This window comes from Halobellus rufus (assembly GCF_000739575.1).
GTDB classification, from domain to species: Archaea; Halobacteriota; Halobacteria; order Halobacteriales; family Haloferacaceae; genus Haloquadratum; species Haloquadratum rufum.
The window spans coordinates 1-111,436 of the sequence record NZ_BBJO01000009.1 but is presented as its reverse complement, the minus strand read 5'-3'; the positions used below and the strand labels follow the sequence as shown (position 1 = coordinate 111,436).

General features: G+C 68.0%; 106 protein-coding genes, 1 tRNA gene and 3 pseudogenes (1 of these 110 cut by a window edge). 38 read left to right on the top strand and 72 right to left on the bottom strand.

Annotation, left to right across the window (positions count from 1 at the left end):
- On the bottom strand, window positions 1–514 hold the 5' portion of the coding sequence (gene hisG, locus ACP99_RS05195) for an ATP phosphoribosyltransferase (protein ID WP_049985571.1). Its footprint begins 332 nt before the window's first position; 514 of the gene's 846 nt are visible here — the first part of the coding sequence; it begins with the start codon at window positions 512–514; the stop codon falls past the left edge of the window.
- A gap of 312 nt (window positions 515–826) precedes the next feature.
- On the opposite strand from hisG, the gene hisB reads away from it, so the two are divergent.
- Window positions 827–1,450 (top strand): imidazoleglycerol-phosphate dehydratase HisB, encoded by a 624-nt coding sequence (hisB, locus tag ACP99_RS05190; RefSeq protein WP_049985570.1) that lies wholly within the window; start codon window positions 827–829, stop codon window positions 1,448–1,450.
- Between the two features lie 25 nt (window positions 1,451–1,475).
- On the opposite strand, the gene ACP99_RS05185 is transcribed toward hisB, so the two are convergent.
- Entirely contained in the window at window positions 1,476–2,345 is an 870-nt protein-coding gene (locus ACP99_RS05185; RefSeq protein WP_049985569.1) for a hypothetical protein, read from the bottom strand.
- A gap of 30 nt (window positions 2,346–2,375) precedes the next feature.
- The gene (locus ACP99_RS05180; protein ID WP_049985568.1) at window positions 2,376–3,167 is read right to left on the bottom strand and encodes a sulfurtransferase; all 792 of its coding nucleotides are present in this window, start codon (window positions 3,165–3,167) and stop codon (window positions 2,376–2,378) included.
- 253 nt (window positions 3,168–3,420) lie between these two features.
- Here ACP99_RS05180 and ACP99_RS05175 point away from each other — a divergent pair, with 253 nt between their 5' ends.
- Entirely contained in the window at window positions 3,421–4,287 is an 867-nt protein-coding gene (locus tag ACP99_RS05175) for a sulfurtransferase (RefSeq protein WP_049985567.1), read from the top strand.
- 99 nt (window positions 4,288–4,386) lie between these two features.
- On the opposite strand, the gene ACP99_RS05170 is transcribed toward ACP99_RS05175, so the two are convergent.
- Window positions 4,387–5,961, bottom strand: a complete 1,575-nt coding sequence (locus ACP99_RS05170) for a stage II sporulation protein M (protein WP_231554217.1) — start codon at window positions 5,959–5,961, stop codon at window positions 4,387–4,389.
- 119 nt (window positions 5,962–6,080) lie between these two features.
- On the opposite strand from ACP99_RS05170, the gene ACP99_RS05165 reads away from it, so the two are divergent.
- Window positions 6,081–6,695, top strand: coding sequence for a hypothetical protein (locus tag ACP99_RS05165; protein WP_049985566.1), 615 nt, complete (start codon window positions 6,081–6,083; stop codon window positions 6,693–6,695).
- A 149-nt stretch (window positions 6,696–6,844) separates the two neighbouring features.
- Here the strand turns inward: ACP99_RS05165 and ACP99_RS05160 are convergent, their stop codons facing one another.
- Window positions 6,845–7,114, bottom strand: coding sequence for a DUF7553 family protein (locus ACP99_RS05160; protein WP_049985565.1), 270 nt, complete (start codon window positions 7,112–7,114; stop codon window positions 6,845–6,847).
- Between the two features lie 83 nt (window positions 7,115–7,197).
- On the opposite strand from ACP99_RS05160, the gene uvrB reads away from it, so the two are divergent.
- The 3 genes from uvrB (at window position 7,198) to ACP99_RS05145 (ending at window position 11,189) form a co-directional block, all read left to right on the top strand.
- Complete coding sequence (gene uvrB, locus ACP99_RS05155) at window positions 7,198–9,297, top strand: excinuclease ABC subunit UvrB (RefSeq protein ID WP_049985564.1); 2,100 nt, start codon at window positions 7,198–7,200, stop codon at window positions 9,295–9,297.
- A gap of 335 nt (window positions 9,298–9,632) precedes the next feature.
- Complete coding sequence (locus tag ACP99_RS05150) at window positions 9,633–10,745, top strand: sulfite exporter TauE/SafE family protein (protein WP_049985563.1); 1,113 nt, start codon at window positions 9,633–9,635, stop codon at window positions 10,743–10,745.
- Window positions 10,746–11,189: a universal stress protein gene (locus ACP99_RS05145; RefSeq protein ID WP_049985562.1), complete on the top strand. Its 444-nt coding sequence runs from the start codon at window positions 10,746–10,748 to the stop codon at window positions 11,187–11,189.
- A 15-nt stretch (window positions 11,190–11,204) separates the two neighbouring features.
- Here ACP99_RS05145 and ACP99_RS20395 read toward each other — a convergent pair whose 3' ends face one another.
- From ACP99_RS20395 to ACP99_RS20795, 4 genes are all read right to left on the bottom strand, one after another.
- Complete coding sequence (locus ACP99_RS20395) at window positions 11,205–11,363, bottom strand: hypothetical protein (RefSeq protein ID WP_197052357.1); 159 nt, start codon at window positions 11,361–11,363, stop codon at window positions 11,205–11,207.
- A gap of 26 nt (window positions 11,364–11,389) precedes the next feature.
- The gene (locus ACP99_RS20390) at window positions 11,390–11,545 is read right to left on the bottom strand and encodes a hypothetical protein (protein WP_197052356.1); all 156 of its coding nucleotides are present in this window, start codon (window positions 11,543–11,545) and stop codon (window positions 11,390–11,392) included.
- A gap of 72 nt (window positions 11,546–11,617) precedes the next feature.
- On the bottom strand, window positions 11,618–12,793 hold the full coding sequence (locus tag ACP99_RS05140; protein WP_049985561.1) for an SPFH domain-containing protein: 1,176 nt from the start codon (window positions 12,791–12,793) through the stop codon (window positions 11,618–11,620).
- A 342-nt stretch (window positions 12,794–13,135) separates the two neighbouring features.
- A complete protein-coding gene (locus ACP99_RS20795; RefSeq protein ID WP_231554216.1) occupies window positions 13,136–13,348 on the bottom strand; it encodes a hypothetical protein in 213 nt (70 codons plus the stop codon).
- A gap of 125 nt (window positions 13,349–13,473) precedes the next feature.
- Between ACP99_RS20795 and ACP99_RS05130 the strand changes: the two genes are divergently transcribed.
- On the top strand, window positions 13,474–13,683 hold the full coding sequence (locus ACP99_RS05130) for a DUF7554 family protein (protein ID WP_049985560.1): 210 nt from the start codon (window positions 13,474–13,476) through the stop codon (window positions 13,681–13,683).
- A gap of 40 nt (window positions 13,684–13,723) precedes the next feature.
- Entirely contained in the window at window positions 13,724–14,263 is a 540-nt protein-coding gene (locus tag ACP99_RS05125; RefSeq protein ID WP_049985559.1) for a 2'-5' RNA ligase family protein, read from the top strand.
- 26 nt (window positions 14,264–14,289) lie between these two features.
- Here ACP99_RS05125 and ACP99_RS05120 read toward each other — a convergent pair whose 3' ends face one another.
- Together ACP99_RS05120 and ACP99_RS05115 are read right to left on the bottom strand one after the other, a co-directional pair.
- Complete coding sequence (locus tag ACP99_RS05120; RefSeq protein ID WP_049985558.1) at window positions 14,290–15,684, bottom strand: cytochrome P450; 1,395 nt, start codon at window positions 15,682–15,684, stop codon at window positions 14,290–14,292.
- A gap of 99 nt (window positions 15,685–15,783) precedes the next feature.
- A pseudogene (locus ACP99_RS05115) lies at window positions 15,784–17,891 on the bottom strand (ATP-dependent DNA helicase).
- A 232-nt stretch (window positions 17,892–18,123) separates the two neighbouring features.
- On the opposite strand from ACP99_RS05115, the gene ACP99_RS05110 reads away from it, so the two are divergent.
- The 3 genes from ACP99_RS05110 (at window position 18,124) to ACP99_RS05100 (ending at window position 21,758) form a co-directional block, all read left to right on the top strand.
- On the top strand, window positions 18,124–18,585 hold the full coding sequence (locus tag ACP99_RS05110) for a DUF6789 family protein (RefSeq protein WP_049985557.1): 462 nt from the start codon (window positions 18,124–18,126) through the stop codon (window positions 18,583–18,585).
- 65 nt (window positions 18,586–18,650) lie between these two features.
- Window positions 18,651–20,747, top strand: a complete 2,097-nt coding sequence (locus ACP99_RS05105; RefSeq protein ID WP_049985556.1) for a hypothetical protein — start codon at window positions 18,651–18,653, stop codon at window positions 20,745–20,747.
- A gap of 27 nt (window positions 20,748–20,774) precedes the next feature.
- Window positions 20,775–21,758: a calcium/sodium antiporter gene (locus tag ACP99_RS05100; protein ID WP_049985555.1), complete on the top strand. Its 984-nt coding sequence runs from the start codon at window positions 20,775–20,777 to the stop codon at window positions 21,756–21,758.
- A gap of 51 nt (window positions 21,759–21,809) precedes the next feature.
- On the opposite strand, the gene argF is transcribed toward ACP99_RS05100, so the two are convergent.
- From argF to ACP99_RS05055, 9 genes are all read right to left on the bottom strand, one after another.
- Complete coding sequence (gene argF, locus ACP99_RS05095; RefSeq protein ID WP_049985554.1) at window positions 21,810–22,709, bottom strand: ornithine carbamoyltransferase; 900 nt, start codon at window positions 22,707–22,709, stop codon at window positions 21,810–21,812.
- Between the two features lie 6 nt (window positions 22,710–22,715).
- Window positions 22,716–23,864 (bottom strand): [LysW]-lysine hydrolase, encoded by a 1,149-nt coding sequence (locus ACP99_RS05090; protein WP_049985553.1) that lies wholly within the window; start codon window positions 23,862–23,864, stop codon window positions 22,716–22,718.
- The gene (locus ACP99_RS05085) at window positions 23,861–25,000 is read right to left on the bottom strand and encodes an aspartate aminotransferase family protein (RefSeq protein ID WP_049985552.1); all 1,140 of its coding nucleotides are present in this window, start codon (window positions 24,998–25,000) and stop codon (window positions 23,861–23,863) included. Before ACP99_RS05085 ends, ACP99_RS05090 begins: the two co-directional genes overlap by 4 nt.
- On the bottom strand, window positions 24,997–25,983 hold the full coding sequence (locus tag ACP99_RS05080) for an acetylglutamate/acetylaminoadipate kinase (protein ID WP_049985551.1): 987 nt from the start codon (window positions 25,981–25,983) through the stop codon (window positions 24,997–24,999). Before ACP99_RS05080 ends, ACP99_RS05085 begins: the two co-directional genes overlap by 4 nt.
- A gap of 34 nt (window positions 25,984–26,017) precedes the next feature.
- Complete coding sequence (gene argC / locus ACP99_RS05075; protein ID WP_049985550.1) at window positions 26,018–27,094, bottom strand: N-acetyl-gamma-glutamyl-phosphate reductase; 1,077 nt, start codon at window positions 27,092–27,094, stop codon at window positions 26,018–26,020.
- The gene (gene lysX / locus ACP99_RS05070; RefSeq protein ID WP_049985549.1) at window positions 27,091–27,963 is read right to left on the bottom strand and encodes a lysine biosynthesis protein LysX; all 873 of its coding nucleotides are present in this window, start codon (window positions 27,961–27,963) and stop codon (window positions 27,091–27,093) included. The genes argC and lysX overlap by 4 nt, the downstream gene beginning before the upstream one ends.
- 1 nt (window position 27,964) lies before the next feature.
- On the bottom strand, window positions 27,965–28,144 hold the full coding sequence (gene lysW / locus ACP99_RS05065) for a lysine biosynthesis protein LysW (RefSeq protein WP_049985548.1): 180 nt from the start codon (window positions 28,142–28,144) through the stop codon (window positions 27,965–27,967).
- 204 nt (window positions 28,145–28,348) lie between these two features.
- A complete protein-coding gene (gene argH, locus ACP99_RS05060; protein ID WP_049985547.1) occupies window positions 28,349–29,830 on the bottom strand; it encodes an argininosuccinate lyase in 1,482 nt (493 codons plus the stop codon).
- Between the two features lie 3 nt (window positions 29,831–29,833).
- On the bottom strand, window positions 29,834–31,048 hold the full coding sequence (locus tag ACP99_RS05055) for an argininosuccinate synthase (protein WP_049985546.1): 1,215 nt from the start codon (window positions 31,046–31,048) through the stop codon (window positions 29,834–29,836).
- A gap of 131 nt (window positions 31,049–31,179) precedes the next feature.
- Between ACP99_RS05055 and ACP99_RS05050 the strand changes: the two genes are divergently transcribed.
- Window positions 31,180–31,476, top strand: coding sequence for a hypothetical protein (locus ACP99_RS05050; RefSeq protein ID WP_049985545.1), 297 nt, complete (start codon window positions 31,180–31,182; stop codon window positions 31,474–31,476).
- A gap of 33 nt (window positions 31,477–31,509) precedes the next feature.
- Here ACP99_RS05050 and ACP99_RS05045 read toward each other — a convergent pair whose 3' ends face one another.
- The 8 genes and pseudogenes from ACP99_RS05045 to ACP99_RS05010 form a co-directional block, all read right to left on the bottom strand.
- The gene (locus ACP99_RS05045) at window positions 31,510–33,105 is read right to left on the bottom strand and encodes a Mur ligase (protein ID WP_081927149.1); all 1,596 of its coding nucleotides are present in this window, start codon (window positions 33,103–33,105) and stop codon (window positions 31,510–31,512) included.
- Window positions 33,102–34,271, bottom strand: coding sequence for a poly-gamma-glutamate biosynthesis protein PgsC/CapC (locus ACP99_RS05040; RefSeq protein ID WP_049985544.1), 1,170 nt, complete (start codon window positions 34,269–34,271; stop codon window positions 33,102–33,104). The genes ACP99_RS05045 and ACP99_RS05040 overlap by 4 nt, the downstream gene beginning before the upstream one ends.
- Window positions 34,272–34,337: 66 nt before the next feature.
- Window positions 34,338–35,537, bottom strand: a complete 1,200-nt coding sequence (locus ACP99_RS05035; protein WP_049985543.1) for a cation:proton antiporter — start codon at window positions 35,535–35,537, stop codon at window positions 34,338–34,340.
- A pseudogene (locus tag ACP99_RS05030) lies at window positions 35,537–36,021 on the bottom strand (cation:proton antiporter regulatory subunit). Before ACP99_RS05030 ends, ACP99_RS05035 begins: the two are co-directional and overlap by 1 nt.
- Window positions 36,022–36,086: 65 nt before the next feature.
- On the bottom strand, window positions 36,087–36,740 hold the full coding sequence (locus tag ACP99_RS05025; protein ID WP_394324859.1) for a dolichol kinase: 654 nt from the start codon (window positions 36,738–36,740) through the stop codon (window positions 36,087–36,089).
- Between the two features lie 4 nt (window positions 36,741–36,744).
- On the bottom strand, window positions 36,745–38,544 hold the full coding sequence (gene glyS / locus ACP99_RS05020; protein WP_049985542.1) for a glycine--tRNA ligase: 1,800 nt from the start codon (window positions 38,542–38,544) through the stop codon (window positions 36,745–36,747).
- Window positions 38,545–39,390 (bottom strand): CBS domain-containing protein, encoded by an 846-nt coding sequence (locus ACP99_RS05015; protein WP_049985541.1) that lies wholly within the window; start codon window positions 39,388–39,390, stop codon window positions 38,545–38,547.
- 83 nt (window positions 39,391–39,473) lie between these two features.
- Complete coding sequence (locus ACP99_RS05010; protein WP_049985540.1) at window positions 39,474–40,427, bottom strand: alpha-hydroxy-acid oxidizing protein; 954 nt, start codon at window positions 40,425–40,427, stop codon at window positions 39,474–39,476.
- Between the two features lie 277 nt (window positions 40,428–40,704).
- Here ACP99_RS05010 and ACP99_RS20385 point away from each other — a divergent pair, with 277 nt between their 5' ends.
- The 4 genes from ACP99_RS20385 to ACP99_RS21380 all read left to right on the top strand — a co-directional run bounded on the left by ACP99_RS20385 (window position 40,705) and on the right by ACP99_RS21380 (window position 46,590).
- On the top strand, window positions 40,705–40,872 hold the full coding sequence (locus ACP99_RS20385; RefSeq protein ID WP_197052355.1) for a DUF7556 family protein: 168 nt from the start codon (window positions 40,705–40,707) through the stop codon (window positions 40,870–40,872).
- A 125-nt stretch (window positions 40,873–40,997) separates the two neighbouring features.
- Complete coding sequence (locus ACP99_RS05005) at window positions 40,998–41,417, top strand: PPC domain-containing DNA-binding protein (protein WP_049985539.1); 420 nt, start codon at window positions 40,998–41,000, stop codon at window positions 41,415–41,417.
- A gap of 2 nt (window positions 41,418–41,419) precedes the next feature.
- Entirely contained in the window at window positions 41,420–45,946 is a 4,527-nt protein-coding gene (locus ACP99_RS05000) for an LAGLIDADG family homing endonuclease (RefSeq protein ID WP_231554215.1), read from the top strand.
- Window positions 45,928–46,590: a hypothetical protein gene (locus ACP99_RS21380; RefSeq protein WP_231554214.1), complete on the top strand. Its 663-nt coding sequence runs from the start codon at window positions 45,928–45,930 to the stop codon at window positions 46,588–46,590. Before ACP99_RS05000 ends, ACP99_RS21380 begins: the two co-directional genes overlap by 19 nt.
- 88 nt (window positions 46,591–46,678) lie before the next feature.
- Here ACP99_RS21380 and ACP99_RS04995 read toward each other — a convergent pair whose 3' ends face one another.
- From ACP99_RS04995 to ACP99_RS04975, 5 genes are all read right to left on the bottom strand, one after another.
- Complete coding sequence (locus ACP99_RS04995; protein ID WP_049985538.1) at window positions 46,679–48,226, bottom strand: sulfatase; 1,548 nt, start codon at window positions 48,224–48,226, stop codon at window positions 46,679–46,681.
- An 86-nt stretch (window positions 48,227–48,312) separates the two neighbouring features.
- A complete protein-coding gene (locus tag ACP99_RS04990; RefSeq protein WP_049985537.1) occupies window positions 48,313–48,675 on the bottom strand; it encodes a NifU family protein in 363 nt (120 codons plus the stop codon).
- Between the two features lie 102 nt (window positions 48,676–48,777).
- Window positions 48,778–49,101: a DUF5783 family protein gene (locus ACP99_RS04985; protein WP_049985536.1), complete on the bottom strand. Its 324-nt coding sequence runs from the start codon at window positions 49,099–49,101 to the stop codon at window positions 48,778–48,780.
- Between the two features lie 75 nt (window positions 49,102–49,176).
- Window positions 49,177–50,919 (bottom strand): hypothetical protein, encoded by a 1,743-nt coding sequence (locus ACP99_RS04980; RefSeq protein ID WP_049985535.1) that lies wholly within the window; start codon window positions 50,917–50,919, stop codon window positions 49,177–49,179.
- Between the two features lie 2 nt (window positions 50,920–50,921).
- Complete coding sequence (locus ACP99_RS04975; RefSeq protein ID WP_156105598.1) at window positions 50,922–52,109, bottom strand: hypothetical protein; 1,188 nt, start codon at window positions 52,107–52,109, stop codon at window positions 50,922–50,924.
- A 101-nt stretch (window positions 52,110–52,210) separates the two neighbouring features.
- Between ACP99_RS04975 and ACP99_RS04970 the strand changes: the two genes are divergently transcribed.
- Window positions 52,211–53,017: a DUF7847 domain-containing protein gene (locus ACP99_RS04970; protein WP_049985533.1), complete on the top strand. Its 807-nt coding sequence runs from the start codon at window positions 52,211–52,213 to the stop codon at window positions 53,015–53,017.
- 632 nt (window positions 53,018–53,649) lie between these two features.
- Here ACP99_RS04970 and ACP99_RS04965 read toward each other — a convergent pair.
- From ACP99_RS04965 to hemC, 4 genes are all read right to left on the bottom strand, one after another.
- Window positions 53,650–55,101, bottom strand: a complete 1,452-nt coding sequence (locus ACP99_RS04965; RefSeq protein WP_049985532.1) for a DHHA1 domain-containing protein — start codon at window positions 55,099–55,101, stop codon at window positions 53,650–53,652.
- 165 nt (window positions 55,102–55,266) lie between these two features.
- Complete coding sequence (locus ACP99_RS04960; RefSeq protein ID WP_049985531.1) at window positions 55,267–56,034, bottom strand: uroporphyrinogen-III synthase; 768 nt, start codon at window positions 56,032–56,034, stop codon at window positions 55,267–55,269.
- Window positions 56,031–56,855, bottom strand: coding sequence for a uroporphyrinogen-III C-methyltransferase (gene cobA, locus ACP99_RS04955; RefSeq protein WP_049985654.1), 825 nt, complete (start codon window positions 56,853–56,855; stop codon window positions 56,031–56,033). The genes ACP99_RS04960 and cobA overlap by 4 nt, the downstream gene beginning before the upstream one ends.
- A 2-nt stretch (window positions 56,856–56,857) precedes the next feature.
- Window positions 56,858–57,958 carry a hydroxymethylbilane synthase gene (gene hemC, locus ACP99_RS04950; protein ID WP_049985653.1) on the bottom strand — a complete coding sequence of 367 codons (1,101 nt, stop codon included), beginning with the start codon at window positions 57,956–57,958 and terminating at the stop codon, window positions 56,858–56,860.
- Between the two features lie 126 nt (window positions 57,959–58,084).
- Between hemC and ACP99_RS04945 the strand changes: the two genes are divergently transcribed.
- The gene (locus tag ACP99_RS04945) at window positions 58,085–58,498 is read left to right on the top strand and encodes a hypothetical protein (protein WP_049985530.1); all 414 of its coding nucleotides are present in this window, start codon (window positions 58,085–58,087) and stop codon (window positions 58,496–58,498) included.
- A 1-nt stretch (window position 58,499) separates the two neighbouring features.
- Here the strand turns inward: ACP99_RS04945 and ACP99_RS04940 are convergent, their stop codons facing one another.
- The 8 genes from ACP99_RS04940 to hemB all read right to left on the bottom strand — a co-directional run bounded on the left by ACP99_RS04940 (window position 58,500) and on the right by hemB (window position 66,883).
- Window positions 58,500–59,225, bottom strand: a complete 726-nt coding sequence (locus ACP99_RS04940) for a hypothetical protein (RefSeq protein ID WP_197052354.1) — start codon at window positions 59,223–59,225, stop codon at window positions 58,500–58,502.
- Window positions 59,226–59,290: 65 nt separating this feature from the next.
- Window positions 59,291–60,634 carry a glutamate-1-semialdehyde 2,1-aminomutase gene (gene hemL, locus ACP99_RS04935; protein WP_049985529.1) on the bottom strand — a complete coding sequence of 448 codons (1,344 nt, stop codon included), beginning with the start codon at window positions 60,632–60,634 and terminating at the stop codon, window positions 59,291–59,293.
- Between the two features lie 76 nt (window positions 60,635–60,710).
- Window positions 60,711–61,448, bottom strand: a complete 738-nt coding sequence (locus ACP99_RS04930; protein WP_049985528.1) for a CPBP family glutamic-type intramembrane protease — start codon at window positions 61,446–61,448, stop codon at window positions 60,711–60,713.
- A 63-nt stretch (window positions 61,449–61,511) separates the two neighbouring features.
- Complete coding sequence (locus ACP99_RS18990) at window positions 61,512–61,880, bottom strand: P-II family nitrogen regulator (RefSeq protein ID WP_081927147.1); 369 nt, start codon at window positions 61,878–61,880, stop codon at window positions 61,512–61,514.
- Window positions 61,877–63,295: an ammonium transporter gene (locus ACP99_RS04925; protein ID WP_081927145.1), complete on the bottom strand. Its 1,419-nt coding sequence runs from the start codon at window positions 63,293–63,295 to the stop codon at window positions 61,877–61,879. Before ACP99_RS04925 ends, ACP99_RS18990 begins: the two co-directional genes overlap by 4 nt.
- A gap of 513 nt (window positions 63,296–63,808) precedes the next feature.
- Window positions 63,809–64,168: a P-II family nitrogen regulator gene (locus tag ACP99_RS04920; protein ID WP_049985527.1), complete on the bottom strand. Its 360-nt coding sequence runs from the start codon at window positions 64,166–64,168 to the stop codon at window positions 63,809–63,811.
- Window positions 64,161–65,567: an ammonium transporter gene (locus ACP99_RS04915; RefSeq protein WP_049985526.1), complete on the bottom strand. Its 1,407-nt coding sequence runs from the start codon at window positions 65,565–65,567 to the stop codon at window positions 64,161–64,163. Before ACP99_RS04915 ends, ACP99_RS04920 begins: the two co-directional genes overlap by 8 nt.
- A 335-nt stretch (window positions 65,568–65,902) precedes the next feature.
- Window positions 65,903–66,883: a porphobilinogen synthase gene (gene hemB, locus ACP99_RS04910; protein WP_049985525.1), complete on the bottom strand. Its 981-nt coding sequence runs from the start codon at window positions 66,881–66,883 to the stop codon at window positions 65,903–65,905.
- A 112-nt stretch (window positions 66,884–66,995) separates the two neighbouring features.
- Between hemB and ACP99_RS04905 the strand changes: the two genes are divergently transcribed.
- Together ACP99_RS04905 and ACP99_RS04900 are read left to right on the top strand one after the other, a co-directional pair.
- On the top strand, window positions 66,996–67,520 hold the full coding sequence (locus tag ACP99_RS04905) for a DedA family protein (RefSeq protein WP_049985524.1): 525 nt from the start codon (window positions 66,996–66,998) through the stop codon (window positions 67,518–67,520).
- Window positions 67,521–67,611: 91 nt separating this feature from the next.
- Complete coding sequence (locus tag ACP99_RS04900; protein WP_049985523.1) at window positions 67,612–68,241, top strand: Sjogren's syndrome/scleroderma autoantigen 1 family protein; 630 nt, start codon at window positions 67,612–67,614, stop codon at window positions 68,239–68,241.
- 4 nt (window positions 68,242–68,245) lie between these two features.
- On the opposite strand, the gene ACP99_RS19840 is transcribed toward ACP99_RS04900, so the two are convergent.
- Window positions 68,246–68,872, bottom strand: a complete 627-nt coding sequence (locus ACP99_RS19840; protein WP_231554219.1) for a S26 family signal peptidase — start codon at window positions 68,870–68,872, stop codon at window positions 68,246–68,248.
- 492 nt (window positions 68,873–69,364) lie between these two features.
- On the opposite strand from ACP99_RS19840, the gene ACP99_RS04890 reads away from it, so the two are divergent.
- Complete coding sequence (locus tag ACP99_RS04890) at window positions 69,365–71,113, top strand: DNA-directed DNA polymerase II small subunit (protein ID WP_049985521.1); 1,749 nt, start codon at window positions 69,365–69,367, stop codon at window positions 71,111–71,113.
- Window positions 71,114–71,143: 30 nt separating this feature from the next.
- On the opposite strand, the gene ACP99_RS04885 is transcribed toward ACP99_RS04890, so the two are convergent.
- Window positions 71,144–71,629 carry a hypothetical protein gene (locus ACP99_RS04885; RefSeq protein WP_049985520.1) on the bottom strand — a complete coding sequence of 162 codons (486 nt, stop codon included), beginning with the start codon at window positions 71,627–71,629 and terminating at the stop codon, window positions 71,144–71,146.
- Between the two features lie 251 nt (window positions 71,630–71,880).
- On the opposite strand from ACP99_RS04885, the gene ACP99_RS04880 reads away from it, so the two are divergent.
- Window positions 71,881–73,059 carry an aspartate kinase gene (locus ACP99_RS04880; protein WP_049985519.1) on the top strand — a complete coding sequence of 393 codons (1,179 nt, stop codon included), beginning with the start codon at window positions 71,881–71,883 and terminating at the stop codon, window positions 73,057–73,059.
- Between the two features lie 28 nt (window positions 73,060–73,087).
- Here the strand turns inward: ACP99_RS04880 and ACP99_RS04875 are convergent, their stop codons facing one another.
- Window positions 73,088–73,795: a metallophosphoesterase family protein gene (locus tag ACP99_RS04875; RefSeq protein WP_049985518.1), complete on the bottom strand. Its 708-nt coding sequence runs from the start codon at window positions 73,793–73,795 to the stop codon at window positions 73,088–73,090.
- 53 nt (window positions 73,796–73,848) lie between these two features.
- On the bottom strand, window positions 73,849–74,427 hold the full coding sequence (locus tag ACP99_RS04870; RefSeq protein ID WP_049985517.1) for an IMP cyclohydrolase: 579 nt from the start codon (window positions 74,425–74,427) through the stop codon (window positions 73,849–73,851).
- A 180-nt stretch (window positions 74,428–74,607) separates the two neighbouring features.
- Here ACP99_RS04870 and ACP99_RS04865 point away from each other — a divergent pair, with 180 nt between their 5' ends.
- Together ACP99_RS04865 and ACP99_RS04860 are read left to right on the top strand one after the other, a co-directional pair.
- Window positions 74,608–75,603: a CPBP family intramembrane glutamic endopeptidase gene (locus ACP99_RS04865; protein ID WP_081927143.1), complete on the top strand. Its 996-nt coding sequence runs from the start codon at window positions 74,608–74,610 to the stop codon at window positions 75,601–75,603.
- An 81-nt stretch (window positions 75,604–75,684) separates the two neighbouring features.
- Window positions 75,685–75,757, top strand: a tRNA-Gln gene (locus tag ACP99_RS04860).
- 73 nt (window positions 75,758–75,830) lie between these two features.
- Here the strand turns inward: ACP99_RS04860 and ACP99_RS19835 are convergent.
- The 9 genes and pseudogenes from ACP99_RS19835 to ACP99_RS04825 all read right to left on the bottom strand — a co-directional run bounded on the left by ACP99_RS19835 (window position 75,831) and on the right by ACP99_RS04825 (window position 84,753).
- Window positions 75,831–75,968, bottom strand: a complete 138-nt coding sequence (locus tag ACP99_RS19835) for a hypothetical protein (protein ID WP_156105597.1) — start codon at window positions 75,966–75,968, stop codon at window positions 75,831–75,833.
- Complete coding sequence (locus tag ACP99_RS04855; protein ID WP_156105596.1) at window positions 75,968–76,810, bottom strand: hypothetical protein; 843 nt, start codon at window positions 76,808–76,810, stop codon at window positions 75,968–75,970. The genes ACP99_RS19835 and ACP99_RS04855 overlap by 1 nt, the downstream gene beginning before the upstream one ends.
- On the bottom strand, window positions 76,803–77,720 hold the full coding sequence (locus ACP99_RS04850; protein WP_049985515.1) for a signal peptidase I: 918 nt from the start codon (window positions 77,718–77,720) through the stop codon (window positions 76,803–76,805). Before ACP99_RS04850 ends, ACP99_RS04855 begins: the two co-directional genes overlap by 8 nt.
- Window positions 77,717–78,598, bottom strand: coding sequence for a hypothetical protein (locus ACP99_RS04845; RefSeq protein WP_049985514.1), 882 nt, complete (start codon window positions 78,596–78,598; stop codon window positions 77,717–77,719). The genes ACP99_RS04850 and ACP99_RS04845 overlap by 4 nt, the downstream gene beginning before the upstream one ends.
- 140 nt (window positions 78,599–78,738) lie before the next feature.
- Window positions 78,739–78,861 (bottom strand): annotated as a pseudogene (locus tag ACP99_RS21505) (SipW-dependent-type signal peptide-containing protein); the annotation flags it as partial.
- Window positions 78,858–79,667, bottom strand: a complete 810-nt coding sequence (locus tag ACP99_RS04840) for a hypothetical protein (protein WP_049985513.1) — start codon at window positions 79,665–79,667, stop codon at window positions 78,858–78,860. The pseudogene ACP99_RS21505 and the gene ACP99_RS04840, both read right to left, overlap by 4 nt.
- Window positions 79,668–79,877: 210 nt before the next feature.
- The gene (locus tag ACP99_RS04835) at window positions 79,878–81,353 is read right to left on the bottom strand and encodes a vWA domain-containing protein (protein ID WP_049985512.1); all 1,476 of its coding nucleotides are present in this window, start codon (window positions 81,351–81,353) and stop codon (window positions 79,878–79,880) included.
- 181 nt (window positions 81,354–81,534) lie between these two features.
- Window positions 81,535–83,274 carry a SipW-dependent-type signal peptide-containing protein gene (locus ACP99_RS04830; RefSeq protein ID WP_049985511.1) on the bottom strand — a complete coding sequence of 580 codons (1,740 nt, stop codon included), beginning with the start codon at window positions 83,272–83,274 and terminating at the stop codon, window positions 81,535–81,537.
- A gap of 144 nt (window positions 83,275–83,418) precedes the next feature.
- Complete coding sequence (locus ACP99_RS04825; protein WP_049985510.1) at window positions 83,419–84,753, bottom strand: choice-of-anchor W domain-containing protein; 1,335 nt, start codon at window positions 84,751–84,753, stop codon at window positions 83,419–83,421.
- A gap of 351 nt (window positions 84,754–85,104) precedes the next feature.
- On the opposite strand from ACP99_RS04825, the gene ACP99_RS04820 reads away from it, so the two are divergent.
- Window positions 85,105–85,647, top strand: coding sequence for a DUF7344 domain-containing protein (locus tag ACP99_RS04820; protein ID WP_049985509.1), 543 nt, complete (start codon window positions 85,105–85,107; stop codon window positions 85,645–85,647).
- Between the two features lie 91 nt (window positions 85,648–85,738).
- On the opposite strand, the gene ACP99_RS04815 is transcribed toward ACP99_RS04820, so the two are convergent.
- Window positions 85,739–86,554 carry a hypothetical protein gene (locus tag ACP99_RS04815; protein WP_049985508.1) on the bottom strand — a complete coding sequence of 272 codons (816 nt, stop codon included), beginning with the start codon at window positions 86,552–86,554 and terminating at the stop codon, window positions 85,739–85,741.
- A gap of 192 nt (window positions 86,555–86,746) precedes the next feature.
- On the opposite strand from ACP99_RS04815, the gene ACP99_RS04810 reads away from it, so the two are divergent.
- Complete coding sequence (locus ACP99_RS04810; protein ID WP_049985507.1) at window positions 86,747–87,373, top strand: DUF7344 domain-containing protein; 627 nt, start codon at window positions 86,747–86,749, stop codon at window positions 87,371–87,373.
- A 146-nt stretch (window positions 87,374–87,519) separates the two neighbouring features.
- Here ACP99_RS04810 and ACP99_RS04805 read toward each other — a convergent pair whose 3' ends face one another.
- The 3 genes from ACP99_RS04805 to ACP99_RS04795 all read right to left on the bottom strand — a co-directional run bounded on the left by ACP99_RS04805 (window position 87,520) and on the right by ACP99_RS04795 (window position 91,113).
- Window positions 87,520–87,747: a Sec-independent protein translocase subunit TatA/TatB gene (locus ACP99_RS04805; protein WP_049985506.1), complete on the bottom strand. Its 228-nt coding sequence runs from the start codon at window positions 87,745–87,747 to the stop codon at window positions 87,520–87,522.
- Between the two features lie 133 nt (window positions 87,748–87,880).
- On the bottom strand, window positions 87,881–88,393 hold the full coding sequence (cgi121, locus tag ACP99_RS04800; RefSeq protein ID WP_049985505.1) for a KEOPS complex subunit Cgi121: 513 nt from the start codon (window positions 88,391–88,393) through the stop codon (window positions 87,881–87,883).
- A complete protein-coding gene (locus tag ACP99_RS04795) occupies window positions 88,390–91,113 on the bottom strand; it encodes a helix-hairpin-helix domain-containing protein (RefSeq protein ID WP_394324858.1) in 2,724 nt (907 codons plus the stop codon). Before ACP99_RS04795 ends, cgi121 begins: the two co-directional genes overlap by 4 nt.
- A gap of 35 nt (window positions 91,114–91,148) precedes the next feature.
- Here ACP99_RS04795 and ACP99_RS04790 point away from each other — a divergent pair, with 35 nt between their 5' ends.
- From ACP99_RS04790 to ACP99_RS04780, 3 genes are all read left to right on the top strand, one after another.
- Window positions 91,149–91,391, top strand: a complete 243-nt coding sequence (locus ACP99_RS04790) for a ferredoxin (RefSeq protein ID WP_049985504.1) — start codon at window positions 91,149–91,151, stop codon at window positions 91,389–91,391.
- A gap of 79 nt (window positions 91,392–91,470) precedes the next feature.
- Entirely contained in the window at window positions 91,471–91,668 is a 198-nt protein-coding gene (locus ACP99_RS04785; RefSeq protein ID WP_049985503.1) for a hypothetical protein, read from the top strand.
- A gap of 78 nt (window positions 91,669–91,746) precedes the next feature.
- Window positions 91,747–94,326 carry a DEAD/DEAH box helicase gene (locus ACP99_RS04780; RefSeq protein WP_049985502.1) on the top strand — a complete coding sequence of 860 codons (2,580 nt, stop codon included), beginning with the start codon at window positions 91,747–91,749 and terminating at the stop codon, window positions 94,324–94,326.
- Here ACP99_RS04780 and ACP99_RS04775 read toward each other — a convergent pair whose 3' ends face one another.
- Window positions 94,327–95,406: an AI-2E family transporter gene (locus tag ACP99_RS04775; protein WP_049985650.1), complete on the bottom strand. Its 1,080-nt coding sequence runs from the start codon at window positions 95,404–95,406 to the stop codon at window positions 94,327–94,329.
- Between the two features lie 129 nt (window positions 95,407–95,535).
- Between ACP99_RS04775 and ACP99_RS04770 the strand changes: the two genes are divergently transcribed.
- The 3 genes from ACP99_RS04770 to ACP99_RS04760 all read left to right on the top strand — a co-directional run bounded on the left by ACP99_RS04770 (window position 95,536) and on the right by ACP99_RS04760 (window position 99,881).
- Window positions 95,536–96,675, top strand: a complete 1,140-nt coding sequence (locus tag ACP99_RS04770) for a thiamine ABC transporter substrate-binding protein (protein WP_049985501.1) — start codon at window positions 95,536–95,538, stop codon at window positions 96,673–96,675.
- Window positions 96,676–96,832: 157 nt separating this feature from the next.
- On the top strand, window positions 96,833–98,521 hold the full coding sequence (locus ACP99_RS04765) for an ABC transporter permease (protein ID WP_049985649.1): 1,689 nt from the start codon (window positions 96,833–96,835) through the stop codon (window positions 98,519–98,521).
- Between the two features lies 1 nt (window position 98,522).
- Window positions 98,523–99,881 (top strand): ABC transporter ATP-binding protein, encoded by a 1,359-nt coding sequence (locus ACP99_RS04760; protein ID WP_081927155.1) that lies wholly within the window; start codon window positions 98,523–98,525, stop codon window positions 99,879–99,881.
- Window positions 99,882–99,893: 12 nt separating this feature from the next.
- Here the strand turns inward: ACP99_RS04760 and ACP99_RS21500 are convergent, their stop codons facing one another.
- Window positions 99,894–100,010, bottom strand: a complete 117-nt coding sequence (locus ACP99_RS21500) for a pentapeptide repeat-containing protein (RefSeq protein ID WP_081927157.1) — start codon at window positions 100,008–100,010, stop codon at window positions 99,894–99,896.
- An 18-nt stretch (window positions 100,011–100,028) separates the two neighbouring features.
- Window positions 100,029–100,709 carry a class I SAM-dependent methyltransferase gene (locus ACP99_RS04755; RefSeq protein ID WP_049985499.1) on the bottom strand — a complete coding sequence of 227 codons (681 nt, stop codon included), beginning with the start codon at window positions 100,707–100,709 and terminating at the stop codon, window positions 100,029–100,031.
- A 198-nt stretch (window positions 100,710–100,907) separates the two neighbouring features.
- On the opposite strand from ACP99_RS04755, the gene ACP99_RS04750 reads away from it, so the two are divergent.
- Together ACP99_RS04750 and ACP99_RS04745 are read left to right on the top strand one after the other, a co-directional pair.
- Complete coding sequence (locus tag ACP99_RS04750) at window positions 100,908–101,363, top strand: DUF2391 family protein (RefSeq protein ID WP_049985498.1); 456 nt, start codon at window positions 100,908–100,910, stop codon at window positions 101,361–101,363.
- A 104-nt stretch (window positions 101,364–101,467) separates the two neighbouring features.
- Entirely contained in the window at window positions 101,468–102,046 is a 579-nt protein-coding gene (locus ACP99_RS04745) for a DUF7090 family protein (RefSeq protein WP_049985497.1), read from the top strand.
- A gap of 25 nt (window positions 102,047–102,071) precedes the next feature.
- Here the strand turns inward: ACP99_RS04745 and ACP99_RS04740 are convergent, their stop codons facing one another.
- From ACP99_RS04740 to ACP99_RS04725, 5 genes are all read right to left on the bottom strand, one after another.
- On the bottom strand, window positions 102,072–102,875 hold the full coding sequence (locus ACP99_RS04740; protein ID WP_049985496.1) for a DUF7089 family protein: 804 nt from the start codon (window positions 102,873–102,875) through the stop codon (window positions 102,072–102,074).
- An 88-nt stretch (window positions 102,876–102,963) separates the two neighbouring features.
- Window positions 102,964–103,053 (bottom strand): hypothetical protein, encoded by a 90-nt coding sequence (locus tag ACP99_RS21600; protein WP_449271587.1) that lies wholly within the window; start codon window positions 103,051–103,053, stop codon window positions 102,964–102,966.
- 85 nt (window positions 103,054–103,138) lie between these two features.
- The gene (locus ACP99_RS04735; protein WP_081927139.1) at window positions 103,139–104,014 is read right to left on the bottom strand and encodes an OapC/ArvC family zinc-ribbon domain-containing protein; all 876 of its coding nucleotides are present in this window, start codon (window positions 104,012–104,014) and stop codon (window positions 103,139–103,141) included.
- A 56-nt stretch (window positions 104,015–104,070) separates the two neighbouring features.
- Window positions 104,071–104,460: a DUF2073 domain-containing protein gene (locus ACP99_RS04730; protein ID WP_049985648.1), complete on the bottom strand. Its 390-nt coding sequence runs from the start codon at window positions 104,458–104,460 to the stop codon at window positions 104,071–104,073.
- A gap of 5 nt (window positions 104,461–104,465) precedes the next feature.
- Window positions 104,466–105,107 carry an Era-like GTP-binding protein gene (locus ACP99_RS04725; protein WP_049985494.1) on the bottom strand — a complete coding sequence of 214 codons (642 nt, stop codon included), beginning with the start codon at window positions 105,105–105,107 and terminating at the stop codon, window positions 104,466–104,468.
- 961 nt (window positions 105,108–106,068) lie between these two features.
- Here ACP99_RS04725 and ACP99_RS04720 point away from each other — a divergent pair.
- From ACP99_RS04720 to ACP99_RS04705, 4 genes are all read left to right on the top strand, one after another.
- Window positions 106,069–108,114, top strand: coding sequence for an AAA family ATPase (locus ACP99_RS04720; RefSeq protein ID WP_394324857.1), 2,046 nt, complete (start codon window positions 106,069–106,071; stop codon window positions 108,112–108,114).
- Window positions 108,115–108,220: 106 nt separating this feature from the next.
- Window positions 108,221–108,724: an amino acid-binding protein gene (locus ACP99_RS04715; protein WP_049985493.1), complete on the top strand. Its 504-nt coding sequence runs from the start codon at window positions 108,221–108,223 to the stop codon at window positions 108,722–108,724.
- A gap of 80 nt (window positions 108,725–108,804) precedes the next feature.
- Window positions 108,805–109,530, top strand: coding sequence for an IMPACT family protein (locus tag ACP99_RS04710; protein ID WP_049985492.1), 726 nt, complete (start codon window positions 108,805–108,807; stop codon window positions 109,528–109,530).
- A gap of 296 nt (window positions 109,531–109,826) precedes the next feature.
- Window positions 109,827–110,675, top strand: coding sequence for a hypothetical protein (locus tag ACP99_RS04705; protein WP_049985491.1), 849 nt, complete (start codon window positions 109,827–109,829; stop codon window positions 110,673–110,675).
- Window positions 110,676–110,709: 34 nt separating this feature from the next.
- Here the strand turns inward: ACP99_RS04705 and ACP99_RS04700 are convergent, their stop codons facing one another.
- On the bottom strand, window positions 110,710–110,925 hold the full coding sequence (locus ACP99_RS04700) for a DUF7569 family protein (protein WP_049985490.1): 216 nt from the start codon (window positions 110,923–110,925) through the stop codon (window positions 110,710–110,712).
- Window positions 110,926–111,016: 91 nt separating this feature from the next.
- A partial coding sequence (upp, locus tag ACP99_RS04695) for a uracil phosphoribosyltransferase (RefSeq protein WP_081927137.1) occupies window positions 111,017–111,436 on the bottom strand: 420 nt, incomplete at its 5' end.

The following is a 111,436-nucleotide window of genomic DNA, read 5'->3' as shown; positions in this document are numbered from 1 at the left end:
CGACGACCGCGAGGCGGTTCATCCGCAGCGTCGTCCCCGTCGAAGTGATGTCGACGATGGCGTCGGCCATCTCGACGTGCGGCGTGAGTTCGGTCGCGCCCGTCACCTCGACGACCTCCGCGTCGATCCCTTTCTCCCGGAGATACTGACGGGTGATCCGCGGGAACTCGGTCGCGACGCTGCCGCCCGCGACGTCCGCCGGTTCGTCGATCTCGCCGTCCTCCGGGGCGGCGAGGACGAGTCGGCAGCGACCGAACTCCAGATCGACGAGTTCGACGAGGTCGCGTCCGGACTCGACGACCTGATCGCGACCGGTGATCCCGACCGCGGCGGCCCCGTCCCAGACGTACTCGGGGATGTCGGCCGCGCGGGCGAAGAGGACGCTCACGTCGGGGTCGACGGTGTCGGCGTACAGTTTCCGGTCCGCGGCGCTCTCGATGTGGAGCCCGGCCCGTTCGAGGAGGTCGACGCTCGGCTCGTGCAGGCGGCCCTTGTTGGGGACGGCGATGCGCATACTCCGAAATCACGCGCCCGCGACGTACCACTTTCGCTCGCAGACAGGGATCCCCCGCGAACGACGACGCCCGAGGACGGGTGGACGACGGCGACCACGTAACCGGCACGGGCGGGGTTGAAAGGGGCCGTCGTCGCGGGGAAGGCGGGCGACGCAAGCACGCGACCGGAGGGAGCGCGCGCAGCGAGCCCCCCGACCCGCGACGGCGGGGGCTTTCGAGGTCTTCGTGGTATCGCCTCGGAGCCCACTTTTCACCACCTATTCCGAGAAAAGAGGCACAACGATCATAGGCGCGGGCGTCGATTCGCCGGTATGACCGACCACAGCGACGGAGACGCGCGAGCCGACGGCGGGGAGCGGGCCGCCGCCGTCTCCCGGGAGACCGCCGAGACGACGATCGACGTGACGCTGACGATCGACGGCGACGGCGACAGCGCCGTAGAGACCGGGATCGGCTTCTTCGATCACATGCTCGACGCGTTCGCCAAGCACGGGATGTTCGATCTGTCCGTCACGTGCGACGGGGACCTGGAGATCGACGACCACCACACCGTCGAGGACGTCGCGATCGTGTTGGGCGAGGCGTTCACGGAGGCGCTGGGCGAGAAGCGCGGCATCGTCCGCTACGCCGACCGGAAGGTCCCGCTCGACGAGGCCGTCGCGGGGGTCGTCGTCGACGTCAGCGGACGGCCGCACTTCGAGTTCGACGGCGAGTTCTCCCAAGAGCGGATCGGGGACTTCACGAGCGATATGGCCAGACACTTCGCGTACTCGCTCGCGATGAACGCCGGGTTGACGCTGCACGCGGAGGTCGAGGGCGTCAACGCCCACCACGAGGTCGAGGCGCTGTTCAAAGCCCTCGCGCGGAGCCTCGACGACGCCACGCGCGTCGATCCGCGGCGGAGCGACACGCCGAGCACGAAAGGGAAACTGTAGCGCGCTCTCGGAAAACCCAGCAGGTTCAGGACTTTCGCAGCGTGCCGTCCTCGTCGGTGAGCACGCCGCGCTCGACCGCGTGGTCGAGAATCCGGTGGACGTGCGCGTCTTCGAGTTGATACGCCCCGGCGGCGAGTTCGACGACGGCGCTGCGCTCGACGGGGAACTCGCGGTTCCCGAGCAGGCGCATCACGGTGCGGAAGTCCTCGGGCTCCTCGCCGACTCCCCCGCGGTCTGCGGCGGCCGCGTCGACCGATTCCGGTTCCGGTTCGCTCGGGCTGGGCGGCCCATCGCGCTCGACGTGATCCTCTCGGGGGTCAGGGGCCCGCGTCTGCTCCGCCTCCGCAGGATCTTCGGCCTCGTCGACCTCGTCCTCGAAGCCGTCGTACTCGGCGATGTCCGTGTACCCGTCCGGCGCACCGAACCGGTTCGGCGGTGTGGCCCGGCTCGGCGAGTCGGACGGCGACGGGGGTTCCGAGTCGGTCGACGAGCCGGCGGCACGCGCGGTCTCGCCGTCGGCCTCGACCGGGGATGTACCATCTTCCGTCGAAGCCGTCGACGGCTCCGAATCGCCCGACTCCCGTCTCACGGCCTCCCTCCGTTCTGCGCTTCCGGTCGGTTCAGCGGTCGGCGCGGGGTCGCTCGTGGACGACGAGGATTCGTTCGCGGTCGCCGCGGGGCCGCCCGCCGTCGCCGCGGACTCGCCGTCTCGGTCGACGCCGGGCCTGGAGAGAAGCGGGTCGACGACGGTTTCGAGCGTTTCGAGGCAGTTCTCACAGAGGACGACCCGCCGCTGTTCGGCCTCCGTCGGCGACAGTTCCTGCGGGACGGCCTCGTAGACGCCCGCCGCGTCGCCGCCGCAGAAATCGCAGTTCCGGAGTTGGCGCATCGGCATACACGTGTCTCCGCGACCGATCGGATAAAACTATTCGACCGGCGCGGTCTCGACCGGGCCGCCCCGCTCGGTCCACTCGGTCAGGCTCCCCTCGTAGAAGCCCACGTTCTCGTACCCGAGCGAGCGCAGGACCACGTAGGTGTGGCTGATCCGGCGGGCGGTGTTGCAGTAGAGGATCACGCGCTTGTCGGGCGCGACGCCGACGTCCGCGAGCGCTTCGGTCAGTTCGGGCTCGGACTTCAGCCCGCGCGTCTCGTCGTCGACGAGTTCGCGCCAGTCGAGGTTGACCGCGCCGGGCAGGTGCCCCTCGGCGTACTCCTCGGGGTCCCGCGTGTCGACGATGACGGTCTCGTCGTCGTCGAGCGCGTCGGTGACGGTCCCGTAGTCGACGAGCGGCGAGCGTTCGGGGTCGCGGACCGCGTAGTCGGTGGGCGTCGGCTCCGCCGACTCGCTCGTCGTCTCGTGAGCCCGGTTCCACGCGCTGAAGTCGCCGTCGAGGAGGTGGAGCCGATCGGGCGGGTGGCCGTACAGCTCCGCCGTGACGAGAAAGCGCGCCGCGAAGACGCCGTGGGTGTCGTCGTAGGCGACGACGTCGTCGTCGGGACCGACGCCCGCCGCCGAGAGCAGCGACTCCCACGTCTCCGCCCCGGGCAGCATCCCCTCGTCGCCCGCCTCGCTGCGGAACTCCTCGAACGGGACGTTCGCCGCGCCCGGGACGTGCCCGATGCCGTCGAACTCCCACGCGTCGCGGACGTCGATCACCCGCACCTCGTCGAGCCGGTCGGCCAGCCACTCGGCCGAGACGACGACGTTCTCGTACATACGCGACCCTACTGTCGGCCGGTCCTTCAACGTGCGCGATGGGGTCCGCATTCGCCCGGTGTCAGAGAAAAAAGAAAATGTTGCCGCTAGTTTCGTCCACGCCGTCCGGGATGGCCGCCGTGGTCGCAGTGTGGCGCTCCCGGATACTGTCACGTCCGTTTAATGCGGCATAATTTTCCGCATAGCTGGAGGGCGGGCAGTACACGCCGTAGCTGTGAGGATTATAGGGGTCGAGTGTGTAGAGGGGAGTGCAATGACAAACGACGGTTACGCGAAAGACGTGCTCGTATCGCCCGAGTGGGTGGAGGAGAACCTCGACGAGTTCCAGAGCGACGACCCCGCGCATCGACTGGTCGAAGTCGACGTCGACACCGAAGCGTACGACGAGAGCCACGCGCCCGGCGCGATCGGCTTCAACTGGGAGAGCCAACTGCAGGACCAGACGAACCGCGACATCCTCGACAAGGACGACTTCGAGGACCTGCTCGGCAGCCACGGCATCTCCGAGGACTCGACGGTGGTCCTGTACGGCGACAACTCCAACTGGTTCGCCGCCTACACCTACTGGCAGTTCAAGTACTACGGCCACGAGGACGTCCGCCTGCTGAACGGCGGTCGCGACTACTGGCTCGAGAACGACTACCCGACGACCGACGAGGTGCCGGACTTCTCCGCGGTCGAGTACAGCGCGCGCGGCCCGTTCGAGTCGATCCGCGCCTACCGCGACGACGTCGACCACGCCGTCGACGAGGGGCTTCCGCTCGTCGACGTCCGCTCGCCCGAGGAGTTCCGCGGCGACATCCTCGCCCCGCCGGGACTGCAGGAGACGGCCCAGCGCGGCGGCCACATCCCCGGCGCGCAGAACATCTCGTGGGCGGCGACCGTCAACGACGACGGGACGTTCAAGTCCGCCGAGGAGCTGAAGCAACTCTACGCCGAGAAGGGCATCGACGGCTCGGAGACGACCGTCGCCTACTGCCGCATCGGCGAGCGCTCCTCGATCGCGTGGTTCGCGCTCCACGAGCTGCTCGGCTACGACGAGGTCGTCAACTACGACGGCTCCTGGACGGAGTGGGGCAACCTCGTCGGCGCGCCGATCGAGACGGGCGACGCGGAGTAACCGTCGGATCTCGCCGTCGAATCGATCGAACGGCACGAACGCTGATTTTCTGCGAGCGGTACGCCGCGAGCGCGGCGCTCACCGTACGGACGAACCGCATCACGCCAGCACGGCGCTCGCGATCGCCGGCGTGAGGAACGCCTCGATGAACGCCGCGAGGACGAACAGCGAAGCGAGCCCGAGGAGGACGCGATACGCCCGACGGATCGCGGCCGCGAGGTCGTCGGCGTCGCGGTTCCCGCGGAACACGCCGAGCGCGACGCCCCCGAGCCAGAACCCGAGTCCGCCGCCGACGACGATCGCTGGGATCTCGACGACCCCGTGCGGCGCGATCAGCGCGAGGACGGCGATCGGCTCGAAGACGCCCGCTATCGCCCCGACGAGCAGGCCGTTGAACGCCAGTCCGACCGCCGCCGGAACGCCGACCGCGAGCCCGCTGTAGGCGAGGTCGACGGCGACCAGCCAGTTGTTCACCGCGAGGTTGAGGAACGTCCCCACCGGGAACGCCCCGAAGACGTTCGCGACGTCGCCGCCGATCGGCAGCGAGACGCCGAGCGACGCCGTCGCGCGCCAGCCGACGAGTCCGCCGGCCGTGATGACGGCGAGCGCACCGAGGTTCGCGAGCGGGCTGGTTCGGAGGAATCCGCCGACGGCGCGGAGCCCGCCGACGAACGCGACCCGGAGCCGCTCGTCGACCGGCGCGAGGTCGGGGTCGGGATCCAGTTCGACTTCCGCGTACAGCGACGTCTTGAACCCGTCGAGAAGCGGCGAGAAGAGGACGGTGCCGAAGAGCGCGGTCACCCGCGTCGCGCCGATCGCCGAGGCCGCGCTGCCGATCCCGCCGGAGGCCAGCAGCGCGCCGAACGCGACGGCGACGTAGATCAGGGCCGCGACGGGGCGCTCGAAGGGGAAGCGAACGCTCCGCCGAACGCCTTCGAGCGCACCGACGTCGTCGACGACGACGGCCTGCTCGGCGAACGCGAAGAGGACGAAGACGGCCGCGAGGAGCAGTCCGCCCACGAACAACCCGAAGAGGATGCCCAGGACGCCGAGCCCCAGGGTCGCCCACGCGGGCTCCGTCCCGGCGGCCGACGCGGAGCCGAACGCGGCGGTGAGATAGCCGCCGATCGCAGTCAGCGCGGCGAGGATCGGGACCGCGACCGCCGCGAGCGCGGCCAGAAGGAGGAGGCGGACACCGAGGATCGACCGCCAGTGCCGGCCCGCGCCGTCGACGCCCGCGCGGACGCCGTCGTCGCCGCGGAGGAGACCGTACAGCCCGCTGACGGTGATTGCGCTGCCGACCGCCGAGGCGAGGAGCGCGAGCAGGAGCGACAGGAGGCCGCCGACGGCGACGAGCGCGACCGTCTCCGCCGTCACGAGCCCGGCGAAGGCGTCGCCGAGTTCGGGCGCGAACCGCTCGACGGTGGCCGGGTCGACCTCCCCGCCGCCGGGCTCCAGCGGCGCGCCGGACTCGCTCAGTCGGCGGAGGACGTCGACGAGCGGGTCGAGCCGACCCGCGGCCCCCAGATACCAGAGGGCGAGTAGCCCGGCGACGAGCATCGGGACGCGCGCGATGCCGTACAGGCCGGTCACGAGCAGATACAGCGGCAGCACCGACGACGATCGCTCGAAGAGCAACCGCCCGCCGGTCCGGAGGGCGATGGAGGGCTTCACACCCGCGAAATCTGGGGCGACGACCATAGAACTTCGGGAGCGCCGCCCGCGCGGGTCGATGTGTCACCGGCCCCGCACGCTGTCGATGCCTACAAGCGCCGGGCGGCCGAAGGCGAGGTATGAACGGCAGCGACCTCGCGGCGGACGTACAGGACGACCACGAGACGGCGTTCTCCCGGCTCGGGTCCTCGAAGGCGATGTACGCCGTCACCGGCGGCGAGATGGACGGGGACAGCGTCCGCGCGGCGGCCGCGACCGACGCGCTGGCGCTCGCAGACGTGCTCGACTCGTGGGGCGACGGCGGTGACGCATCGGCGACCGACCTCTTCGCGGACCTCGCGGCAGACGCCCGCGAGCGGGCCGCAGACGTCGCCGACGACCCCGAGATCGAGGAGGAACCGAAACTCTACGGCGTCCTCGCGGAATTCGAGACCGTGCCCGCACGGCTCGGCGGCCTGCTCGGTCGCTACCTCGTCGCGCTCGAATACGCCGGACAGATGGTCGGCTTCTTCGTCGGCGACGCGGACCCGATGGCCGCCGACGACTTCCGCGGTCTCCGCTCGGATCTCGAAGCCGAGCGCGACCGCGTGATCGACGCCCTCGACGCGAACTGCGCGAGCGACGACGACTGGGAGGCCGCCCGCGAGGCGGCCGACGCGGTCGTCGAGGCCGCCTACGACGACTACGTCGAGACGCTCGAATCGATGGGGATCAAGCCGAAGAACGTCTGTTGAGTGGAGGCCGACCGTCGCGGCCGCGTCGAGCAAGTCTCGCGGCCGGTGCTGCAGTGGAAACCGAGGGGGATGAGAACGATTTCCACCCGAAATAGAGGGGTTCAGGCGCTGAGGCGGCTGACAAGCAGGCGACGTGTGGCTGCCGTGCGTCAGACGCCCTCGACGCCCTCGCGGAACTCCGAGACCTTCGCGCGGGCGTCGACGACCGCCTCGTGGGCCGCGCCGTCGGTCTCGTCGGCCAGTTCGGCGAGGACGTTCATGTGTCGCGCGAGCCGGCCGTGATCCGGCGTTCGGTCGCTCGCCGCCAGCGTCGCGAGCGCGTCGGACTGGTCGTAGATGCGTTTCTGGACGTCGCCGCTGGCGGCCTCCGAGGCGTCGCGGAGTCGCTGACTGGCGGCTTCGAGGAGTTCGTGTGACATACGCGCACGTACAGTCCTCCGAGTGAAAACAGTTCCCACAGCGACCGACCGCCTCAAGTGCGTGTGCTCCCAAGCGGACGTCGATGAGCGACACCTCCGGATCGGGCCCGCTCTCGCCGGACAGGCCGTCCGCCGAGCGGGCGTTCCGCGTCGACGCCCCGTTCGACCCCGCGGGCGACCAACCCGACGCCATCGAACAGCTGGTCGCGGGCTACGAGTCGGGGATGGAGAAGCAGACACTCTTGGGCGTGACGGGGTCGGGCAAGACCAACACCGTTTCGTGGACCGTCGAGGAGCTCCAGCAGCCGACGTTGGTCCTCGCGCACAACAAGACCCTCGCCGCGCAGCTGTACGAGGAGTTCCGGAACCTGTTCCCGGACAACGCGGTGGAGTACTTCGTCTCCTACTACGACTACTACCAGCCGGAGGCGTACGTCGAGCAGACCGACACCTACATCGACAAGGACATGTCGATCAACGAGGAGATCGACCGGCTTCGACACTCGGCGACGCGGTCGCTCCTCACCCGCGAGGACGTCATCGTCGTCGCCAGCGTCTCTGCGATCTACGGGCTCGGCGACCCGAAGAACTACACGGACATGGCGCTCCGGATCGAGCGCGACGACCGGCTCGACCGCGACGAACTGCTCGCGCGGCTGGTCGACCTGAACTACGAGCGCAACGACGTCGACTTCCAGCAGGGGACCTTCCGAGTCCGCGGCGACACCGTCGAGGTGTACCCGATGTACGGCCGCTACGCGGTCCGCGTGGAGTTCTGGGGCGACGAGATCGACCGCCTCACCAAACTGGACCCCCTCACCGGCGAGGTCGTCTCCGAGGAGCCGGCGGTGCTCGTCCACCCCGCCGAGCACTACTCGATCCCCGAAGAGCAGTTAGAGGAGGCGATCGCGGAGATCGAGGAACTGAAAGAAGAGCGGGTGAAGTACTTCGAGCGGCAGGGCGACCTCGTCGCCGCCCAGCGCATCGAAGAGCGCACGACGTTCGACATCGAGATGCTCAGGGAGACCGGCTACTGCTCGGGCATCGAGAACTATTCAGTCCATATGTCCGACCGCGAGTCCGGCGAGGCCCCCTACACGCTGCTCGATTACTTCCCCGACGACTTCCTCACCGTCGTCGACGAGTCCCACCAGACGTTGCCACAGATCCGCGGACAGTTCGCCGGCGACAAATCGAGGAAGGACTCGCTGGTCGAGAACGGCTTCCGGCTCCCGACGGCCTACGACAACCGCCCGCTGACGTTCGAGGAGTTCGAGGAGAAGACCGACCGCACGCTCTACGTGTCGGCGACGCCGGGCGACTACGAGCGCGAGGAGTCCGAGCAGATCGTCGAGCAGATCGTTCGCCCCACTCACCTCGTGGACCCGGCGATCGAGGTCGCCGACGCGACCGGGCAGGTCGACGACCTGATGGACCGCATCGACGAGCGGATCGACCGCGAGGAGCGCGTGCTCGTCACGACCCTGACGAAACGGATGGCCGAGGACCTCACGGAGTACCTCGACGAGGCCGGCGTCGACGTCGCGTACATGCACGACGAGACCGACACGCTGGAGCGACACGAACTGATCCGCGACCTCAGGTTAGGCAACATCGACGTGCTCGTCGGCATCAACCTCCTCCGGGAGGGCCTCGACATCCCCGAGGTCTCGCTCGTCGCCATCCTCGACGCCGATCAGGAGGGCTTCCTCCGCTCGGAGACGACGCTCGTGCAGACGATGGGGCGGGCGGCGCGGAACGTCGAGGGCGAGGTCGTCCTCTACGCCGACGAGACCACCGACTCGATGGCCGCCGCGATCGAGGAGACGCGTCGTCGCCGCCGGATCCAGCAGGAGTACAACGAGGAGCACGGCTTCGAGCCGAGGACGATCGAGAAGGCGGTCGGCGAGACGAACCTCCCCGGCAGCGGCGAGCGCTCGACCCGGTCGGCCAGCGAGGAGCCGAGCGACGAGGCGGAGGCCCGCGAGCAGATCGCGTACCTGGAAGACCGGATGCAGGAGGCCGCCGACAACCTCGAATTCGAACTCGCGGCCGACGTCCGCGATCGGATCCGCTCGCTCAGACAGGAGTTCGGGATCGAGGATGGCGACGTCGACGAAGCGCGCGAGGAGGGCGTCGATCCCGGCGTCGATCCGCTCGACGACGAAGCGACGCGACAGTAGCGACCCGAACGGAGGGACGGATACGGTGTCGCGGGGTCGGTCGCGTGCGACAACCACACCCACGGAACGTTCGAACCTCAAAATTTATTTCTCGGAGGTCGCTATCCGGCGGCTACGATGTTCGATGACGACGTGGTCGACCGGATGACCGATCGAACCTCCCGCCGCGACGCCCGGGGAGGAATCACGTAGATGCCCCGTTCGCCTCGCCCGTCGGTTCGACGACACTCCGACGGCCGCCGGCCCGCGACGGCCGTCGGTACCGCACTGCGATGCCCGAGAAACGCCCGTTTTGCGACCGTAACTCCCGCCGAGAACTAACTCTCAGGAGAACGATGAAATCAGTGTCCTACAGTCGTGTCCAGCGATCGTTCCTGCGGTATCAGCACGTCTTCGTGTTCCTCGCGCCGGTCGCGTTCGTTACGGGTGTGCTGCTCAGTGCACCGACGCCCGCCGAGACGGGCCTCGGGTATGTCTTAGAGAGTTCGTGGACGGAGTACTGGCTGGAGTACTGGTGGCTGTTCCCGGCGTTCCTGCTCGGGGCCACGATCGTCAACACCGTCGGGATCAGCGGCTCGGCGATCTTCGTGCCGTTCCTGATATTCATCTACCCCCTCTTCGCCGCTCCGCTCGATCCCGCGACGATCGTCAAGGTCGGGCTGATCAGCGAGGCGTTCGGGCTGTCGAGTTCCTCGATCGCGTTCATCCAGTACGGACTCGTCGACCGGCGACTGGCGGCCACCATCGTCGGCGGCGCGGTCCCGTTCGTCGTCGCCGGCGCGCTCCTCTCCTTTATCATCCCCGAGCCGGTCTTCCACGCGCTGCTCGGCGTGGCGCTGCTCGCGGCGTCGTTCCTGCTGTTCAAGACCGACCTCTCCCACGAGACCGAGGAGAGCGACGCGGAGCACGACGAGGCGGCGGCCACCGACGGCGGCCACCGGAGCCTGCCGAACGACGACGACAAGCTCGGTCCGGCGGGCGTCGAAACCGACGCGGAAGGCACGGTGACGCGCGTCGACCGCGACGGCGACGACTACGTGTACACCCGCGGCGGCTACCTCCGCCGCTTCGCGAACTACAGCATCGGCGGGACGTTTCAGGGGCTCGCCGGATTCGGGGCCGGCGAACTGGGGATCATCTCGATGCTCGGCACGAAGGTTCCCGTGCGAGTCGCGATCGGAACCAACCACATCGTGGTCGCGTTGACGGCCATTCTGGCATCGCTCGTCCACGTCTTCGGCGGCGGCCTCGTCGGCGGCCACAGCCTCAGTCTGGCGTCGACGCCCTGGAATATGGTCGTCTTCACCGTCCCGGCGACGGTCCTCGGCGGACAGATTGCGCCCTACGTCTCGAACGCGCTCGCCACGTCGACGATCAAGACCTTCGTCGGCGGCCTGTTCGCGGTCATTTCGATCGCGCTGTTCCTGATGGCGTCGGGGGTCGCGTAGATGTACGAGACGATCCTCCTGCCGACGGACGGAAGCGACGCGTCGCTGGCGGCGGCGGGACACGCCGGCGACCTCGCGAGCACGACGGGCGCGACCGTGCGCGTCGTCTCCGTTGCCGACAGTCGCAACAGGTTCGAGAGTCCGAGCAGCGGACTGGCCCCGGAGGCGTGGGACGAAGCCGAGCGCGACCGGGCCGCGGCGGCGGTCGAGGAGACGGCCGCGAGGCTCCCGGACGACGTGCCGGTCGAAACGGCGGTCGTGACCGGGATCCCGCAGGACGAGATCGTCGACGCCATCGACGGGACGGACGCCGACCTCGTCGTGATGGGAACGCACAGCCGGACGGGGCTCGACCGGTACCTGATCGGCAGCGTCACCGAGCGAGTCGTCCGTCACGCGCCGGTGCCGGTCGTGACGGTCCGCGAGGGCGCGGAAAGCGAGTAAGCGACAGTCAGCGCGCTATCGAGACTCGGAGTCGGCGGCGGCCTCCGAGGTCGTTGCCGACCGATGCGTGCGGTAGAGATTGATCGCGAGCCCCGCGAAGAACGCGAGGAGGGACGCGACGGCGATCCACAGCGTGCTCGGATGTTCGAATCCCAGGTGAAGCAGCGCAGACATTGACACAGGCTGCGGCGAGCGGCCACCTAACTGCTTCTATCTTCGACCGCGCGAACGCGCATCTCCACGTACCGGCGGGGCCACTCGCGGAGATGGCGGCGCAGGCGCTGGAAGAGGCCGTGCTCGCGAGGCGGCGAGAGTCGACCGCCACCGGTTAGGTCCGGGTCACGCTCGTGGCTCATACGTCACACGTACGCACGGCGGGGAATAATTGTAACGATCGAACAGTAGAGTCTCGATATACCGGATCGTCGCTACGTCGTTTCGGTCGACGGGTCGAGGTCCAGATCGACGTCGGTGTCGGCCACGCGCTCGTCGGGGTCAGTCTCGGAGCGGGTCGAGGCGGATGCTTCGACCCCGTCGGTCGCCGCGAGGATCTCGTCGACGTCGTCGAGAGCGAGGAGTTCCCGCGTGTCGGCGTCGAAATCGAGGCTCTCCAGCCCGGCGGACTCCTGGACGGCGGCACCGGTCAGCCCGCGGCCGTACCGGCCGAGCAGGCTCGTGAGCTCCTGCGGGAGGACGTACGTCGTCGACGGCGACGTGCCTATCCGGGTGAGCGCGTCGAAGCCGCGGTCGATGATCGCGCGCTCGCCCATCGACTCGGCGGACTTCGCGCGCAGCACCGTCGAGATGGCGTCACCCTGCGCTTCGAGGATCTGACTCTGCTTTTCACCCTGCGCGCGGATGATGTTCGACTGCTTCTCGCCCTCGGCCCGCTCGACGGCCGAGCGGCGCTCGCCCTGCGCTTCGAGGATCATCGCGCGGCGGCGGCGCTCGGCGGAGGACTGCTGCTCCATCGCGTCCTCGACGACCGGGCTGGGCTTGACGCTCCGGACCTCGACGCTCTCGACGCGGATGCCCCACTCGTCGGTCGGCTCGTCGAGTTCCTCGTTGATCCGGCGGTTGATCGTCTCGCGTTTCGAGAGCGTGTCGTCGAGTTCCATATCGCCGAGGACGGCCCGCAGCGTCGTCTGTGCGAGGTTCGACACCGCGCGCCGATAGTTGTCGACCTCCAGAAACGCTCGCTTGGCGTCCATCACGCGGATGTAGACGACGGCGTCGGCGACGACCGGGGAGTTGTCGCGGGTGATCGCCTCCTGCGTGGGGACGTCGAGCGTCTGCGTCCGCATGTCGAACGCGTAGGTCTTCGAGACGAACGGCGGAATGACGTTGAGGCCCGGTTCGAGCAGTTTGCGGTACTCGCCGAAGACCGTCAGCGCCTCCTTGTCGTAAGCGTCGACGATCTCGACGGCGCTGTAGACGGCCGCGATCGCCAGCGCGAGGACGACGAGACCGACGGCGGCCATCGGGTTGCCGCCGAAGAGGACGCCGGCGACGAGGAGGGCGGCGACGACGGCCGCGACCGGGAGGAGCCAGCCCGGCGGCCCGCGGGTGGAGAGCCGGCCGAGTTCGCGGAAGACGTTGGCCATAGCTGCCCTTGTGACGCTGTGGCATTAAGGGTGTCCCGCGGATCGCCTGGATGCGTCGATCGGGTTTTCGGATCCGCGCTGGCCACGAGCCAGTCAGAACTCGGCGCGATCACGGACCGCGTTCGAGAATGCGTTTCAGGTTCTCCCCTTCCTCCCGCATATGCGTCCGAACGGCGTCGAATTCTCTCCGGTTGAGCCACGCACCGATCGGTCCGGTTCGGATCCGAATCCGTTGCGTGAGTTCACATCCCTCCGGACGGGGGGAGATAGTGAAGCTGATATGTGGCATCAGAATCCGGACGAACCGTGACGTCGGCTCGAACTCGATGTACCGATCCGGATCTACTCGGGTGAACCGGACCGTTTCCGCTGTGTCTTCCCGCCGATCTCCTCTTCGAAACGGGCTTTCGACCCAACGTTCAGCCCCGCGCCATCGATCCATCGGAACGCGATGTGATCCGGGTGCCATCGCAGATAGTTCGCCTCCATCGTCTCGAAGAAGCGAAACACGTCTCGGGGTGACGCCTTCACCTCCGTTGTCTCTTCGAGGAGCATCGCTACGTCGTCGAGAGTGTTCGCACCGGAGATACTTGTAACCGATAAATCGACCCATTCCTCGGTTCGGAACGGTCACCGTCGCCACCCGAAGGCACTTGAGGGGCGACTACGACGAGGTAGCTATGCGACTCCCGATACCCGATACTGACCGCGGCACGCTAGAGGTCGAGGACCTCCTGAAGATCGTCCTCGTACTCGTCGTGCTCTGGCTCGTCCTCGAAGTCATCGGCGGTATTCTCGGGATTCTCGGGGAGCTACTCGGGCCGCTCCGGCCGCTGCTCGGACTAGCCGTGATCGCTCTCATCGTCTTGTGGCTGCTCGATCGGATCTGAAGTCCGAGCGTTCTTGGCCGGCGAGCGCGCATTTCAGTCCGTGTTCAGCCTGAACGTCCCCGTGCCGGGACAGCTCAAGCGCGTCGCCTCGGAGTTACATCCGGAGCTGACGCGCTTCGAGCGGATCCGCGAGCGTCACACGCTCGTCGCGAAGCGCTTCGATACGACGCTCGACGACGACGCCGACTCGCTGCCCCGGCTGCGAGAGCGGCTCCGCCCGCTGCTCCGCGAGTACGACACCGGAGGGCAGCGCGACCCCGCCGGCATCGATCTCCGCGTGACCGGTCTCGACTACTTCGAGACGCCCGCGCGGGGGACCGGCCCCGTCGTCTTCCTCGCCGTCGAGAGCGACGGCCTGCGCGCGCTGCACCGTCGGCTCTGTGAGTCGTTCGGGACCGTCTCCGGAATCGAGGGCGGGGACTACGTACCGCACGTCACGCTCGCCCGCGGCGGTCGCGTCGCCGACGCCGAAGACCTCGTCGAGCGGACGTCGGTCGATCCGATCGAGTGGACGGCCACCGAGTTGCACGTCTGGGACTCGCGGTACCGCGAGGCCGCCGCGCGGCTACCGCTGCGGTGAGCGGCCGCGTGACGCGCCGTCTCGGCTCACCGCGCCCGCAGGCGCATCTCCATCGGGTCGGCGGGGTGCATCGTCAGCGATCCGCGGAGTTCGAGCGGGCCGTCGCCGACGTAGTCGAGTTCGTAGCGCTGGGCGACGGTCCCGAGGATCAGCTTCGCCTCCAGCATCGAGAGGTGCTTGCCGATGCAGTGGCGCGGCCCGCCGCCGAACGGGAAGTACGCGAATCGAGGCCGCTCCGCGCGTCGCTCGGGCAGCCAGCGGTCGGGGTCGAACGCCTCGGGGTCGTCGTACCACCGCTCGGAGCGGTGCGTCGCCCACTGCGAGAGCATCACCGCCGACCCCTCCGGGACCCGGTAGCCGCCGAGTTCGACGTCGATCTTCGGCTCGCGGAAGATGACGTACACCGGCGGGTACAGCCGCATCGACTCCTGAATCACGCGTTCGAGGTAGTCGAGATCGCGGACGTCCGCGGCGGTCGGCGGGTCGTCGCCGCAGACCTCCGCGAGTTCCTCGTGGAGTCGGTCCTCGGCCGTTGGGTGTTCAGAGAGGAGATACCACGCGTACGTCAGCGTCAGCGCGGTCGTGTCGTGACCGGCCAAGAGCATCGTCATCAGCTCGTCGCGGAGCTGTTTCTGTGTCTGCTCGCCGCGTTCTCGGGCCCGTAGGAGAATCGAGAGCAGGTCCATCGGCTCGTCGTTCCCCGCTGCCGAGTCGGCTGCCATTCCCACCGGCGCGTCGTGCGCCGGGTCCGCCGCGGGGTCGCGCTCGGTTCCGAGCCGTTCCGCGACGACGTCATCGATGATCCCCTCTAAAATCTCGACGGAGTCGTGGTACGCGCGGTTCTCGCGGGTCGGCACCCAGTCGGGGACGAGAAACCGCGCGGGGTTCGGCTCGAACCGGCGGCCGAGCGGTTCGAGGTTCTCCTGCACGCGCCGCGTCTGCTCGTCGGTCAACCGCGAGCCGAACATCGCCTCGACGATGATGCGGACGGTGACGCGGGCCATATCGAGGTGGACGTCGCGGACGTCGCCGTCCTCCCAGTCGGCGAGCATCCCCTCGGTGTGGCGGGCGATGACGTCGCCCATCGCGGCGATCCGGTCCGGGGCGAACGCGGGCTGGGCGAGTTGGCGCTGCCGACGCCACGTCTCGCCCTCGCTGAGCAGCAGGCCGTCGCCGAGCAGCGTTCCGATGGCGTCGTCCTGGAAGTCGGGCTTGCTGTACTTCGCGGCGTCGGTGACCAGCACGCGCTCGATGTCGCGGGGGTTTCCGAGCAGGTACGTTTCGAGCGGGCCGAGGTCGAACTGTGCGACGTCGCCGTAGGCGGCTTCGACGCTCGCGAGGAACGTGAACGGGTCCCGGGCGTACTGTCGGCTGTTGCCGAACACCGGAACGCCCGCGGGGCCGGGGGGCGTGGCGCGCATCGGGAGGGAGTTGGTTTGCACGAATATGAGGCGTTCGGCCGATTCGGTGGGGCCCGGACCGATCACAGCGACCGCGACGGCGACCGATCGGTGTCCCCCTCAGGGGCGCGGCGGCTCTCCCTCGTAGGCGTCGAGGTCGGCGTAGAAGTTCAGCATCGAGAACTTCAGCTTCTCGGGGGCGACGTCGACGAGTTCCAGCCGCTCCTCCCGCGGGAAACTCTCGCGGACGCCGTACTTCCCCATCTCGACGCTCTTCTGAGTGTATCGCTTGTCGACGAGTAGTCGGACACCGAAGTCGTCGGGCGCGCGGATCACGCGACCGAGCGCCTGCCGCGTCTTCCGGATCGTCGGAATCTCGACCGCGTAGCGCCAGCCCGCTTCCTTCCGGTCGTCGTACGCGCGGTCGTAGGCGTCCTGAATCGCCTCCATCCGCTCGGAGAGGTGCGGATACGGCACGCCGACGACCGCGACCGTCCGGGCGTCGTCGCCGTCGAAGCTCACGCCCTCCGCGAGCGTCCCCCACAGGGAGGTAAAGAGCGTCGCGTCGTCGCTCTCGACGAAGGACTGCCGCAGCGACTCGGTGTCGACGTCCGAGCCGTCGAGCAGCAGGTCGCTCGGGACGTCCGCGCGCCCGCGCAGTCGGTCGTGGTAGCGCTCGGCCTCGGCGTAGGAGGGGAAAAACAGGAGCGCGTTCCCCGGGGTGAAGCGCGTCGCGTCCGCCAGCACGTCCGCGACGGCCGTCTGCGTCTCCGGGTTCGACCGCTCGGAACTGAACAGCGCTGGAGCCTCCACCGCCAGCGTCCGGCGGCGGTCCTCGGGGTATTCGAGGCCGTAGGCCATCGTCGCCGGGTCGTCGAGCCCCAGCACGTCGGCGGCGACGTCGAAGGGCCGCAGCGTCGCCGACATCAGGACGCTCGCGTGGACCTCCTCGAAGAGCGTCTCGGTCACCTCCCGCGGGATGCAGGTGTACAACTCGGCGCGGCCGTACACCTCGTCGGTGCCGCCGTCGCGCCGCACCGAACACATCGGGTGCTGGCCGAGCTTCGCGCCGTCGGCCATCCACGCCGCGATGAACTCCGCGGCCTGCAGGGTCTGACACTCCGAGCGCGTCGTCGAGCGGCCCTCCTTGTACGCCTCCTCGTACTCCCGGTCGAGCGTCCGTCCGAGCTGTAAGGCGAGATCGACCTCCGTGTCGATGCCGCGGCCCTCGTAGCGTTCGAGGAACGCGAGCGTCAGGTCGTCTCTCCGGTCCGAGTTCGCGATCGTGAGATCGTGCCAGTCGTCGCCGACCTGCTCGCGCTCGCCGAAGCCGAGCGCGTCGTCGTACGTCGCGCGCAGCGCGCCGAGGAACGCCGAGAGAACGTTCTCGGCGGCGTCCGCGCGGGAATCGTCGGCGTCGTCGAGTTCGGCGAGCGCCTCTTCGAGCGTGTTCTCGGTGAGCGAGCGGCTCGCGTGGTCGCGCGCGGCCGACTCGATGTTGTGCGCCTCGTCGAAGACGGTGACGACCTCCTCCGGCTCGCGACCGAGCCAGCGGAAGAACTGTTCGCGGATGTTCGGATCCAGCAGGTGGTGGTAGTTGCAGACGACGAGGTCGACCGCCTCCATCCCCTCTTTCAGTAGCTCGTACCCGCAGAGCTGTCGCTGGTCGGCGTACTCGTAGATCTCCTCGGGCGTTCGCACGTCGTCGAAGAGCCACTCGAAGAACTCGTCGTTGCTCGCGGTGAGGTTGTTGTAGTAGTGCTCGCAGACGTTGCCGTCGCGGAGCTCTTCGAGTTCAGACTCGACGGCGTCGAGTTCGTCGGTCACGGAGCTTCGGGCCTCGCCCGCGCCCTCGGCCCCCTCGCGGATCCGATCGAGGAGCGCCTCCGCCTGCTCGTTCAGTTCGGCGCGCTCTCCCTCCTTCTCGACGAGCGTCCGCGTCGTGTCCCGCAGCGTCTGACACTCTTGGTACTCGACGTCGATGTGGCACATCGAGGACTTGCCCTTGAAGACGACCGCCCGCAGCGGCTCCTCGCGGGTGATCGCGCGGCGTCCGCGACGAACTGCCGCATCTGCTGGTGGACGTTGGTCGTGATGACGACCGTCTTGTCCGTCCGGCGGGCGTACTCCAGCGCCGGCACGAGCGCCGAGAGCGTCTTGCCGGTCCCCGGCGCGCCCTCCAGGAGGACGTCGCGCTCGTCGTCGAGCGCCTCGGCGATCTCGGCCATCGCCGAGCGCTGGTTCGGGTACGGCTCCTCGTAGGGGAAGAACCGCTCGTACTCCTCGGTCGTCGACACGGTGGTCTCTGGGCCCTCCTGCGATTAAAAGGCTCGGACGCGTTGGGCGGTCGATTCAGGTCCGTACGAACTATGCTACCAACCAACATATAGACGCCGGTCCCGTGCGTCCGGAACGCGCCGCCGAGATGCCGTTATTCGGGTGGGCGCGGTCGTCCCCGCTATGGGAACCGAAACGAGTACGACGGAGAGAGTGGCACAGAGCGAACAGAACGCGTGGCAGCACGGCGTCGCCGCCGGGGTCGTCGCGGGAATCGTGATGGGCGCGCTGATGGTGATGCAGATGCGTCCCGTCATCGAGGTCGCGATCCCGTCGATGTACTTCCTCTCGGGCGGGACCGCGGGGTTCGCGGTCCACGTCGCTCACGGGGCGGTGCTGGGCGTCGTCTTCGCCGCCATCGCATCGACGCGCGGAGCGTCGACGACCGCGAGGAGCGCCGCCCTCGGCGTCGGTTACGGCGTCGTGCTCTGGGTCGTCCTCGCCGTCCTCGTGATGCCGGTCTGGCTCTCCGCGGTCGGCTCCCCGGCGAACCCGTCGCTGCCGAACGTGAGCGTGATGAGCCTCGTCGGACACGTCGTCTACGGCGCGGTGCTCGGGGTCGTGTACGCGGCGCTGCGCCCCTAAGCGAGTAACGGAGGATCGAACGACTGAGGCGACACGCTCATCACCGTCACGTCCGACGACCCCCTATGGGTCGGGGGTCGCGAACGGCGTGTCTGCTCGTCGGACTGCTGGTTCTGGCGTCGGGCGTCGGTGCCGCGTCGGCGGCGGCGACCGCGTTCGCTCCCGACGGCACAGCAGCGGTCAGTGAGAGCGAGACCGAGACCGCCCCCGTCTCCTCGACCGGCGTCGTTCTGACCTCGACGTCCGCGTCCGACTCGCACGTCGAACTCACCCAGCGGTTGCGACTCCTCCCCGACGACCCCGGCGTCTACGGCGTCACGCACAGCTACCGCCTGCCGGACCGGCTCCGGGGGCTCGAGGTGACGCTCCCGCCCGAGTCGACCGTCGCGTCCGCGTCGGGCTTCGACCGCGTGGACGGGCGGACGTACGAGTGGGACGGGACCACCGAGCGCCCGAGCATCGACTATCGGATGGCGGCGAACCGGACCGTCGAGCAGACCGGGCCGATCGGCGGCCCCGGGCGGTTGACGTTCGCCGACGTCGGCGAGTGGGCGCTCGTCACGCGGCCGGGGACCGCCCACAGTTGGTCGTGGACGGGCAGCGGCGAGGTCGGACTCGACCGGTCGACGGAGGCCGAGTCGGGCGCGGTCGGGACGAGGATCGCATTCCTCGGCCCGCACGAGGAGTACACCCACACCGCCCACGGCCAGACCTTCCGGCTGATCGTCCCCGAGGCCGCCGAACTCGAAGAGCCGCCCGAGGAGCTGTTCGCGGCGTTCGACGACGCCGCCGATCGCCTCCGGGTGGGCGACCGCGACGAGACCGTCTTCGTCGTCGCCGCGCCGACGCCGGAGGGCTTACAGTGGGGCGTCCGGGGGGTCCACACCGGCGGCTCCGACGTGTGGGTCCGCGACTTCGAGCGCCTCGACGAGGCGAACAACGTCTGGCTGCACGAGTACGTCCACACGAGACAGGGATACGTCGCGGCCGACGACGCGCGGTGGTTCACCGAGGCCAGCGCCGTCTACTACGCCGCGCTGCTGTCGCTCGAACGAGAGCGGATCGACTACGAGACGTTCCGCGCGCGACTCGACGACGGCGAGGGCGACTACGACGGCTCGGTGATGGCCGAACCCGACACGTGGCGGCGGAACGCGAACTACTACGTCGGCGCGCTCGTCGCCGGCGAACTCGACCGCCGGATCCGGCTGGCCAGCGACGGCGACGCGTCGCTCGAAGACGTGTTCCGCCGGATGAACGCCGACGGAGACGTGTCGGCGGCGGACGTCCGCTCGCACCTCCGCGCGACCGGCGGCGACGACGTCGCTCGTCTCGGCGAGCGCTACACGACCACGACGGACCGCCCCGCGATGTGGAACGCCACGGCGCACCGCGAGGCGTTCGGCGAGGGATCGGTGCCGACGCGGGTGACGTACGCGCTCGCGACGGACGCCGACGCCGTGCGCGTCGCTGGTCCGTACCGGAACCGGTCCGTCGACGCCGCCGGAAACGCCGTCACGCTCGTCCCCGGCGAGCGGCTGGCCTTCGACGTCGTCGCGACCAACGTGGGCGGGAGCGGCGACTTCGAGGCGACACTCCGCGTCGACGACGAGCCCCTGTCGGCGCGGTCGGGACGGCTCGACCCCGACGGGTCCGCCCGGCTCACCTTCGAGCACACGTTCGAGCAGCGAGGGTCCCACGTCGTCTCCGTCGGCGACGCGACGCTACGCGTCGATGTTCGCGAACCGGCGACGCCGCGAGTCTCGAACCTGACGGCGAACCGCACGGATCTGCCCGCAGGCGAGTCCGTCAGGCTCTCGGTTGTCGTCGAAAACGACGCCGACTACCCCGGCGAGGTCGACCTCGCGTTCACCCGGGGCGGCGACGCGTTCGAGACGCGAACGGTCCGCCTCGACGCCGGCGAGTCGTCGACGGTCGAGACCGACGTCCGGCTCGACGAGCCCGGGACCTACGCCTTCGGCGTCGAGAACGGGTCTGCGGAGCCGCTGCAAGTGACGGTGACCGAGCGCATCGAGGGCGGGACCGACGCCGGTACACCTGGCTTCGGAGCGATGAGCGCGGTTGCGGGCGTCCTCGCGACCGGGATCGCAATCGCGGTCCGCGCCCGCAGATCCGACCGAGGCGACACCACCGAACATTGATTGTGCAGTCGCGGCTCTCTTGGGACGATGATCGTCGGGACCCCGGCCGCACAGGTCGGCGTGATTCTCCTGACAGTGCTTGGGCTGTGGATCGGCGCGCGGCTCCTGACCGACGCCGGCGTCCGATTGGCCCGGCGCTTCGGTCTCTCGGAACTCACGGTCGGGTTGACGATCGTGGCACTGGGGACCTCGATGCCCGAACTTGCCGTGTCGGTCGACGCCGCGCTCAAGGGGACGGGCGACATCGCCGTCGGAAACGTCCTCGGGTCGAACATCTACAACGTGGCGTTCATCCTGGGCGTTCTCTCGCTTATCAGAGTGCTTCCGATCGCCGACTCGCTCGTCCGGCGCGACGGCGCGGCGCTGCTGGGGAGCGCGCTCCTCGGCGCGGTCGTCATATCCGATCTGCGGGTCACGAGAGTCGAGGGAGCCGTACTCGCGCTCGCGTTCGTCGCGTACACGGGCTATCTGCTTCGAGCGGCGCGAGGCGAATCCGCGGCGGAGAACCGACCGCGAGAGCCGGGCGAGGCGGTTCCGCTCGCGACCGGTCGAGCGTCGGTTCGCGGCCGGGACGCGATCGCGTTCGTCGCCGGGCTGGCGATCGTGCTCGTGAGCGGTGACTTCCTGGTTCTGGCCGCCTCTGAGTTGGCCCGCAGCGCTGGCATCTCCGAGTGGGTCATCGGCGGGACGATCGTCGCGGCGGGGACCTCGACGCCGGAGTTCGCGGTCTCGCTGGTGGCCGTCACGAGGGGGAGCGTCGGCGTCTCGGTCGGAAACGTCATCGGGAGCAACGTCCTCAACGTCACCGGGATTCTGGGGGTTGCCGCCCTCGTTCGTCCGCTCGCGACGAGCCCCGCCGCGCTCGAAACGCTGGCGTGGCTGGTCGCGATTACGGTCCTGCTGGTCGCCGCGCTGTGGACGGGCCGAGCGCTCTCCCGCCTCGAAGGCGGGCTGCTCGCGGGCTCTGAGGTCGTCCGTTGGGTTCTGGGTCTGTTCGGCGCGATCGGATGAGAAGAAGCGAGACCCTCCGGCGACGGAGAGTCGGGAGGAAGCCGCGACCGCTCAGGCGTCGAGCAGTTCGACGAGCAGGCCCTTCTGGGCGTGCAGGCGGTTCTCCGCCTGGTCCCAGACGAGCGAGCGCTCGGACTCGAGGACGTCGCCGGTGATCTCCTCGCCGCGGTGGGCGGGCAGACAGTGCATCACCTGCGCGTCGGAGTCGGCGAGCAGCCGCTCGTTCACCTGGTAGCCGTCGAACGCCGCGAGCTTCTCGTGGCGTTGGTCCTCCTGGCCCATCGAGATCCAGACGTCGGTGTAGACGACGTCGGCGTCGTCGACGGCGGCTTTCGGGTCGTCGACGATCGTCGGCTCGTGACCCAACTCCGCGGCCTGTTCGAGGACCGCGTCGTCCATCCCGTAGGTGTCGGGCGTCGAAATGGTCAGGTCGAGGCCGACCATCGCCGCGCCGATGACGAGCGACTGGCCGACGTTGTTGCCGTCGCCGACCCACGCGACCCGCACGTCGTCGAAGCCGCCGAAGGCCTCCTTGATCGTGAGCAGGTCCGCGAGCGTCTGACAGGGATGCGCGTCGTCTGTGAGGCCGTTGACCACCGGGACGTCCGAGTACTCGGCGATCTCGATCAGGTCCCCGTGGTCGAACAGCCGCGCCATCACGGCGTCGACGTACCGCGAGAGGACGCGGGAGGTGTCAGACAGCGGCTCGCCGTGCCCGAGTTGGATGTCCTCGGGACCGAGGAAGATTGCGTGGCCGCCGAGTTGGGTCATCCCGGTCTCGAAGGAGATCCGCGTTCGGGTGCTCGGCTTCTCGAAGAGCATCCCGAGCGTCTGATCGGGCAGTCGGGTGTCGTCCTCGCCGGCTTTGATCGCTGCCGCGCGGTCGAGGACCGTCTCCAGTTCGTCGGTCGTCAGGTCGTCGATGTCGAGGAAGTGGTCGGTTTCGAGCATCCTGTCTCACTCCTGGCTCTGCAGGCGCTCGCAGACGTCGACGAGCACGTCGATCGCGCTGTCGTACTCCGCGAGGTCGAGGTGTTCGTTCGGGGCGTGGTCCAGATCCGAGTCGCCGGGTCCGTAGGTCGCCATCGGGCAGTCCCACGCGCCGGCGAAGATGTTCATGTCGCTGGTCCCGGTCTTCCTGAGCAGCCGCGGCTCGCCGCCCGCCTGCCGAATCGCCACGCGGAACGCGCGGGCGACCTCCGTGCGGGGGCTCGTCATCACCGGCGGGATCGGCTTCTCCCAGTGGACGCCGCCCTGTACCAGTTCGCCCTCCGCGACCTCGCGGACGTCGTCGATGGTGTACTTCGGCGGAACGCGGAACTGCACGTCGACGGTCGCCTCGACCGCGAGACCGTCCTCCGTCGGGCCGCCGTCGAAGCGGACCGGCTTGGTCGTCACGGTGTCGAAGACGCCGTCGGACTCGTCCTCGTCGAAGAACTCCGCGACGCTCGACCACCAGTTGACCGCCGATTGGATCGCGTTGTCCTCGGGTCGCGAGGAGTGACCCAGTTCGCTCGTCGAGACGTACGTGCCCGAGAGGAAGCCGCGGTAGCCGAGCGTGATTCCGTCCCAACCGGAGGGCTCGCCGTTGATCACGGCAGCGGGCTGCTCGCGGTCCTCGACGAGGTGCCACGCGCCGTTCGAGCCGGTCTCCTCGCGGACCACGCCCGCGAAGGAGACGCCGGTCTCGACGGCCGCGACGGCCATGGCTGCCAGCGGGCCGGTGGCGTCGACGCTGCCGCGGCCCCAGAGCACGCCGTTCTCGATCTTCACCGGGACGTCGCCGGGCACGGTGTCGATGTGGGAGGTGAGAAGCACCGAGTCGTCGGCGGGCGCGCGGACGTTGCCGGCGTCGTCGATCCACACCTCGCGGTCGTGCGCCTCGAAGAAGGCCTTCAGCCGCGCTGCGGCCGCCGCCTCCTCGCCGGAGGGCGACGGGATCGAGACGAGGTCCACGAGCAGCGTCTGCGCCTCGGTCAGTCCCTCGGTGAGATCCTCTTCGACGTCGAAGACGCCGTGGTTCATCGCGAAGCCGACGGCGTTGCCCTCGCTCGCCGGGACCGACTCGCCCTCGGCGACCTCCTCGTCGTCGAGTTCGGCGCTCATCCCAGCACCTCCGCGAGGGAGTCGACGAACTGGTCGGCGTGGCTCTCGTCGATAGTCAGCGGCGGGAGCAGGCGGACGACCGTCCGACCGGCCGGGAGCGCGAGCACCTGCTCGGAGAGCGCGAGGTTCTTCAACACGCGGTTCGCGCCGCGCTTGACCTGAATGCCGATCATCAGCCCTTCGCCGCGGACTTCGCGGACGGGAAGGTCGTACTCCTCAGTCGCCGCTTCGAGTTCGCTCCGCAGGTACTCGCCGACCTGTGCGGCGTGGCCGGGCACGTCCTCGTCGACGATCGTATCGAGCGTGGCGTTGGCCGCGGCGCAGACGACGGGGCCGCCGGAGAACGTCGACCCGTGGTCGCCGGGGTTCTCGGCGATCCAGTCTTTCACGAGCGTCGCGCCCAGCGGCAGGCCGTTGGCGATGCCCTTCGCCGACGTGAGGATGTCGGGTTCGACGCCGACGCCCTCGCAGGCCCAGAGGTTGCCGGTGCGACCGACTCCGGTCTGGATCTCGTCGAAGACGAGCGCCGCGCCCGCGTCGTCGGTCACCTCGCGGGCGCGTTCGAGGTACTCCGCCGTCGCGGGGTGGATCCCGCCCTCGCCCTGCACGGGCTCTAAGAACAGCGCGGCGGTCTCGTCGTCGACGGCCTCCGCGAGCGCCTCCTCGTCGCCGTAGGGGACGAACTCGACGCCGCCGGCCAGCGGCTCGAACGGCTTCTTGTACTTGTCTTTCCACGTCATCGCGAGCGCGCCCATCGTCCGGCCGTGGAAGCCGCGCTTGGTCGCGACGATCTTCGAGCGGCCGGTCGCCGCGCGGGCGAACTTCATCGCCGCCTCGTTGGCCTCGGTCCCGGAGTTACACAGCCAGACGTTCTCGATGTCGCCGGGCGCGAGCGCCGCGAGTTTCTCGTACAGTTCGGTGCGGACCTCGACCGGGTACGACGCCTGCACGTAGGTCAGTTTCGCGGCCTGCTCTTGAATCGCCTCGGTGACGGCCGGGTGGGAGTGTCCGAGCGACGCGACGGCGTAGGAGGCCCCGAAGTCGAGGTACTCCGTGCCGTCGGTTCCGTAGAGGTACGCGCCCTCGCCGGACTCGATCTGAATCGGCTTCTCCGAGAAGACGAAGCCGCCGCTCATTGTGTCACCTCCGTCTCGTCGGCGTCGTCAGCGTCGGTCTCGTCTGCGGGCTCAGCGACCGCGCTGGCGTGGATGTGCGTCCCGCCGCCGTCCAGCGCCGCGAGGATCGGATCGTCGGCGTTGGCGTCGGCGACGATGACCGTCACCGCGCCGCCGTCGAGCGCCTCCTTCGCCGCCATCACCTTCTTGGTCATAAACCCTTCAGCGGCGTCTTTCAGTGTATCAAAGTCCGCGGGGGTCACGACCGACTCGATCAGCGTCGACGCGTCGTCGGGGTCGGCGTAGACGCCGGCGACGTCGGTGAGGACGACCAGTTCCGCGCCGAGCGCGCCCGCGACGGCGGCGGCCGCGCGGTCGGCGTCGGCGTTGACCGCGACGCCGTCGTCGGCGAGCATCGGCACGGTGACGACCGGCGTGTAGCCGTCCGAAAGGAGCGTCTCGAGGAGGTCGCCGTTCACGTCGGTGATCTTCCCCGAGTGGTCGCCGCGCTTGATCTTCTTCTTGCCGTCCTCGACGACGCGCACGGCCGACTTGCGCGGGCCGGAAAGCAAGCCGCCGTCGACGCCCGAGAGGCCGAGCGCGTCGACCCCGGCGGCGCGGAGGGTGACGGTGAGGTCGGTGTTGAGCTTCCCGGGCATCACCATCGAGAACACCTCCATCGTGCGCTCGTCGGTGAAGCGCCCGACGACGCCGCTCGGCGTCTCGACGTACGTCGGCTCCTCGCCGAGCTCTTCGAGCGTGTCGTCGACGGCGGTCGAGCCGCCGTGGACGACGACGACCTTCCGACCCGACGCGACGAGTTCGGCGACGTCCTCGACCGCGCCCGCGGGGTCGACCGCGCGCGCGCCGCCGACCTTCACGACGACCGGCGGGAGCGACTCCTCACCGCCGTCGGTTCGGAGCGGTCGCGCCGCCCCGTCGTCGTACTGCTGCGTCTGGCGGGCGTCGCGTGCGTCGTCGTGTGTGGTGGGTTCGGTGGTCATACGTGTCTTCGTGGTGCGTGTGAGTCGGTAGTCGTCAGGGCGCGCCGACCGGGTGAAGCCCGGTGAACTCCAAGCCGGCGGTCTCCTCGATGCCGAGCGCGACGTTCGCCGCGTGGACGGCCTGTCCGGCCGAGCCCTTCATCATATTGTCGATCGCCGAGAAGACGACGAGTCTCCTGTTCCCAGGGTCGACCTCGAAGCCGACCTCGCCGTAGTTGGTCCCGGCGACGGCCTTCGGCTCGGGGTAGCGGTAGACGCCGCCACCGCCGGCGACGGTCCGCATAAACGGCTCGTCGGCGTAGGCATCGCGGTAGGCCTTCCAGAGGTCGCCCTTCGAGACGGGCGAACTCGGGAAGAGGTGACAGGTCGCGCTCGCGCCGCGGGTCATGTCGACCGCGTGAACGGTGAACGACACGGAGAGGCCGAGGAACTGCTCGATCTCGGCCTCGTGCCGGTGACCCGTCGGCGCGTACGGGCGGACGATACCCGAGCGCTCGGGGTGGCTGGAGGCGTCGCCGCCGCCGGCTCCACCCTCCGAGGAGCCGACCTTCACGTCGACGACGGCCTGTTCGTCGCCCTCCAGGATGCCCGCGTCGAAGAGCGGCTTCAGCCCGAGGATCGTCGCGGTGGCGTTGCAGCCGCCGGAGGCGATCAGGTCGGCTCCGGGGAGGTTTGCTCTGTTTATCTCGGGGAGAGCGTACTCCGATTTCTCCAGGTACTCGGGACAGACGTGACCGTCGTACCACTCGTCGTACTGTTCCTCGGTGTCGAGGCGGAAGTCCGCCGAGAGGTCGACGACGGTGTCGGCGGCGTCTTGGAACGCGTCGATGTGCTCCATCGAGACGCCGTGCGGCGTCGCCGCGAAGAGCACGTCGACGGATTCGAGTTCCTCCGGCGAGGTGAAGCGGAGGTCCATCTCGCGGAGGTTCGGGTGGACGTGGCCGACGGTCTTGCGCTCCTTCGAGCGGCTGGTCGCCTGCACGACGTCGAACTCGGGGTGTTGATACAGCAGGCGGAGGAGTTCGCCGCCGGTGAAGCCGGAGCCGCCGACGACGGCGGCGGTGTAGGCCGCGTCGTCTCCGGCGTCCGGGTCCGTGTGGGAAGTACTCATACGGCTGCTTCAGTCCCGGTGGCTTGTTCGGCTTTCGATTCGAGCCAGTCGACGACTGCACCGGGAACGTCCAGGTCGACGGCTTCGTTCAGCGCCTTGAACTCCACGTTGTGGTTGACCTCGTGAACCGTGTAGTCCGATCCGGTCTCCATCAGGTCGATCCCGAGCAGTCCGCCGCCGACGGCGTCGGAGGCGGCCGCGACGAGTTCTTTCGCGCGATCGTCGAGCTCGAACTCGGCCACTTCGCCGCCCTTCGCGGCGTTGGTCAGCCAGTGGTCCGACGAGCGCGTCTCCGCGGCGATCGGTTCGCCGTCGGCGGCCAGCACGCGGATGTCGCGGCCGGGCTTCTCGACGAACTCCTGGACGTAGAACACCTTGTGCTGGTAGTGGCCGAGCGTCGCCTTGTGTTCGAGGATGGCCTCAGCGGCCGACGGTGAATCGACTTTCGCCATCAGGCGGCCCCACGAGCCCACGACGGGCTTGAGGACGCAGGGGTAGCCGAACTTCTCGATCGTCTCCATCGCGGATTCGACGGTGAAGGCGACTTCCGTGTTCGGCGTCGGGACGCCGGCGCGTTCAAGCGCGAGGCTGTTTTTCACCTTGTCCGCGCAGACGTCCGCGGTGTGGGCGCTGTTGACGACGGGAATGCCGTAGGCGTCGAGGAACTGCGTGGTGTACAGGCTGCGGCTCGTCGACAGACAGCGGTCGACCACGATATCGCATCCCTCGAACGACTCCGGCGGTTCAGCGATGTTGAACTGCTCTTTCCGGACGTCGATCTTCTCCACCTCGTGGCCGCGGTCGCGCAGCTCCGTGAGGAGGAGCTTCTCGTCCTTGCGGATCCGGGAGTAGAGCAGCCCAACCTTCATCTTATTCGCCCCAGTCCTCTTCGAGCTCGGGGGCCTCTTCGAGTGTGATCGGATCGACCGATACGACCTCCAGCTCCGCGCCGGTCGCGGGGCTGTCGACGATTTCGCCGACCTCGACGTCGGCGGGGATCTCGATCTCTTCTCCGGTCAGCGGGTCTTCTGCGGTGATGGTCTCTGCCATACCAGTTGGTGGGCGAGGAGCCACCTTAAACCCATCGAAGTTGTCGGATAAATTACCCGAGTAGCGGTACCACTATCGGCGTAAAACAGTCGAACGAACAGCCCGTGTGAAATCGATGTCTGATTTCATATATGAACGTCCCCGGGTGGGGACCGTCGCAGCCGCGCCCGCCGACGCGGCGGCGACGGCGGATCCGCTCGCGGCTCAGACATACCGGTCCACCTCCGTCCGAAGGGTCGCCGCGGCGGCGTCCAGCGCGCCGCTGCGAGCGTCGTAGGCGTCGCGGTCGGCGTCGAGTGCCGCCTCGGCGTCGCCGATCTGGGCGGCGACCGCCGCCGGGGCCGGACCGCCGAGAGAATCCCGGCTGGCGACGCTCTCGACCGGATCGAGCGCGGCCTCGACGCGCTCGCGGCTCACGTACTCGAAGAGGGACTCGCCGAGCACGTCGGCTGCGACCGCGTCAAGTGTTGCGAGGTCGGGCGTCTCGCCGTCGGCGCGCTCGGCGGCCGCCGCGAGCACCTCGTGGGCCGTGCGGAACGGGACCCCGGCCATCGCCAGGGCGTCGGCGACGCCCGTCGCCGTCGAGAAGCCGTCGCCCGCGGCCGCTTCGAGCGTCTCCTCGGGCCACTCGGCGGTGGCGACCGCGCCCGCGACGACCGCGGTTGCCTCCGAGACCGCGTCGACGGTCTCCCAAGCGTGCGGCGTCGCGCGCTGGAGGTCGCGGTTGTACGCGCGCGGGAGCCCTTTCAGCGTCGTGAGGAGGCCGGAGAGGCCGCCGACGGCGTCGCCCGCGACCGCGCGGACGAGTTCGAGGGTGTCGGGGTTGACCTTCTGCGGCATGATCGACGACGTCGAGGAGTACTCGTCCGCGAGGTCGACGAAGCCCTTGTTCGCGAAGATCACGAGATCTTCTGCTAACCCCGACAGCGTCGTCGCGTGCGTCGTCAGCGCCGCCGTCGACTCCGCGAGGAAGTCGCGACCGGCGGAGGCGTCCATCGAGTTCGCCACGACGCCCTCGAAGCCGAGCAGTTCGGCGGTGCGCTCGCGGTCGATGTCGAACGGCGTGCCCGCGAAGGCGGCCCCGCCGAGCGGCGACTGGTTCGTCCGGCCGTAGGCGTCCAACAGGCGCGCGGTGTCGCGGGCGAACGCCGACTCGTACGAGAGAAGGAAGTGCGCGACCGTGGTCGGCTGGGCGGGCTGGAGGTGCGTGTAGCCGGGCATCACCGTGTCGACGTGCTCGGCGGCGACGTCGACGAGCGCCTCCCGCAGTGCGAGCGTCGCCTCGATCGCGTCGAGGAGGTCCGCGCGCAGGCGGTAGCGGATGCACGCGGCGACCTCGTCGTTGCGGCTGCGCGCGGTGTGCATCTTCCCGCCGTCGGGGCCGACGCGCTCGACGACGCCCGTTTCGATGGCTTCGTGGACGTCCTCGCCGTCGGGGAGTGCGCCGTGGCCCGCGGACTCGACGTCGTCGAGCGCGGCGAGGATCTCGCCGGCGACGTCGTCGGCGACGATGCCCTGCTCGGCGAGCATCACCACGTGCGCGCGGTCGACGGCGAGGTCGGCGGCGAAGATGCGCTCGTCGGCCGCGAGGCTCGACATGAAACCGCGGGCGGGGCCGCCGCTGAAGCGGTCGCGGCGGACGACGCCCGAATGGCCTTCGTCGTGGTCAGCATCTTCGCCCGTCATCGTTCACTCCCAGTCGCCTTCGTCGTCGCCCTCGGCGGCGTCGATGGCGGCGTTCGCGAGGCGCGACTGGAACCCGTGGTACTTCGCGACGCCCGTCGCGTCCTGCTGGGTGATGTCGCCGACGCCGGAGGTGTTGAACGAGGCCGCGTCCTCGGAGTAGGCGGCGTACTCCGACTCGCGGGCGACCGGGCGGGCCTGCCCGCCCTGGAACTTGATCGTGACCGTGCCGGTGACGCGCGTCTGGGTCTCGTCGATGAAGCCCTCCAGGGCACCGACGAGCGGGTGGTCGACGAGCCCCTCGTAGCCCTTCTGGGCCCACTCGGCGTCGATCGAGCGCTTGAAGTCGCGCTCGTCTTTCGTGAGTACGAGCTGTTCGAGCGCCTCGTGGGCGGTGAGAAGCGTCGTCGCCGCGGGGTGCTCGTAGTTCTCGCGGACCTTCAGCCCGAGCATACGGTCTTCCATCATATCCGTGCGACCGACGCCGTGCTTGCCGGCCTGTTCGTTGAGCGCGCTGATGAGCTCAGTCGGCGACAGTTCCTCGCCGTCGAGCGCGACGGGGTAGCCGTCCTCGAAGGTGATCTCCACCAACTCGGTCTCGGTGGCGTTCGCGGGGTCATCGGTCCACTCGTAGATGTCCTCCGGGGGCACGTAGCCGGGGTCTTCGAGCTGGCCGCCCTCGACCGAGCGGCTCCAGAGGTTCGTGTCGATCGACCAGACGCCGGAGTTGCCGGACTGAACCGGCAGGTCGTGCTCCTCGGCGTACTGCTGCTCCCACTCGCGCGTGAGTTCCAGTTCGCGGACGGGGGCGATCACGTCGAGGTCGGAGGCGCGCCAGACGACCTCGAAGCGGAGTTGGTCGTTGCCCTTGCCGGTGCAGCCGTGCGCGAGGGCGTCACAGCCCTCCTCCTCGGCGACCTCGAGGATCGCGTTCGCGATGACCGGGCGCGCCAGCGCCGTGCCGAGCGGGTAGCCCTGGTACGTCGCGTTCGCGCGCACGGAGTCGAAACAGAGGTCGGCGAACTCGTCTTTCGCGTCGACGACGTGCAGGTCCAGCCCGTGCGCGTCGGCGGTCTCCTGTGCCTCCTCGAACTCGGATTCGGGTTGCCCCACGTCGACGGTGACGCCGACGACTTCGTCGTAGCCGTACTCCTCCTGCAGGAGCGAGACGCAGACTGTCGTGTCGAGGCCGCCCGAGAACGCGAGTGCCACGCTTGTCATTATATCTCCGAATCAAACGCTCAACCGTATAAATTACACGGTTTAAAGTTTAGAAATTAAATCGCAGCAATGCCTATAGAGACGCTACTCGCTTGTGAGTTGATTCGGTACGACGAGGGGATAAGGTAATAGTGGGCCTACAGGGCCCGTCGTCGCGGTCGCCGCGCGGCGTCGGTCGACTCGGCGAGAATCGGAGTTTCGGGAGCCGAGACGACCGCAGTCGCGGCTCTCGACGGGGCGCGAGCGCGCATCCGAGAGAGCCGCGTCATTGTGAGTGTGAAACCGAAGCGGCGCATAAAACGTTTTCGAGATTCGGCGGCGTCGGCGCGTCGGGGATCGGCCAGTACAACGCCGACGAGGTGCTCCACGAGTTCACCCGCGCGAAGTGGGTGAGCGTCCAGCACGAGAAGCGAGACTACGGCTTCTGACCGGCCGGGCGAACGCGACGCGCGTCTCGCGGACTACGGCTCCGGGCGAGCGGGCGACAATGCCTCCGGCGTGTCTTCGATCGCGGCCTCCTGCGCGCGCACCGCGATCTCGGTCTCGATGTCGCGCATGAAGTCGTCGACGGTGTTGCCCATCAGCATCACCGGCAGATCCGCCGCGAGCATCTCCTCGAGCACGTCGCCGGCGTCCTCCTCGCGGTCGTGCGTCGTCACCGGCACGTCCACGTTGGCGGCGAACACGTCGGTGAACGCGCCGCCGGCCCGCGCCCGCTCGATGAGTCCCCGGTCCGCCAGCGTGTTCAGGTAGGTGGCGAACGACGCCGTGCGAGAGCGGCGATCCGCCCGCAGGTAGACGAACGGGAGGATGCGCTCCTCCCCCGCCAGCGCCCGGCGGATCGCCTCGGTGCTCTCGATGTCGTTGATCTCGGCCCCGTTGAACACCCGCCCGTTCGGGACCTGCGTCCACTCGGGCTGGATCGCGTCGAGGTACTCGTTGAGTTGGGCCTCCGGGACCGGGTCCATGTCCAACGCGCGGAGGACCTCGTTGACGGCGTACACCGTCTCGGCCCCGATCCGATCGCGCTGGGTCGGCGGGATCTGCACCTGCGTCAGCGTCGCGCCCGCCTGCTCGATCTCGGCCGCCATATACTCGTGGAGCAACGGGTGCAGTTCCCCGCTCACGACCGTCGTGTCCGGGGGGATCGTTCGGGCGAACGCGCGGGCGATCTCCCGCCGCGTCTTCCCGAGCGTGTCCTGGTGGTCCTGCCTGACGTTCGCGAGCACGACGACGTGCGGTTCGACGAAGCGCTCGTTGAACAGCCGCGTCGTGTACTCGGTGATGCCCTGGTTCTCGAAGATCGCCACGTCCTCGGGGGTGTAGGAGTCCAGCGCCGGCGCGAACTCCCGGAGCACGTTGATGTTCTCGTACAGCGTCGTGTACGGACCCGGGCGGTCGATGGGGATCACCTCGCCGTTCCGGACGAGCGTCGGGTGATTCCCCGTCATCTTCGTGAGGACGTCGTAGCCGCGTCGGTTGAACACATCGTCGAGCCGCCGGACCGTCGAGGACTTCCCGCGGATTCCCGAGACGACGATCCGGGTGTCGATACTGTCGAGGAACCGGCGGTGCCGACGACCGAGCGTCAAGAGCGATCGCAATCGGTCCCGGAGCCGACCCTTGCCGACGTAGAAGGGGTCGGGTTCGGGGGGCGTCTCGGCGTCCGCGGTGAGATACACCGGGACCGATCCCGTGGCGAGTTCGCGGAACCGCTCGGCGGCCTCGGCGACGCTCTCGCGGGAGGGATACGTGTACCCCGGCATCGCCAGCACGGACCCCTCGCGCTGGAGCCGCCACTCGAATACGTGGAGGTCGGCCTCGCCGCGGATCCGAAGCTGCGGTCGCTCCTCCGCGGAGTGGTCCGCGGCGAACTCGAAGTCGGAGACGCACTCGATCTCGGCGGTGGCGTCTCTGACCGCGTCGATGGCCCGGCGCGCCGCCTTCGCGTCCGCGTACCGCTCGGGGCTGACGGCGAGGTCGACCTCGCCGTCGTGGAGCCACCACCCCCATCCCCCCTCGGTCGGACGGACCTCGAAGTAGCCCTGTTCGATCACGCGTCACCACCGCCGGAGAGGATCGACGCCTCGAAGACCGCGTCTCGATCCGGGAGTGCGACGACCTGCCGCTCGGCGAGAGCGATGCAACCGAGCGCGACCACGGCGCAGCCGAGGAGCGCCGGGAGCCCCAGCGAGCGCGGCACGAGGTCCGGGCGGAACAGGCTCACCGCCTGCCCGAGCGCGATCAGCGAGAGGAAGGCACCGAGCTGCAGCGGGACGAACAGGCGGCGCTGCGTCGGCGCGGTCACGTGCCAGCTGTAGGCGTTGACGCCGGCGAGGATCGCCACGAAGTACGCCGAGAGCCCGCGGGTCACGGGAAGCAACAGCACCAGCGGCACGACGACGAGGAGCGCCGTCGTCGTCGCGGTCGCAACCAGCACCCGCCCGTACAGCAGCGTGCGGCGGTGGACTACTCGGAGTCCGAGGTACGCGAGCGCCAGCACCAGGAGATACAGCCCGACGAGCCACACGTTGGCGAGGGCGTAGATCGACAGCAGCGCCATCGCCAAGAGCCCCGTGCGAACGCCGTAACGGCTCCGGATCCGCTCGGAGAGGAAGATCCCGATGACGAACAGGCCGATCGCGATGGGCCTCGAGACGATCGGCGGATAGAGGTCGCCGTCGAGGACCGCCCCGCGGAGCACCGCGACGTCCGCCGTGGGGCTGTAGAGAACGAGCGGCGTCAGCGTACCGAGGGTGTCGGCGAACCGCGGCGCGACGAGCGTCCACCCCAACGCGACGAGCGCGACGAGGAGGACGACGGTCGTCACGAGGTCCCAGCGGCGGAACTGCGGTTTGATCTGGTGGTAGTTGTACGCCGCCAGCCCCGGAAGGATGCTTCCGATGAAGACGACGCTCCGGAGCGACTCCGAGAGGAAGTTCCCCAAGACGACCAACAGGACGAGAGGCACGGCGCTCCCGACGGCCATCGAGACGAGCAGTTCGTCGCGGCCGTAGATCAGCGTCCGGTGCTTCGCGAGCCAGAGCCCGACGTACGCCAGTACCGTACTGAGAGCGAATATCGGGAGCATCATCGCGTCCTTCAGCGTGTAGACCGCCAGCACCGGGATCGTGATCGTCCCCCCGAGTCGGTAGCCGAAGAGCTGCGTGATGACTCCGACGGCGAAGACGCCCGCGGCGGTGATGGCGACGGCGACGATCATAGAGGCACGGTCCACCCGACCGTTCGGACAGTCGCTATTAACAGATTGGGGCCCCGGCGAACGACGTCACGCGCGTTCCGCTGGCAGGAGACGGCTCCCGAACGCCTCGATCGCGTCCGAGCGCTGCATCAGGAGAGTGCCGAGCACGCTCATCACGAGCACGTAGCCGACGGCGAGCGCCGGGATCGTCTCCCGCATCACCGTCGTCGAGCCGCCAGCCGCGAGCGCGGCGATGACGAGCGAGAACTCCCCCCGCGGCACCAGCCCGATGCCGACCCGGAACGCACGGTGTTCCGAGAGGTCGTAGACGCGCCCGCCGAGGTACCCCGAGAGCAACTTCGCCGGGGTCGTCAACAGGACCGCCGCGGCGAGCGGCACGGCGACGGTGAGGAGCAGTTGGGGGTCGGTGCCGACGCCGATCCAGAAGAAGAACACCGCCGCGAAGACGTCGCGGACGGACGTGAGCTGCCGTTCGATCCGCTCGCGGTGGCCGCTGGTTGAAAATCCCATCCCGACGAAGAAGGCCGCGACCGCCTCGCTGACGCCGATCGAGAGCGCGAAGCCCGCGACGGGGACGACCACGCCCAGCACCCGGAGGACGAACGACTCCGCGTCGGCGACGTCGAGAACGCGCGTGAAGAACGCGGTGCCGTACTGCACGGCCGCCAGCAGCGCGCCGAGGAACCCGAACGCGACCGCCAGCGACACTCCGAGACCGTCGAGTCCCGCGTCGGCCCCGCCGAGGACCAGCGAGGTGACGATGGCGAGGTAGATCGCGATGAAGAGGTCCTCGAAGACGAGCGTCCCGAGGATCGGGTCGGCCTCGTCGTTGGCGATCCACCCCAGGTCGATCAGCGTCTTGGTGATGATCGCCGACGAGGAGATGTAGACGATCCCCCCGAGCAGCAGCGCCTCGACGACCGACCAGCCGAGCGCGAGGCCGATGGCGATCCCCAGCGGGAGGTTGATCGCGGCGTCGACGACGCCCGCGCGGGTGATCCGCGAGCGCGCGGCCAACAGCCGGTCGAGGCTGAACTCCAGCCCCAGAAAGAACAGCAGCAGCACGATCCCGACCTCCGCGAGGATCGTCAGCATCTCGCTTTCGGGCACGTGCGGCAGACCGAACCGACCGGCGACGAAGGGGCCGGCGACCATCCCGCCGACCACGTACAGCGGGATGACCGAGAGCCCGATCCGGAGCGCGACCGCGCCGGCGATCGCAAGGACGGCGAACACCTGTCCGAGTTCGAAGAGCCCCGCCGCCATTATGCACCAGTCACGCGGGACTCGAACGCTTCGCAGTTCTCGCGGGTGCCGACGACGACGAGCGTGTCGCCCGCCTCGATCGTCGTCTCCGCGCCGGGGGAGGGGATCACGTCCTCGCCGCGCTCGATGGCGACCACGGACGCGCCGGTCTCCGCGCGGAGGTCAGAGTTCCCGAGCGTCTGCCCGACGATCGGCGAGTCATCGCCGACCTCGACCCACTCCAAGAGCGTGTCGCCGCCGAGTAGCGTCTGGATGTTCTGGGATTTGACCGGCTGGAAGTACGCGCCTCCAGGATCGTACCGACCTGTCGGGCCAGGTCGTCGGGCAACTCGAACAGCTTCTCCGAGTCGCTGTCGGAATCCTGACGCAGGAACACCTCTCGCCGCCCCTCGTTGTGCGTCACGACGACCAGCTGTGTCCCGTCTGGGAGGTCGATCTCGTGTTTCTTTCCGACGCCCGGGAGGTCGCTCTCGTAGACCGTCACGGCCCGCGGTTGGTCGCGGCCCTACAAAAATCGTCGCGTCCGATCGTCGCGGCGGCAGCGGCGGGTCACCCGAAGACGGGCGCGACCCCGGTGACCGCGAGCACGGCGCTCGCGGCCAGCGCGGCCGCCGGAGGGATCGAGAGGTTGTCGTCGACGACGTAGCCGGCGATCACGGGCTTGAATCCGTCCGCGACGGTCGCCGCGAGCGCCGCTGCGAGCGCCGCTGCGAGGCCGACGCCCGTCCCCGCAGCGGCGACGAGAAACGGCGCGGCGACGGCCAGACAGACCGCGAACATCGCCCCGAGCGTCCGCAGGCGCTTCGACTCGTCGGCCTCCCGCGTCGTCCCGAGGAGCCCCGAGACCGGATCGCCGATCGTCAGCATCAGCGCCGCGGGAACGGCGACGTACGGCGCGAACACGAGGGCGACTGCGGTGATGCTGAACATATACAGCGCGTAGCCCGCCACGTTCGTCTGCTCGTAGGGGCGGGTGAGGTCGTCGTAGATGTCCCAGTCGAGGCCGACGACCAGTCGGAGGAACTCCAAGAGCGCCGCGACGCCGCTGGCGAGGAGCATCACGTACCCGAACTGGGTCCACGAGACGAACCCGAGCACGTACAGGAGCGGCAGTCCCGTGCCGCTGGCGTGCACCACCCGCCGCTTGAGTTCGCTCTCGGAGACGTCCGGCAGCGGACCGGACGCCGACTGGGACGTCGTCACCGTCCTATGAATCCGCGCCCGGCGCGACGAGGTCGTACGCCTCCACCAGGTCGTCGAAGGCTCGTTCGCCGCTCGTGACGGCTCGGAGCTCCTCGACCAGCGCGTCGATCGGGACGCGGACCTGCCGGGCGGTGTCGCGCTCGCGGATCGTGACGCTGTCGGGGCCCTCGTCCTCCAGCCCGTCGCGGTCGACGGTGACGCAGAACGGCGTGCCGACCTCGTCCTGCCGGCGGTAGCGACGGCCGATGCTTCCGGAGTCGTCGTAGACGACGCTGAAGCCCGATTCTCGGAGGTCGTCGACCAGCGCCTCCGAGCGGTCGACGAGCTCGTCGACGTTCGAGACCAGCGGGAAGACGCCGACGTCCGTCGGCGCGACCGCCGGCGACAGCGAGAGGTACGAGCGCGTCTCGCCGTCGACCTCGTCCTCGTGGTACGCGTGCGCCAGCAGCGTGTAGACGGTCCGGTCGACGCCGAACGACGGCTCGATCACGTGCGGCGTGATGTGCTCGCCCGAGACGGTCTGCTCTTCGACCCGGAAGTTCGCCACGTCGGCGTCGACGATCTTGGTCTCGCCGCCGACCGTGACCGACACCTCCTCGTCCTCGAACGCGGAGGGATCGCGCTCGGCCAACTCTTCGAGCGCCGACTGCACGTCGGCGGCGTCCCCGCCGAACTCGGGGCCGAGGACGCTCATATCGGGATCGACGACGCTTTTCTCGACCGTCTTCGGCTCGTCGAACTGCCGGAAGATGGTGAAGTCGTCGTCGCTGTGCTCGCCGTGCTTCGAGAGGTCGTAGTCCCCCCGGTAGGCGAAGCCCGCGATCTCGATCCAGTCGCCGTCGACCTCGCTCTCGGCGTCCCAACAGTCCGCCGCGTAGTGGGCGCGCTCGCCCGCCAGGTGCTGTCGGAAGCGGAAGCGGTCCATATCGACGCCGACGCGCTCGTACCACTCCTGGGCGACGCCGAGGAAGTAGCCGATCCACGCGTCGCCGACGATGCCCTCCTCGACCGCCTCGCCGACGGTGGTCTCGACGTACTCGCCGTCGTCGGCCCCCTGTTCTGTCGCCGGATACAGCGTGACCTCGACGTCGCGAACCGAATCGAGATCCGGCTCGTCACGCTCGGGGTCGACGAACTGCTCTAACTCCGCCTGGGTGAACTCCCGCGTGCGGACGATGCTCTTTCGCGGCGAGATCTCGTTGCGGTAGGCCCGCCCGATCTGGGTCGCGCCGAACGGGAGGCTGTTCCGCGCGTACTCCTTGATGCGCGGGAACTCCACGAAGATGCCCTGGGCGGTCTCCGGGCGGAGGTAGCCCGGCGTCGACGACCCCGGCCCGATGTTCGTCTCGAACATCAGGTTGAAGTCCTCGACGGGTTCGCCCGCCAGGTGCGCCCCGCAGTTGGGACACTGGAGGTCGTGCTCGGCGATCAGGTCTTCGACCTCCGCGATCGGAAGCGACTCCGCGTCCTCGAGGTCGGTGTTGTCCTCGATGAGGTGATCCGCGCGGTGGGAGGTGCCGCACTCGGGGCACTCGACGAGCATGTCGTCGAAGCCGTCGAGGTGGCCGGAGGCCTCGAAGACGGGCTCGGGCATAATCGTCGGCGCTTCGATCTCGAAGTTGCCCTCTTGGACGGTAAAGCGATCGCGCCAGGCGTCCTCGACGTTCGACTTCAGCGCCGCGCCCTGCGGGCCGAACGTGTAGAAGCCGGCCGCGCCGCCGTACGCGCCGCTCGCGCCGAAGAAGTAGCCGCGGCGCTTCGCGAGTTCGGCGAGCCGTTCGCCCTCGGTCCGCTCCTCGCTCATCTACAGCGCCTCCAGCAGATCCACGTCGCGGACGACGCCGATCAGTTCGTCGCCGGTGACGAGCGGGATCTGCTCGATGTCCTCGGTGAGCATCGCCTGCGCGACCTCGACGACGGACTTGCGCCGCGAGACCGTCACGAGGTTATCGGACATGAATTTCGAGACGGGCTCGGCCGGGAGCTCGACGTTTCGGGTCGGGACGTAGCGCCGTCCGATGGCCTTGATTCCCTCCCACATCCACTCGTCGTCCTGACCGGCGAAGGAGTCGCCGGTGTCGTCTTCGCCCTCGACGACGCGGGCGACGTCGATGATGTCGACCTCGGTGAGGATGCCGTCCATCCGCCCGTCGTCGTCGAGACAGACCGCGTACGGGACGTTGGCGTAGTAGATCTCGCGCTCGGCGACCGGCAGCGGCGTGGCGTCGTACGTCGTGTTCACGTCTTTCGTCGCGACGTCGTCCGCAGTCGCGTCGACGTCGACCTCCTCGCGGGCGATCGCGCGCACGATGTCGGTGACGGTGACGATCCCCTCGAGTTCGCCGTCGACGACCGGGACGCGGCGCGTTCCGGCGTCGACCATCAGGTGCGCGACCTCCTCGACGCTGGTGTCGGCGGTGACCGTCGGGACCTCCCGCATCAGCACCGCGAGCTGGTCCTCGTCGGGGCGCTCGATGAGCTCCTCCCGGGAGACGAGCCCGCGGTACTCCTCGCGGCCGTCGACCTGTTTGACCACGGGGACCGAGGAGAAACCGCGCTCCTGGAGGTACTCCAACACGTCGTCGCGGGTCCCCGGGAGTTCGACAGTGACCACGTCCTCGCGGGGCGTCATCGCGTCGGCTACATTCATACGGCGTTGTACTGCGTCACACCTCTTGTACTCTTTGAAGCCCCGGAGGTCGCAGTTCGGGCCGGCGACGGAGGCGAATCAGCTCACTCGGCGAGCACCGACTCGTCGACGTCGGCGACGTCGTCGCGGCCCACGAGCCCCATTGCCAGGTCGAGGTCGGCGAGGAGGTTCTCACAGACCGCGCGGACGCCCGCCGCCCCGTCGAGCGCCAGCCCGTACACGTACGGACGGCCGAGCAGCACCGCGTCAGCGCCGAGCGCGAGCGCCTTCAGCACGTCGGCCCCGCGGCGGATCCCGCTGTCGAACAGCACGTCGGCCTCGTCGCCGACGGCGTCGACGGCGGCCTCCGGGTCCGCGTCGACGTCGCCGTCGACCCGCGACTGGAAGGTCGGATCCGAGAAGTAGTTCGCGACGCCGTCGCGGTCGAGAAACGGGAGGTAGGCCCGCTGCATATCCCGCTCGCGCCACGCCAGCATCGGGGTATCGAGCGTGACCACGAGGGCCTCGTAGCCCGCCGCGGCCGCGCGGTCGACGAAGCTCTTCGCGAGGTCGTCGTCGGCGCTCCAGTAGAGCTGGAACCACCCGGGCGCGTCGTCGAGTTCCGCGGCGATGTCCTCCATCGTCGTCGACGCCGCAGAACTGGAGACCATCCCCATCCCCAACTCCTCGGCGGCGCGCGCCGTCGCGGCCTCGCCTTCCTCGTGGATGATCGACTGCACGCCGACCGGTGCGAGCATCACGGGGAACGAGAGCGAGGTGCCGCAGACGGTCGTCGAGAGGTCCCGCTCGCCAACGTCCCGGAGCACGCGCGGAAGCAGTCGGTGCTCGCGGAACGCCTCACGGTTCCGATCGACCGTGTCCTCGCCGCCCGCGCCGCCGGCGACGTAGTCGTACGCCTCCGGCGACAGCGCGTCGAGGGCGGCCGCTTCGAGCGCCTCGTAGCGCATCGGGACGTCGGGCGTTTCGCCCGCTCGCCCCGCTTCGAACACCTGTGACATCCGCCGCGTGCCCGGCTGTGCCGGTGTGTCGTCGGCCATATCTGGTGTGTGTTGTCACACGTCAAGTAGTTACTCCGAGCGTCGGTAGTTTGCTACAGGCCCCCACGGTACTGGATGCGCTTTCGTGTTCCTCGTTTGAGGCGTGTTACTTGGTATATACTCGCACGATAGGGCGGTCGATACCGACCATACGTACCAAGATCGTCCAAAAACACATCGATCCATATATTTATGCACCTCCTAAGGTGTTCATTCGTTAGTTCTAATCCGAGTTCGATCCGACGGGTTTATGTATGAATGAGATAGACTACCAAACATGACGCCGAATGCGACGGCAGTGTCCGACGCGTCGCGCGCCGAGGTGATGGCCTCGGTGGACTCCACTCCCGCTCAGGCGGAGTTCATTATCGCGGACATCTCCCGCGATGATGCGTGGCTCTCGATGCGGGTATCGGAAGCGCCGTCGCTCCGAGACTGGGCGTAAGCGGGCGTTCCCGGCGGTTTTTTCGAGGCCGATGCGATAGCCACTGCCCCGTTCGACCGAGCCGCCGCTACCGGACCGAACAGGGGACAGCATGATTTTTGTCCGCGACTCCCGAGCAACAGGGTATGCACTACCGCGAGGTCGACGCGAGCCGGGAGTTTCTGCTTCGGCTCGAAACGGGGGCCGACTGGCGAACGGAGATCGAGGAGTTCGCCGATCTCGAAGGCATCGACGCCGCGTGGTTTCAGGCGATGGGCGCGGTGCAGGACGCCGAGGTGTGGTTCTACGATCAGGACGACCAGGAGTACCAGTCGGTGACGTTCGACGAACCGCTCGAAGTCGCCGCCTGCGTGGGTAACGTCGCCGACCTCGACGGCGAGCGCTTCGCACACACGCACGCAGTGCTCTCGCGACCGAGCGGACAGGCACTCGCGGGGCATCTCAACGCCGCGACCGTCTTCGCGGGCGAGGTCTACCTCCGCGCGTTCGAGGAGTCGCTCGAACGGGAGCACGACGAGGTGACCGACCTGGACCTCTGGCTGTAGCCGTGCACGACGACGACAGGCGGTACTTCGAGCGCATCGAATCCCGGCTCGACGAGGCGTTCGACCGCGCCGAGCGCGCGAAGGGGATGGGGTACGACCCCGAGCCGGAGGTCGAGATCCCGGTCGCGAAGGACATGGCCGACAGGGTGGAGAACATCCTCGGAATCCCCGGCGTCGCCGAGCGCGTCCGCGAACTCGAGGGGCAGATGTCCCGCGAGGAGGCCGCCCTCGAACTCGTCACCGACTTCGTCGAGGGGACCGTCGGCGACTACGACAGCCGCGCCGGAAAGGTCGAGGGCGCGGTCCGGACCGCGGTCGCGCTGCTCACCGAGGGCGTCGTCGCCGCGCCGATCGAGGGGATCGACCGCGTCGAGATCCTCGAGAACGACGACGGGACGGAGTTCGTGAACGTCTACTACGCGGGCCCGATCCGCTCCGCCGGCGGGACCGCGCAGGCGCTCTCCGTCCTCGTCGCCGACTACGCGCGCTCGCTGCTCGGCATCGAGGAGTACGAGGCCCGGAGCGACGAGGTCGAGCGCTACGCCGAGGAGGTCGCCCTCTACGACAAGGAGACCGGCCTGCAGTACTCGCCGAAGGACAAGGAGACGAAGTTCATCGCCGAGCACATGCCGATCATGCTCGACGGGGAGGCCACCGGCGACGAGGAGGTCTCGGGCTTCCGCGACCTCGAACGCGTCGACACCAACTCCGCCCGGGGCGGGATGTGTCTCGTCCTCGCGGAGGGGATCGCGCTGAAAGCCCCGAAGATCCAGCGCTACACCCGCGGGCTCGACGAGGTCGACTGGCCGTGGCTGCAGGACCTCATCGACGGGACGATCGGAAAGAGCGACGACGACGCGGGCGACGCCGACGCACCGGAAGGCGAGGAGTCGACCGAGAGCGATACCGACGACGGACGCGAGGCTGACGGCGCGAGCGACGGCGACGACAGCGGTGAGCCGGACGCCGCAGACGACCCGGCCGGCCCGGCGCGGCTCGATCCGGCGAAGAAGTACCTGCGGGACCTCATCGCCGGGCGGCCCGTCTTCGGCCACCCGAGCCAGTCGGGCGGCTTCCGCCTCCGGTACGGCCGGGCGCGCAACCACGGCTTCGCGACCGCGGGCGTCCACCCGGCGACGATGCACCTCGTCGACGACTTCCTCGCGACCGGGACGCAGATCAAGACCGAGCGCCCGGGGAAGGCCGCGGGCGTCATCCCCGTCGACTCCATCGAGGGGCCGACGGTCCGCCTCGCGAACGGGGACGTCCGCCGCATCGACGACCCCGAGGAGGCACTCGAAATCAGAAACGGCGTCGAGAAGATCCTCGACCTCGGCGAGTACCTCGTGAACTTCGGGGAGTTCGTCGAGAACAACCACCAGCTCGCCCCCGCCTCCTACGTCTACGAGTGGTGGGTACAGGAGTTCGAGGCCGCCGGTGCGCCCGTCCAGGCGCTCGCCGACGACCCCGCGGTCGACCTCGAACACCCGACCCCCGAGAAGGCGATGGAGTGGGCGTCCGAGTACGACTGCCCGCTGCACCCCGACTACACGTATCTGTGGCACGACGTCTCGGTCGAGCAGTTCGAATCGCTCGCCGACGCCGTCGAGCACGGACGCGTCGTCAGCGCCGAGGCCGACGGCGGACTCGCGGCCGGCTCCGACGACGCCGACGACGCGGGGCTCGGATCCGACGACACCGCTGACGACGTCGCGGGCGGGACCGGCGAGACCGTCCTCGAACTGGAGAAGACCGAGTCGATCGCGGCGATCCTCGAACACCTGCTCGTCGAACACACCCAGCGCGAGGAGTCGATCCGAGTGCCGGAGTGGCACTCGCTGGTCCGCTCGCTCGGGTTCGTCGAGCGGGAGGACGCGTCGCGGACGCTGAAACGGACCTGGGAACCGACCGACGTCTCCCCGTCGGCCCGCTCGTGGGACGGCGGCGAGAGCGCCGTCAAGGCCGTCAACGAGGTCGCCCCGTTCGAGGTCCGCGAGCGCGCCCCGACCCGCATCGGCAACCGAATGGGTCGCCCCGAGAAGTCGGAATCGCGCGACCTCTCGCCCGCGGTTCACACCCTCTTCCCGATCGGCGAGGCCGGCGGCAGCCAGCGCGACGTCGGCGAGGCGGCCCGAAACAGGGACGAACAGGGTCGCCGCGGCGTCGTCGACGTCCGCGTCGGCGATCGCGTCTGTCCGGACTGCGGCACTCACACCTACCGGACGACCTGCGCGGACTGCGGCACTCACACCGAACCGCACTACGAGTGCGAGGAGTGCGGGCAGGTAGTCGAGCCCGACGAATCCGGGCGCGTCTACTGCGAGCACTGCGAACGCGACGTCACGAGCCCCGACTGGTTCTCGGTCGACGTCGGCGAGGAGTACCGCCGCGCACTCGAAGCGGTGGGCGAGCGCGAGTCCGCCTACGACATCCTGAAGGGCGTGAAGGGGCTCACCTCGGCGGACAAGACGCCCGAGCCGATGGAGAAGGGCGTCCTCCGCGCGAAGAACGGCGTCACGTCGTTCAAGGACGGCACGGTCCGCTACGACATGACGGACCTCCCCGTCACGGCGGTCCGCCCCGCCGAACTCGACGTGACCGCCGCGGACTTCCGCGAACTGGGCTACGAGACCGACGTCGACGGCGAGCCGCTGGAGTTCGACGACCAACTGGTCGAACTGAAAGTTCAGGACATCGTCCTCTCCGACGGCGCGGCCGAGCACATGCTCAAGACCGCCGACTTCGTCGACGATCTCCTCGAACAGTACTACGGCCTGCCCGCGTTCTACGAGGTCGAGGAACGGCAGGACCTCGTCGGCGAACTCGTCTTCGGGATGGCCCCGCACACGTCAGCCGCTGTCGTCGGCCGCGTCGTCGGTTTCACGTCCGCCGCCGTCGGCTACGCGCATCCGTACTTCCACGCCGCGAAGCGTCGGAACTGCTTCCATCCGGAGACGAAAGTCTGGTTCGAGGATGAGGCGGGAGAGTGGCACTACGACCCGATCAAATCGCTAGTCGAAGAGCGGCTTGACCCCGATGCTGCTGACGAGGACGACTTTGGTGCGCTCGTACAGGAACTCGGCGGCGACGTGTACGTTCCATCTGTGGACGAGAATGGCGAGGAATCACTCCAGCGAGTCGATGCAGTCTCGAAGCATCCCGCGCCAGACCACCTCATCAGGGTCGAGACCAAGAGTGGCCAGGAACTGACAGTAACTCCAGACCACTCAATGCGTCGGTGGACTGGTGAGGGGGTCGAGCGGATCGATGCACGTGACCTTTCGGTCGAAGATGTCGTTCCCACACCGAAACGAATCCCCATCGATGGTGAACGCTGGACGTTCGACTTGCTGGACGAATTCCTCACCACGGAGACGGTCCCGGACGAGGACCTAATGATTCGCGGAATCGGTGAGTCCGCTCTCAAAGAACTCCTCAACGACGCGACAGACGCTGAAGGATACCTGAAGCCAGTCGCTGAAGCACTCGATGTCAGTCAATCGACGGTGTACAACTGGGTGTCGAGAGATAGTATACCCGCTGGCGTCGTAATTGACCTGTTCGACCGTGAGACGGTCATCGAACGTGTTCCTGACGAAGTTGAACTTGGCGTGCGGCGCGACAAAACTTCGATTTCGCGGGAGTTCGTGGTCGACGAGACAGTTGGAACTCTGCTTGGATACTACGCTGCTGAAGGGTTCACACGACGAGAATCTGGGTCTTTCTATCAGACGACTATCTGTACGCCAGACGATGTTCCAAGGGAAGAAATTGTCGAAACGTTCGACAGAATCCTCAATGCCGACGCATTCGAGGAGAACAAGTGGAAGATTACGGTTTCCAGTCGACTCGTCGCCACACTATTTTCGGACATCCTCGACGCCGGGAGTCGTGCGGAGACAAAACGGATTCCCGACTGCGTACTGTCGGCTCCGGATTCGGTTCTCCGATCGTTCCTTGCTGCGTACTTCTCCGGCGATGGGAGTACCTCGACCGATCGAGTGGAGGTGAAAGCATACACTGTGAGTGACGACCTCCAGTCCGACCTCATCGCGGCACTCAAGCGATTCGGTATCGCGTCGAAGGTGTACCGTGAAGAACGAACCCCGGAGACCGGTGCAGTCGCTGAGTTCTACGACGAACCGCAGTCTTTCGAGACGTGGGTTCTGAAGGTAACGTCGCAGAACGCGGTTCGCTTTGCCGACCGAATCGGGTTCCACCTCAAGCGAAAGGAAGAAACGCTTGCGAACGCAGTCGATCGGATCGAAACGCGGTCACAGAGGCTCTTCGGTGACGGTGGTGAGGTGTGGGCCGACAAAATCACATCGGTCGAGATTACGCCGACGACTGTCGACCACACGTACTCACTGACTGTCGAGGAAACAAACACGCTGGTCGCTAACGACATATATACCGGCCAGTGCGACGGCGACGAAGACTGCGTGATGCTGCTGATGGACGGCCTGCTCAACTTCTCGAAGCAGTACCTCCCCGACAAGCGGGCGGCCAGATGGACGCGCCGCTCGTGATGTCCTCGCGCATCGATCCCAGCGAGATCGACGACGAGGCGCACAATATGGACATCGTGCGGCAGTACCCCCGCGAGTTCTACGAGGCGACGCTCGAACTCGAAGACCCCGAGGCCGTCGAGGACCTGATCCAGTTGGGAGAAGACACCCTCGGCACCGACGACGAGTACCGCGGCTTCGACCACACCCACGACACCTCGAACATCGCGCTCGGCCCCGACCTCTCCGCTTACAAGACGCTCGGGTCGATGATGGACAAGATGGACGCCCAACTGGAACTCTCCCGAAAGCTCCGCGCGGTCGACGAGACCGACGTCGCAGAGCGGGTCATCGAGTACCACTTCCTGCCAGACCTGATCGGGAACCTCAGAGCCTTCTCCAGACAGGAGACGCGCTGTCTCGACTGCGGCGAGAAATATCGACGGATGCCGCTCACCGGCGACTGCCGCGAGTGCGGCGGGCGCGTGAACCTTACGGTGCACAAGGGGTCGGTGAACAAGTACATGGACACCGCCATCCACGTCGCCGAGGAGTTCGGCTGCCGAGAGTACACCAAACAGCGGCTGGAAGTGCTCGAACAGAGCCTCGAATCCGTCTTCGAGAACGACAAGAACAAGCAGTCAGGGTTCGCGGATTTCATGTAGCACTTTTTTCACCGTTCGCTCCGCTCAGCGAGACAGGTTTTTCGCGCGGAGGGATCTGCAGGACCCCTCCGCAGAAAGAGGTGGAGCGCTACTCCAGATACCCCAGATCCCGAAGCCGCTCCTGCGCCTCGTCGTCCATCTCGTCGACGGCGTCGTCGTCGACGTCGTCGTCGAGCGCGTCGGTCCACGCGCCGCCGACCGCCGACTCGAAGTCCGCGAGCGTCGCCTCGACGGCGTCGACGACGGGGTCGCCCTCGCCCGCGACGTTCTCGGTCTCGCCGGGGTCGTCGTCGAGACGGTACGCCTCGTCGGCGATGCGGTCGATCCGGACGTACTTGCCGTCGATCCGGCGCGCGGCGCGCATCCGCGAGTAGAAGCGCGAGTCGCTCGGAATCGTGAGCCCAGCGTCGGCCGCCTTCTCCTCTAACTGGTTCAACTCGACGACCGGCCGGGAGTACTCGATGAAGGCGTACTCGCCGTCGCCGCGTTGACCGGGGTCGCGTTTCTCGTCGCCGACGCCGTCGAAAGAGCGGTACGAATCGGAGACCAGCGAGCGCGTCCGATCGAGCGCGACGACGTCGTCATCGGGTGCGGAAGGCGTCCCGCCCTCGACGTCGAGGGTGTCGAGGACGGTGTGATACAGGTCGAGCAACTCGACTTGGTCCTCGCGGCGGTCGTCGTCGAGCGCGGGGTGTTTGACCAGCAGGGGGACGTTCACGAGCGGGTCGTACAGGCAGAACTCGTGGCCGTAGAGGTCGTGCTCGCCGTGCAGTTCACCGTGGTCCGCGCAGACGACGACCATCGTGTCGTCCCACCGTCCGTCGGCCTTCAGCCAGTCGAACAACCGCCCGAGTTGGTCGTCGATGTGCGCGATTTCGGCGTCGTACAGCCCGCGGATGTCGTCCCACTCGTCGTCGTCGATGTCGCGCGCGCCGGAGTTGTACTCCTTGGAGTTCTGACACACCTCGGTCGAGTCGACGCCGGGGGCGAACTCCTCGGCGAACTCCTCGGGCGGGTGATACGGCAGGTGCGCGTCCATCAGGTTGATGAACGCGAACGATCGGTCCGAATCCTCGATGAACGACTTCGTGCGGTCGACGACGGCGGGCGTCTTCGAGTCGGCGCTCCCGCCGCCCGCGAAGAACTCGTGGGCGGTGTTGCCGAGGCTGACGATCTTGTCGGCCATCGCTCGCAGCGCCTCGTTGTCGTTCATCGCCTTCCACGCGCGGGCCAGCGGTCCCGAGAGGAACTCGCCGGGCATCACCTCGAAGAAGTTGTCCTGGTCGTCGAACCCGTCGGTGAGGTGGGTGTAGGGCGTGATCCACGCGTTCGAGGAGTAACAGGCCGTGTCGTACCCCGCCGCCGAGAGCGTCTCCGCCAGCGTCGTCACTCCCTCCAGATAGGGGTTCTCCTGATCCGCCCCGTGCTGTGAGGGGTACATCCCGGTGAAGAGCGAGGCGTGGACCGGCAGCGTCCACGGCGCGGGTGCGACCGCCTGCTCGAAGACCGTCGCCTCCTCGGCGAAGGCTTCCAAGTTCGGCGTCGTGGGGCGATCGTACCCGTAGGGCGTGAGCCGGTCCTTTCGGACCGTGTCCATCACCACGAAGAGAACGTTCTCGGGTGATCCGGTGGTCATACACCTACGTCTCGCCGACGGCGTCAAAGAGCCTCCGGTCCTGCGGCGTCAGCGAAACACGGCTCCCGCGGAGAATCGGATTCGAGTTAGAACGGAGCCTGCGGGCCTTCGTCGCCGTCTCGGTCCTCGCCGCTCTCCTCGCCGGGGAACGAGGGGGCCATTCCGTCGCCGCCGTGGCCACCGCCGCCCATTCCGGTCTCGGCGTGGACCATCTCGATCTCGGGGATCTCCTTGACCATCCGGCTCTTGATCGCCTGGATCGTCATCGGGGAGATGCCACAGCCCGAACACGCGCCGCCGAGCATGATCGTGACCTCGCCGTTCTCGCGGTCAAGGTTCTGAATCGCCGCGGATCCGCCGTGCATCTGGATCTGCGGGAAGTTCCGGCGCAGGAAGTTCGTGACGCGCTCTTTCAGGTCGTCGTCGCCGCTTGCAGCGTCCGTGCTCATACCCAGCGCTTCGGCGTCGACGGGCTTAGGCCTTTGGTTCGCACAACGCGGCGGCCGTATCTCCGCCGGTTTCGTGCGTCGTTTCGCGTCGTCGATCGGACGTCACTCGTCGTCGTCGAGGCCGAACACGCGTCGGTGCTGCCGGCGGAGTTCCTCGAGGTACGCATCGAGCACCCCCGAGAGCTTCTCGTCGTCGACGACGACGGCGGTCAGCCGGTCGGACGGGTTCTCCGGGAGTTCGATCCGGAAGTCGCCGTCCTCGTAGAACGGCTCGGACTCGTTGAGGATCTGCTGGTCGATGGCGTGGACGAGTTCGGAGTCGTAGGTGTCGTTCATCGTCTCGAAGGCGTTCTTGTACGCGCGCTGGAGTTCGGGGAAGTAGTTGGCGTACTTGTCCTCGAACTTCTCGGGGTCGAAGTCGGTCATATCCGTGATTGGTCGGCGGCGGTACAAACCCGTTTTCGTCCGGGGCCGTCCCGCTCGGCTCTCAGGCTGTCGGCGTCAGTTCCCCTCTTCGACGATTTCGTGCCACTCTCCGCCGAGAGCGAGGGTCGCGAACATCGCCGCTCCGGCGAGCAGACTCAAGCCGACGTCGTACCGCACCGACGTCAAGACCGAGAACACAGCTCCGACGACCACGAGCACGGGGAGACGCCGAGAACGGGGGAGCTCGAAGAGCGCCTCCGTCTTCGAGGGGAGGTGGTAGAGACCGACCGAGAGGATCAACAGCGCCAGCAGGCTGCCGACTTCGACGAGGCTGTCGAGCCCCATATCGATCACCACCAGAACCTGGACGCCGAGCGGGAGGTAGATCTCCCGGACGGGTCCGTCCGGGACCCTCGGTTCACTCCGCACCGCGTCGTAGACGGTCCACCCGAGGAGCGCGACGGCCATCGACCACACCAGGAGAAACCCGAACTCGCCCCGGGCGGCCGGGATCGGGACGAACGACTCGCCCCGCATAAACCGGTGAGACAACCAGACCCACACGACGGCACCCAGCGGGAGGAACGCACCGCGGGGGCGGCTCACGGGGGGCGTCGCCGCCGAGTCGCGAACCCGCGCTCGAACGGGGGCCTCGTCCGCGTGATACAGAAGCGTCGGGACGCGACGGACCACGCGGAACCAGTACCACAGACAGTAGCAGACCACGAGAACCGGGGTGACACTGAGCGCCGCCCAGACGGCGGCATCGCCCGTGACGTCGAGGGCGTACGCCACGCTCCCCACCGTCCGGAGTTCGACGACCGACCAGTAGGCGCTACTGAGACTCGCCGGTCTGAACGCGTCAGCCGGCGTGTTGTAGACGCCGGAGAGCAGCAGCGGGACCACGGCGAAGAGGATGCCGAAGAGCACCGGGAGGAAGATCCCCCACGCGCGCGGCGTGACCGCCGTGCGGAGCTGTCGATAGAAGGACGTGTCCACGTCGGTGGCGGCGTCGAATCCGTCGCCGAGTACCGAGTCGGGCCTCGGCGTGCGGTCGCTCCGTAGCGCCCAGCTCCCGATCGAACCTGCGAGCGCGAGGACCTCGATGATCGGATAGTAGAGGCTCAGCGTCCCGACGAAGATCCCGAGGAGCGCCGCGGGCATAACGAACACGCTGGCACCCGCAGTCACCACCAGTGCGGCCGCGAGTTTGTGCATCCGGGGCCGCGCCGCCAGCGTCTCGAACTCCGACCGCCACGTCTCGGCGGCGTCGTCGTCCGTCGAGAGGCCGACCAACGGCCGGACGAACCGGTTGTCGGGGTGGCTCACGGATCGCGGCTCGATCCGGTAGAGCGCCGTTCCGAGGATCGGTATTCCGAGGAACAGCGCCCCGTTCAACAGCCACTGCGGCGGTCCGGGCACTCCCGCGGGGAGTCCCGAAGCCCCGACTGACAGCCCCCAGAGGTAGTATATCGTCCCGACGGCGAAGGCGTACGTCACGAAGATCCGCCGGACTCGCGAGTGGCGTTCGATCGGCTCGCTGAGCGGTCCGACGTACACCCGCGGAACGAAGGCGACGACGACGAGGCCCAAGAGCACGACGCTCAAACAGAGACTGACGAGGGACGCGAGCACGTCGGGCTGGACTCCGGTGAGCCGCGACGCGATCTCGCCGAGCGCCGGCAGCGAAAACAGGCTCGGAACGGTGTTCCACGCGAGGATCGTGCCACTGACCACCCCGAGGAGTTGGTCCGCGCTCGGTATCCCCGGAAGCCGACGGACGACGATCTTGGCGGCCCTGATGAGCGTGGTCGCCATCGTCAGGCCCCTCCGTACGATTTGATCACTGAGCCGTCGTCGACCTCCTCGACGGAGAGCGGCCGATCACCCCCGAACAGCGGCCGCGCGCCTCGAGACCCGTCGAACAGGTAACACCGACAGCGACTCCCGTCGGAATCGAGCACCCCGAAGAACGGGACGTCGTCGCGCTCCGATCGCCGAACGTCCCCCCTGACGAGGTACCCTCCCGGGGTCGAGCGAATCTCGTAACAGACGACCGAGCCGTCCTCGGAGGCGAGCGTCCGCCACCACTTCACACTGCCACCCGCCCCCAGACGTGCGACGACGCCGACGGCGCTATCGCCCCGGTCGACTTGGCCGACGACGACGGCGTCGGCGGCGTCGTCGGGCGCGGAGGCGATGTCCCAGAACCAGTAGGCCGGGTAGGTCCGCCGCCAGGCGATCCCGCCGTCGCCGATGGCGAGGACGCCCGCCGGCGACCCGTCATCGGCGGGTCCAGCGAGTTTCCCTGCGAGGAGGAACGTCGACCCGTCGGGCGCGTACGTGTCTTTGAGATATTGAACGTCGGCATCGTAGGTGCGGTTCCAGCGGACCGCACCGTCCGATTCGAACTGCAGCAGCCACGCCGAGTCGCGCCAGTCGTCGTACGATTCGCGCTTGGAGACGAGCGTGTAGGCGGCTGCGCCCGTCGATAGGGTCGTGGGCACGATCGCCAGCGGACTCCAACCATCTCCCCCCGCCGGTCGGTAGCGCCGCGACCAACGACGTTCACCCCCCACATCCAGCGCCGCAACCCACGCGGCGTCCTCGCCGTCGTGGCCGCCGATCAGCGTCCCGTCGGCCGTCGGCAGCACCGCCGACGGCGACCCGTTCGGAATCTCGGGGTGGAGCGTCCGATCCGCGCGGACCGTTCCGTCGTCGGCGACCTCGCAGAGCCACCCCGGAGAGTCATCGTCCCCGGATCGCGTCCCGGCGACGACCACCGAGCCGCGAGCCGTTTCCGCGGCGACTCCCGGCCGCCCGTCGACGTCGGCCTCCCAACTGACGGTCCACGGACTCTCGGCCATCGACCGCCAGGTCGGGTCGAGCCGATCGACCACGTCAGCATCGACGGAGGGCTGCGCGGAGGCGCGGCTACGAGTGAGGTATCCCACGCCGCCGACAGCAGCGGTCGCACCGAGAAGCAGGGCGCGGCGGCGTGTCGGCATCTACGTCGCACTTTCCACCGCCGAACAAAATATCTACGGGTTGTCACTGATCGGGGAGTACCGCGGCGTAGATTTATGTCTGTCAGCGTACCAGTCGACGTATGGCCGTCCTGACTGCCCTCCGCGAGAGCCCGGGCGCTCTCGTTCGAAATCCGGTGCTGTTCGTCCCGGTACTCGCCGTAATGGTCGTCCAACTACCCGTGATGCTCCTGCAATCGGTGAATCCGGTCCTCGCGAGCGTCGCCTCCGCGCTCGTCTCGCTGCTGTCGATCGCCGCGATCCCGTTCTTCCAGGGCGGACTGCTCGCGATGGCCGACGAAGCGCTCGGCGGGCAGACGTCGCTCGCGACGTTCCTCGACAGCGGGAAGCGACACTACGTGGCGATCCTCGTGGCGTATCTCGTCCTCCTCGCGGTCAACTTCGCCTTCGGGATGCTCGCGTTCGTCTCGACGTTCGCGGGCGGGATCCTGTTCATCGGAAGCGGCCAGTTCGGCGGGCCGAATCTCGCCGTCCTCGTCGCCCTCGGGATCGTCGCCGCCATCGGAATCCTCGCGTACCTGCTCGTCGTGTTCTTCTTGCAGTTCTACGGGCAGGCGATCGTCCTCGAAGGCCGCGACGCCGTCGAGGGACTGAAGCGGAGCGTCGGCGTCGTCCGCGCGAACCTCCTGAGCACGGTCGGTTACGTACTCGTCGCGGGCGTCGCGGGCGCGATCGCCGGGATCGGATTCGCCGGTGCATCGACGCTGCTGTCGCCGGACGCGACGGCGGTGATGGGGAACCCAGCGCCCGAACCCTCGCTGTCGATGCTCGCCGGTGTGGGCGTCGGCGTGCTCGTGCTCGGAACGCTGTTCGGCGGCTTCTTCGCCGTCTTCTCAGTGGCGTTCTACCGAGAGATCACCACGGAGTGACGTCGTGATCGACGGGAGAGCAACATTGAATGTAGCACTATTTGATTTATCGCAAGCGCTCGCAGCGAGGCGTCAGTGACTGGCGACGCACGTGTGAGCACATCACGACACCGCTAACCGGAGAATCAGCGAAGACAACGCAAAACACGCCCCCCAACCGTCGGCTGCTTCTGACACAGACGAACGTCAGCGTCGACAAGCGCAGCCAGACCCGGCCGCTAGCACGGAGCGTTTGTCTATCGTCAGCTTGATCGTACGGATCCGTACGACCGTGGGCAGATGCAAACGCGTCGATCGCGCAGCGCGGTGTTGCTCCAGATCGACGAGCATCGACTGGGCGAGTGTGTCCGCGACGATCGCGGACGGACTGGCGGCACCCCTTCGACGGAACTGGCCAGTGGTATATGGCTGAGTGGTGTATCAATCGAACGTGATCGCACTGGGACAAGGTGGCCACTCGAGACTCTCACGTCGAAGTCCGAATCGGAGCGCCATCGGCGGTACGTGGCTCGTGAAATGCTGCCACTAGGGCGTTGATTCCGGTGATTCTCGTCTACCGCGCGCTCTGTGCCACAACCGACAGTAAACTATATTTTGCTATACCAATTGGGGAGCGGAAGCGCGACAGCCACCTACGACAACTGTTCGCCGACGATCCGGTCGGCTTCGGCGACGAACGCCTCCCGAGAGCCCGTGGGGATCGTCGCGCCGGCGGCGACGTTGTGGCCGCCGCCGTCGCCGCCGACCGCGCGGGAGGCCTCGCGCATCACCGCCGAGAGATCCAGCCCCTCGCGAACGAGTGCGTGAGTCCCCCGGGCGCTGACCTTCACTTCCTCGTCGGACTTCTCGGCGAACGCGAGGATCGGAATGTCCCCTCGGATCCCCGAGGACCCGACGGCCATCCCGGCGACGATTCCGACGATGGTCTCTCTGATGCGCGTCTCCGCGTCGAACCACTGGACGTGCTCCTCGACGGTCGTCCCCTCGTTTTGCACCCACTGAAGCCCCTCCGAGAGGTTTCGGCGGTGGTTCCTGAGCAGCGTGCGCGCGCGGTCGAGGGCATCCCCTCGATCGCCCAAACAGACCGCGAGGCCGACATCCGCGCGCTCGTATCGGGCGGTCGCGTTCAGGAGCGTCGAGAACTCGCTGACGTCCCGGAGTTCGGTGCCCGGCGCTTCGTCGGTCAAGGTGTAGGTGGTCCCGACGAGCGCGTCGATCCGGCTGGCGGGGACGCCCGAGGCGATGGCTCGCTTCAGGAGGCCGCTCACGACGGTCTGTCGCTCGGACATCGTGAGGTCGACCCAGCGACGCCACTCGCCGTCTTCTCGCAGGTCCAGATCGAGCCCCGAGAGGAACTCGACCGCGCCGTTGGCGTCGTTCGTGATCCCCGGAATGCGGACGTCGCTGGCGTACTCGAGGAACTTCGGCAGCGGCCGCGTCTGTCGCCCGTAGACGAGGAGGTCCGTCGCTTCCTCGACGACGCCCGCGGCGACGCCCTCGTCGACGATGCCCTGATTCGCGCCGGAGAGGCCGCCGTCCGTTGCTTGCATATCCCCGACCGCGCCGACGACGGCGAGCGCCGCGAGGTCGCGGTTGTCGCCGTCGGACGGTTCGAGCGCGCGAGCGAGGACGTAGCTCGCGCCCGCGCCCGACAGTTCGGACGCGCCGTCGAGGCCGAACAGCAGCGGGTTCAGGTGGTGGCCGGGTTCCGGGACGCCGTCGGGGAGGTCAGCGGGCTGGTGGTGATCGGCGACGACCGGCGTGAACGCCCCCTCGGCCGCGTGGGGCGCGATGACGTCCAACTGACCGCTCCCGAAGTCGGTGAAGAGCACCGTCTCGTAGTCGGTCGCGGCGATCCGGGCGACCTCCCGCTCGTCGAGCTGTTTCGCGAACACGGTCTCGAACGGAATCTCCGCGCGTTCGAGGGCCGAGGCGGCGACGGCGGCGCTCGTGAGCCCGTCCGCGTCGATGTGGGACGCCAGCAGGACGCGATCGGCGTCTCGGAGCCGCTCGGCGCAGGCGACGGCCCGCTCGCGGAGTTCGGGAACGGGACCGTCGCCGCTCGTCGTCGTGTCCGCGCTCATACCCGGCCGTGGGTCGCTCTCGGATTTAAACCCACGCCCGTACGAGGAAGTCGGTGTCTGTGTTGCGGCAGCGATGATGAACACCTCGAAAGCCCCCGCCCTGGCAGTTGCTCAGTCGCAATCGTCGAGCCGAATTCGCCTATCGAAGAAATCGTACGCGCGGCGTCACTCGTGATACGTCGGCGCGGCTTCCTCGACGGTCGCGGCCGCGAGTTCGTCGAACGTCGCGTTCTCGGGGACGACGTCGACGCGGATACCGTGGCTTTCAGCCGTCTCGCGGGTGGGTGCGCCGATGACGCCGACGACCGCGCGGTTCAGGCCGGCGACCGCTTCCTCGCGAACGCCCCGCTCCTCGGCGGCCGCGAGGAAGTTCTCGACGGTGAGCGAGGAGGTGAAGCAGACCGCGTCGAGGTCGCCGCCGGCGGCCATCACCGTCGACTGCCCGGAGCCTTCGGGTCTGACGAGCCGGTAGAGGACCGTTTCGTGCACGTCCGCGCCCGCCTCGCAGAGCCCGTCGAGGAGGACCTCGCTGCCGTGGTCGCTGCGTGCGACTTCGACGCGCAGCCCGTCGACGTCGCCGTCGAGCCGCGAAACGAGCCCCGAGGAGGTGTACTCCTCGGGGACGACGTCGACCGTCCAGCCCGCGGCGCGCGCCGCGGCGGCAGTCCGCGGTCCGATGCAGGCGAGCGTGGCCGTTCCCGGCGACCAGCCCGCCTCATCGAGGAGTTCGACGCCGGTCTTGCTCGTCAGGACGACGAGGTCCGCGGGCGTGCCGTCCGCCGCGTTTCCGGTGTCTGGGACCGTGCCGGTCGGCTCGACAGCGAGCATCGGGTCCGGGACGGGAGTGGCCCCGAGGGAGTCGAGCAGTTCGACGGCCTGGTCCATTCGCTCGTCGTCGGGGCGGAAGACGGCGACGCGGACGTCGCGGGTCATCGCTCGCCCTCCACTCCGCCCGTTCGGTTGCGCAGGAACGCGACGACGCGGTCTCTGGTGGCCGCCACCTCGCCGATGACGGTGATCGCGGGCGGTTCGATCCCCTCGGCGTCGCGGACGTCGACGATATTTTCGAGGGTCCCGCTGGCAACGCGCATCTCCGGCCACGTCGCCCGTTCGATCAACGCGACGGGCGTCTCGGGAGCCATCCCAGCCTCGCGCAGCGCCGCGGTGTACTGCGGGAGCTTTCCGACGCCCATCAGGACGACGAGCGTCCCGCCGGTCGCCGCGAGTGCGTCCCAGTCGACCGCGGACTCCTCCTTCGTCGGGTCCTCGTGGCCCGTGACGAACGAGACCGAGGAGGTGTGATCGCGGTGGGTGACCGGGATGCCGGCGGTCCCCGGCCCGGCGATCGCGGAGGTGATTCCGGGCACGACCTCGAAGGGGACCCCCTCGCTCGCGAGGTGCTCCATCTCCTCGCCGCCGCGGCCGAAGACGAACGGGTCGCCGCCCTTCAGTCGAACGACGTCCTTCCCCTCGCGGGCGAGTTCGACCAAGCGCCGGTTCGTGTACTCCTGCGGCGTCCACTCGCCGCCCGCGCGCTTGCCGACGTCCTCGCGCTTGTCCTCGGGGATCGAATCGAGGATCTCCGGGCCGGGGAGCTTGTCGTGGAGCACGACGTCGGCCTCCTCAAGGAGGCGTCGCGCCTTGACAGTCAGCAGTTCCGGGTCGCCGGGGCCGCTGCCGACGAGGTAGACGGTGCCGGTCGAATCCGTTTCGGGGCTCGCAGGTGGGTTCGCTCGACGGTCGTCGTCGGCCATCGTCACTCCTCCGCCGCTTCGCGCGCGGCGGCAATCAGGTCGTCGGCACCGCGCTCTGCGAGGTCGGCCGCGAACGACGCGGCGGCGTTGGCGTGGTCGTCGACCGGGAGGTCACGGCTCGCCGACACTTCCTCGTCGCCGTCGGCCGAAAGCACCCGCGCGGTCGCGTGGACGTACTCGCCCTGTAGCTTGGCGTGCACGCCGATCGGGGCGATACAGCCGCCGCCGAGTTCCGCGAGCACCGTCCGCTCGACGGTCGTCTCGACGCGCGTCCGGGGGTGGTCGACGGCGGAACGGATCCCCTCGGTCGCCTCGCTCCCGTCGCGGGCGGTGATCGCGATCGCGCCCTGTCCGGGCGCGGGGACGAACGTCGCGGGATCGAGGCGGGCGTACTCGACGTGGTGCAAGAGGCCTGTGCGCCGGAGTCCGGCCTCCGCGAGGACGATCGCGTCGTACTCGGTGTCGATCTCGCGTTCGAGCGCGCGGCGTTCGATCTCCGCGAGACCGTCGAACCATTCCTCGATCGACTGCTCGAACTCCTCGACGGCCTCGTCGCCTTTGCTGTCGGGGCCCTCGTTTCGATCGGCGTCGACGCGTCGCTCGTGTTCGGCCTGCAGCTCGGGCGCGAGCAGCTTCTCGATCCGCGTGTCGACGTTGCCGCGGAGCGGCTCGACCGTCAGATCCGGGCGTTCCGCGAGGATCTGCGCCTTCCGCCGGAGCGAGGAGGTGCCGACGACCGACCCCGCCGGGAGGTCCTCCAGTTCGGTTCCGTCGGGCGTGAGAAGCAGGTCACCGGCGTGTTCGCGCATCGGGACGCCCGCGACGACGAGGTCGCCCGTCTTCTCGGTCGGCATATCCTTCATCGAGTGGACGGCGGCGTCGACCTCGCCGTCGAGCACCTTCTCGTCGAGCGCGCGGACGAACGCGCCGGTCTTGCCGAGCCGGTGGATGAGCTCGTCTCTGATCTGATCGCCGCGCGTCTCGACCTCGACGAGTTCGACGTCGAACCGGCGGTCTTCGAGCGTCTCCCGGACGCTCGCGGCCTGTCGGAGCGCCAGATCCGAGCCCCGCGTCGCCAGTCGGAGTGTCCCGCGAGTAGTCATTGCCGAATCCTCGGCGGCCACGGGTGAAAAGGACACCACTTCCGTCGCGTCGGCGGTGGCGTCCCGGCTTCACCGGACCGCGCCGCCACCGAAACGTATTCGGCGCGGTTGGGCGTGTCCTCGGGCGTGTCCCTCCGCTCCCGCCTCGCCGCCGAAGCCGTCGAGTTCCTCCACGTCGGGCTGTTGTGGCTCCTCGTCAAGCCCGCGTTCGATCCCATCGATGCCGCCGTCTCCGCCCTGCCGGTTTCGATGACGACGCAGTTCTGGCACTCGGCCGTACTGGCGGCGGTGGGGGTCGGCGTCGTACGGTACTACGACCCGTCGTGGGATCTGATCCGCGGGTTCGTCGTCGGCGTCGCGACGACGGCGACGTTCCTGTCACTGTCCGTCTTCTCCGGGGCCGAGCGCGCCGCCGATGCCGGCGGCTCGTGGGGCGCGTTCGTCGCGACGTGCGCGTGCTGGTTCGTCGCGCTGGGCGTCGGCGTCGCGCTCGCACACCCGAGGACCTGGCGTCGGTTCCGAGCGTATTTCGCGGCCTGAGTCAGGGCGTGCCGATTTCGACGTGCCGCTTGTACAGGTAGTAGATCGCGAGCACGACGCTGAGCGTGAACGCGCTGAGGACCTCCGTCGCGAGCGCGGCGAGCCCCCAGACGAGCGGGTCGGGCGTCCACGACGCGTCGGACTCGGCGATCGCCCGCGCGTCGACGTACGTCGCGATCGGGTACATCACCGAGAGGACGAGGCCGAGCAGTCCCAGCACGGGAACGACGATGAACGCGCCGAAGATCGTGGCGATCCCGCCGGTGAGGAACAGATCGAAGAGGAACGCGCCGACGAACAGGATGGCGAGGAACCCGCCGAGAACGACGTACAGCGGGATGGCCGCGATCCAGTACCACCACCGCGAGTCGACGCTCGCGCGGGGGAGTAGGTCGCCGATCGGGTCGTCGAAGTCCTGCGTCGATGCGGCGGGCTCGACCGTCGCCGCATCGCTCGGAGCCGACCCGTCGTCGCCCGTGCCGGTCCAGGTGTCGTCGCCGCGGGGGCCCGGTCGGGTGTCCTCGCGGACCGGGCTGGAGGCGCCGGACTCGCGGGTCTCGCGGCGGCCGATGCCCGGGTCGTGCGTCCCCGAGGTCTCGGCCGGATCGCCGGCCGGCGATTCCTCGGCCACGTCCGGGTCGTCGTCGCGACCGGCCGACGACTCGTGGTCGCCGTCGGCGGAACCGGCGGAGTCGTCCGTCGAATCGTCGCGGGGAGGGCTGTTCATACGGGGTCTTTCGCCGCTATCGTACAAAAAATCGAGGGGAGCCGCGGCTAAGAGGGGAACGGACGCTATAGCGCCTCTTTGTACGCTTCCAGCGTCTCCTCGACGTCGGCGTCGGTGTGAGCGTAGGAGACGAACTGCGACTCGAACTGGTTCGGCGTGAGGAAGATTCCGGCGTCCTTCATCTCCTGCCAGAAGATCCGCTCCCAGCGCTCGGTCTCGGCGGCGGCGACGTCCGCGCCGGTCTTCGGACAGTGGTCGTACCGCGCGCACGACTCGTCCTGCGTGCAGCCGGCGTCGCAGGTCGGCGCGCCCTCGTCCACGTCGGGAGCCTCGCGCGTGAAGACGGTCTTGAACATCGAGTCGGTGCCGACGACGGTGTAGGCGGGTGCCTGGTCGGCGACGATGTCCGAGATGCCAGCCCGGAGCCGCTCCCCGAGGCGGTTCACGTGGTCGTAGACGTCGTTCTCGGCAGCGTACCGCAGGGTCTCGTAGCCGGCGGCCATCGTCACCGGATGCCCGGAGAAGGTGCCCGACTGGAAGACGTCGCCCGCGGGCGTGAACTGTTCGAGGATCTCGGCCCGCCCGCCGATCGCGCCGACCGGGAAGCCCCCGCCGACAATCTTGCCGAACGTCGTCACGTCGGGCGTGACGCCGAACTTCCCCTGCGCGCACTGGAGGCCGCCGACGCGGAAGCCTGTGATGACCTCGTCGAAGATCAAGAGCGCGCCGTGAGACTCCGTGAGTTCGCGGAGCCGCTCGTGGTAGCCGTCGACGGGGTGGACGATGCCCGTGTTCGCGAGGATGGGTTCGGTGAGCACCGCCGCGATCTCGTCACCGTGCTCCTCGAAGACGCGCTCTGCGGCCGCGGCGTCGTTGAACGGCACCGGGATGGTGTGCTCGGCGAACGACGAGGGGATGCCCGGCGAACTCGGCGCGGCGTTGTCGAAGCTCCCCTCGACGAGCGTCGACTCCTGCGCGCCGTGGTAGCCGCCCTGCATCACGACGATCTTGTCGCGGCCGGTGTACCCGCGCGCGAGGCGGACCGCCGAGACGGTCGCCTCCGTCCCCGAGTTCACGAAGCGGATCATCTCCACGGAGGGGACGTGGCGGGCGACGAACTCCGCGAGGTCGACCTCGATCTCCGTCGGCGCGCCGTACATCGGCCCCTCCGAGGCGTGCGACTGGACGGCCGCCCGAACCGGATCGGGCATATCGTGCCCGTACAGGAGCGGTCCGTAGCCCATCACGTAGTCGAGATAGCGGTTGCCGTCGGCGTCGACGACGTGCGCGCCGTCGCCGCGCTCGACGAAGAACGGGTACGGCCGCGTCGCTCGGACCGAGGAGTTGACGCCGCCGGGGATCACCGAGAGCGCTCTGTCGTACAGCGCCCGCGACTCGTCGTGTCTCATACGCGCCGGTTCGGCCGGCGCGTGCAAAATCCTTGTCGCTTCGGCGGGTCGGCAGCGTGTGGGGACACCTCGCCTGTCACTCCCCGCGGAGCCACTCGAGCGCCGCCGGGTCCGCCCCGGACTCGCCGCCGTCGGCGTCCGTTCTGAATCGATCGGCCAGCAGCAGGCCGATCGCGTCGTTGACGGCGTGGATCGCGATGAGCGCCGGCAGCGAGCGGAACCAGAGATACAGCAGGGTCGTCACCAGGGCCGGTTGCGCGATTCGGACGACGGCGTGTCGGTCCCACGTGTCGCCGACGTGGCCGAGCGTGAAGGCGAGGAACGAAACGCCGCCCGCCAGCGGCACGCTCCCGGTGAGTGCGAGGAGCCGTTCGAGCGCGTAGCCGTGAAACGCGGTCTCCTCGGTCGCGCCCGCGGTGAACGCGACGAACAGCCGTTCCGGAACCGACAGCGAGGCGAAGGAGCCGATCCCGGCAGCGAGGCTCTCGCCGCCGTCGCCGACGCGCGCCCACAGGGGAGCCGTGAGCAGGTTCAGCCCCGAGAGGACGAGCACGCCGGTCCCGACCTGCCGGAGGAAGCCTCCGACGGAGTCGACCCGCCAGCCGATCGACGCGAGGGAGTTGCCCTCGGCGGCGACGACGACGAGGAGCGCGAGCGGGACGGCCCACTTCCACGCGTGCTCGCGGAGGTCGGTGGAGCGGTCGGCGGCCGCTGGCCCGGCGGACGCACCGCGGGATCGACGCGCCCGATCGAGAAGCGTGAAACCCGCGAGCGCGACGACGAGTCCGACGGCGGTCACCGGCGTCAGTTGCACACCGGAAGAGAACGAGGGGCCGTCTTTGCTTTTTCTCTCCGACCCGGGCCGGAGCCGCCGAGCTTACACCGCGTCCGGACCGGTCTTGCCCGTGCGGATCTGGCGGGCCGACTCGACCGGGAGGACGAACACCTTGCCGTCGCCCTTCTCGCCGGTGTGCGCCGCGTCGGCGATGGCGTCGACGACGTCGGCTGCGGGGATGTCGGCGACGACGCACTCGACTTTCACCTTCTGGTGGAGGTCGACCGTGTACTCCTCGCCGCGCCACTGGCCCTTCTTCGCGGGCTGGGAGCCTCGCCCGGAGACGTTCGTCACCGTCAGCGACGGTGCACCGATCTCTGCGAGGCCCTGTTTGACGTCCGAGAGTTTGTCCGGTCGGATGTACCCCACCACCATCTTGATCGGCGTGTCGGTTGATTCTGCGTCGCTCATAGTTCGTCCTCGGTTTCGTCGTCGGAAACAGTTGCGTCGCGGTGCGCGCTCGGGCGAACGTCGGCGACGCCGCCGTCAGACCGGATCACGCCGCCGTCGACGCGCGCGCCGGAGTCGTCGGGACCGCCGAACTCGGGGTAGGTGTCGACGCCGTGCTCGGAGGAGTCGAGCCCCTCGAGTTCGTGGGCGTGGGAGACGCGCGCCTGGCCGACCGCGCGGAACGCGCCGAAGACCAGCGCCGTCGCGGCGAATGTCCACACCGCGATGACGGTGACGCCGACGACCTGCGGGATCGCCAGCGAGAGGAACGACGCGCTGCCGTTCCAGAACGCCGTCGCGGCGAAGGGGTACGCGAGCGCGCCGAGCACGCCGGCGGAGCCGTGGACCGGGAAGACCGCGCAGACGTCGTCGATCTTGAGTCGCTTCTCGACGAACTCGAAGACGATCGGCAGTTGCGCGCCGGCGAGCAGACCGATGGCGATCGCGCCCGGCCAGACGATGACGTCGGTGACGGAGGTGACGCCGACGAGGCCGGCGAGCAGGCCGTTGGCGACGTACAGCGTGTCGACCTTGCCGGTCTTGTAGGTCGCGACCGCCGCGGCGCCGATCGCGCCGGCGGCCATCCCGAGCGTCGTCACGAGGGCGACGCGGCCGACCGTCGAGAACGAGCCGAGGACGACCTCGCCCGACTCAGAGAGCGCCAGCGGCGACGCCGAGGTCCCGACGTTGAAGCCGTACCAGCCGAACGCGAGGATGAGCGTGCCGAGGACGGCGAACGTCATCGAGTGGCCGGGGATGACGTTCACGGAGCCGTCGTCGTTGAAGCGGTTGACGCGCGGGCCGATGATCCACGCCGCGGTGAGTCCGGCGATGCCGCCCATCGCGTGGACGATCACCCCGCCCGCGAAGTCGTAGAAGCCGAGCGCGTCGAGGAAGCCCCCGCCCCAGGTGAAGCCGGTGACGACGGGGTAGATGACCGCCGCGAGCAGTATCGTGTAGCCCACGTACGCGCGGAGCTTCGCGCGGCCGGCGACCGCACCGGAGACGATCGTCGCCGCCGTCATCGCGAACACCGCGCCGAAGAGCCAGTTGACCCAGACGCCGGGCGAACCCGCCTCGGGGGTGTAGAGGTCGGCGAACGCGCCGACCACGGAGTAGGAGCCGCCGCCGGTGGCCCCGCCGACGATCGTCGAGATCGCCGCGCCGACGAGGAAGAACACGATCACGCCGACGCTCCACGTCAGCAGGTTCTTCGTCAGCTGGTTCGCGACGTTCTTCGAGCGGACCTGCCCCGCTTCGAGCATCGCGAACCCGGCGTGCATGAAGAAGATCAGGAACGTGACCGTCAGGACCCACATCATGTTCACGCCTTGGACGACCGCGGACAGATCTGACTGGAGTGCTGCGCTCAGCATACGGTACCTCTCGTCGATGGTGCATCGAGTTGGCTTGGACGTTCGTACATCATTTGGTCAGTTTTGATCAGATTCGTATTGCGAATCTCGATTGGTTCTAATCACATAGAGTATTATAACACTTAGCGTTTATTTTGTAAAATTGGTCGCCCATATTCAGACGCCTGTCAAAATTACTATCGAATTAAAGGAATATAAGGGAGGGATGTGGACAGAAGGAGGACAAATGTTGCCGGACACCTTCACGGACATAGTATAAATTATCTGGTATGAGTGGGCATATTCGCCGCGCGCGCTTCGAGACGTGGCCCAGTGGTTCGAGGAAGAACGGCCCGAGACGAAACGACGAATCGCCGAGAGTTGCCCGAACAGTTCCGGCGACAGCGACACGCCGGCGGTCAGTCGGACGGACGCGGGAGTAGGACCGAAACGCGAACAGAAACGGACGTGAACAGAAACCGAAACGCGAACGGGAAAAACAGCAACCCGCGGCCGGGACGGCGGGACGCGACCTCAGACCGCGTCGGGGCCCGACGCGCCGGTGCGGATCTGGCGGGCCGACTCAACCGGGAGGACGAACACCTTGCCGTCGCCGGGTTCCCCGGTCTGTGCGCCGTCTTGGATCGCGTCGACGACGTCGTCGGCGGGGATGTCGGCGACGACGCACTCGATCTTGACCTTCTGGTGCAGATCGACCGTGTACTCCTCGCCGCGCCACTGCCCGGTCTTCGCGGGCTGAGAGCCCCGACCGGAGACGTTCGTCACCGTCAGCGACGGCGCTCCGGCGGCCGCGAGTGACTGCTTGACGTCCGAGAGCTTGTCCGGACGGATGTAGGCGACGACCATCTCGATCGGCGTCTCCGGGTCACTCATCGGTAGTCACCCCCGTTTCCGCGGCCGGAGCGGGCGAGCCGGTGTCGGCGTCGACGTCGCTACCGCCGTCAGTGCGGAGTTCGCCGCCGTCGGCGGCGACCCCGGTGTCGCGGCGCTCGCTCGGCACGAACTCGGGGTACACCGAGACGCCGTGTTCGCCCTCGTCGAGGCCCTCGGTCTCCTCTTCTTCGCTCACGCGGAGGCCGACCGCGGCGTCGAGAGCCGCGAGGACGACCGCCGAGGCGACGATCGTCCACAGGGCGATCACGGCGACGCCGACGACCTGCAGAACGAACTGGTTCAGTGCGAAGCCGCCGACCGCGAAGACCGGGATCAGCGCCGTGCCGACCGCGCCGGCGACGCCGTGGACGGCGAAGACGCCGCAGACGTCGTCGATCTTGAGGCGGTCGACCGTGAAGCGGAACGCCGGGAGCACGAGGAAGCCGCCGAGGCCGCCGAGGAGCGCGCCGCCCCACCACGTGACGTGCGGGACCGCGCCCGTGACGGCTACGAGACCCGCGAGGATGCCGTTGGCGGTCCAGAGCGGATCGGGCTTGCCCTGGTAGCGCGCGGAGGTGAGCATCGCCATCGCGCCGCCCGCGCTCATTCCGAGCGTCGTCACGAGGGCGACGCGGCCGAGCGCCGAGCCCATGAACGTGAGCGTGCCGTCGTCGGCGACCGCGAGGATCGTCGCCTGCGTGCCGACGTTGAAGCCGTACCAGCCGAACGCGAGGATGAACGTGCCGAGGACCGCCAGCAGCATCGAGTGCCCCGGAATCGGCTGGCTGTTGCCGTTCGAGTCGTAGCGGCCCTTGCGTGCGCCGACCATCTTGGCCGCGACGAGACCGGCGACGCCGCCGCACATGTGGACGACGGTCGCGCCGGCGAAGTCGAGGTAGCCCGCGCCGAGCGCGCCGCCGAGGAAGCCGGAACTGGAGAGGAGGCCGCCGCCCCAGGTGAAGCCGACCACGACGGGGTAGATGATCGCCACCATCAGGACCGTGAACAGCACGTACGCGTCGAAGTTCATCCGTTCGGCGACCGCGCCGGAGACGATCGTCGCCGCCGTCATCGCGAACACCGCGCCGAAGAGCCAGCCGATCCACGCGTTGGAGTCGGCGATGTGTCCGAACGCACCGGCGATGTCCCCGCCCGAGGTGAGGCCGCCGACGATGCCGACGACGGCCGCGCCGACGACGAAGTACACGAGCGTCCCGAGGATCCAGTCGGTCATGTTCTTCATCAGCACGTTGCCGACGTTCTTCGCGCGGACCTGCCCCGACTCCAGCAGCGCGAAGCCCGGCTGCATGAAGAAGATCAGGAACGTGACCACCAGCACCCACACGTTGTTGATGCCGTTGGCGACGGTGGTCGGATCCACCTGTAAGAGCGTGCTCATTCGCGCACCTCACTGTTCAAACGTTTGTCTACCCATACGCCGAATCTGCCGTGTTTCGTGGATGGAATCACGAGAGAAGGTCAAAGAGAGGAAATATATAAAGATTGGAGTTGAATATGTCTAAAATACCTATGTCTATCCAGACGTTCGTATGATTTGGGTAACAATATAAAGCGTATAAGGTTCAGAGGCGTGAGTTAACGTGGTAGTATCGCGGCGGTTACTGGACAAGCGTTCAGGCAATTCCTGCCGAACTCGCCGTTCTCGGTTGTGCGCGGCGGGAAGTCTGTGGCGATCTGCAGGTTCTCCGCGAGGACGAGTTCCGACGAGTTCGATCAGAGCCGCGCCGCGAGGTCCTCGGCGAAGTACGTGATGATGAGGTCGGCTCCGGCGCGTTTCATCGCCAGCAGCGATTCGTGGGCTGCCCCCTCCAAATCGAGCCAACCCTTCTCCGCCGCGGCGTGGATCATCGCGTACTCGCCGGAGACGTTGTACGCGGCGACCGGGTGGTCGAACTCCCGACGGATCGACCGGACGACGTCGAGGTACGCGAGCGCGGGCTTGACCATCAGCACGTCCGCGCCCTGTTCGACGTCGAGGGCGACCTCCCGGATCGCCTCGCGCCCGTTCGCGGGATCCATCTGGTAGTGCCGGCGGTCGCCGAACGCGGGCGCGCCGTCGGCGGCGTCGCGGAAGGGGCCGTAGAAGGCGCTCTCGTACTTCGCCGCGTAGGACATAATCGGAAGGTCCTCGTGGCCCGCGTCGTCGAGTCCCTCGCGGATCGCCCCGACCATCCCGTCGGTCATCGAACTCGGCGCGACCATATCCGCGCCCGCCTCGGCGTGCGAGACCGCGGTTTTCGCGAGCAGATCGAGCGTCGGGTCGTTCCGCACGGTGAGCGTCGGGTCTGACTCGGCGTCGGCTTCGAGCACGCCGCAGTGCCCGTGGTTGGTGTACTCGCAGAGACAGACGTCGGTGATGACGTACGCCTCCGTCTCGGCGGAGATCCGACGGACGGCCTGCTGAACGACGCCGTCTCGCGCCCACGCGCGAGACCCCCGCTCGTCCTTCGACTCGGGGATCCCGAACACCATCACCGCCTCGACGCCCGTCTCCAGCACCTCCTCGACGCGCTCGACCGCGTCGGCGACGGGAACGCGCTCGTGTCCCGGCATCGACTCGATCGGCACGCGCTCGTCGGTCGTCGCGTCGACGAAGATCGGCGCGACGAGGTCACGCGCGGTCAGTTCCGTCTCGCTGACGAGCGACCGAATTCCGTCGCGGCGGAGCCGTCGGGGCCGGTCGGTGAGGTCCATACGCGGCCCTTCGAGACCGGTGGAAAAAATCGCATCGGAGTGATCGCGGGCGAGTCGCTACCCACGAAGGGGAACGAAATACGTTTGTGAATCTCGCCGGAACAACTAGGTGATGCAGGTGCCCCAAGTGGTCCTCCAACTGGACGCGATGCCACCTCGGCTCACCGCCCTCCTCGAGTCCGAGTGGGCCTACCTCGCGCTCTTCGGCGTCTTCGTGCTCGAAGGCGCGATGCTGATGTACTTCATGCCGAGCGAGCTGATCGTCCCGGGATCGCTCCTGCTCCTCGGCGGCGACGCGCTGATCCCCGTGCTCGCCGTCGCCGTACTCGGCGCCACGCTCGGCCAGTACGCGCTGTTCAAGGTGGCCCAGCGCGGCGGTCGCGAGTACCTCCTCTCGAAGTCGTGGTTCCGCATCGACGAGTCGAAGCTCGATCGGTTCGACGGCTGGTTCGACCGGTGGGGTCCGGTCGTCGTACCCGTGAGCAACGCCCTGCTTTTCACCCGCGGGATGTTGACCGTCCCGGCGGGCTTCGCCGAGATGGACGATCGGCAGTTCGTCGCGCTGTCGGCCGTCGGAACGCTGATATTCGAGGTCGCGCTCGCGGGACTGTTCCTGTACGCGGACACGCTGCTCTAGCGGTACGCGAACGCGGTGCGCTAGCGCGGTCTGCCGGGCTGTCCGGGTGGCAGCGGAGGATTTTTCGAGGTCCGTCGCGTCGGAACGGGACGTGAGCGACTTCGACGAGGAAGCGGAGCGGGAGCGACTGCGCGAAAAGTACGAGCGAGACGAGGAGCGCCGCAAGGAGACCCAGCAGATGAGCGAACTGCTGCTGAAGGGCGCGACGATGACCAACCGCCACTGCAACGACTGCGGGTCGCCGATCTTCCGGTATCAGGGCCAGGAGTTCTGCCCGAGTTGTCAGCGCGTCACCGGCGAGAGCGACGCCGGCGCCCAAGGAGACGACGGGCAGGTGGAGGCGGGCGAGGAGTCGGCGGCGGACCAACGGTCGACGGCGGATCAGCAACCGACGGCAGACCAACAGTCGACACCCGGCCGACAGCCGTCACCCGAGGCGCGAGCGGGCGCAGACGAACCCGGACGGTCCGCCGAAGACGTCGCGTCCGGTGTCGACGTCGCCGACGACGGGGCCGAACCACCGTCGGTCCGGGACGCCCGCCCGTCGACGACGCCGGAGACGGAGGCCGCTCCGGTCGACGGCCGCGGGGCCCGCGAGGCGCTGCTCGGCGCGTTGACGCGGCACGCGCGGCTCGCCGAGGAGACAGACGACCCGCGACGCGCGAAAGAGCACCTCTCCGCGGCGCGGGAGGCCGCCGCGGCGCTCGACGAACTCGACTAGCTACTCAGCCCGCCAGCGCCCCGGCCAACTGGAGCCGGATGTGGCCCAGATACGGGATCCGGAGCCGCGCGCTGCCGCGGATCCACTCGGGGCGGATCGGTCCCGCCGTGTCGGCGACGCTCGTCACCTGATCGTACTGCCCGTTGGCGTCGCCCTTCGTGATGAACCCCGCGTGCGGAGCCGGGCAGTTGGGGAGCTCTTGGCAGTTGTCCGCGCGCATGTACGCCGGGTCGGCTCGGTCGTACCAGTTCTCGCCCTCCTCGACGTGGAAGTGCGCGCGGTGGATGATCGGCGATCCGGCGCGGTCGGGCGGCGAGTAGATGATGACCGAACCGTTGCCGCCGAAGCTTCGGTAGCCCGCTTCGGTTCCGATCTCGACCGTCACGACGCCGGTGTCGCCGTAGGCGTAATCCGGCGTGAAGCGGTGCTCCTCCGTGACGAAGACGAGGTCACCGCGGTACATCTCGGGCTCCATACTTCCGCTCTCGACGGCCACCATCGGCGGCCAGACGCCGCTGATGGCGAACAGCAGGAGACCGACGCCGACGACGGCGAGGGCGCTGTAGAGCGTCTCGCGGATGAAGAGAAGCGGTCCGCTCTGGGCGGTTCGAAAGCGCGTGAGGAAACTCACGTCGCGGTCGGCCGCGCGTGTCCCGGGCTCTGGGCGGGGTCGCCCCTCGGAGCGCTGCCGGGAGACGGCGACGCCGGCGGGGACGTGCTCGTCCGCGTCGTCAGCGTCGCGGTGAGCGACGTCGGCTGCAGCCGCTGGGTCGTCGTCGTCGCGCGTGCCGGCCGCTGCGGGCGTTTCGTCCGCTGCGTCGGCTTCGCCCGCTTCGCCTGCGTCCGGTGCATCGGCTGCAGCGTCTTTGTCCGGCGACCCCGAGGGTGCGCCCGCGCGGTCGCCGTTCCGCACTCCCTCGTCGTCGGCGACGTCCTCCCGACCGGACCGGGCCACCTCGTCGTGCGGCTCGTCGTCCGGACGATCGGGCGCGTTCCCGTCTTCGTCCGTCATCTACCGGGAATTCTTCGCGGTCGCGTTTCAACCTTCTGACCCGGCCGCCGACGCGTCGACCGCGACGACCTCGTTCAGTACGCTTTTCTTCCGCTGCCGCGTGCAGCCAGTGTGCCTCTGGAGACGCCGGTTCGGATCGTGCAGGAACTCACCGCCCGCGGATACAACGCCGAACAGGAGGCCGTGACGCTCATTGCGGGGACCGATGCCCCCGGACGGGCGCTCGACACCGTCGTCGAGTTCGTCGACGACGAGGCCCTCCGGATCACGGCCGCAGACGTCCGAAGCGCGCTCGCGGAGTCGCCGCCGGACGTGACAGGCGCGGACTCGGGGACCGCGAGCGTCGACGACGAGCGCGACCTCCCGAAGCAGCCAGACCCCCTCGTTTCCACTGGAGATGACGCGTCTTCCGCCGGTAAAAACGGAGAGGTGTCGGATAGAGATTCTCCAGTAGAAGCGAAGGGGTCGGGCGGCGGTGATTCGACCGAACGGAACAACGCTTCTCGATCGGTCGCCCCGTCCGAAACGGATGCAACTCCTCAACCAGAGACAACTACCGAACCGGACGCAACTACCCAACCAGAGACAACCGCTTCGTCGGAGACCGGGTCGCAAACGAAGCCGACCACCGAGTCGGGCGGCCGCGACCCATCGCTCCGCTCGCTGGAAGTCAGCGGCGACGTGACCGGCCAGAGCACCGGAACCGGCGAGTACGGCGACTTCGTGAAGGTCTTCCGGGACCGCTACGAGAAGCTCTCGAAACAGCTCCGCGGGCGGGTGAACCACCGGCCGGCGACCGCCATCCAGTCGATGAGCGGCGGGGCCGACGCGGCGATGGTCGGCCTCGTCAACGACATCCGCTCGACGAAGAGCGGTCACTGGCTCGTCGAGTTGGAGGACACGACCGGGACGTTCCCCTGTCTGGTGATGAAAGACCGGGAGTTCGCCGGACTGGTCGACGAACTGCTGCTCGACGAGTGCATCGCCGTCGAGGGGACGCTCTCCGACGACGCGGGGATCATGTTCGTCGACTCGATGCACTTCCCCGACGTGCCGCGGACGTACACGCCGAACACCGCGGACAGACACGTGCAGGCGGCGCTCGTCTCCGACGTCCACGTCGGCAGCCAGGAGTTCGTCGCCGACGCGTGGGGGCGCTTCGCGGACTGGCTCCACACAGAGGAGGCCGAGCCCGTGGAGTACCTGCTCATCGCGGGCGACATGGTCGAGGGCGTCGGCGTCTATCCGAACCAGGACGAGGAACTCGACATCGTCGACATCTACGAACAGTACGAGACCTTCTCGGAACACCTCAAGGACGTTCCCGGCGACATAGAGATCCTGATGATCCCGGGTAACCACGACGCCGTCCGCCTCGCGGAACCGCAGCCCGGCTTCGACGAGAACCTCAGAGACATCATGAGCGCCCACGACGCTCGAATCACGGGGAACCCGTCGCTGGTCACCGTCGAGGGCGTGAAGGTGCTGATGTACCACGGCGTCTCCCTCGACGAGGTCATCGCGGAGCTACCCGCCGATAAGGCGAGCTACGACGACCCGCACAAGGCGATGTACCAGCTCCTGAAGAAGCGCCACGTCGCGCCGCAGTTCGGCGGGAAGACGCGGCTCGCGCCCGAGGAGAAGGACTATCTGGTGATGGAGGAGGTGCCCGACGTGTTCCACACCGGTCACGTGCACAAGCTCGGCTGGGGGAAGTACCACGACGTCCTCGCGGTCAACTCCGGCTGCTGGCAGGCCCAGACCGACTTCCAGAAGTCCGTCAACATCGACCCCGACGTCGGCTACGCGCCGATCCTCGACCTCGACACGCTCGATATGACCGTTCGGAAATTCGTCTGACCGGGACGCGAGCGCGAGCGTCGAAACCGCTCAGTCGGGGGAGAACCGGTACTTCGTCGTCGGCTCGCCGCCGAACTGCGGGCCGGGACCGACCGTCTCGAAGCCCGCGGCTTCGGCCGCCGACGTGATGTCGCTGTCAGACTCGGGAACGACGAGCGCGACGTCGAATCCCTCGTTGACCGCGAAGCGGACCGGTTCGGCGAGCAGTCGCTCCGCGACCGAGGCGTCGCCGGCGAGCTGCGTGACGTGGACCGTCCCGTCCTCGACGTCGAACGCGACGAACCCGTGAACGGCGTCGGTCGGGGAGTCGTCATCGGCGGAAGCGGCCTCGCCGGTTCCACCTGTTTCGGCGGCCTCGTCGACGTCCGCGTTCGGCCCCGGATCGCGGTCCGGCGAGACCGCGAGTCTGACCGTCCGGTCGTGGACGACGTTGCGGAGCACGTCGGCCGGGAGGTCGACGATGGCCCCGAGCGTCTCGGCGTCCGCCTCGACCGCGTCTCGGACCTCGACGTCCATACGCACACTTCGAGCGGCAGCGACTTAAACTGCGGCGGGGGTCACGGCCACGGTTCGTGCCGAGTCAGATCAGGAAGAAAGAACCGCTGAGAGGACTGAACCGGAGACGGGTCCCCGTTCGGTCGATACCGCCGAGGAAACTCGGCAACCGTTGAGACGGGAGACAAGATTTTACACTCCCCCCGGCAAAGGACGGCTATGTCAGAGCACCACTCGCAGTTCAGTTCCGTACGACGACAGGAGGCCCGACCGTGCGCGTAGTCGCCAAGTTCGGCGGCACGTCGCTCGGGAGCGGCGATCGGATCAACCGCGCCGCCGACTCGATCGCCGCGGCGGTCGAAGCGGGTCACGAGATCGCCGTCGTCGCGAGCGCGATGGGCAACACGACCGACGCACTCCTCGAGGAGATCGAGTTCGACGCCGAGGACCGCGACCGCGCGGAGATCGTCTCGATGGGCGAGCGGACGAGCGTCCGGATGCTCAAGGCCGCCCTCGCCGCCCGCGGCGTCAACGCCGTCTTCGTCGAACCCGGCGCGGACGACTGGCCGGTCATCGCGAACGACCTCGGCGAGGTCAACGTCGAGGAGACGCAGCGGCGGGCGGGCGAACTCGCCGAGGATCTCGATCACGTCGTCCCGGTCATCACCGGCTTCCTCGCGCAGAACCTCGACGGCGAGATCACGACGCTCGGTCGCGGCGGCTCGGACACGACCGCCGTGATGCTCGGTCGGTATATGAACGCCGACGAGGTCGTGATCGTCACCGACGTCGAGGGCGTCATGACGGGCGACCCGCGCGTCGTCGAGGGCGCGCGCAACGTCGGCCGGATCACCGTCGACGAACTGCGGAACCTCTCGTTCCGCGGCGCTGAAGTGGTCGCCCCCTCGGCGTTGTCGTACAAGGACGACGGCCTCGACGTCAGGGTCGTCCACTACCAGCACGGCGACTTGCTCACCGGCGGGACGCTCATCGAGGGGCAGTTCGAGAACCTCATCGACATGCAGGACGAGCCGCTCGTCTGCGTCACCGTCGCGGGGCGGGCGATCCGAAACAGCCCCGGGATCCTCGCGGACCTCTCGCAGGCGCTCCGGGAGGCCGACATCAACATCGACGCGGTCGCGTCCGGGATGGACTCGGTGACGTTCTACGTCGCCGAAGACCGCGCCGAGGAGGCCGAGAACCTGCTGCACGAGAAGGTCGTCGACGACCAGACGCTCTCGTCGGTCACCGTCGACGACGACATCGCGGTCATCCGCGTCACCGGCGGCGAACTGCCGAACCGCCCCGGCGTGATCCAGGACATCGTCGAACCGATCGCCGAGGCCGGGATCAACATCCACGACGTCATCACCTCCGCGACCTCCGTGGCCATCTTCGTCGCGTGGGACGACCGCGAGGAGACGCTCGAGATCGTCCAAGACGAGTTCTGAGCGTCCGTCGGTCGAAGCGTTCCGCCCGTCACCGACCCTCGTAGAGCCGCTGGCCGATCCGCTCCGGGAGCCCGGCGTCTTCGACGGCGTCCGCGACGGCGTCGACGTCGTACTCGACGCGGCGCTCGTCGACGTCGTACTCGACGCGGCGCTCGTCGACCGACAGGTCGTCGAGGTCGACCACGGCGTAGGCGGCCCGCGGGTCGCCGTCGCGCGGCTGTCCGACGCTTCCGGGGTTCAGTACGACTCCCTCCTCGAAGCGTTCGTATCCCTGAACGTGGGTGTGCCCCAGCACGAGCACGTCCTCCTCGCCGAGCATCGACGGCGAGAACTCCTCGGGGTAGGTGTAGCGGTCGGGGTCGTCGGGATGGCCGTGGACCAGTTTGATCGCCCCGTCGAGGACGGTTCTCGCATCCGGCAGCGCGGAGAGCCACTCGATCGCGTCGTCGTCGAGTTCCCCACGAGCGTACTCGACGCCCGCCGCGGCCATCGAGTTGAACCGGAACGCGGTCCCGGCCGACACCGCGCGGTCGTGATTGCCCATCACCGTGGGGATCTCCCGCTCGCGGACCGCGGCGACGCACTCGGCCGGCCAGGGGTTGTACCCGACGACGTCGCCAGCGCAGACGATCGCGTCGGGAGCGTCGCCGTCGGCTCCCGACGCGGCGAGGTCGTCGAAGACGGCGTCGAGCGCGACCTTGTTCGCGTGGACGTCCGAGATCACCGCGACGTGCATACGCGAGCGTACGGCTCGGAGGACAAAAATGCGGGCGGCTAGGTGGACTGCCCTTAGCCGTTGAACAGGCCGACGGCGACGTCGCCGTCGTCGTAGGTGACGCCCGCAGCGCAGACGGCGTGCTCGTAGGGCAGGTCGTACGCCGCGCGAGCGAGGGCGGACGGGCCGTCAGCGGCGTCGGCGTCGAAGTCGGCCGGCGTTGGCTCGTCCTCCTCGTAGGTCGCCACGAGGGTGGGTTCCTCGACGGCATCGACGAGGAGCGCGTCGCGGCGGACGATCCCGATATACGACTCCTCGCCGACGACGCCCGCCACGCGCGGGGTGTCGTAGTCGTCCTTCTCGTAATCGAGCGCGAGCAGCGACGACGCGAGCGCGTCGCGGGCGGGGTAGCCCAGGTCCAGTTTCTCGGCGATCGGATCGACGTGGGAGCCGTTGCCGACGACGACCGCGTCACCGCCCTCCCGGACGCAGTTGTAGGAGACGTAGGGGTTGTCGTTCTCGGGCGCGTCGGGCGTCGGCGCGACCGTCAGCGTACCGTTGCGGTCGACGATCCGACGGTTCGGGAACGATCGAGAGGAGACGCGGTACGCGCCGAAGTCGGGCGCGACGATCACGAATCGGCCGATGTACATACACGAATGTGGTCAACTGTGGGATAAATAGGTGGTGGATTGTGCACGATAGCGTCCCTCTACGCGGCCATCGCGGACGAGAGGTCCGACTCGGAATCGCGACCGCGCGACGCCTCTGCACCGTGAGCCGCGGGACCGGAGGTGGTTTCTTGTCCGTTCGTGTCGATTACTCGAAGCGATATGCCCTCCGAGACGCCCGGCCCCGTCGGTACGGCCGACCCCGCCGAACACGACGACGCGGAGCAACCGGACGCGAGAACGCCCCAACGAGGACGGGAACATAGCGAGGTCGACGTCGACCGACTCGCTCGGTTTCTCGGCGCGCTGGTCGTCCTCGCGCTCGGATTCGTCGCGGTCGCGTCCGCGGCCGACGTCCGACTCGTCGCGCTTGCCCCGATCTACATGTTCACGCCGGCTATCGCCGCGGGGGTAGTGGTTCTCACGACCGACGCGTCGGCGCACGACCTCGGCGTGCGACGCGGACGCGCTCGCTGGCACCTCGTCGCCGTCGGAAGCGTGCTCGCGCTGATCGGGGTCGCACTCGCGCTCAGCCTCGCGGTACCCGGGATCACGTTCGACGCCGCAGCCGACCCGACGCCGGGGCTCGCGCTGCCCGCCGGTCCGCTGGGGACCGTCGCCCTCCTCGCGCTGGTGGTCGGAGCCGGGGTGACCGTCAACGCGCTCTTCGCGCTGGGAGAGGAGATCGGCTGGCGCGGCTACCTCCTCTGGGAACTCGCGCCGCTGGGGTTCTGGCGGGCCAGCGGTGCGACCGGCGTGCTGTGGGGGCTCTGGCACGCCCCGGTCGTTCTCGACGGCTACAACTACCCCTCGTTCCCCGTCGTCGGCGTCGCGGCGATGACGGTCGCGACGGTGGCCTTCTCGCCGGTGTACACCTACGTCGTCGTCCGCGCCAGATCCGCCCTGGCGGCCGGGTTTCTCCACGGCGTGTTCAACGCCGCGGCCGGGAGCGTACTCGCGTACGCCGTCGCACCGGATCCCGTTCGCCGGGAGCTCGTCGCGAGTCCGGTCGGAGTCGCGGGGATCGCCGCCTTCGCGCTGGCCAGCGTGGCCCTCCGAGTCCGCGGGACGCCGAGCGTAGAACGCGCTTCGTTGTGGGAAGGGGGCGAATCAACCGAGAGCGCGAACGTCGGCAGCGACGCCGGCCTCCGGGAGTGACGGACTTCGCAACACTCATATGGAGCCGCGGGTTACGAACGGGCACGCAGTCGACGAACGGCGTCGACGGCACGACAGCACAGTCCCATGGGGTAGCGGCCAATCCTGAAGCCTTCTGGGGGCTTCGACCCAGGTTCGAATCCTGGTGGGACTACTCCTCTTTCACTCGATTCCGGAGAGTCACGTCGTTGCCGAGCCCGAACGGGGCTCTCGGAGGCGATCCACGGTCACAGGAGCAACGAGACGGTCCAGAGAACGACTGTCAGTCCCAAGAGGTAGCCCAGAACCACGAGCGTGTTTCGGCGATGCGCACCGGAGGCGGTCCCCGGAAGCCGGACCGGCACGCGCGTCGTTCCCCCGGGCATCAGGCCGAATCGGGCGCGTCAGTCGACGTGTCGTCGGTCGAACTCTCGCCGGCGGCGGCGTCGCCCTTCTCGTTCGAGTCGGCGTCCGCCGATCCGTCGTCGTTCGTGTTCTCGTCCTCCGATTCTCCGTCGTCAGCGGTAGCATCGTCCACGGACTGGTCAGATTCCGTCTCGTCTTCGGTTTCGGTGGTCGGTTCCGACTGCGTATCGGTCCCGCCGGACGACTCCGCATCGGTCGTGGGGTCGGAGCCCGTGGTCTCACTACCGTCGTCCGTCGAAGAGGGCTCTTGGCCGCCCGTCGAAGACGACTCCTGACTGTCCGACGGGGAGCCATCGGGGTCGGCTGACGTGGTCGTATCGTCGGATTCGGGCGGCTCGGCCGGATCGTCAGCGTCCGACGCCGGTTCGGCAGTCGGTGTCACCGGGGTGTCGCCCGCGTCCGACTCGGCATCGGTCTCGTTCCCGCCGGTGTTCGCACCGTCGGCGGCCGACGCGTTTTCGGGGGGCGTCGGGTCGTCAGTGGCTGTCGCGTTGCCGTTCGTCACGTTCCCGCTGGTCACGTTCCCGCTCGTCGCGTTTCGAGCCGACGCGTTTTCGTCCGGGCCTTCGGCGGAGTCGTTGGCGATCCGCGTGTCGTCCGTGCCAGCCGTGAACCCGAACCCGGAGACGCCCATCGATCCATCCGAGTCGTCGTCGAGTGCGACCGCGTCGGGGCTCGGAACGTCGGCGCTGAAGCCGAGCGAGACGGCCTCCTCGTCCGAGAGGAGCGCCAGCGTGACGCCGGCGGTCGCCGAGGCGAACACGACGAGCAGCGCGCCCACGACCGCGAGCGACTTATTCATCATCCACCTCCGCGTCCCCGCTGCCGTCCGTCAGGGCCGGCAGCGGAGCCGAGCGAGCGGTGCGTGCGGCCCGCCACGCGCTCAGGGTCACCGATCCGGCGAACAGCAGGCCGAGGAGTCCGGCCGTGAGCGCGCCGACGGAGACGGGCGTCGGGGCGGCCGTGGCGGCGAACTCGCGGACGACGTTCCACCCGGCGTACGCGAACAGCGCCGCCATCGCCACCAGCGTGAGCTTCAGATCGACGGCCGCGACCGCGACGGTGTCGCTCGGGGACGGCCGGTCGCCGTTTCGGGGTGCCTCCGCGGTTCGCAAGGCGGTCGGCTCGTCGCCGTCGGCCGCGTCTGTCGTCGACGGTGGCGTCGGACCGCCCGCCTGAGCCTCCGAGACCTCGTCGACACCGGCTTCGGGGTCGCGCCGGGCCCACGCCCGGAGCTCGCTCACGCCGAGCAGCACCAGCGGGGCGACGACGAGCGCGACGTAGCCGACGGGCGTGTTCGCCCACAGGATCACGTACCCGACGAGCGGGATCGTGAGGACGACCTCGCCGATGATCGCCTCGGGGCCGACCAGCCCGGCGTCGACGTTCTCGTTGGCGTCGCCCTTCGTCTCGTAGCCGCCGTCGCGTTCGCCGACCACGCGGTGGGTCGTCGGCACGCTGTCGCCGGCGGACCGGTAGGTGATGACGTCGCCGACGCCCACGGACGCGGACGCGTCGACGATCACGACGTCGCCGGGCGAGAGCGCCGGTTCCATACTCCCGGAGAGGACGACGAAACCGTCGTCGGCTCCGACGACCTGCGGGACGGCGAAGACGGCGAACGGCGAGAGCGCCGCGAGCAACACCAGCGTCGCGAGCAGCTTGCCGGCGCTCGGCATCGGGGGCGTCGCCGGGAGCGTCGTTCGGGTCATCGGCCACCCCGCGGGGGCCGCCCGCCGTTGCCGTTCGTCAGCGAGGGGTCGGTACAGCCGGGGCACTCATCCTCGGCGTCGGTCGTGCAGACGCAGACCGTGACGTGGCTGATCGCCTTCCCCTCGGGGGCGTAGACGAGTCCGTCGGCGTCGCTGCCGGGGAGGTCGGCGGTGTCGACGGAAGTGCCGTCCGCGCGGTCGTACTGCTCGAACCCGGGACCGCCCTTGACGGCGACGGTGCAGAGGCTCGGCGCGGGGCCGCCGGAGAGGTTCACCAGCCGGAAGGCGACGCCGACCGTCTCGCCGCCGTCCTTCTCGGACGTGTCGTAGATCTCCAGACCGTAGTCGGTGTCGCCCTCGGTGAACGCGTACGTGCCGGGGGCGGCTGAGCTGTCGCCGAGCCCGGGTTGGGTCCCGGCCTCGAACTCCAGTTTGCCGAGCGTCCGGCAGCACGGGCAGGGGTCGGCGGGCGCACAGGGCGCGGCGTCCCGCCCCGCGAAGGGGTTCGCCGGCGCGGTGTTGCGGCACTGGACGGCGGCGAACCACAGGGGCAGATCGACCGACTCGCTGCCGACGTAGCCGACGAGTTCGTACTCGACGAGTACGCAGACCTCGTCGGACAGACATTCGACGTCGTCCGTCGCCGGGTCGCCGTCGACGCGGTAGCCCCCGCGGAGGTCGTCGGCGACCTCCCGGAGCGAGCCGCTGGCGATCGGGTCGCCCGCGGTCTCGGACTCGCAGTCGGCGTACGACAGCGCCAGGTGGATCGACTCCGCCAGCGACGTCGACGCGGGCATGGGACAGTCGGTCGCGAGCCACAGCGCGGCGGGGTTGTTGACCGCCGCACCGCGCTGGGGCAGCGCGAACGTGAGGCGCATCGCTCCCGAGTCCGACTCCGTCCCGAGGGACCCGATTGGGAGGCCGAGGCGCGGGCCGTCGACGACGCCGCGCGCGTCGGGCCGTCCGCACCGGGGCCGCTCAGCAGTTCGTACTCGACGACTAGGTCGACCGTGCCGGTCGTGATCGACGCCTCGAACCGCTCGGCGTCGCGGAACATCGCGGCGGTGCCGGTGCCGGTGAGCGCGCCCGCGCCGCCGGCCGCGGCCAGCGCCGCCAGCACGCGGCGTCGGGAGAGGATCATTGCGAACCTCCGCCGAGCAGCGGGCTGTCGCCGCCGCAGGCGACCCCGGCGAACGAGAACTCGAAGCCGAGCGAGTCGCCCTGCGCGCGGTTCCCGGCCGTCTCGGGGATCTCCCAACGGAGCGCGACGCAGCGCAGCGAACCGGGCGAGAGGCAGTCGAACGCGAGGAGTCCCTCGTCGTCGCCGGCGTCCGCCGTCGGGGCGAACGCCTCGGCGAAGGGGGTCGGAGCGATCAGCGGGGATTCGAGCGATTCGTCGAACTCCTTCACGCCGTTGCAGCTTCCAAGCGGCGAACCGTCGCGCCACATCTCGACGAGGGCGACCTCGTCGAGTTCGCCGTCGTTCGGGGTGGTGTCGCCGGCGGCCCGCTCGGGGCCGTTCACGCCGTTTTCGTCGTCGGCGGTGACGGACGCTCGGAACCACACGTCGAGCGGTTCCGCACCGCCGTCGTCGACGACTTCGAGGCCGACGACCAGCGTGCCGGCGTCACCCGGGAGGACGTTCCCCACCGAGAGCACCGGGCCGGTCACGTCCGTCACGTGCGTCGCCTCGTCGACGTAGGCGGGGCCGCTGTCGGGGTCGAGCGTCGCGTCGAGGCCGTCGCTCGTCCCGGCGTGGTTCTGCACGGTCGCACCGTTGTACCGCTCGTACCACGCGATGCGGAGCCGTCTGTCGTCCGTGTCGTCGTCCGGTGCGGCGTAGGTATATTGCGAGAAGCGGGGCGATCCCCGGCGGGTGGAGAACCCGCCGATGGCGACCGCTCCGCCGCCGATTCCCGTCAGCAGTTCCCGACGTGTGAGTGTCATTGTCGTAGGTCCCGGATACGCCGGGGCGATGAGTGGGCCGGCCATCCGGCCCGCGTTCTCCGAGCGATACAGCAGCCGAGCGCATAGGTATGGAACCGCTGTCCGATCGATACGACGGCCGTACCCGGCGGCAGGGGATCGTTACCGCCCGCCAGACGATGCGAGCGACCGTCGCGTGAGACCGCCGTTACCATCGGATCCGCGCCGGGATCAGTTCCCCGCGTCCGGAGCGGGCGCGGACTCCTGTTCCGATCCGAACGGCGAGTCGTTGTGCCGTGACTGCTCGACCTCGAAGCCGAAGTCGAAGCTGACGGAGTCCGACTGGATCTCGTTGCCGGCCTCGAACGGGAGCGTCCACTCGAACCCTATGCACTGCGTCGTCGCGCCGGGGTACGGCTGGAGGCCCTCCTCCTGTCGGTTGCCGTCGAGGACGATGCCCTCCGAGAGCTGGGCGAAGACTTCCGCCATCGTCCCCTCGGCGATCTTCTGCTCGCCGCCGAGGACGATCTGTGCGATCTCGGCGTAGACCGTGTCGAGGTCCGCCGGGTCCGGAGCGACGAAGGCGTCGTCCGGCGAACTCGCGAGAGACTGGAGCAGCGAGGTGTTCGCGCTGCCGAGCGCGATGGTGAAGAGACGGATCCCCGCGTCTTTGGCGCTGTCCGCCGCCGCGGTGGCAGCCCCCGCGTTGGAGTTGCCGTCGCTCAGCAGGATCATCACCTTCGAGGCTCCGGCGGTGGCGTTCGTCCCGTTGAGCAGTTCGTCGGTCCCCTCGTCGATCCCGGCGGCGATCGAGGTGCCGCCGCTGGCGTTGTAGTCGTCGATGGCGTCCTTGACGGCCTGGTAGTCGGTCGTCAACTCCTGGTCCGTGGAGGCGCTGGAGCTGAACGAGATCGCGGCCGCCTCGTCCGGCGAGGAGAGGTTGTCGACGAAGCTCGTCGCCGCGGTCTTCAGCGCCGCGATCGGCGAGCCGCCCATCGACCCGGAGACGTCGGAGACGAGCGCGACCTCCAGTTCCTGCTGTTGGCCGGTGCCGGTCGGCTCGTAGACGTTGTCGCAGTCCTCGTCGTACCAGACGCAGACCTCGATGGCGTCGGCGAGTTCGCCGATGCCGTCGGTGTCCTCGCCCTCCGCGTCGATCTCGGGTTCCGTCTGGCCGTTCTCCTCGTTGGCCGTGAGCTCACCGATCATCCGCAGGTAACCGGGGTTGTCGCAGATGTGGATGCTCACCGTCACCTCGCCGGAGTCGCCGGGCTTGACGTCCGAGAGCGTGAACATCGGGATGCCGTCGCCGTTCTCGAGGTACTCGTCGGCCTCCGGGCTACAGAAGTCGAACTGCTCGCCCTGGACGAGGTCCTCCCACGCCTGCATGTCCGCCGGCGAGGGGGCCTGCGCGAGGAGGTACCGTCCGGTGGCCTCGTCGTCGACGACGATCTCCTCGGCCTCGGGGTAGCCCATCGCTCTGACGGCGTCGAGCCGTCCCGTGCCGCCGAGATACGTCGCTTTGTAGTCGAGTTTCAGGTCGAGCGTCCCGGCCTGAAGGGTGTTGTCAGCGAACTCCTCCTCGTCGGAGAAGAACGCGCTCGTGCCGAGACCGGTCCCGGCGGAGGCGATGCCGACCGCTCCGAGCCCCGCGAGGACGCGGCGCCGAGAGAGGTTGTACAGCGGTAGTTCGTCTTGTCGTGTCATTTTCGTGGTCCGTTGGTTAGTCTGCAGTCGGTGCAGCCTCCCTTCCCAGACGGAGGGAGAGGACCCACCGGGGGAGTCGAACCCCCGTTACCGCCGCGGTGGGTCGCGTTCACGAGCGGGCGTCGCGCCGGGTCGGCGATCGAACGCCGTGCTGTTCGGGCGAGAGAGTCGCGCCGCGCGATCAGGCGACGATCTCGGGTCCTGAGCCGTCGTTGTGCCGCTCCTGCTCGGTGTAGAAGCCGAGGTCGAAGCCGAGCGTGTCGCCCTGGATCTCGTTGCCGACCTCGAACGGAAGCTCCCACGCGAGGGCGATGCAGTGCATCACGCCGTCGCCGCGGAAGGCGTCGCGGTCGGGGTCGGTCGGATCGTCGTCCAGCTCGTCGTAGATCGTCGAGCGGTTGCCGTCGAGGGGGATCCCGTTGCCGTCAGCGAGGGCCGCGAGGACGTTCTCCAGCGAGTCCTGCATGATGACCTTCTCGGCGACCGTCTGCGCCGCGAGGTTCCCGAACACCGTCGGGATGTTGAGCGGGTCGTCGACGTCGCTGAAGAACACCGGGTCGCCGCCCGCGCCGCCGGCCGGCCCGGCCATCGCCTGGAGCACGCCGTCGTTGGCGCTGCCGACGGAGATGGTGTAGACGTCGGTCGCGGGCGAGGGGGACGCCGCGCGGGCGTCGTCCGCCGCCGCCTCCGGGGAGGCGAACGAGGTGCTGCCGCCGCCGTTGAACGACTCGCCGTCCGAGAGGACGATGTTCCGCTTCTCGGCACCGGCGCGGCCGTTGGCCGCGAGCTCGTCCTGGGCGTCGTCGACGCCCTCGCCGATGTACGTCCCCGTGGCGATCCCGCCCGCGTTCGAGAACGGGTCCGGGTCGCCGTCGCCGTCCGCGGGGTCGCTGACCGTCGGATCGGCGCCCACGCCGTCGTTCGCCGCACCGGTCACGACGTTGGCGAGCTTCTGTCGGAGTCCCGTCAGCGCGCCGTCGACGACGGAGAGGTCCGTCGTCATCTCTTGGAGGACGCCGGTCCGCGGCTCGGTGTCGCTGCTTCCCTCGCCGTCGAAGTACGCGACGCCGACCTTGGCGTCGGCGTTCTGCGACTGGAGGTAGTCGACGAACTGCCGGGTGCCGAGTTCGACGAGGTCGATCTTCGTCGTCTCGTCGTGGGTGACGCCGTCGATCTCGATCGGATCGTCGCTGACGACGCCGCCGTACTGGTCGTACAGCATCGAGCCGGAGAAGTCCAGCGTCAGCATAATGTCGACCGGCTCCGCGCCGTCGTAGACGTTGTCGCAGTCCTCGTCGTACCACAGCGTCGCCTGGATCGCCCCGGCGAGGTCGCCGAGGTTGTCGGGGTCGACTTCCATCTCGGGCTCGGCGTGGACGCCGCCGGACTCGGTGACGTTGCCCGCCTGCATCCAGACGTAGCCGGGGTTGTCACAGAGGTGCAGCGAGAAGGTGATCTCGCCGGAATCGCCGGGCTTCACGTCGGTGAGGTGAACCAGCGTCTCCATCGCCTCGCCCGTGACGGGGTCGACGCCGAAGTCCGCCTCCGACAGCGGGGGGATGTTCTCGCAGTTCAGCACCGGGATGTTCGCGCCGTTGCTGTCCTCGTCTTCCTCGTCGGGGAAGTCGCTGTAGCGGATCTGTCCGGCGTCGTTGTCGGCCGCGATGGACTGTTCGCCGTCGCCGTCGTGGTCGGGGTGGGCGCTGACGAAGACGTGTCCGTCGCCGAAGTCGTAGGTCTGCTGCCAGTCGACGAGAAGGTCGAGTTCGCCGGCGACCAGCGAGTTGTCAACGAACTCCTCCTCGTCGGAGAAGAACGCGCTCGTGCCGAGGCCGGTCCCCGCCGAGGCGAGGCCAACGACGCCGATGCCGGCGAGCATCTTGCGGCGCGAGAGTGTGTACAGTTCGGGATCTTGGGTCATTGGTTGGTGTAGGTGGTGGGTTGATCGTTGTCGTGAGTGCAGTCAGGTGGACGGGCGCGAGGGTCCGCGTGGCGGTGTCCGTACCGCCACGACCGAGGGGGCTCGCTGCCGCTCGACGTCGAGGGGAGGCGCGAGCGCCGCCGCTTACTCGACGCTGATGTCGAAGGCGACCCCCTCGTCGCTGCCGGAGTAGTCGCCCTGGACGTCGACGGTGACGTCGCCGGAGATCGTGAACGCGTTCGCGACGTCGGCGGCGTCGGTGTCGAAGACGAGGTAGGTCACCTCGCGGCCGGACCCGTCGTTGCTGGCCGAGATCGCGTCGGGCCCACTGAGGGTGGCCGGGACGCCGTCGAGGTCCAGCGCGAGGTTCGCGACGCTGACGGTCGCCTCGTCGGCCTTCGTCGTGATTGCGAGCTTCCCGCTCGGGGCGGGGATCCCGCTGCCGACGTTCACGCCGTCGAGGGTGAACGAGGCGTTGCCGCTACCGTCGTACGTGTAGCTGAACGGGACCGTGGCACCGGGCGTCCAGACGTAGTTGGCCGTGTCGGCGCTGCCGACGTCGGGGCCGACGGCGACTTCCCACGAGCCAGAGGGACCGTTGTCACCGAAGCGACCGCGGGCGAAGGAGGTCTCCTGTCCGGTGGAGAACTCCTCCACCTTCGCGAAGCCCTCGCCCGTCCGGGTGGTGACGGTCGGCGCGCAGGGGTTCGTGGTGCCGTCGTTGTGACGGGCCTGCAGCGCGTGGAACTCGAAGGACATCGTCAGCGAGTCCGACTGGATCTCGTTGCCGACCTCGTAGGGGATCTCCCAGAACAGGCAGACGCACGCGCCGGTGATGTAGTCCGGTTCGCCTTCGACCACGTCGTCGTACGGGGACTGTTCGCCGGGTGCGAGCCCGGCGACGCCGTCGCCGTCGAGCGCGGCACCGGAGGAGATGGCGGCGATCACGTCGACGAGGGAGCCGGAGACGATCTCCTCGCCCTCGACGAACTCGCCGTCGTCCTCCTCGCAGTAGGCGAGGCGGGCGACGATGCTCTCGCCGAGCTCGCCCAGTTCGGGCGTGTCGTCGACGGCGCTCTCGGGTTCGGTGATTCCGTTTTCGGCCTGCGAGAGATCACCGCACGCCCACATGTACGCGGGGTTGTCGACGATGTCGAAACAGAACTCCACGTGACCGGAGTCGCCCGGCTTCACGTCTTCGAGGTCGTAGAACATCCCCGCGGGCGACCCGTCCTGAGTTCCCATCGCTTCGTCGGCCATATTCTCGACCGTCCCGCCGCTGTCGTAGGACGCCTCGTAGCGGACGCGCAGGTCGAGCGTCCCGGCGGTCAGTGTGTTGTTCTCGAAGCTCTCCTCGTCGCTGAAATACGCGGAGGTGCCGAGGCCGGCACCCGCGGAGGCGAGGCCGACGGCACCGAGGCCGGCGAGCATCTTGCGGCGTGAGAGGCTGTACAGTTGTGGTTGGGTGTCTCGTGTCATCGGTGTGTTCCTCCCGTCGGACCGCGATCAGCCGTGAGATCGTCAACCGGTCGTTTCGGGACATCTCATCCGATAGCTCGGGGGGTATTACCCATGCGCCGATTCGGCGGTTTCAAACCGCGAGATGGGCGTTTTCATCGCCTCATTGAGCCGAAATGAGAGGAGAGAACGAGGACCATACCGGTTCGTACCGCGGTCGTACCGGCGCGGCAGGGACCGCGTATCGGCGGAGTCCGCACGCCGTTCCGCTCGGTCCGGGTCTCGTACCGATTTCGTACGGGAAGCGTGCCGTTTCGGGTCGGTCCGCTAATCGACCCATAGCTATACTCGCAAAGCGCCTCGGGAGATCCGATGTTTCAGCGATCAGCGCTCCCGGAGGTGGACGTGTATCACGTACTGAGCAACGCGCGCCGGCGAGAGGCGCTCGCGGAGCTGTGGGCTCAGCCGGAGGCGCTGTCGCTGCGTGAGCTCTCCGAACGGATCGCGACGACGGAGTCCGGAGAGTCTCCGGCACCGCGGGCGCTCCGCGAGAGCGTCTACAACGCGCTCCATCAGACGCACCTCCCGAAGATGGACGACCTCGGCCTCGTCGCGTACGACCCCGACCGGAAGCTGGTTCGCGTCCGCTCGCAGGCGGGCCACCTCAGTCGGTACATGGACGTCACCACGCGGGCGGGCGTGACCTGGGGCGAGTACTACCGCGCGCTCGGCGTCGTCGGCCTGTTCTCGACGGTCGCCTCGCTCGCGTCGGTCCCCGGCTTCGGCCTCGTGGACCCGCTGCTACCGGCGACCGCGTTCCTCGTGTGCTTCGCCGTCTCGACGCTGTATCAGCTCGGGGCCGCGCGTCTCGGCGCGCGCGGGCGACTCGCTCGACTCCGTGCGCGGCTGTTCTAGAACCGGAGTGCCGACTGTTACTGGCTGTTCGACGTTTTTCGCCAAAGAGTACTGAGTCGCACCGATCGACGATTCGAGCCAGAAAAGGGAATTACTCGACGCTCGCGACCGCGCGGGCGTCGGTCTCGAAGAGCCGAGCGTCGCAGCCCCGACAGGTGGCCGCGACGACCTCGTACTCGCGGCAGCAGGAGCGGACCGACTCGGTGCCGAGTCGGATCTCGCCGCCACAGACGGGACAGGCTTCGAGGCAGGCCCGGATCGCCGAGAGCGTCCGTCCCCGAGCGTCCCCCGGCACCGACGCCCACTCCTCGGACCACGCCGCGAGCGCGCGGTCGGCGGCTAAATCGGTGACGAACGCCGCTCGCGATTCCCACCGGCCGAGTATCGACCCGTCGAGCAGCACGCGCCAGGCGGCGTCGTCGGCGACGAACGACAGCCGGTCGGCGTCGACGTCTAGCAGTTCGGCCGCGGCGGCTCGCGTCGCTGCCTCGCCGTCGAGGTCGCGAGCGGCCGCTTCGAGGCGCGTCTGGAACTCCGGGGCGAGCGCGACGTCCTCGCCATCGTCGACGACGACCGCGGCGCGGTCGAGGAACGAAACCACGTCGAAGTCGGTCCCGGCGACGGGCGCTCGCGGCTCGGACTTCCCGAACCACGCGAGGACGCGCTCGGGGAGGTGTCGCCTCGTCAACTCCGGCGTCCCCGGGACGAGGTACCCGCGAAGGTAGATACTCGCGAGCGAGACGAGCGCCACGGCGACCGCGGCGGGCGGTGAGACGACCGCCGCCGCGGCGGTCAGTGCCGCCGCGAGAACGAGGTTGACGGCAGTGCAGGGGAGACAGCGGTTGTCACCGGTGTACTCCGGGCGACGAAGATCTTTCAGAAACCCCGGAGATAGTTGCGGATTCATAGCTCGAAGTCGAAGATACCATCAGCACGCTTAAGTATGGTTACAATACTCAAACCAGGGGTTATAAGCCGTCTCCGAATGGGTGATTTCCGGATCGATTAATCTCCATTCAATAGAGTCTAGAAGGGACATATTACCAGAATCAACCACAGCCATAGGTAGATTCATAACGGTTTCAGTCAATAGAGTGGTATGAACAGTGGGGGCCAAGTATCAAAGGTCGGACACTCCGGCGACGACGACGAACCGTCGAACGACGAGGCGCTTTCGACGGATACGATCTTCGAGACGCTGAGCAATCGGCGACGTCGCTACATCCTCCACTATCTGACGCAGGTGGACGACCCGGTGACGATCCGAGACCTCTCCAGACAGATCGCCGCGTGGGAGAACCAGATCGACGCGCGGGACGTGACGCCGAAGCAGCGCAAACGCGTCTACACCGCGCTCCACCAGACGCACCTCCCCACGATGGATCGGCTCGGCGTCGTCGTCTACGACAGAGACCGGGGGACGGTCGCGATGACCGACCACGTGAAGGCGTTCGACATCTACCTCGACGTGGTGCCGAAAGACGACATCCCGTGGAGTCAGTTCTACCTAGTGCTCGGATCCGTGCTGTCGGCGCTTGTCGTGGTCGCAGCGCTCGGCTTCCCGCCGTTCTCGTACGTGGGCGGGTTCGGGTACGCCCTGTTCGTCGCCGGCACGCTCACCGTCGCCTCCTGCGTCCACGTGCTCCGCGACCGGCGGTCGCTCATCGGGACCACCGCGGTACCGCCGGAGATCGAGCCGCCGCGAGAGATCGCCGACGAACTGTAGTGCGCACCGAGAGCTCGTAGCGTGATGTTGCCCGCGAGCGGACGCTCAGCGGACGGAAAACGGAGTGCAGCTCGAAACGGGCGCGCGAGCGACAGACGGCCTCAGCGGAGCGTCATCTGATCACTCCGACGGGGAGCGTCGTCGGCTCATTCCGCCGGCTCGGCCTCGGCTCTGGTCGGCGTCGACTCCGCGGCCCCCCTGAGTTCGTCTTCGATCTCGTCGCGTCCGCGTCTGAACTCGCCCATCGCCTGTCCCGACGAGCGTGCGAGTTTCGGGAGCTTGTCCGCGCCGAACAGCAGCACGACGAGTAGGAGTATGACGAGCAGTTCGGGACCGCCTGGAATGCCGACGAACGCCGGCAGGAGTGTGTCCATACCCCCGGATAGCCGTGGGCGGCCATAGCTATAGGCAGCCTACCAACTCACCGAGCCGGTTCAACGGCCCGTTAGGCCCGCTGTCTGTCGCTCCGGACGTGATATCGAAGAAAGCACCGGACGGGGTCCGGAGTCACTTCTCGACGACTAAGAGCGCCACGCGTTCGAGCACCAGCGCTTCGAGGTCGCCGTCGACGACAGCGAGTTCGGCCTCGTCGACGTCGTAGTACGCCGTCACGCGCTCGGCGTCGTAGTCGCCGAGCGTCGGTTCGACCGAATCCAGCAACCGGTCGCGGACGGCCTCGGCAGCGGCAGTCGGGTCGCCGCCGTCGACGAGGACGACCACCCGGTTCGCTCCGGCGTCGACGCCGAGTTCGAGCGCGTCGGTGATCTGTCTGCGCCCGGCGGCGTACAGGAGGATCTCGACGGCGCGGTCGCGGGCGACGTTCTCGCCGCGCTCGATGGCCCGATCGGCCAGTTCGACGGCGCGTTCGAGGTGCCGCTCGCTCACGACGTAGCGGGCGTCGAACGCCTGAACCGTCGCGCCGGTCTCCGCCGCGATCGCCGCGAGCTCCTCGACGAAGGCGTCGACGTCGTCGACCTCGACGGTCCCCTCGACGAACAGCGGCGACGCGTCCGCGCTCATCCGAAATCACCCAGACTGGCCTGCTCTTCGGGGTCGTCTGCGGGCGTCGCGGACGACGCGTCGGATCGGCGCTCCGAGCCGGACGTCGACCGGGACGTCGATTCCGATCTCGAACCGCCGGCGTCGTCGACGTCCTTCGAGACCTCGTCCATCGAGGGGTCCTGCCGCCCGACGTTCTCGAGGATCCGTTCGGCGGTCTTCCGGCGGCCGCGGAGCGCGCGCAGCACGATCGACTTGTCGGCCTCGCGGAGGTCAGCGCGCGTCTCGATGCCGGCCTCGAAGAAGCGTCTGGCGCGCTTGCGACCGACGCCGCGGACCCCGGCGAGTTCGAGGAGTTCGTCGCGGACGCCGTACTCGACGCGCTTTTTCGCCTCGCGGATCGGCACCGCGGGGAGGTCGAGTTCGCCCGCGAGGCGCTCGGCCGCGTTGAGCAGCCACTCGGCGGTCTCGACCTTCCCGCGGACGTCGCCCGGCCCGACGCCGTAGCGCTCTGTGATCCGGTCCTCGTCGACCTCGTCGGCCCAGTCTTCGAGCAGGCGCGCGGTCTTCAACGCCGAGAGCCACTCCTCGAAGCGGACGTCCTCGTACTCGGAGGGCGTGCGGCCCAGTAGCTCCGCCTCGCGCTCGTAGCAGACTTCGGTGTAGGTCTCTCTGTCTCCCGATTTCAGGTAGAGCTGGTACATATCCGGCGTCCGCGAGACGAGGTGAAAGAGCCCCAAGGCCGTCGGATAGGTGGGCGCGTCGTCGGGGAGAGAGTCGTCCTCTACCGACGCCTCGGGGTCCGGAGACGACTCGACATCCGTCGACGCCAACTCGCTGGCGCGCTGGAACCCGGCCGCAGTCGACTCCGTCTCGGCGGAGTCGCGCGAGGAATCCGACGACGGCGGTTCCGCTCCCCCCTCCTCCTCACCCGCGAGCGCGCGGACCATCTCCGTGCGGTTGTCCGCGGCCCACTCCAGTCCGTCGACGATCTCCGCGGCGGTCATCGGGTCGAGGTACAGCCGCGAGACGGTGTGACCGACGCTCGTCGCCGTCAGCGACTCGTCCTCGCGCTCGATGAACTCGTTGCGCTCCAAGTACGCGAGCACGTCGTCGGCGACGCGTTCGAGCCGCCCCGACTCGTCGGTCTGGGTCGCATACAGCGTCTGATCGAGGAAGTCGAGCAGTTCCCCGCGAGTGTGGGCGAAGCCGGAGGCGATGGTCGCGAGTACGTGCGTTCGGAGCGCCGGTTCGGCGGCCAGTTTCGAGCGGACGGGCTCGGGATCGGCCCAGATGTAGCGCTCGAACAGCTCGTCGCGCGTCTCGGAGTTCTTCGCCAGCAGGACCGCCTCGCCGTAGGGATCGAGGCCGGGGCGGCCCGCCCGCCCCATCATCTGGTGGACCTCCAGCACGTCCAGCGGTTTCATCCCGCCGAATTCGCCGTCGTAGCGCCGCCAGTCGCGGACGATCACGCGGCGGCTCGGCGTGTTGACCCCGGCGGCGAGCGTCGGCGTCGCCGAGATGCACTTGACGAGCCGGTCGCGGAACGCGTCCTCGACGAGCGAGCGGTGCTCGGAGGCGAGCCCCGCGTGGTGGAACGCCGAGCCCTTCGCGACGCAGTTCGCCAGCGTGTCGCTCGTCTCGGTGTCGGAGACGTCTCTGATCTCCGCGGCCAACTCGGCGAGGCGGCCGCGTTCGTCCTCCGTGAGGTGCGGGTCGACGACGTCGCGGAGCCGCTTGGCCGACGCCTCGGCGTTCCGCCGGGAGTTCACGAAGACGAGCGAGGAGCCCTGGTCGGCAGCGTCGCTGTCCGCGGTGGAGCCGCTGTCGCCGTCCTCGCTGTCGGCGTCCTCGCTGCCGGCGTCGTCGGTCTCTCCGCCGGAATCGGCCTCGGAGAGGTCAGTCTGCGTGCCGGAGTCGCCGGCGAGCGCGTCGTCGACGAGCGCGGCGGTCGGTCGCCCGCCCGATCCCACCGGGACCTCCCGCTGGCTGCCGTCGTCGAACGATATCGCGTTGCCGTAGTGGACGCCCATCCGGAGGTCGATCGGCCGCCAGTCGGACTCGACGAGTTCGGCGTCGAGCCAGTCGGCGACGACGTCAGCGTTGCCGACGGTCGCCGAGAGCGCGACGACCTGCAGGCCGGGGTTGAGCGTCCGCAGTTTCCCGAGCGTCACTTCGAGCGTCGGCCCGCGGTGGCTGTCGTCGACGAGGTGGACCTCGTCGGCGACGACGCAGCTCAACTCGTCGATCCACGCGCGCCGTTTCTGACCAGCGAGTCGACCTTCTCGGAGGTGGCGACGATGATGTCGCGGGAGGCCAACCACTCGCCGTCGGACTCGTAGTTGCCCGTGGAGACGCCGACGTCGAAGCCGTACTCCTCCCAGCGCTCGAACTCGGTCTTCTTCTCGGAGGCCAGCGCCCGGAGCGGGACGATGTAGAGCGCCTTGCCGCCGCGGGCGACGCTCGACAGCATCGCCAACTCGGCGACGAGCGTCTTCCCCGACGCGGTCGGTACCGACGCGACGACGCTCTCGCCTCGGCTGACGCCCGCGTCGACCGCCGCCGCCTGCGGCGGGTACAGCTCCTCGATCCCCTCCTCTCGCAGGTGGGCGGCGACGTCTGCGGGCAACTCGGGCACCTCCTCGGGTCGCATCGGGGGGAGGTATGCCGTCCTCGGGTTTAAACAGTCGGAGTCGCAGCGGCGGGGTGCGCCGGAAACCACGTCGCCGGCGCGTCGCCACGGCTATGTGGCCGCTCCGCCAACGAGTGGACGACTATGAAGATCCGCTACGACAGGGAGACCTGCATCGGGATGTTCCAGTGCGTCGACGAGTGGGACGCCTTCGAGAAGAACCTCGACGACGGCAAGGCCGACCTCGCGGGGTCGACAGAGGTCGACGACGGCGTGTTCGAACTCGACGTGCCCGACGGCGCGGAACTCGACGCAGAGTTCGCCGCCCGTGCCTGCCCGGTCGACGCGATCGAACTGTACGACGACGACGGCGAACAGGTCGTGTGAGGTCGGATCCGCGGCGACTCGCCCGGAGCAGCAAAATCGTTATATACGTTCGTGGAGAGTTTATCGTCCGAGGAGGAGTATGAGCCACCGAAATCACGGACGGAACCTCACGGAGTGGGCCGACCTGATCGGCGCGTCGCTACCGGAGTCCGTCGAAGAGCGAGAAGAGGCGACCGGCGAGTTCGGCTCGAACGACGGATTTGGTGGCGGGTTCGGCGAAGGGATCGGCAGTCGCGGGAGATACGACTTCACTCCCGAGTCGGACACGAACGAGTGACGCTGGCCTCGATACCGCCGGTTTCACTTTCACTCTCGTCGGCGAACGCTTAACAGCGGTGACGCCCAATCACGCGTGATGGCGGCCACCGACGACCCCGCGTACGTGGACCACCCGCTCTTGAACCCCGGATTCATCGAGCGACGGCTCTATCAGGTCCGACTCGCGGGGACGGCCAGGGAGGCGCACACGCTCGTCTGCCTCCCGACGGGACTGGGAAAGACGACCGTGAGCCTGCTCGTGACGGCCGATCGGCTGCACGAGGTGGGCGGGAAGGCGCTGTTTCTCGCGCCGACGAAACCGCTCGTCCAGCAGCACGCCGACTTCTACCGGGAGGCGCTCTCGATCCCCGACGAGGAGATCGTCGTCTTCACCGGCGAGATCTCGCCGGACGACAGGGCGGCGGCGTGGGACGACGCCCGCATCGTGGTCGCGACGCCGCAGGTCGTCGAGAACGACCTCGTCGGCTCGCGGATCTCCCTCGCCGACGTCACTCACCTCACCTTCGACGAGTGTCACCGCGCGAGCGGCGACTACGCGTACGTCTACATCGCCGAGCGCTACCACGCGGACGCCGAGAAGCCGCTCGTGACGGGGATGAGCGCCTCGCCCGGCGGCGACAAAGAGGAGATCTTGGCGGTGTGTCAGAACCTCGGGATCGCCGAGGTCGAGGTGATGACCGAGGAGGACGCCGACGTCGACGAGTACACCCACGACACCTCCGTCGAGTGGGAGCGAATCCAGTTGCCCGAGGAGATCATCCAGATCCGCGACGCGCTCAACGAGGTCATCAAGGACCGCCTCCAGAAGCTGAAGTCGCTGGGCGTGACGAACACGACCCAGCCGGACATCTCCCAGAAGCAGTTGAACCGGATGCGCGGGAAGCTCCAGGAGCTGATGAACGCCGACAAGTCGGACGGCTACAAGGGGATGTCGACGCACGCGGAGGTGATGAAGCTCCGGCGGGCGGTCGAACTCGTCGAGACGCAGTCGGTCGAGTCGGTCCGACGGTACTTCGAGCGCCAGCGCAACGCCGCGCGCTCCTCGGGCGCGTCGAAGGCGAGCCAGCGGCTCGTCGCCGAGCCGAAGGTCAGAGAGGCGATGCGGCTCGCCGAGAGCTTCGACGGCACCCACCCGAAGTTCTCGCGGGCGCGGATCCTGCTCGCGCAGACGCTCGGCATCGAGGGCGGCGAGCGCGTCATCGTCTTCACCGAGTCCCGCGACACCGCCGAGGCGCTGACGGAGTTCCTCTCGACGTCGTTCGACGTCCGCCGGTTCGTCGGCCAGGGCGACAAGGAGAGCTCCGAGGGGATGACCCAGAAGGAGCAACAGGAGACGCTCGACGCGTTCCGAAACGGCGAGTTCGAGGTGCTCGTGTCCACGTCGGTCGCCGAGGAGGGGCTGGACGTCCCCGAGGTCGACCTCGTGCTCTTCTTCGAGCCCGTGCCGACGGCGATCCGGTCGATCCAGCGGAAGGGCCGAACCGGCCGGCAGGCGGAGGGCAGCGTCGTCGTCCTGCTCGCCGAGGACACCCGCGACGAGGCGTTCTTCTGGATCTCCCGGCGGCGCGAGAAGGAGATGGAGTCGGAGCTTCGAGAACTGAAGAGCCTCGCCGGGGACATCGAATCGGAACTGAACCCAGAACAGCGGGGGTTGGCGGCGTACGACGGTGAGAACGACGCGGACGACGAAAGCGACGCTGCCGGCGGCGACGAGTCCACCGCCGGCGGTGCGTCCGTCGAGAGCGGCGGTTCCACCGGAAACGGTGCCCCGGAAGCGAACGGGCAGGCGGGGCTCACCGACTTCGGGCCGACCGACGAGGAGATCAAGCGCGCGCACTCGGACGGCGAGGAGACAGTCGAGAGCGACAGCGAGGACGGAGACGGCGAAGACGCAGTCGAAGGTGCGGACGCAGACGATGAAACGCCCGCAGATGACGAAACGCCCGCAGACGCGGACGACGGAGGCGACGAGGGGGTCGTCGCCACCGCCGGAGCCGACGGCGAGGAAGTGACAGAGGTCGTCGTCGACCAGCGCGAACTCGACGCCTCGATCGCGAAGGACCTCTCGAAGCGCGAGGGCGTCCGAACGCGGCTCGAAACGTTGGCAGTCGGCGATTACGTCCTCTCGGACCGCGTCGCCGTCGAGCGGAAGTCCGTCGCGGACTTCCTCGACACGCTGCTCGGCGACGACCGCTCGATCTTCGAGCAGATCGGCGATCTCTCCCGCGCGTACGCCCGCCCGGTGTTGATCGTCGAGGGCGAGGGCCTCTACGAGGAGCGGAACGTCCACCCCGGCGCGATCCGGGGGGCGCTGGCGTCGCTGGCGGTCGACTTCGACGTGAGCGTCCTGCAGACGCGCGACGAGGACGACACCGCCGAACTGCTGCTCACGATCGCCGAGCGCGAGCAGACCGAGCGCGATCGGACCGTGAGCGTCCACGGCGAGAAGAGCGCGAAGACGCTGGCCGAACAGCAGGAGTACGTCGTCTCCTCGATCGCCGACATCGGCCCCGTCACCGCCCAGTCGCTCCTGCGGGAGTTCGGTACCGTCGAGGGCGTGATGACCGCGCGCGAGGACGACCTCCGCGAGGTCGGCGGAATCGGCGAGGTGACCGCCGAGCGGATCCGCGAGGTCGTCGGCAGCGAGTACGAGTGATTAGGAACCGCCATCGGTGTCGCCGGTATCCGTCTCATTGCGGTCCTCGACCGCCATCGCCTCTGCGTCGTCAGGGACGTCCGCGGGCGTCAGTCCAGAGTGGTTCAACTCCGTCGAGAGCAGCGCCGCGGACTCGACGAACAGGCCGACGGCGAGCGGCCCCGCGACGATGCCGATCGGTCCGAGCGTGAGCACGCCGCCGAAGAAGCCGACGAAGTAGAGGCTGCCCGGGATGTCAGCCGTTTCGCGGGCCAGTCGCGGTCGGATGAGGACGTCGGGCAGGAGCGCGATGACGAAGCCGCCGAGCAGGAAGACGAGCGCGGCGCGGACCAGTTCGCCGACCGCGACGTGGTACGCCGCCAGTCCCGCGAGCAGGACGCTGGGGCCGAGAATCGGAACGAACTGCAGGAGCGCGGCGACGCTCGACAGCATCACGACCGACTCGTAGCCGAGGGCGTAAAACACCGGAAGCGCGAGAGCGAACGTCCCGAGCGCGGTGGCCGCCTGAAGGACGTAAATGGCGAAAAGCGTCTCTCTAGCGCGGCGATTCAGCGCGACTGCGGCGTCGCGGTATCCGGTCGGCACGAGCGCGAGGACCGACCGCTGAGCGTCCTCGCCGTAGAAAAGCAACGAGTAGACGAGGAAGACGAAGAGCGTCGCCTTCACGATGAGAACGGGGGCCGAGGTGGCGGCGTATCTGGCCCCGCGTTCGACGAGCGAGATGAGGAACGCGGTGAGCGATTCGAGCGTGATAGCGTACTCGATTCCGAACAGCGCGAGTTCGAGTGTTTCCGGGAGCAGTCCGAGCAGCGCGACGAACGAATCGAATCGGAGATAGGCGACAACGACGAGCGGGACGAACACGAAGAGCGTCATCACGAACGCGCCGGCCGTCGCGCCGCCGCTGGCGAGGCGGCGGGACAGTCCGCGGGAGACGAGTCGCTGTCGGACCGGCCAGAGCAGGTACGCGACCGTGACGGCGAAGAAGACGGTGCCGAGGACGGACGCCAAGAGCAGCGCTGTCGCGATCCCTACGAGGACGAAGACGCCGCCGAGCGCGTACCGTCGGTTGCGCGACACGGCTAGGAGTCGCCGCGGAGCGACAAGAACGTTGCTCCGATCCGCCGCGAGAGCCATCGACGAGAATCCGCCCACACCGCCGCTACCGATGCACCACGGTTAAATACCACTAGGTGAAATTACCCAGTAATGAAACGCAGAACGTTCCTTCGAACGGTCGGTGCCGGCGGCGCGGCGGGGATCGCGGGGTGTCTCGGAGGAGGCGGCGACGGCGGATCGACGGACGGACCGACGGCGAGCGGAACGGACGAGACGGCGGCCGGGACGACGACCGGGACCGCCGAACCGAGCACGCCGGAACTCGTGGTGTCGACGTACGGCGCGTTCGTCGACGCGCCCTCGACGAGTCCGGGTCCGTGGCTCAAGGAGACGTTCGAGTCGGAGTTCGACGCGACGATCGAGTTCGCGACCCCGGACAGTGAGATCAACTACTACATCGAGCGAGCGCTGCAGGGGGCCGAAATCGACGCCGACGTCTACGTCGGCCTCAACGTGGATATGCTCATTCGGATCGACGAGCGACTGGACGACGGCCTGTTCGTTCCCGTCGACGACGTGTCCGGACAGGGCGACGTGAAGGAGGGACTGAACTTCGATCCCGAGGGTCGAATCGTCCCCTACGACACGAGCTACGTCAGCCTCGTGTACAACGAGGCGTTCGACGGCGGCGGCTTCGCCGCCCCCGAGACGTTCGACGGGCTACTGGAGTCCGAGTACGAGGGCGACCTCCTCGCACAGAACCCCACCGGGAGTTCGACGGGGAAGTCGTTCCTGCTGCACACCATCGCCGAGAAGGGCGCTGACGGGTACCTCGACTACTGGGAGGAACTGCAGGCGAACGACGTCCGCGTGCTCGCCGACTGGTCGACGTCGTACACGGCCTACGAGAACGAGGAGGCCCCGATGGTCGTCTCCTACTCGACGGATCAGGTGTACGCCAGCCAGTCCGGCGAGGACCTCGCGAAGCACCAGATCCGGTTCCTGAACGATCAGGGCTACGCCTACCCCGAGGGGATGTCGGTCTTCGAGGGGACCGATGAGCCGGAACTCGCCAGACAGTTCCTCGAGTTCGTCCTCCGGCCGGACGTGCAGGGTGAGATCGCCCAGCGCAACGTCGCGTTCCCGGCGACGACGACCGCCGAACTCCCCGAGGAGTTCGCCGAGTACGCGAAGGCACCGCCGGAAGCAGTCACTTTCACGTACGACGAACTTCGAGACAACGTGAGTGAGTGGACGCAGGCGTGGGAACGGCAGTTCGCCAGCAAGTGACGGCGACGGCGTCGATGGCGGTGGCGACGATAGCGTCGACGGCCCGTCTTCAGACGACGGAGACGGAACCGTGACGTCGCCTCGATCAGCCGACGCGCCACCGTCGGAGACGCGGTGGTCCCGGGCTGGCTCGGTCGCGGCTGCGCTCCGACGGCGGATCGAAGCGCAGGCCCTCACAGTCGGGTCCGCCGTGACCGCCCTCGTCCTGCTCGTCGTCTTCTACTACCCGGTCGCGACGGTGTTCGTCGACGCGGTGTTCGTCGACGGACGGCCGACCGTCGAGCCGATCGTCTCGGTGCTCTCCTCGCGCTTTTACCTCGTCGACATCTTCGGGTTCACCGCCTATCAGGCGCTGTTGTCGACGGTCGCCTCGGTCCTTCTGGGACTGCCCGGCGCGTGGATTCTCTCGCGGTTCGAGTTCCGCGGCCGAAGGACGCTGCGCTCGCTGACGATCCTCCCGTTCGTGATGCCCTCGATTATGGTCGCGATCGGGTTCGTCGCGACGTTCGGCCGGAACGGGACGCTCAACGGCGTCCTGACGGCGATCGGCCTGCCGCCGGTCGAGCTGCTTTTCACCCTCGAAGCGATCGTGATCGCGCACGCGTTCTACAACGCGCCGCTGGTCGCGCGGGTGACGACCGCCGCCTGGGAGAGCGTCGACGCCTCCGCGATCGAGACGGCCCGGAGCCTCGGCGCGTCGCCGACGCGGGCGTTCCGCGACGTGGTGCTCCCGCAGTTGCTCCCAGCCGTTGCAGTCGGCGCGACCCTGACGTTCGTCTTCACCTTCGCGTCGTTCCCGATCGTGCTCGCGCTCGGCGGCTTCCAGTTGGCGACTGTCGAGGTGTTCATCTACTCGCGGATCCAGAACCTCGCGTACGCCGAGGCGGCCGCCCTCGCCGTCGTCGAGACCGCGATCTCGCTCGGGTTGACGTACTGGTACCTCCGTTACGAGGGTCGCACCCGCGGCTCGGGGCAGGGCGCGCGCCCGCAGCCGCGCTACTCGCTGTGGCCCGGCTCGTGGACCGCCAAAGCGGCGGGCGCGCGGATCACGATCGCCGCCTACGGCCTCGTTGTGCTGGCGGTGTTCGTCGGCCCGATCGCCTCGATGGTGCTCACGAGCCTGACCGGACCGGGAGGCGGGCTGACGCTGGAGCACTACCTGTTCCTCCTCGAACGGCAGCAGACGGGCGCGTCCTATCAGGTCCGTCCGCTCCCGGCGATCGCGAACTCGCTGCGGTTCGGGGTGGGGACGCTTCTCGTGGCCGTCCCGATGGGCGTCGTGATGGCCGTGCTGACGACGCGGGAGTTCCGCGGTCGCGCCGCGATCGACGCGCTCGCGATGGCACCGTTCGCCGTCTCGGGGATCGTCGTCGGCCTCGGGCTGCTCCGCGGGCTCGTCTTCGGCGTCGACGTCTTCGGCACTCGGGTCCAGGTGACCGGCGCGATCGCGGTCGTCGCCGCCCACGCGGTCGGCGCGTACCCCTTCGTGACGCGGAACGTCGCGCCGCTTCTCGGAAACCTCGACCCGCGACTGGTCGAGTCCGCACGCAGCCTCGGCGCGAGTCGGGTCCGAGCGCTCGTCGACATCGAACTGCCGCTGGTCGCCGCGGGCGTCGTCGCGGGCGCGGCGTTCGCCTTCGCCATCTCGATCGGCGAGTTCGACTCGACGGTCGTCCTCGCAGAGGGGTCGACGAGCTACACGATGCCGGTCGCCGTCGAACGGTATCTGGGGCGGCGGCTCGGTCCGGCGACGGCGATGGGCTGCGTCCTGCTCGCTGTCACCAGCCTGAGTTTCGTGATTATCGAACGGTTCGGCGGGCGATATGGCGAACGAGGAGGGTTCTGAGATGAGACTAACACTGGAAGGCGTGCGAAAAGAGTACGGGGACACGGTCGCGCTCGGCGGACGGGAGAACGCGGAGAGTCGGCTCGACACGGGCACCGGCACTGACTCCGACCTCCGCACCGGCACCGGCACCGACTCCGTCACCGACGGCGTCTCCTTCGAGGTCGACGACGGGGAGTTCTTCACGCTCGTCGGGCCGTCCGGCTGCGGCAAGACGACGACGCTCCGACTCGTCGCCGGGTTCGACTCGCCGACGTCGGGGACGGTTCGGTTCGACGACAGAGCGATGCGCGGCGTGCCGCCGGAGGACAGAGACGTCGGCGTCGTCTTCCAGAACTACGCGCTCTTTCCGCACCTCTCAGTCGCGGAGAACGTCGCCTACGGACTCAAGTTCGCGGATCCCCCGGACGGAGAGACCCGAGAAGAGCGGGTGACGTCGCTGCTCGAACTCGTCGACCTCCCGGACGCGGGGGATCGCGATCCCGACGAACTCTCCGGCGGACAGCAGCAGCGCGTCGCGCTCGCCCGCGCGCTCGCGCCCGATCCCGACCTCCTGCTCCTCGACGAGCCGATGAGCGCGCTCGACGCCCGGCTCCGCGAACGCCTGCGGATGCAGATCAAGGAGATCCAATCGACGCTCGGAATCACGACCCTATACGTGACCCACGATCAGGAGGAGGCCCTCGCGATCTCCGATCGCGTGGCGGTGATGAACGACGGTCGCATCGAGCAGATCGGGACACCGCAAGCGGTGTACCGACGGCCGGAAAGCCGCTTCGTCGCGGAGTTCGTCGGCGACAACAACGTCTTCGGGGGGACCGTCGTCGACGTTCGAGCGTCGAACGCCCAATCTCGTCCGCGTTCAGCGTCTGAAGCAGCAGAATCTCCACTCGAAATGGAGGGGTTGCGAGGCGAGAGCGACGACGCAGGGGTGGAGGAGAGAGAGACGGGAGACGCCGGAACGCAGGACCTAGAAGCCGAGGCTTCGGTTCGGGAATCAGAATCGGGGCGGTCCCGGGCCGTCACGGTCGACGTCGAAGCGGTCGACATTCGCATCGAAACGCCAGTCCCCGTCTCGGCGGGCGATCACGTCGTATTCTGCGTTCGACCCGAAAAGATGCGGGTTCGCGATGCCGGCGATCGACCGACGGGAGAGCGAGCGCCTGCGGAAGGTCCGGATCCGGTGTCGAACGCCCTGGAGGCGACCGTGTCGGAATCGGAGTTCCTCGGCGATTCGACGCGGACGCATCTCCGCTGGAAGGGTCGCGAACTGACGGTTCGGACCGACGATCCGATCTCCGGGGCGGTGCGCGTCGAGTTCACCGCCGCGGACGCGCACCTCGTCGAGCGAAGCGAGTGAGTCGACGGGTAGTTACTGGGTCAGTGAGGCCTGGGTCAGTGAGGCCTGGGTCAGTGAGGCCTGGGTCAGTGAGGCCTGGGTCAGTGAGGCCTGGGTCAGTGAGGCCTGGGTCAGTGAGGCCTGGGTCAGTGAGTCCGCATCTGACGGTCAGAGAGCGACGCCGACGGTGAGAAGCGTCCCGAAGGTCCGGTAGCGCTCGACCATCGCCTCGCGGGAGTCCCAGTCGTCGGTCGGGAACGCCGACGCCGGCGGGATGTCGATCTCGCGGTCCGGGATCGAGTCCTGTTCGGCGACCGCCAGTCCGGCCTCGCGGAACGCGGTTCGGTACTCCGCGGCGGACCACCGCGTCATATCGACGTCGATCCGCTCCTGCCACTCGTGGGAGTGGACGTTCTCCTCGTAGTAGTTCACCGCGCAGTAGAACGTCCCGCCGGGTCGGAGGATCCGCTCGATCTCTTCGAGGGTGTGCTCGGGATCGGTCGCGTAGTAGAACGCCTCCATACTCCAGACGTGGTCGACGCTGTCGTCCGCGAATGGGAGGTCGTCGAAGTCGCCGACGAGGTAGCCCACGTTCGGATCGTCTGTGTACGACCGCGCGTTCCGTGCCATCGCGGGCGACCCGTCGAGCCCGTAGACGCGGCCCGCGTCCTTCGTGTCGCGGAGCGCGCGCCCGGCGTACCCGCTCCCACAGCCGAGATCGAGGATCGTGTCGCCGGCTTCGACGGGCATCCGAGCGAGGGCGTGTTTGGCCGTGTGCCAGTGGCGGTCTTCCATTCCCTTGTCGCGTCCGTCGGTCGCCCACGCGTCGAACTCGGCTCTCACGCTCATACGTCCCCGTCGTCCGGACGGGACAAGAACCGTGGGGATCCTCCTCCCGCGACCGGGGGCCGTCGTCCAGTTCGAGGCGTCCGTTTCGAATCGAGCGAATCGAGAGACAACGACCACGAGTCGAGAGACGTCGAACGCGGATCAAGAGAGGACGGACGAGACGGGTGTCTATTTACAAACCGGTATCGTTGATCGCGTATGGTCGGGCGTCGTCGCCGGTTCGCGCTCTCGGATACGGTCCAGCAGATCGTCGGCGGATTCCTGCTCGCCGGACCGTTCGTGGTCACCGAGGAGGTGTGGGTACTCGCGGGGAGTATGGGACTGCTTCAGACGCTTTTGACGGTGATTATCGTTCTCTCGATCGGGTATGGTGCACTGTACAAAGCCGACGACAGGAACCCGGACCGCGAGACCGAGGTCGGCGGCGTCCCCCTCCGGTTCATCTCGCTCATCTCGGTCTCGTACCTGTCGGTGATCATTCTCGCGATCGCCTTCGACGCGCCGGGGACGTTCGTCGGCGCGACTGGTGGTGGGAGCGTCGAATTCGTCGGCGTCGAGATCGACCTCGGACTGCTCGGATCGACGCTGAAGGCGATCAGCATCAGCGCGGTGTTCAGCGTCATCGGCGCGGCGACGGCGGACTCGCTGTACTGAGGTCGTGATCGCGGCTCGTCGCGCTGGTTCCGTCGGGATCGAGGGACCGAACCCCGCCGAGCCGTCTCCCGCACGGTTAAGTCCGCGGGGGCGCACCTACGGTTATGGATTACGCGCTCGCGATCGACAACGCACCGGATTCGATTCCCGGCGGGACAGGGGTTCTGTTGCTGCATCCGAGCATCGGGGAGACCGATCGGATCGACACCGACTTCCTGAAGACGGACACGGACCACTTCCTGGTGATCTCGACGCGAACGACCGCCCGCGAGGTCGAACAGAAACTCGAACACTACGATGTCGACGAGTCGAAGGCGGTCGTTCTCGACACGCTGTCCGTCGAGCGGGGGTACACCCGCCGCCGAACCGACCGCGTCCACTACGTGTCGGCCCCGGACGACCTCGACGGGATCGTCGCACAGACCCGAGACTTCCTAGAGTCCCACGAGGGGAAACTCCGAGTGAGCGTCGATTCGGTGACCGAGATGGCCTACTACGCCGACGTCGACGGGGCGTACGAGGCGAGCGAGCGACTCCTCGGACTCCTCGACGAACACGACGCCGTCGGCCTGTTCCACCTGTCGAACGAGGTCCACGACGAGGAGACGATCGATCGGTTCCGCGGCCTCTTCGACGCCGTCGTCGAACTCGACGTCGACGGCAGCGTCGAAACCGAATTCTGAGCGATAGTTCCGCGCGTCGGGCGTCTCACTCCCCGCTCTGCTCAGTACCCTCTTCCAGTTTCTCGAAGGTCTTCGCGGCCCACTTGACCCCGTAGTCCGCACCGTACTCGACGAACGCCTGCGTGTCGAGCGCGCCGAACGGCGCGGGGAGGTCGAGCCCGTGTTTGACCGCCGAGCAGGCGTACTCGGTCGCCTCCGCGAACGAGGTCTGCCCGCGGGCGACCGATCGGGGGAGCGTCGAGAGTCGCCCCTCCAATCGGGATCCGGCGTCGGCCCACGCGTCGTAGAGATCCGGATGCGTGTCTTCCCACCCGGCGAACGTCTCTCTCGTCTGGAGCCCCAGCCAGGCGTCGTAGAGTGCGGCGGCGATCTGATAGACGTCGGCCGGCCCGAGCGGGACGGCGTCGTCGAGGTCGCGGTAGGACTCGCCGAAGAAGGGGAGGAAGTGCTCCGGGGCGTCGGTGCCGATCTGGACGAACGCCTCGGCGAGGAGGAACTCGAGGAAGGGAGCGGGCGTCCCCTCCGCGCGCTTTTTCACGAGTACCGTCGGCGGCGTCGTCTGCCGCGTCCACACGACGGTCCCGTCGCCGGGCATCCCCACGGTGAAGTCCGGCCCCGCGTACGCGACGAGCGCTCGCGGCGCGTCGTCGGAGAGCCACTCGCTGGGGTACGTCGCCGGGTCGAGTCCGTCGGCGAGCAGGCCGAGATCCTCCGCCGCGGCCGAAGGAATAGTCTCGAAATCCGCCGCGACGTCGAGAACGAGCGCCCCGGGCGCGTGCGCCTCGCGCACGGCGTCGAGGTCCGCAGAAAGGTCACGTGTCTCGAACATAGGCGCTGTTGGGGACGAGACGGTTTCAGGGGAGCGATCGAGCGTCCGATGGGGCCTTGTAGCGAAGACGGCGAGGGAACGGCTACGACTACCCGAACGCCAGCGCGAAGACGATCGCGATGGCGAGAACGGCCGACACACCCACGGTACCGAGGACGATCTTGGTCGCTTGACTCATACGTTGACGTCAGAGCCAGAGCGCATAAAAGCTTCAATCGACCGCGCCCCCGACGGCCGGTGACCGCCCGAGCGTGGCATTCCGACTAGGACTCCGAGGAGTCGTCTGGAGTCGTATCCCACGTGTCCGGGACTTCGATGACGTAGCGGCCGTCCTCCTGCAGCGAGATGATGTACTCCGTGCGGTCGTACAGTTCCATGAGGTTGAGTTCGTACTCGCCGGGGGCGACGATTCGAATGCTCTCGAACTGCTGATTGAGTTCCGCGCGGAGGTCTTCGAGGTCGGGCCGGTCGTCGCTCGATGGTTCGATGACGCGGCCGTCCGAGTCGGACGGACGGGAAGCCGCGTCTTCGGACTCGTCTTCCGCTGCGCTCGATCTGCTCGCCGCCGCCAGTTCGTCTGGCGAGACGACCTCGCTTCGGGCGCTCGCCTGTGCGTTGTCCTCGATAGATTCGTCGGCGGACAACTCAGCACCGTCGGTGTCGACTTCGACAGCGTCGGTGTCGGCCTCGGCAGCGTCGGTGTCGGTTTCGGCGGCGTCGTCACCGCCGAAGGCCGGATCGGTTCGCGGTTCGGCCGAGGGCTCCGACGGTCCATCCGCGGGTCGAGTATCGTCGTCCTGTCCCGGCCACGCTTTCGACGAGGGGGACAGCCGCGTTCGGTCCGAACTCTGGCTGTCGGCCTCTTCGGGTGTGGTCGCCGAGTGGTCAGGAGTCGCCTTCGAGCCGTCGGACGTCGCCGCCGGACGGTCGGACGTGGGGGTCGATCGGTCCGCACCCTCCGGGCGGTCGGGCGTCGGGTCGGAACGGGGCGCGGGTTCGTTCGAGGCGGCCTCGCCCGGGTCTGTCGCCGTCGACGGTCGGAACTGGAACTTGTTGCCGCCGCAGTTCGGACAGCCCGACAGCATCTCCTTGGACCCGTCGTCGAACACGCGTCCGCAGTTTGTGCATTCGTGAGGCATCGTTGTGGGTTATCGAGGCCGCGCGCGCCGTCGCAGACGTGGTGCGTGCGGAGTCATCACTTTCGGGAGACGAGCGCGCTGATGAGGTTCTCGTCTTTGTGAAGCGTCTCGATCTGGTTCGCGGGACCGATGACGGTGAGCTTCTTCGTCGACTCTTTGCCCATAATCCGGCCGAGGATTCCCTGACTACTGCCGCCGGACTGGGGGTACGTCTCGATCTCGATCCCGTTGAACTCGTCGGGGCTGATCTCGGTCATCGTGACTTCGATGAGCTTCGACTCCTCCTCGGGAGCGAGTCCCTCTTCGAGGACGACGATGTTTCCCTCGCGGACGCCGTCGAGGATGAGTCGGATCTTCTCCATACTCGTGAGCCCCTCCATCCGCGCGCCGCTGATGAGGTCGATCTGGACGCCGTTTCTGGAATCTCCGGGTGTCGCTTCCGGCATCGTGGTCACCCGAAGTACTCCGCGATCTTCCCGTACACTTCGTCCATATTGTTCCCCTCGAGCGCCGACAGCGGGACCGTCTCGTGCTGCGGGAACGCGTTCGCGATGCGCTGGACGTTCGAGTCCTCGAGGTCGGTCTTGTTCGCAAAGATGAGCACCGGGAGGTCCTGGCTCTCGATGATCCCGATCAACATCGTGTTGACCTGGGTGAACGGATCCTCGGAACTGTCGAGGACGTAAATCACGCCGTCGACGTCCTCGCGGAGCCAGTGCATCGCCTCGGCGACGCCCTCGGTCGCTTCCCGGGAGCGACGGACGGCGTCGTCCTTCTCCATATCGTGTTCGAGGAACTCCTTGTAGTCGACTTTCGTCGTGACGCCGGGCGTGTCGACGATGTCGATACTGACGCTCTTGCCGTTGCGCTCGATCTCGACGTTCTCCTTTCTGCGCGCGCGTCGCGTCTCGTGCGGGATGTGGCTCTCCGGGCCGACTGCGTCTCCCGTCCAGTCACGTGCGATTCGGTTTGCGAGGGTCGTCTTCCCGGCGTTCGGCGGTCCGTAGATGCCGATCCGTTTCGGCTCGGCGTCCGAGAACATCCGGTCGACGGCCCGTGAGATGCTGTCTCTGAGGTCTGTGAACAGTCCCATCCTGGCCTCCCGCGCCTCCCGATACCGGGTCGTGGAGGGCGTATGGAGGTACCACATTTCCGTGTTCACTTAAACACTGCGTCAGACAGAGTGACCCCGTTACGAGGAGACGTCCGGTGTTTAATCGCTGTATACCGTTCGAGATCGCGCGTCTCCGTCGCAATCGTCCTGAGGTAGAGTCGTCTTCCCCGGCGAGTAGTGGGCTTCCGATGCCGACGTCAACGCCGGCGACGAGAGCGATGCCCCCCACCCCTTCGTTTCGGGTGGAACCCGACGTAGGTGGGGGAGGGGTCGCCGGAGGCGGCTCTAAGAAACGGTGGTTTTATTATCCGATATCATAAACCGGACCCGCACTGCAAGAATACAATTAATTTCAACCTTATAGTTATTTAAGTTTAGTAAGTATATTACTGAATTTTAACTCCGGTTGCAATGCGAGGGGATACACTCACCGCATTCCACCTGAAACGAAGGGGTGGGGGAGGGGGAGAGACCAGCTTACGGTCTGACGCTCGGGGACGACCTACCGGGGGGACTTTGAGTGATCAGACAGCGGCCGACTGAGACAGACGTGAGAACTACGGACGGAAGATTCGACAACCCAAGGAGAGAACGGATAGTCCAGTGGCTCCGAACAGACCACCGCCACTTAGGCGGGAGATGGAATCCGAGCCGCACGATCTATCGGATCCAGAATCCGTTCGGTTCTGTGCCGCGCGGATTAGATTCGTTACTCGTCTCCGGTAGCGACTGCCTACGAGAGTTCGTCACCCCACGCTGCTCGCAAGCGAAGCCAACAAGAAAGAGACAAGTTTTTTGTAGTGGCTGGTCCTTTGCTTCGTCTGCATCAACTGGACACGTCTACGAAAGAGAAACGGCTGAATTCGTTTTTCTCTCCCGCTTTCGGCTATCTACCGGCTCTGCGGGGCGTGATTTCCAGTCGAAATGAGGGGGTACACGAATGGAAAAAGATCCACAGTCCGGCGACGACGATGGGCCGACTGAGGCAGAAAAGCACACGCGTAAGGAGGGATTAACGGAGGCTGAACGGCCTTCCGCCGCGGAGGCCGAGCAGACTGAAGACGACCTCCCGTCCGAGGGTCGTGACGGTGATCCGCAGTCTGAAGACGGTGCGCTCGAACACCCGCGAGTGGGTGGTGACGACCGGCAGTCAGCCGCTGACGATTCGCGATCTACCGCTGGCGATTCGCAGTCGTCTACCGACGATGCCCAATCGACCATCGCCGATCCGCAGCCGAACGCGAAAAGTCCGCAACCGGACGAGCGTACCGACTCGCCGTCCGGGACTGAGGGCTCCCAACGAGAGATCACTGCTACCGAACCGACCGACGGGACGGAAGTCGACGGCTCTTCCACGTCGGATGACCCCTCCGCTTCAAGTGGAGATTCTGCCGCAAGTCCGTCCGACGCGACTTCCGACGGACACTCGGCCGAGACCGACGGCACGTCGGGCGATATCGCCGCAGACTCGATAGACCGCCCGGTCACTGCCGAAGACATCGACATCAAGGAGAGTATCGGCCCGAGCGACTCGGCGAGCGGTTCGTCGTCGACCGGCACCGACGTCAGTCTCGACGAGGTCGTTCTCGACGACGACGGCGACAGTCAGGGGCTGTTCGACGACCTGCTCTCCGGCGAGCCGATCTTCGAGAACAAGGAGGTCCTCCGTCCCTCGTACACGCCCCACGAACTCCCGCATCGGACCGAGCAGATCAACCAGATGGCGACGATTCTGGTCTCCGCGCTCCGGGGGGAAACGCCCTCGAACATCCTGATCTACGGCAAAACTGGGACCGGAAAGACGGCGAGCGCGAAGTTCGTCAGTCAGGAGCTCGAATCGACGTCGAAGAAGTACGACGTCCCCTGTGAGGTCGAGTACATCAACTGCGAGGTCACCGACACGCAGTACCGCGTGCTCGCGCAGTTGGCGAACAAGTTCATCGAGAAGAACCAGGCGCTCGTCGACGACGAACTCGACGAACTCACGGAGCTCCGCTCGCGCGCGGAATCCGATTCCGCGGCCCTCGACGGGTCTGCCTACGAGACGGCCGAAGCGGTCGCCGAGCGGATCGAGGAACTCGAAGCCGACCGCGAGGAGATGGAGCCCGTTCCGATGACGGGGTGGCCGACTGACCGGGTGTACTCGACGTTCTTCGACGCCGTCGACTACGAGGAGCGCGTCGTCGTCATTATGCTCGACGAGATCGACAAACTCGTCGAGAAGTCCGGCGACGATACGCTGTATAACCTCTCGCGGATGAACTCCGAGCTGGACAACTCCCGGATCTCGATCATGGGCATCTCGAACGACCTGAAGTTCACCGACTTCCTCGATCCCCGGGTGAAGTCCAGCCTCGGCGAGGAGGAGATCGTCTTCCCGCCGTACGACGCCAACCAGCTCCGAGACATCCTCCAGCACCGCGCGAACGTCGCGTTCAAAGACGACGCGCTCACCGACGACGTCATCCCGCTGTGTGCGGCCTTCGCCGCGCAAGAACACGGCGACGCCCGCCGAGCCTTAGACCTGCTTCGCACGGCGGGCGAACTCGCCGAGCGGGGACAGGCCGACACCGTCGAGGAGGCGCACGTCCGGCAGGCCCAAGACAAGATCGAACTGGACCGCGTCGTCGAGGTCGTCCGCACGCTGCCGACCCAATCGAAGATCGTCCTCTTCTCGACGATCCTGCTCGAAAAGAACGGGGTCCACAACGTCAACACCGGCGAGGTGTTCAACATATACAAGCGCCTCTGCGAGGAGATCGACGCCGACGTCCTCACCCAACGGCGGGTCACCGACCTCATCTCCGAACTCGACATGCTCGGGATCGTCAACGCCGTCGTCGTCTCGAAGGGACGCTACGGCCGGACGAAGGAGATCTCGCTCTCGGTCCCGCTGGACGAAACGGAGGCGGTTCTCCTCTCCGATTCCCGCCTCGGCGACATCGAGAACGCCCAGCCGTTCGTGCAGGCGCGCTTCGACAACTGAAACCGACCCCTCCGGCCCGTCGAGCGGCGCGGGGTCGAACGCACCCGTGCAAACACCACCGTTCAAACGCTACTATAATAGCGATGGGACTGCTCTGTGCTGACGGATGTTCGACGAGATCATGCAGAAGTTCGAGGGAAGCCCGAGCCAACAGGCGGTCATCCGCCTGCTCCTCGAACGCGGATTCTCCGTCAACGACGACGGTCGAGTCGTCTCCGGCGGCATCGAGATTCCGAACACCGGAATCGCCCGCGAGATCGACGTCGACCGCCGCGTCGTCGACTCCACGACGACGGCCATCCTCGAGGACGAGGAGCTCAGACGCATCTTCCAGAACATCTCGTCGTTCCCGAGCCTGATGGACCTCGCGCCCGTCCTCGACCTCTCGGTCCTGACGATCGAACCCAACGACGCCGAGCAGCCCGGAATCGTCGCCGAGGTCACGTCTCGACTCGCCGAACGCGGCATCTCGATTCGACAGACGATCAGCGAGGACCCCGAGTTCACCGACGAGCCGAAACTGTACGTCGTGACCGACGACCCGCTGCCGGGTGACCTGCTCAACGAGCTCTCCGCGCTCGAATTCGTCCGACGCGTCAGCATCGCCTGACTTTTCTCAACTCGCGGACGCGAACCACTGCGACCCGCGGACGCGAATCCTTTTCACCGAACCCGGCGCTACAGTCCTCTGTGACCGACTCGTCCGATCGACCCGAAACGCACCCCGACGCCTTCGAGACCGTGGCCGGTCGCGGTCGAGCCCGCTTCGAGATCAAGGGCTCGGAGTTCATCGGCTACGTCGCCCCGGCGAACACGGTCGCGGAGGCCGAGTCGTTCGTCGATCGGATTCGAGACCGACACTCGGACGCGACGCACAACGTCCCCGCCTACCGCGTTCCCGCTTCGGACTCCTCCTCGTCGCAGTCGGGTGGCGCTCCATCCTCGTCGAGTTCCACTGGGGGATCGGCCCCGTCGAAACCGAACCCTCCCACACCGTCCGCGATGCTCCGTGAGTACCAGTCGGACGACGGCGAGCCCACCGGCTCCTCCGGCAAGCCCGCGCTGAACGTCCTCGTCCAGCGCGACCTCAGAAACGTCGTCGCCGTCGTCACGCGCTACTACGGCGGGACGAACCTCGGCGTCGGCGGACTGGCACGCGCCTACTCCCGGGCGGTCAAGGAAGCGGTCGACGACGCGGGCGTCGTCGAGACGGTCCCGCACGAGACGTTCGCTGTCACCGTCGAGTACGACGACTCGGGGACGGTCCGCGGCCTTCTCGAAAGCGCGGACGTCGAGTTCGAGGCCGCGTACGAGGCCGACGTCGCCTTCGAGGTCCGCGTCCCCGTCGGCGAGGCCGCCGCGCTCCGGGATCGAATCCGAAGCGCGACGAGCGGCCGCGCCGAGATCGAACAGTAGTCGGTATCGTGCGGTAGCCGACCTCGAGCGGTAGTGGATAGCCGCGCAACGACGGCCGAGTGACCGCGCCACGACTCCGGATGACTATCGTTCTCACCATTGCCGCAGGAATCGTAAGGGGGTTCGGTTCCGACGCTTCGCTTCGAACGATAACCGACCGATGAAAGCGAGGTTCGAGGTGAAGGAAGGGGGTCGTTCGCCGCCGTCGCCCGTCGATCGCCGCCGCCGACCCCGTAGCTGAAACCGCTCTTTGTCTCACACCGACATTCTTGGTGTGGGTTCTCGAAACGGCTCGTATGGTCGCCATCGACTCGGAAACCCTGTTCAACGGCGCGGCTGCGGTGCTCACGACCGTCGCCGTGCTGTTCTTCGTTCTCAACGTCGATCTGGGCGTCTCGCCGGTCACGAAGACGCTTCTGGCGGTTGGCTTTCTCGCGGGGATCTTCGCGATCTCGCAGCGAACCGACGACCGGCAGTTGACGCTTCTCGGCTACGGCGTCGTCGTCGTCTCGATCGTCGGCGTCTTCTTCGACGTCGTGAACACGTTCGATCTGGGCAGCGGCGCGACTGTCCTCGGTCTGCTACTGCTCGCGGCCGCGCTGTTCGTCCTCCGGACGCGCTTCGACGGCGGGAACCGGCTCCTCTCGGGCAAACAGGCCACCTATCTCTTCGGAGCGATCTCGGTGATCGTCGCGGTCGTCCTCGTCGTCGACGTGGTCTCCGGTGGCCTCGCCTACGAACTCCAGGTCGAGAATCAGATCGAGATCACCGACTCGCCCCGCGAGGACGTGCAGGTCGCCTCGATCGTCGTCGACAACCCTACGCCGCTCCCCGAGCGGGTCGAAACGCCGAACTACGCCGTCTGCGCCGCCGGTGACTGGAGCGAGTACAGGCATCCGGGCGAGCCGGAACGAGAGGAGCGCCCGCCGGTCCGCGCGCACTTGAACGTCCAGGACGGGTACAACGAACACGTGCTTGGATTCAGCTCGAAGACGTATCCCGTGACGCTGTATCTCGACGCGGCGAACGCGACCGGCGAGACCTTCCCGGTCGAGCGGACCGACTCTTGCCCCGACGACGAGAGCGGTTCACCGTACATCGCCATCTTCGAGTCGAGCGAGAACTCCCGCTTCTACGCGGTGTGAGGGGCGCGCCTTCGTGGGGCTGCCCGAGCGAATCTCAGTCGACGATGATGTCGCTGTCGCCGCGTATCTCGTCGTCGCCGCGAGCCTGCGGTTGCATCTCCGTCCGATAGCGTTCGATCCAGTCGGCGAAGCAGGACGGGCAGAGCCGCTGACTGTCGACCTCCGAGCGGTCGACGTTCAACTGGACGGTGCGCGCGAGCGCCTCTTCGATCGGATCGCCGCAGGCATCGCAGGGTTCGCTCCCGGTCATACCTGCCCGTGTGCGGCGCGTCGGTAAAGGTGTTCACGTCGATTCGGAAGCGATGGGGGTCGAGCTCGTCCCGATCGATCGGGAGCCGAACTCACGTCGTCCGGAACGCGCGGTCCCCGGCGTCGCCGAGCCCGGGGATGATGTAGCCGTCGTCGTCGAGGTGATCGTCGATGGCGACGGTCAGGAGGTCCGCCTCGGGGAACGACTCGCCGACGCGGAGCAGCCCGTCGGGCGCGGAGACCGCCGAGAGAACGAACAGGTCGGCGGGTTCGACGTCGGCCGATTCCAGGACGTGTTCGAGGACGGTGCACATCGTCGAGCCGGTCGCGAGCATCGGATCGGCCACGATGACGGTGTCGTCCTCGGTGATCTCGGGGAGCTTCACGTAGTCGATGCTGATGGGGAAGCTCCCCTCCTCGTTCATCCCGGCGCTCTCGTCGCGACCGGCGCTGATGACGCCCTGCTTCGCGCGGGGGAACGCTTTCAGCAGTCCCTCGACGAACGGGGTCGC

What these genes read in the sequence shown, in the direction of transcription:
- hisB (WP_049985570.1), top strand. Translation starts at nt 827, where the DNA reads ATGACCGACCACAGCGACGGAGACGCGCGAGCCGACGGCGGGGAGCGG.
- ACP99_RS05185 (WP_049985569.1), bottom strand. Translation starts at nt 2,345, where the DNA reads ATGCCGATGCGCCAACTCCGGAACTGCGATTTCTGCGGCGGCGACGCG.
- ACP99_RS05180 (WP_049985568.1), bottom strand. Translation starts at nt 3,167, where the DNA reads ATGTACGAGAACGTCGTCGTCTCGGCCGAGTGGCTGGCCGACCGGCTC.
- ACP99_RS05175 (WP_049985567.1), top strand. Translation starts at nt 3,421, where the DNA reads ATGACAAACGACGGTTACGCGAAAGACGTGCTCGTATCGCCCGAGTGG.
- ACP99_RS05165 (WP_049985566.1), top strand. Translation starts at nt 6,081, where the DNA reads ATGAACGGCAGCGACCTCGCGGCGGACGTACAGGACGACCACGAGACG.
- ACP99_RS05160 (WP_049985565.1), bottom strand. Translation starts at nt 7,114, where the DNA reads ATGTCACACGAACTCCTCGAAGCCGCCAGTCAGCGACTCCGCGACGCC.
- uvrB (WP_049985564.1), top strand. Translation starts at nt 7,198, where the DNA reads ATGAGCGACACCTCCGGATCGGGCCCGCTCTCGCCGGACAGGCCGTCC.
- ACP99_RS05150 (WP_049985563.1), top strand. Translation starts at nt 9,633, where the DNA reads ATGAAATCAGTGTCCTACAGTCGTGTCCAGCGATCGTTCCTGCGGTAT.
- ACP99_RS05145 (WP_049985562.1), top strand. Translation starts at nt 10,746, where the DNA reads ATGTACGAGACGATCCTCCTGCCGACGGACGGAAGCGACGCGTCGCTG.
- ACP99_RS20395 (WP_197052357.1), bottom strand. Translation starts at nt 11,363, where the DNA reads ATGTCTGCGCTGCTTCACCTGGGATTCGAACATCCGAGCACGCTGTGG.
- ACP99_RS20390 (WP_197052356.1), bottom strand. Translation starts at nt 11,545, where the DNA reads ATGAGCCACGAGCGTGACCCGGACCTAACCGGTGGCGGTCGACTCTCG.
- ACP99_RS05140 (WP_049985561.1), bottom strand. Translation starts at nt 12,793, where the DNA reads ATGGCCAACGTCTTCCGCGAACTCGGCCGGCTCTCCACCCGCGGGCCG.
- ACP99_RS20795 (WP_231554216.1), bottom strand. Translation starts at nt 13,348, where the DNA reads ATGCTCCTCGAAGAGACAACGGAGGTGAAGGCGTCACCCCGAGACGTG.
- ACP99_RS05130 (WP_049985560.1), top strand. Translation starts at nt 13,474, where the DNA reads ATGCGACTCCCGATACCCGATACTGACCGCGGCACGCTAGAGGTCGAG.
- ACP99_RS05120 (WP_049985558.1), bottom strand. Translation starts at nt 15,684, where the DNA reads ATGCGCGCCACGCCCCCCGGCCCCGCGGGCGTTCCGGTGTTCGGCAAC.
- ACP99_RS05110 (WP_049985557.1), top strand. Translation starts at nt 18,124, where the DNA reads ATGGGAACCGAAACGAGTACGACGGAGAGAGTGGCACAGAGCGAACAG.
- ACP99_RS05105 (WP_049985556.1), top strand. Translation starts at nt 18,651, where the DNA reads ATGGGTCGGGGGTCGCGAACGGCGTGTCTGCTCGTCGGACTGCTGGTT.
- ACP99_RS05100 (WP_049985555.1), top strand. Translation starts at nt 20,775, where the DNA reads ATGATCGTCGGGACCCCGGCCGCACAGGTCGGCGTGATTCTCCTGACA.
- argF (WP_049985554.1), bottom strand. Translation starts at nt 22,709, where the DNA reads ATGCTCGAAACCGACCACTTCCTCGACATCGACGACCTGACGACCGAC.
- ACP99_RS05090 (WP_049985553.1), bottom strand. Translation starts at nt 23,864, where the DNA reads ATGAGCGCCGAACTCGACGACGAGGAGGTCGCCGAGGGCGAGTCGGTC.
- ACP99_RS05085 (WP_049985552.1), bottom strand. Translation starts at nt 25,000, where the DNA reads ATGAGCGGCGGCTTCGTCTTCTCGGAGAAGCCGATTCAGATCGAGTCC.
- ACP99_RS05080 (WP_049985551.1), bottom strand. Translation starts at nt 25,983, where the DNA reads ATGACCACCGAACCCACCACACACGACGACGCACGCGACGCCCGCCAG.
- argC (WP_049985550.1), bottom strand. Translation starts at nt 27,094, where the DNA reads ATGAGTACTTCCCACACGGACCCGGACGCCGGAGACGACGCGGCCTAC.
- lysX (WP_049985549.1), bottom strand. Translation starts at nt 27,963, where the DNA reads ATGAAGGTTGGGCTGCTCTACTCCCGGATCCGCAAGGACGAGAAGCTC.
- lysW (WP_049985548.1), bottom strand. Translation starts at nt 28,144, where the DNA reads ATGGCAGAGACCATCACCGCAGAAGACCCGCTGACCGGAGAAGAGATC.
- argH (WP_049985547.1), bottom strand. Translation starts at nt 29,830, where the DNA reads ATGACGGGCGAAGATGCTGACCACGACGAAGGCCATTCGGGCGTCGTC.
- ACP99_RS05055 (WP_049985546.1), bottom strand. Translation starts at nt 31,048, where the DNA reads ATGACAAGCGTGGCACTCGCGTTCTCGGGCGGCCTCGACACGACAGTC.
- ACP99_RS05040 (WP_049985544.1), bottom strand. Translation starts at nt 34,271, where the DNA reads ATGATCGTCGCCGTCGCCATCACCGCCGCGGGCGTCTTCGCCGTCGGA.
- ACP99_RS05035 (WP_049985543.1), bottom strand. Translation starts at nt 35,537, where the DNA reads ATGGCGGCGGGGCTCTTCGAACTCGGACAGGTGTTCGCCGTCCTTGCG.
- glyS (WP_049985542.1), bottom strand. Translation starts at nt 38,544, where the DNA reads ATGAGCGAGGAGCGGACCGAGGGCGAACGGCTCGCCGAACTCGCGAAG.
- ACP99_RS05015 (WP_049985541.1), bottom strand. Translation starts at nt 39,390, where the DNA reads ATGAATGTAGCCGACGCGATGACGCCCCGCGAGGACGTGGTCACTGTC.
- ACP99_RS05010 (WP_049985540.1), bottom strand. Translation starts at nt 40,427, where the DNA reads ATGGCCGACGACACACCGGCACAGCCGGGCACGCGGCGGATGTCACAG.
- ACP99_RS20385 (WP_197052355.1), top strand. Translation starts at nt 40,705, where the DNA reads ATGACGCCGAATGCGACGGCAGTGTCCGACGCGTCGCGCGCCGAGGTG.
- ACP99_RS05005 (WP_049985539.1), top strand. Translation starts at nt 40,998, where the DNA reads ATGCACTACCGCGAGGTCGACGCGAGCCGGGAGTTTCTGCTTCGGCTC.
- ACP99_RS21380 (WP_231554214.1), top strand. Translation starts at nt 45,928, where the DNA reads ATGGACGCGCCGCTCGTGATGTCCTCGCGCATCGATCCCAGCGAGATC.
- ACP99_RS04995 (WP_049985538.1), bottom strand. Translation starts at nt 48,226, where the DNA reads ATGACCACCGGATCACCCGAGAACGTTCTCTTCGTGGTGATGGACACG.
- ACP99_RS04990 (WP_049985537.1), bottom strand. Translation starts at nt 48,675, where the DNA reads ATGAGCACGGACGCTGCAAGCGGCGACGACGACCTGAAAGAGCGCGTC.
- ACP99_RS04985 (WP_049985536.1), bottom strand. Translation starts at nt 49,101, where the DNA reads ATGACCGACTTCGACCCCGAGAAGTTCGAGGACAAGTACGCCAACTAC.
- ACP99_RS04980 (WP_049985535.1), bottom strand. Translation starts at nt 50,919, where the DNA reads ATGGCGACCACGCTCATCAGGGCCGCCAAGATCGTCGTCCGTCGGCTT.
- ACP99_RS04975 (WP_156105598.1), bottom strand. Translation starts at nt 52,109, where the DNA reads ATGCCGACACGCCGCCGCGCCCTGCTTCTCGGTGCGACCGCTGCTGTC.
- ACP99_RS04970 (WP_049985533.1), top strand. Translation starts at nt 52,211, where the DNA reads ATGGCCGTCCTGACTGCCCTCCGCGAGAGCCCGGGCGCTCTCGTTCGA.
- ACP99_RS04965 (WP_049985532.1), bottom strand. Translation starts at nt 55,101, where the DNA reads ATGAGCGCGGACACGACGACGAGCGGCGACGGTCCCGTTCCCGAACTC.
- ACP99_RS04960 (WP_049985531.1), bottom strand. Translation starts at nt 56,034, where the DNA reads ATGACCCGCGACGTCCGCGTCGCCGTCTTCCGCCCCGACGACGAGCGA.
- cobA (WP_049985654.1), bottom strand. Translation starts at nt 56,855, where the DNA reads ATGGCCGACGACGACCGTCGAGCGAACCCACCTGCGAGCCCCGAAACG.
- hemC (WP_049985653.1), bottom strand. Translation starts at nt 57,958, where the DNA reads ATGACTACTCGCGGGACACTCCGACTGGCGACGCGGGGCTCGGATCTG.
- ACP99_RS04940 (WP_197052354.1), bottom strand. Translation starts at nt 59,225, where the DNA reads ATGAACAGCCCTCCCCGCGACGATTCGACGGACGACTCCGCCGGTTCC.
- hemL (WP_049985529.1), bottom strand. Translation starts at nt 60,634, where the DNA reads ATGAGACACGACGAGTCGCGGGCGCTGTACGACAGAGCGCTCTCGGTG.
- ACP99_RS18990 (WP_081927147.1), bottom strand. Translation starts at nt 61,880, where the DNA reads ATGAGCGACGCAGAATCAACCGACACGCCGATCAAGATGGTGGTGGGG.
- ACP99_RS04925 (WP_081927145.1), bottom strand. Translation starts at nt 63,295, where the DNA reads ATGCTGAGCGCAGCACTCCAGTCAGATCTGTCCGCGGTCGTCCAAGGC.
- ACP99_RS04920 (WP_049985527.1), bottom strand. Translation starts at nt 64,168, where the DNA reads ATGAGTGACCCGGAGACGCCGATCGAGATGGTCGTCGCCTACATCCGT.
- ACP99_RS04915 (WP_049985526.1), bottom strand. Translation starts at nt 65,567, where the DNA reads ATGAGCACGCTCTTACAGGTGGATCCGACCACCGTCGCCAACGGCATC.
- hemB (WP_049985525.1), bottom strand. Translation starts at nt 66,883, where the DNA reads ATGGACCTCACCGACCGGCCCCGACGGCTCCGCCGCGACGGAATTCGG.
- ACP99_RS04905 (WP_049985524.1), top strand. Translation starts at nt 66,996, where the DNA reads ATGCAGGTGCCCCAAGTGGTCCTCCAACTGGACGCGATGCCACCTCGG.
- ACP99_RS04885 (WP_049985520.1), bottom strand. Translation starts at nt 71,629, where the DNA reads ATGGACGTCGAGGTCCGAGACGCGGTCGAGGCGGACGCCGAGACGCTC.
- ACP99_RS04875 (WP_049985518.1), bottom strand. Translation starts at nt 73,795, where the DNA reads ATGCACGTCGCGGTGATCTCGGACGTCCACGCGAACAAGGTCGCGCTC.
- ACP99_RS04870 (WP_049985517.1), bottom strand. Translation starts at nt 74,427, where the DNA reads ATGTACATCGGCCGATTCGTGATCGTCGCGCCCGACTTCGGCGCGTAC.
- ACP99_RS04865 (WP_081927143.1), top strand. Translation starts at nt 74,608, where the DNA reads ATGCCCTCCGAGACGCCCGGCCCCGTCGGTACGGCCGACCCCGCCGAA.
- ACP99_RS19835 (WP_156105597.1), bottom strand. Translation starts at nt 75,968, where the DNA reads ATGCCCGGGGGAACGACGCGCGTGCCGGTCCGGCTTCCGGGGACCGCC.
- ACP99_RS04855 (WP_156105596.1), bottom strand. Translation starts at nt 76,810, where the DNA reads ATGAATAAGTCGCTCGCGGTCGTGGGCGCGCTGCTCGTCGTGTTCGCC.
- ACP99_RS04850 (WP_049985515.1), bottom strand. Translation starts at nt 77,720, where the DNA reads ATGACCCGAACGACGCTCCCGGCGACGCCCCCGATGCCGAGCGCCGGC.
- ACP99_RS04845 (WP_049985514.1), bottom strand. Translation starts at nt 78,598, where the DNA reads ATGCGCCTCACGTTCGCGCTGCCCCAGCGCGGTGCGGCGGTCAACAAC.
- ACP99_RS04840 (WP_049985513.1), bottom strand. Translation starts at nt 79,667, where the DNA reads ATGACACTCACACGTCGGGAACTGCTGACGGGAATCGGCGGCGGAGCG.
- ACP99_RS04835 (WP_049985512.1), bottom strand. Translation starts at nt 81,353, where the DNA reads ATGACACGACAAGACGAACTACCGCTGTACAACCTCTCTCGGCGCCGC.
- ACP99_RS04830 (WP_049985511.1), bottom strand. Translation starts at nt 83,274, where the DNA reads ATGACCCAAGATCCCGAACTGTACACACTCTCGCGCCGCAAGATGCTC.
- ACP99_RS04825 (WP_049985510.1), bottom strand. Translation starts at nt 84,753, where the DNA reads ATGACACGAGACACCCAACCACAACTGTACAGCCTCTCACGCCGCAAG.
- ACP99_RS04820 (WP_049985509.1), top strand. Translation starts at nt 85,105, where the DNA reads ATGTTTCAGCGATCAGCGCTCCCGGAGGTGGACGTGTATCACGTACTG.
- ACP99_RS04815 (WP_049985508.1), bottom strand. Translation starts at nt 86,554, where the DNA reads ATGAATCCGCAACTATCTCCGGGGTTTCTGAAAGATCTTCGTCGCCCG.
- ACP99_RS04810 (WP_049985507.1), top strand. Translation starts at nt 86,747, where the DNA reads ATGAACAGTGGGGGCCAAGTATCAAAGGTCGGACACTCCGGCGACGAC.
- ACP99_RS04805 (WP_049985506.1), bottom strand. Translation starts at nt 87,747, where the DNA reads ATGGACACACTCCTGCCGGCGTTCGTCGGCATTCCAGGCGGTCCCGAA.
- cgi121 (WP_049985505.1), bottom strand. Translation starts at nt 88,393, where the DNA reads ATGAGCGCGGACGCGTCGCCGCTGTTCGTCGAGGGGACCGTCGAGGTC.
- ACP99_RS04790 (WP_049985504.1), top strand. Translation starts at nt 91,149, where the DNA reads ATGAAGATCCGCTACGACAGGGAGACCTGCATCGGGATGTTCCAGTGC.
- ACP99_RS04785 (WP_049985503.1), top strand. Translation starts at nt 91,471, where the DNA reads ATGAGCCACCGAAATCACGGACGGAACCTCACGGAGTGGGCCGACCTG.
- ACP99_RS04780 (WP_049985502.1), top strand. Translation starts at nt 91,747, where the DNA reads ATGGCGGCCACCGACGACCCCGCGTACGTGGACCACCCGCTCTTGAAC.
- ACP99_RS04770 (WP_049985501.1), top strand. Translation starts at nt 95,536, where the DNA reads ATGAAACGCAGAACGTTCCTTCGAACGGTCGGTGCCGGCGGCGCGGCG.
- ACP99_RS04760 (WP_081927155.1), top strand. Translation starts at nt 98,523, where the DNA reads ATGAGACTAACACTGGAAGGCGTGCGAAAAGAGTACGGGGACACGGTC.
- ACP99_RS04755 (WP_049985499.1), bottom strand. Translation starts at nt 100,709, where the DNA reads ATGAGCGTGAGAGCCGAGTTCGACGCGTGGGCGACCGACGGACGCGAC.
- ACP99_RS04750 (WP_049985498.1), top strand. Translation starts at nt 100,908, where the DNA reads ATGGTCGGGCGTCGTCGCCGGTTCGCGCTCTCGGATACGGTCCAGCAG.
- ACP99_RS04745 (WP_049985497.1), top strand. Translation starts at nt 101,468, where the DNA reads ATGGATTACGCGCTCGCGATCGACAACGCACCGGATTCGATTCCCGGC.
- ACP99_RS04740 (WP_049985496.1), bottom strand. Translation starts at nt 102,875, where the DNA reads ATGTTCGAGACACGTGACCTTTCTGCGGACCTCGACGCCGTGCGCGAG.
- ACP99_RS21600 (WP_449271587.1), bottom strand. Translation starts at nt 103,053, where the DNA reads ATGAGTCAAGCGACCAAGATCGTCCTCGGTACCGTGGGTGTGTCGGCC.
- ACP99_RS04735 (WP_081927139.1), bottom strand. Translation starts at nt 104,014, where the DNA reads ATGCCTCACGAATGCACAAACTGCGGACGCGTGTTCGACGACGGGTCC.
- ACP99_RS04730 (WP_049985648.1), bottom strand. Translation starts at nt 104,460, where the DNA reads ATGCCGGAAGCGACACCCGGAGATTCCAGAAACGGCGTCCAGATCGAC.
- ACP99_RS04725 (WP_049985494.1), bottom strand. Translation starts at nt 105,107, where the DNA reads ATGGGACTGTTCACAGACCTCAGAGACAGCATCTCACGGGCCGTCGAC.
- ACP99_RS04720 (WP_394324857.1), top strand. Translation starts at nt 106,069, where the DNA reads ATGGAAAAAGATCCACAGTCCGGCGACGACGATGGGCCGACTGAGGCA.
- ACP99_RS04715 (WP_049985493.1), top strand. Translation starts at nt 108,221, where the DNA reads ATGTTCGACGAGATCATGCAGAAGTTCGAGGGAAGCCCGAGCCAACAG.
- ACP99_RS04705 (WP_049985491.1), top strand. Translation starts at nt 109,827, where the DNA reads ATGGTCGCCATCGACTCGGAAACCCTGTTCAACGGCGCGGCTGCGGTG.
- ACP99_RS04700 (WP_049985490.1), bottom strand. Translation starts at nt 110,925, where the DNA reads ATGACCGGGAGCGAACCCTGCGATGCCTGCGGCGATCCGATCGAAGAG.